The 115,343-nt window shown below is 49.0% G+C and carries 102 protein-coding genes, 1 other RNA gene and 1 pseudogene (2 of these 104 cut by a window edge); 39 read left to right on the plus strand and 65 right to left on the minus strand.

Annotated elements, in window-relative coordinates:
- Window positions 1-282, plus strand: the 3' end of a protein-coding gene (locus ACJJIW_RS07635; RefSeq protein WP_444892279.1) for a DUF2939 domain-containing protein. The gene continues 342 nt to the left of window position 1, outside the view; 282 of the gene's 624 nt are visible here — the last part of the coding sequence; its start codon lies off the left edge, out of view; its stop codon occupies window positions 280-282.
- Window positions 273-650, plus strand: coding sequence for a DUF2237 family protein (locus ACJJIW_RS07640; protein WP_444937036.1), 378 nt, complete (start codon window positions 273-275; stop codon window positions 648-650). Before ACJJIW_RS07635 ends, ACJJIW_RS07640 begins: the two co-directional genes overlap by 10 nt.
- Window positions 651-748: 98 nt before the next feature.
- Here the strand turns inward: ACJJIW_RS07640 and ACJJIW_RS07645 are convergent, their stop codons facing one another.
- From ACJJIW_RS07645 to ACJJIW_RS07705, 13 genes are all read right to left on the minus strand, one after another.
- Window positions 749-1,741, minus strand: coding sequence for an AgmX/PglI C-terminal domain-containing protein (locus ACJJIW_RS07645; RefSeq protein WP_444937037.1), 993 nt, complete (start codon window positions 1,739-1,741; stop codon window positions 749-751).
- Window position 1,742: 1 nt separating this feature from the next.
- Window positions 1,743-2,264 carry an ExbD/TolR family protein gene (locus tag ACJJIW_RS07650; RefSeq protein WP_444937038.1) on the minus strand — a complete coding sequence of 174 codons (522 nt, stop codon included), beginning with the start codon at window positions 2,262-2,264 and terminating at the stop codon, window positions 1,743-1,745.
- A gap of 12 nt (window positions 2,265-2,276) precedes the next feature.
- Window positions 2,277-2,789 carry an ExbD/TolR family protein gene (locus ACJJIW_RS07655; RefSeq protein WP_444937039.1) on the minus strand — a complete coding sequence of 171 codons (513 nt, stop codon included), beginning with the start codon at window positions 2,787-2,789 and terminating at the stop codon, window positions 2,277-2,279.
- An 11-nt stretch (window positions 2,790-2,800) separates the two neighbouring features.
- Window positions 2,801-3,466 carry a MotA/TolQ/ExbB proton channel family protein gene (locus ACJJIW_RS07660; protein WP_282930850.1) on the minus strand — a complete coding sequence of 222 codons (666 nt, stop codon included), beginning with the start codon at window positions 3,464-3,466 and terminating at the stop codon, window positions 2,801-2,803.
- Between the two features lie 210 nt (window positions 3,467-3,676).
- Window positions 3,677-3,946: a hypothetical protein gene (locus ACJJIW_RS07665; RefSeq protein WP_282930851.1), complete on the minus strand. Its 270-nt coding sequence runs from the start codon at window positions 3,944-3,946 to the stop codon at window positions 3,677-3,679.
- A gap of 2 nt (window positions 3,947-3,948) precedes the next feature.
- The gene (locus tag ACJJIW_RS07670; protein ID WP_444937040.1) at window positions 3,949-4,620 is read right to left on the minus strand and encodes a tetratricopeptide repeat protein; all 672 of its coding nucleotides are present in this window, start codon (window positions 4,618-4,620) and stop codon (window positions 3,949-3,951) included.
- Window positions 4,583-7,447, minus strand: coding sequence for a tetratricopeptide repeat protein (locus ACJJIW_RS07675; RefSeq protein WP_444937041.1), 2,865 nt, complete (start codon window positions 7,445-7,447; stop codon window positions 4,583-4,585). The genes ACJJIW_RS07670 and ACJJIW_RS07675 overlap by 38 nt, the downstream gene beginning before the upstream one ends.
- The gene (locus ACJJIW_RS07680; RefSeq protein ID WP_444937042.1) at window positions 7,440-9,410 is read right to left on the minus strand and encodes an ATP-binding protein; all 1,971 of its coding nucleotides are present in this window, start codon (window positions 9,408-9,410) and stop codon (window positions 7,440-7,442) included. The genes ACJJIW_RS07675 and ACJJIW_RS07680 overlap by 8 nt, the downstream gene beginning before the upstream one ends.
- 6 nt (window positions 9,411-9,416) lie before the next feature.
- On the minus strand, window positions 9,417-9,941 hold the full coding sequence (locus ACJJIW_RS07685; protein ID WP_444937043.1) for an AraC family transcriptional regulator: 525 nt from the start codon (window positions 9,939-9,941) through the stop codon (window positions 9,417-9,419).
- A gap of 116 nt (window positions 9,942-10,057) precedes the next feature.
- Complete coding sequence (locus tag ACJJIW_RS07690; RefSeq protein ID WP_444937044.1) at window positions 10,058-11,056, minus strand: FAD:protein FMN transferase; 999 nt, start codon at window positions 11,054-11,056, stop codon at window positions 10,058-10,060.
- A gap of 12 nt (window positions 11,057-11,068) precedes the next feature.
- Complete coding sequence (locus ACJJIW_RS07695) at window positions 11,069-12,640, minus strand: general secretion pathway protein GspF (protein WP_282930857.1); 1,572 nt, start codon at window positions 12,638-12,640, stop codon at window positions 11,069-11,071.
- 114 nt (window positions 12,641-12,754) lie between these two features.
- Window positions 12,755-15,274 (minus strand): LamG domain-containing protein, encoded by a 2,520-nt coding sequence (locus ACJJIW_RS07700; RefSeq protein WP_282930858.1) that lies wholly within the window; start codon window positions 15,272-15,274, stop codon window positions 12,755-12,757.
- 3 nt (window positions 15,275-15,277) lie between these two features.
- Entirely contained in the window at window positions 15,278-16,504 is a 1,227-nt protein-coding gene (locus tag ACJJIW_RS07705; RefSeq protein ID WP_282930859.1) for a hypothetical protein, read from the minus strand.
- Between the two features lie 221 nt (window positions 16,505-16,725).
- Here ACJJIW_RS07705 and ACJJIW_RS07710 point away from each other — a divergent pair, with 221 nt between their 5' ends.
- The 6 genes from ACJJIW_RS07710 to ACJJIW_RS07735 are packed head-to-tail and all read left to right on the plus strand — an operon-like array spanning window position 16,726 to window position 22,685.
- Window positions 16,726-19,341, plus strand: coding sequence for an HzsA-related protein (locus ACJJIW_RS07710; protein WP_444892273.1), 2,616 nt, complete (start codon window positions 16,726-16,728; stop codon window positions 19,339-19,341).
- A gap of 3 nt (window positions 19,342-19,344) precedes the next feature.
- Window positions 19,345-20,190 carry an outer membrane beta-barrel protein gene (locus ACJJIW_RS07715; RefSeq protein WP_282930861.1) on the plus strand — a complete coding sequence of 282 codons (846 nt, stop codon included), beginning with the start codon at window positions 19,345-19,347 and terminating at the stop codon, window positions 20,188-20,190.
- Entirely contained in the window at window positions 20,160-20,813 is a 654-nt protein-coding gene (locus ACJJIW_RS07720; protein WP_444892272.1) for an outer membrane beta-barrel domain-containing protein, read from the plus strand. The genes ACJJIW_RS07715 and ACJJIW_RS07720 overlap by 31 nt, the downstream gene beginning before the upstream one ends.
- Window positions 20,814-20,841: 28 nt before the next feature.
- Window positions 20,842-21,318 (plus strand): TlpA disulfide reductase family protein, encoded by a 477-nt coding sequence (locus tag ACJJIW_RS07725; protein ID WP_444937045.1) that lies wholly within the window; start codon window positions 20,842-20,844, stop codon window positions 21,316-21,318.
- 4 nt (window positions 21,319-21,322) lie between these two features.
- Window positions 21,323-21,538, plus strand: coding sequence for a DUF4266 domain-containing protein (locus tag ACJJIW_RS07730; RefSeq protein ID WP_282930863.1), 216 nt, complete (start codon window positions 21,323-21,325; stop codon window positions 21,536-21,538).
- Complete coding sequence (locus ACJJIW_RS07735) at window positions 21,525-22,685, plus strand: DUF3570 domain-containing protein (RefSeq protein ID WP_444892269.1); 1,161 nt, start codon at window positions 21,525-21,527, stop codon at window positions 22,683-22,685. Before ACJJIW_RS07730 ends, ACJJIW_RS07735 begins: the two co-directional genes overlap by 14 nt.
- Before the next feature lie 83 nt (window positions 22,686-22,768).
- Here the strand turns inward: ACJJIW_RS07735 and ACJJIW_RS07740 are convergent, their stop codons facing one another.
- A complete protein-coding gene (locus ACJJIW_RS07740; RefSeq protein WP_282930864.1) occupies window positions 22,769-23,071 on the minus strand; it encodes an antibiotic biosynthesis monooxygenase family protein in 303 nt (100 codons plus the stop codon).
- Window positions 23,071-23,409 (minus strand): NIPSNAP family protein, encoded by a 339-nt coding sequence (locus tag ACJJIW_RS07745; RefSeq protein ID WP_282930865.1) that lies wholly within the window; start codon window positions 23,407-23,409, stop codon window positions 23,071-23,073. Before ACJJIW_RS07745 ends, ACJJIW_RS07740 begins: the two co-directional genes overlap by 1 nt.
- Window positions 23,410-23,498: 89 nt before the next feature.
- On the opposite strand from ACJJIW_RS07745, the gene ACJJIW_RS07750 reads away from it, so the two are divergent.
- Entirely contained in the window at window positions 23,499-24,191 is a 693-nt protein-coding gene (locus ACJJIW_RS07750; protein ID WP_282930866.1) for an ArsR/SmtB family transcription factor, read from the plus strand.
- An 8-nt stretch (window positions 24,192-24,199) separates the two neighbouring features.
- On the opposite strand, the gene ACJJIW_RS07755 is transcribed toward ACJJIW_RS07750, so the two are convergent.
- The gene (locus tag ACJJIW_RS07755; RefSeq protein WP_444937355.1) at window positions 24,200-24,640 is read right to left on the minus strand and encodes a DUF998 domain-containing protein; all 441 of its coding nucleotides are present in this window, start codon (window positions 24,638-24,640) and stop codon (window positions 24,200-24,202) included.
- 75 nt (window positions 24,641-24,715) lie between these two features.
- Between ACJJIW_RS07755 and ACJJIW_RS07760 the strand changes: the two genes are divergently transcribed.
- The 3 genes from ACJJIW_RS07760 to ACJJIW_RS07770 all read left to right on the plus strand — a co-directional run bounded on the left by ACJJIW_RS07760 (window position 24,716) and on the right by ACJJIW_RS07770 (window position 29,181).
- A protein-coding gene (locus tag ACJJIW_RS07760) for an IS3 family transposase (protein ID WP_282932943.1) occupies window positions 24,716-25,878 on the plus strand; the annotation gives its coding sequence in 2 pieces (ribosomal slippage) (window positions 24,716-24,974 and window positions 24,974-25,878; 1,164 coding nt in all).
- A gap of 694 nt (window positions 25,879-26,572) precedes the next feature.
- Complete coding sequence (locus tag ACJJIW_RS07765; protein WP_282930867.1) at window positions 26,573-27,961, plus strand: pyridoxal phosphate-dependent decarboxylase family protein; 1,389 nt, start codon at window positions 26,573-26,575, stop codon at window positions 27,959-27,961.
- A 332-nt stretch (window positions 27,962-28,293) separates the two neighbouring features.
- Complete coding sequence (locus ACJJIW_RS07770) at window positions 28,294-29,181, plus strand: alpha/beta fold hydrolase (RefSeq protein ID WP_444937046.1); 888 nt, start codon at window positions 28,294-28,296, stop codon at window positions 29,179-29,181.
- 70 nt (window positions 29,182-29,251) lie between these two features.
- On the opposite strand, the gene ACJJIW_RS07775 is transcribed toward ACJJIW_RS07770, so the two are convergent.
- On the minus strand, window positions 29,252-30,037 hold the full coding sequence (locus tag ACJJIW_RS07775) for a DUF2884 family protein (RefSeq protein WP_413663664.1): 786 nt from the start codon (window positions 30,035-30,037) through the stop codon (window positions 29,252-29,254).
- Window positions 30,038-30,221: 184 nt separating this feature from the next.
- Between ACJJIW_RS07775 and ACJJIW_RS07780 the strand changes: the two genes are divergently transcribed.
- Complete coding sequence (locus ACJJIW_RS07780; RefSeq protein WP_444937047.1) at window positions 30,222-32,615, plus strand: zinc-dependent metalloprotease; 2,394 nt, start codon at window positions 30,222-30,224, stop codon at window positions 32,613-32,615.
- A gap of 50 nt (window positions 32,616-32,665) precedes the next feature.
- Here the strand turns inward: ACJJIW_RS07780 and ACJJIW_RS07785 are convergent, their stop codons facing one another.
- The 3 genes from ACJJIW_RS07785 to ACJJIW_RS07795 form a co-directional block, all read right to left on the minus strand.
- On the minus strand, window positions 32,666-33,502 hold the full coding sequence (locus ACJJIW_RS07785) for a transglutaminase domain-containing protein (RefSeq protein WP_282930871.1): 837 nt from the start codon (window positions 33,500-33,502) through the stop codon (window positions 32,666-32,668).
- Window positions 33,503-33,506: 4 nt separating this feature from the next.
- The gene (locus tag ACJJIW_RS07790; protein ID WP_108734840.1) at window positions 33,507-33,737 is read right to left on the minus strand and encodes a DUF350 domain-containing protein; all 231 of its coding nucleotides are present in this window, start codon (window positions 33,735-33,737) and stop codon (window positions 33,507-33,509) included.
- A gap of 317 nt (window positions 33,738-34,054) precedes the next feature.
- Window positions 34,055-34,348, minus strand: coding sequence for a putative quinol monooxygenase (locus ACJJIW_RS07795; RefSeq protein WP_282930872.1), 294 nt, complete (start codon window positions 34,346-34,348; stop codon window positions 34,055-34,057).
- A gap of 201 nt (window positions 34,349-34,549) precedes the next feature.
- On the opposite strand from ACJJIW_RS07795, the gene ACJJIW_RS07800 reads away from it, so the two are divergent.
- Window positions 34,550-35,512, plus strand: coding sequence for a LysR family transcriptional regulator (locus ACJJIW_RS07800; protein WP_282930873.1), 963 nt, complete (start codon window positions 34,550-34,552; stop codon window positions 35,510-35,512).
- A gap of 108 nt (window positions 35,513-35,620) precedes the next feature.
- Here ACJJIW_RS07800 and ACJJIW_RS07805 read toward each other — a convergent pair whose 3' ends face one another.
- The 3 genes from ACJJIW_RS07805 to ACJJIW_RS07815 form a co-directional block, all read right to left on the minus strand.
- A complete protein-coding gene (locus ACJJIW_RS07805) occupies window positions 35,621-37,129 on the minus strand; it encodes a S8 family serine peptidase (RefSeq protein ID WP_444937048.1) in 1,509 nt (502 codons plus the stop codon).
- Between the two features lie 499 nt (window positions 37,130-37,628).
- Complete coding sequence (locus tag ACJJIW_RS07810; protein WP_282930875.1) at window positions 37,629-40,448, minus strand: M16 family metallopeptidase; 2,820 nt, start codon at window positions 40,446-40,448, stop codon at window positions 37,629-37,631.
- Between the two features lie 239 nt (window positions 40,449-40,687).
- The gene (locus tag ACJJIW_RS07815; protein WP_282930876.1) at window positions 40,688-41,086 is read right to left on the minus strand and encodes a globin; all 399 of its coding nucleotides are present in this window, start codon (window positions 41,084-41,086) and stop codon (window positions 40,688-40,690) included.
- A gap of 584 nt (window positions 41,087-41,670) precedes the next feature.
- Here ACJJIW_RS07815 and ACJJIW_RS07820 point away from each other — a divergent pair.
- From ACJJIW_RS07820 to ACJJIW_RS07830, 3 genes are all read left to right on the plus strand, one after another.
- Complete coding sequence (locus ACJJIW_RS07820; protein ID WP_282930877.1) at window positions 41,671-42,834, plus strand: phosphoglycerate kinase; 1,164 nt, start codon at window positions 41,671-41,673, stop codon at window positions 42,832-42,834.
- 89 nt (window positions 42,835-42,923) lie between these two features.
- Complete coding sequence (fba, locus tag ACJJIW_RS07825; RefSeq protein WP_282930878.1) at window positions 42,924-43,988, plus strand: class II fructose-bisphosphate aldolase; 1,065 nt, start codon at window positions 42,924-42,926, stop codon at window positions 43,986-43,988.
- A gap of 114 nt (window positions 43,989-44,102) precedes the next feature.
- Window positions 44,103-45,086, plus strand: a complete 984-nt coding sequence (locus ACJJIW_RS07830; protein WP_282930879.1) for an alpha/beta hydrolase — start codon at window positions 44,103-44,105, stop codon at window positions 45,084-45,086.
- A gap of 202 nt (window positions 45,087-45,288) precedes the next feature.
- On the opposite strand, the gene ACJJIW_RS07835 is transcribed toward ACJJIW_RS07830, so the two are convergent.
- From ACJJIW_RS07835 to serA, 7 genes are all read right to left on the minus strand, one after another.
- On the minus strand, window positions 45,289-45,729 hold the full coding sequence (locus ACJJIW_RS07835; RefSeq protein ID WP_444937049.1) for a DUF6326 family protein: 441 nt from the start codon (window positions 45,727-45,729) through the stop codon (window positions 45,289-45,291).
- Entirely contained in the window at window positions 45,726-46,457 is a 732-nt protein-coding gene (locus ACJJIW_RS07840) for a DUF4386 domain-containing protein (RefSeq protein WP_444937050.1), read from the minus strand. The genes ACJJIW_RS07835 and ACJJIW_RS07840 overlap by 4 nt, the downstream gene beginning before the upstream one ends.
- Window positions 46,458-46,897: 440 nt before the next feature.
- A complete protein-coding gene (locus ACJJIW_RS07845) occupies window positions 46,898-48,070 on the minus strand; it encodes an MBL fold metallo-hydrolase (protein WP_444937051.1) in 1,173 nt (390 codons plus the stop codon).
- Window positions 48,071-48,288: 218 nt separating this feature from the next.
- Window positions 48,289-49,101 carry a LytR/AlgR family response regulator transcription factor gene (locus ACJJIW_RS07850; protein ID WP_444937052.1) on the minus strand — a complete coding sequence of 271 codons (813 nt, stop codon included), beginning with the start codon at window positions 49,099-49,101 and terminating at the stop codon, window positions 48,289-48,291.
- Window positions 49,098-50,174, minus strand: a complete 1,077-nt coding sequence (locus ACJJIW_RS07855; protein WP_282930884.1) for a sensor histidine kinase — start codon at window positions 50,172-50,174, stop codon at window positions 49,098-49,100. Before ACJJIW_RS07855 ends, ACJJIW_RS07850 begins: the two co-directional genes overlap by 4 nt.
- 51 nt (window positions 50,175-50,225) lie before the next feature.
- A complete protein-coding gene (gene rarD, locus ACJJIW_RS07860) occupies window positions 50,226-51,134 on the minus strand; it encodes an EamA family transporter RarD (protein ID WP_282930885.1) in 909 nt (302 codons plus the stop codon).
- Window positions 51,135-51,334: 200 nt separating this feature from the next.
- Window positions 51,335-52,582, minus strand: coding sequence for a phosphoglycerate dehydrogenase (gene serA, locus ACJJIW_RS07865; RefSeq protein WP_282930886.1), 1,248 nt, complete (start codon window positions 52,580-52,582; stop codon window positions 51,335-51,337).
- 150 nt (window positions 52,583-52,732) lie between these two features.
- On the opposite strand from serA, the gene ACJJIW_RS07870 reads away from it, so the two are divergent.
- The 7 genes from ACJJIW_RS07870 (at window position 52,733) to ACJJIW_RS07900 (ending at window position 57,873) form a co-directional block, all read left to right on the plus strand.
- Window positions 52,733-53,395: a fumarylacetoacetate hydrolase family protein gene (locus ACJJIW_RS07870; protein ID WP_282930887.1), complete on the plus strand. Its 663-nt coding sequence runs from the start codon at window positions 52,733-52,735 to the stop codon at window positions 53,393-53,395.
- 84 nt (window positions 53,396-53,479) lie between these two features.
- Complete coding sequence (locus tag ACJJIW_RS07875; RefSeq protein WP_282930888.1) at window positions 53,480-54,988, plus strand: aldehyde dehydrogenase; 1,509 nt, start codon at window positions 53,480-53,482, stop codon at window positions 54,986-54,988.
- A gap of 269 nt (window positions 54,989-55,257) precedes the next feature.
- Window positions 55,258-55,656, plus strand: coding sequence for a hypothetical protein (locus ACJJIW_RS07880; protein WP_413663646.1), 399 nt, complete (start codon window positions 55,258-55,260; stop codon window positions 55,654-55,656).
- Window positions 55,657-55,752: 96 nt separating this feature from the next.
- The gene (locus ACJJIW_RS07885) at window positions 55,753-56,064 is read left to right on the plus strand and encodes a putative signal transducing protein (RefSeq protein ID WP_282930890.1); all 312 of its coding nucleotides are present in this window, start codon (window positions 55,753-55,755) and stop codon (window positions 56,062-56,064) included.
- Entirely contained in the window at window positions 56,006-56,497 is a 492-nt protein-coding gene (locus ACJJIW_RS07890; protein WP_282930891.1) for a VOC family protein, read from the plus strand. The genes ACJJIW_RS07885 and ACJJIW_RS07890 overlap by 59 nt, the downstream gene beginning before the upstream one ends.
- Before the next feature lie 141 nt (window positions 56,498-56,638).
- The gene (locus ACJJIW_RS07895) at window positions 56,639-57,025 is read left to right on the plus strand and encodes a SpoIIAA family protein (protein ID WP_444937053.1); all 387 of its coding nucleotides are present in this window, start codon (window positions 56,639-56,641) and stop codon (window positions 57,023-57,025) included.
- 89 nt (window positions 57,026-57,114) lie between these two features.
- On the plus strand, window positions 57,115-57,873 hold the full coding sequence (locus ACJJIW_RS07900) for a TerC family protein (protein ID WP_282930893.1): 759 nt from the start codon (window positions 57,115-57,117) through the stop codon (window positions 57,871-57,873).
- 62 nt (window positions 57,874-57,935) lie between these two features.
- Here ACJJIW_RS07900 and ACJJIW_RS07905 read toward each other — a convergent pair whose 3' ends face one another.
- The 9 genes from ACJJIW_RS07905 to ACJJIW_RS07945 form a co-directional block, all read right to left on the minus strand.
- Entirely contained in the window at window positions 57,936-58,388 is a 453-nt protein-coding gene (locus ACJJIW_RS07905) for a phosphate-starvation-inducible PsiE family protein (protein WP_282930894.1), read from the minus strand.
- Window positions 58,389-58,443: 55 nt separating this feature from the next.
- Entirely contained in the window at window positions 58,444-59,040 is a 597-nt protein-coding gene (locus tag ACJJIW_RS07910; RefSeq protein ID WP_444911710.1) for a lipase family alpha/beta hydrolase, read from the minus strand.
- A 213-nt stretch (window positions 59,041-59,253) separates the two neighbouring features.
- Complete coding sequence (locus ACJJIW_RS07915; protein WP_282930896.1) at window positions 59,254-60,183, minus strand: alpha/beta hydrolase; 930 nt, start codon at window positions 60,181-60,183, stop codon at window positions 59,254-59,256.
- A 100-nt stretch (window positions 60,184-60,283) separates the two neighbouring features.
- Window positions 60,284-61,111, minus strand: coding sequence for a DUF5694 domain-containing protein (locus ACJJIW_RS07920; protein ID WP_282930897.1), 828 nt, complete (start codon window positions 61,109-61,111; stop codon window positions 60,284-60,286).
- A gap of 260 nt (window positions 61,112-61,371) precedes the next feature.
- Window positions 61,372-61,833: a YccF domain-containing protein gene (locus tag ACJJIW_RS07925; protein WP_282930898.1), complete on the minus strand. Its 462-nt coding sequence runs from the start codon at window positions 61,831-61,833 to the stop codon at window positions 61,372-61,374.
- A gap of 214 nt (window positions 61,834-62,047) precedes the next feature.
- Window positions 62,048-62,572 (minus strand): nuclear transport factor 2 family protein, encoded by a 525-nt coding sequence (locus ACJJIW_RS07930; RefSeq protein ID WP_444937054.1) that lies wholly within the window; start codon window positions 62,570-62,572, stop codon window positions 62,048-62,050.
- 559 nt (window positions 62,573-63,131) lie between these two features.
- On the minus strand, window positions 63,132-63,362 hold the full coding sequence (locus ACJJIW_RS07935; RefSeq protein WP_108734816.1) for a hexameric tyrosine-coordinated heme protein: 231 nt from the start codon (window positions 63,360-63,362) through the stop codon (window positions 63,132-63,134).
- An 88-nt stretch (window positions 63,363-63,450) separates the two neighbouring features.
- Window positions 63,451-63,828, minus strand: coding sequence for a PH domain-containing protein (locus ACJJIW_RS07940; RefSeq protein WP_444937055.1), 378 nt, complete (start codon window positions 63,826-63,828; stop codon window positions 63,451-63,453).
- Between the two features lie 231 nt (window positions 63,829-64,059).
- Complete coding sequence (locus ACJJIW_RS07945) at window positions 64,060-64,986, minus strand: LysR family transcriptional regulator (RefSeq protein WP_444937056.1); 927 nt, start codon at window positions 64,984-64,986, stop codon at window positions 64,060-64,062.
- A 160-nt stretch (window positions 64,987-65,146) separates the two neighbouring features.
- Here ACJJIW_RS07945 and ACJJIW_RS07950 point away from each other — a divergent pair, with 160 nt between their 5' ends.
- The 3 genes from ACJJIW_RS07950 to ACJJIW_RS07960 all read left to right on the plus strand — a co-directional run bounded on the left by ACJJIW_RS07950 (window position 65,147) and on the right by ACJJIW_RS07960 (window position 68,967).
- A complete protein-coding gene (locus ACJJIW_RS07950) occupies window positions 65,147-66,592 on the plus strand; it encodes an NAD-dependent succinate-semialdehyde dehydrogenase (protein WP_444937057.1) in 1,446 nt (481 codons plus the stop codon).
- Window positions 66,593-66,718: 126 nt separating this feature from the next.
- A complete protein-coding gene (aptA, locus tag ACJJIW_RS07955) occupies window positions 66,719-68,032 on the plus strand; it encodes an omega-aminotransferase AptA (RefSeq protein WP_444937058.1) in 1,314 nt (437 codons plus the stop codon).
- A gap of 350 nt (window positions 68,033-68,382) precedes the next feature.
- Window positions 68,383-68,967, plus strand: a complete 585-nt coding sequence (locus ACJJIW_RS07960; protein WP_444937059.1) for an HdeD family acid-resistance protein — start codon at window positions 68,383-68,385, stop codon at window positions 68,965-68,967.
- 96 nt (window positions 68,968-69,063) lie between these two features.
- Here the strand turns inward: ACJJIW_RS07960 and ACJJIW_RS07965 are convergent, their stop codons facing one another.
- Both ACJJIW_RS07965 and ACJJIW_RS07970 read right to left on the minus strand, forming a co-directional pair.
- Window positions 69,064-71,802, minus strand: coding sequence for a M1 family metallopeptidase (locus ACJJIW_RS07965; RefSeq protein WP_444937060.1), 2,739 nt, complete (start codon window positions 71,800-71,802; stop codon window positions 69,064-69,066).
- A gap of 129 nt (window positions 71,803-71,931) precedes the next feature.
- A complete protein-coding gene (locus tag ACJJIW_RS07970; RefSeq protein ID WP_282930907.1) occupies window positions 71,932-73,482 on the minus strand; it encodes a CocE/NonD family hydrolase in 1,551 nt (516 codons plus the stop codon).
- Between the two features lie 326 nt (window positions 73,483-73,808).
- On the opposite strand from ACJJIW_RS07970, the gene ACJJIW_RS07975 reads away from it, so the two are divergent.
- Entirely contained in the window at window positions 73,809-75,311 is a 1,503-nt protein-coding gene (locus ACJJIW_RS07975; protein ID WP_282930908.1) for a hypothetical protein, read from the plus strand.
- Between the two features lie 226 nt (window positions 75,312-75,537).
- Window positions 75,538-77,745, plus strand: coding sequence for a transporter substrate-binding domain-containing protein (locus ACJJIW_RS07980; RefSeq protein WP_444937061.1), 2,208 nt, complete (start codon window positions 75,538-75,540; stop codon window positions 77,743-77,745).
- Between the two features lie 76 nt (window positions 77,746-77,821).
- Here ACJJIW_RS07980 and ACJJIW_RS07985 read toward each other — a convergent pair whose 3' ends face one another.
- The 8 genes from ACJJIW_RS07985 to ACJJIW_RS08020 all read right to left on the minus strand — a co-directional run bounded on the left by ACJJIW_RS07985 (window position 77,822) and on the right by ACJJIW_RS08020 (window position 89,123).
- Entirely contained in the window at window positions 77,822-78,865 is a 1,044-nt protein-coding gene (locus ACJJIW_RS07985) for a Kelch repeat-containing protein (RefSeq protein WP_282930910.1), read from the minus strand.
- Window positions 78,866-78,909: 44 nt separating this feature from the next.
- Complete coding sequence (locus ACJJIW_RS07990) at window positions 78,910-79,371, minus strand: GNAT family N-acetyltransferase (protein WP_282930911.1); 462 nt, start codon at window positions 79,369-79,371, stop codon at window positions 78,910-78,912.
- 276 nt (window positions 79,372-79,647) lie between these two features.
- Window positions 79,648-82,269, minus strand: coding sequence for an aminopeptidase N (gene pepN, locus ACJJIW_RS07995; protein WP_444937062.1), 2,622 nt, complete (start codon window positions 82,267-82,269; stop codon window positions 79,648-79,650).
- Window positions 82,270-82,466: 197 nt separating this feature from the next.
- Window positions 82,467-83,807: an omega-aminotransferase AptA gene (gene aptA, locus ACJJIW_RS08000; RefSeq protein WP_444892245.1), complete on the minus strand. Its 1,341-nt coding sequence runs from the start codon at window positions 83,805-83,807 to the stop codon at window positions 82,467-82,469.
- Window positions 83,808-84,037: 230 nt separating this feature from the next.
- Entirely contained in the window at window positions 84,038-84,601 is a 564-nt protein-coding gene (locus tag ACJJIW_RS08005) for a phosphoribosyltransferase (RefSeq protein WP_282930914.1), read from the minus strand.
- A gap of 11 nt (window positions 84,602-84,612) precedes the next feature.
- On the minus strand, window positions 84,613-85,974 hold the full coding sequence (locus tag ACJJIW_RS08010; protein ID WP_444892244.1) for an NCS2 family permease: 1,362 nt from the start codon (window positions 85,972-85,974) through the stop codon (window positions 84,613-84,615).
- Window position 85,975: 1 nt separating this feature from the next.
- Window positions 85,976-86,761: an outer membrane protein OmpK gene (locus ACJJIW_RS08015; RefSeq protein ID WP_444892243.1), complete on the minus strand. Its 786-nt coding sequence runs from the start codon at window positions 86,759-86,761 to the stop codon at window positions 85,976-85,978.
- Window positions 86,762-87,515: 754 nt separating this feature from the next.
- Window positions 87,516-89,123: an ABC-F family ATPase gene (locus ACJJIW_RS08020; RefSeq protein ID WP_282930917.1), complete on the minus strand. Its 1,608-nt coding sequence runs from the start codon at window positions 89,121-89,123 to the stop codon at window positions 87,516-87,518.
- Window positions 89,124-89,626: 503 nt separating this feature from the next.
- Between ACJJIW_RS08020 and ACJJIW_RS08025 the strand changes: the two genes are divergently transcribed.
- A complete protein-coding gene (locus tag ACJJIW_RS08025; protein ID WP_282930918.1) occupies window positions 89,627-90,043 on the plus strand; it encodes a VOC family protein in 417 nt (138 codons plus the stop codon).
- 75 nt (window positions 90,044-90,118) lie between these two features.
- Here the strand turns inward: ACJJIW_RS08025 and ACJJIW_RS08030 are convergent, their stop codons facing one another.
- From ACJJIW_RS08030 to ACJJIW_RS08045, 4 genes are all read right to left on the minus strand, one after another.
- A complete protein-coding gene (locus tag ACJJIW_RS08030; RefSeq protein ID WP_282930919.1) occupies window positions 90,119-91,039 on the minus strand; it encodes a DMT family transporter in 921 nt (306 codons plus the stop codon).
- On the minus strand, window positions 91,036-91,626 hold the full coding sequence (locus ACJJIW_RS08035; RefSeq protein ID WP_444937063.1) for a cysteine hydrolase family protein: 591 nt from the start codon (window positions 91,624-91,626) through the stop codon (window positions 91,036-91,038). Before ACJJIW_RS08035 ends, ACJJIW_RS08030 begins: the two co-directional genes overlap by 4 nt.
- An 87-nt stretch (window positions 91,627-91,713) precedes the next feature.
- A complete protein-coding gene (locus tag ACJJIW_RS08040) occupies window positions 91,714-93,240 on the minus strand; it encodes a cryptochrome/photolyase family protein (protein WP_444937064.1) in 1,527 nt (508 codons plus the stop codon).
- Between the two features lie 32 nt (window positions 93,241-93,272).
- Complete coding sequence (locus tag ACJJIW_RS08045) at window positions 93,273-94,871, minus strand: ABC-F family ATP-binding cassette domain-containing protein (RefSeq protein WP_444937065.1); 1,599 nt, start codon at window positions 94,869-94,871, stop codon at window positions 93,273-93,275.
- A gap of 345 nt (window positions 94,872-95,216) precedes the next feature.
- On the opposite strand from ACJJIW_RS08045, the gene ACJJIW_RS08050 reads away from it, so the two are divergent.
- Window positions 95,217-95,867 (plus strand): glycine-rich domain-containing protein, encoded by a 651-nt coding sequence (locus ACJJIW_RS08050; protein WP_507021874.1) that lies wholly within the window; start codon window positions 95,217-95,219, stop codon window positions 95,865-95,867.
- A 40-nt stretch (window positions 95,868-95,907) separates the two neighbouring features.
- Here the strand turns inward: ACJJIW_RS08050 and ACJJIW_RS08055 are convergent, their stop codons facing one another.
- From ACJJIW_RS08055 to ACJJIW_RS08070, 4 genes are all read right to left on the minus strand, one after another.
- Window positions 95,908-97,104 carry a CaiB/BaiF CoA transferase family protein gene (locus tag ACJJIW_RS08055; RefSeq protein ID WP_282930924.1) on the minus strand — a complete coding sequence of 399 codons (1,197 nt, stop codon included), beginning with the start codon at window positions 97,102-97,104 and terminating at the stop codon, window positions 95,908-95,910.
- A gap of 53 nt (window positions 97,105-97,157) precedes the next feature.
- Window positions 97,158-98,306, minus strand: coding sequence for an acyl-CoA dehydrogenase family protein (locus tag ACJJIW_RS08060; protein WP_444892238.1), 1,149 nt, complete (start codon window positions 98,304-98,306; stop codon window positions 97,158-97,160).
- Between the two features lie 105 nt (window positions 98,307-98,411).
- Window positions 98,412-100,568, minus strand: coding sequence for a 3-hydroxyacyl-CoA dehydrogenase NAD-binding domain-containing protein (locus tag ACJJIW_RS08065; protein WP_444937066.1), 2,157 nt, complete (start codon window positions 100,566-100,568; stop codon window positions 98,412-98,414).
- A 10-nt stretch (window positions 100,569-100,578) separates the two neighbouring features.
- Complete coding sequence (locus ACJJIW_RS08070; RefSeq protein ID WP_282930927.1) at window positions 100,579-101,787, minus strand: acetyl-CoA C-acetyltransferase; 1,209 nt, start codon at window positions 101,785-101,787, stop codon at window positions 100,579-100,581.
- 385 nt (window positions 101,788-102,172) lie between these two features.
- On the opposite strand from ACJJIW_RS08070, the gene ACJJIW_RS08075 reads away from it, so the two are divergent.
- Complete coding sequence (locus tag ACJJIW_RS08075; protein WP_444892235.1) at window positions 102,173-103,417, plus strand: OmpA family protein; 1,245 nt, start codon at window positions 102,173-102,175, stop codon at window positions 103,415-103,417.
- A 93-nt stretch (window positions 103,418-103,510) separates the two neighbouring features.
- Here the strand turns inward: ACJJIW_RS08075 and ACJJIW_RS08080 are convergent, their stop codons facing one another.
- Window positions 103,511-104,545: an AraC family transcriptional regulator gene (locus tag ACJJIW_RS08080; protein ID WP_444892234.1), complete on the minus strand. Its 1,035-nt coding sequence runs from the start codon at window positions 104,543-104,545 to the stop codon at window positions 103,511-103,513.
- A 364-nt stretch (window positions 104,546-104,909) separates the two neighbouring features.
- Here ACJJIW_RS08080 and ACJJIW_RS08085 point away from each other — a divergent pair, with 364 nt between their 5' ends.
- Window positions 104,910-105,242 (plus strand): helix-turn-helix domain-containing protein, encoded by a 333-nt coding sequence (locus ACJJIW_RS08085; RefSeq protein WP_413663608.1) that lies wholly within the window; start codon window positions 104,910-104,912, stop codon window positions 105,240-105,242.
- A gap of 25 nt (window positions 105,243-105,267) precedes the next feature.
- On the opposite strand, the gene ACJJIW_RS08090 is transcribed toward ACJJIW_RS08085, so the two are convergent.
- The 3 genes from ACJJIW_RS08090 to rpiA all read right to left on the minus strand — a co-directional run bounded on the left by ACJJIW_RS08090 (window position 105,268) and on the right by rpiA (window position 107,274).
- Window positions 105,268-105,645 carry a DUF4168 domain-containing protein gene (locus ACJJIW_RS08090; RefSeq protein WP_282930932.1) on the minus strand — a complete coding sequence of 126 codons (378 nt, stop codon included), beginning with the start codon at window positions 105,643-105,645 and terminating at the stop codon, window positions 105,268-105,270.
- A 313-nt stretch (window positions 105,646-105,958) separates the two neighbouring features.
- Window positions 105,959-106,585 carry a transglycosylase SLT domain-containing protein gene (locus ACJJIW_RS08095; RefSeq protein ID WP_444937067.1) on the minus strand — a complete coding sequence of 209 codons (627 nt, stop codon included), beginning with the start codon at window positions 106,583-106,585 and terminating at the stop codon, window positions 105,959-105,961.
- A 17-nt stretch (window positions 106,586-106,602) separates the two neighbouring features.
- Window positions 106,603-107,274, minus strand: a complete 672-nt coding sequence (gene rpiA / locus ACJJIW_RS08100; protein WP_444892233.1) for a ribose-5-phosphate isomerase RpiA — start codon at window positions 107,272-107,274, stop codon at window positions 106,603-106,605.
- A gap of 207 nt (window positions 107,275-107,481) precedes the next feature.
- Here rpiA and ilvA point away from each other — a divergent pair.
- Window positions 107,482-108,999 (plus strand): annotated as a pseudogene (gene ilvA, locus ACJJIW_RS08105) (threonine ammonia-lyase, biosynthetic); the annotation flags it as partial.
- 244 nt (window positions 109,000-109,243) lie between these two features.
- Complete coding sequence (locus ACJJIW_RS08110) at window positions 109,244-109,381, plus strand: hypothetical protein (protein WP_192879435.1); 138 nt, start codon at window positions 109,244-109,246, stop codon at window positions 109,379-109,381.
- A gap of 93 nt (window positions 109,382-109,474) precedes the next feature.
- Here ACJJIW_RS08110 and ACJJIW_RS08115 read toward each other — a convergent pair whose 3' ends face one another.
- The 4 genes from ACJJIW_RS08115 to ACJJIW_RS08130 all read right to left on the minus strand — a co-directional run bounded on the left by ACJJIW_RS08115 (window position 109,475) and on the right by ACJJIW_RS08130 (window position 110,880).
- Window positions 109,475-110,053, minus strand: a complete 579-nt coding sequence (locus tag ACJJIW_RS08115; protein WP_282930936.1) for a 5-formyltetrahydrofolate cyclo-ligase — start codon at window positions 110,051-110,053, stop codon at window positions 109,475-109,477.
- 28 nt (window positions 110,054-110,081) lie between these two features.
- Window positions 110,082-110,262, minus strand: a non-coding RNA gene (gene ssrS, locus ACJJIW_RS08120) — 6S RNA.
- A gap of 85 nt (window positions 110,263-110,347) precedes the next feature.
- A complete protein-coding gene (locus ACJJIW_RS08125) occupies window positions 110,348-110,677 on the minus strand; it encodes a cell division protein ZapA (RefSeq protein ID WP_282930937.1) in 330 nt (109 codons plus the stop codon).
- Window positions 110,677-110,880 carry a TIGR02449 family protein gene (locus ACJJIW_RS08130; RefSeq protein WP_108734784.1) on the minus strand — a complete coding sequence of 68 codons (204 nt, stop codon included), beginning with the start codon at window positions 110,878-110,880 and terminating at the stop codon, window positions 110,677-110,679. Before ACJJIW_RS08130 ends, ACJJIW_RS08125 begins: the two co-directional genes overlap by 1 nt.
- A 208-nt stretch (window positions 110,881-111,088) precedes the next feature.
- On the opposite strand from ACJJIW_RS08130, the gene ACJJIW_RS08135 reads away from it, so the two are divergent.
- The 4 genes from ACJJIW_RS08135 to ACJJIW_RS08150 form a co-directional block, all read left to right on the plus strand.
- Window positions 111,089-111,643 carry a UPF0149 family protein gene (locus ACJJIW_RS08135; RefSeq protein WP_413663604.1) on the plus strand — a complete coding sequence of 185 codons (555 nt, stop codon included), beginning with the start codon at window positions 111,089-111,091 and terminating at the stop codon, window positions 111,641-111,643.
- Window positions 111,643-112,995 carry an aminopeptidase P N-terminal domain-containing protein gene (locus ACJJIW_RS08140; protein WP_444918430.1) on the plus strand — a complete coding sequence of 451 codons (1,353 nt, stop codon included), beginning with the start codon at window positions 111,643-111,645 and terminating at the stop codon, window positions 112,993-112,995. Before ACJJIW_RS08135 ends, ACJJIW_RS08140 begins: the two co-directional genes overlap by 1 nt.
- A gap of 64 nt (window positions 112,996-113,059) precedes the next feature.
- Window positions 113,060-114,298, plus strand: coding sequence for an FAD-dependent monooxygenase (locus ACJJIW_RS08145; protein ID WP_444937068.1), 1,239 nt, complete (start codon window positions 113,060-113,062; stop codon window positions 114,296-114,298).
- A 50-nt stretch (window positions 114,299-114,348) separates the two neighbouring features.
- A protein-coding gene (locus ACJJIW_RS08150; RefSeq protein WP_413663601.1) for a UbiH/UbiF/VisC/COQ6 family ubiquinone biosynthesis hydroxylase crosses the window boundary here: on the plus strand, window positions 114,349-115,343 show its 5' portion. It continues 244 nt past the right edge of the window; only the first 995 of its 1,239 coding nucleotides appear in the window; it begins with the start codon at window positions 114,349-114,351; the stop codon falls past the right edge of the window.

Below are 115,343 nucleotides of genomic sequence, written 5' to 3' on the forward strand. Positions count from 1 at the left end.
CGTGGAGGAGAGGATCTGGAGGTCTTTGAGCGGGAAATTTATCGGCAGGGTAGTGAAGCGGCAGATGGCTCCGAGAGTGGGCCATCTACGCGGGAAGAGAAAGAGGATTCCTGGCAGCGCATGGGGTGGCATTTTACCGACCTCAACCATTTAAGTGTTGATTACGGCGAGCATGGCCGACCTGAATTGCGTCTGCTGATGCAGCGTAATGGCCTGCGCTGGCAGTTAGTTGATATCCAGTTACTCAGTGTTAAGAATGGAGAGGGGCAGGGATGGAGATAGATAAATCGGTCAATGTATTTGGCGACCCATTGGTGCCCTGTAGCCTCGATCCCAAAACCGGTTTCTTTCGCGATGGCTGCTGTAATACCTGTAACGAGGATCTCGGTTCCCACACGGTCTGTGCCGCCGTCACCGATAAGTTCCTGGCGTTCTCGCGCAGTCGCGGCAATGATTTGAGCACTCCGATAGAGGAGTTTAACTTTCCCGGTTTAAAAGAAGGGGGCAGATGGTGTCTCTGTGCCGCGCGCTGGCTTGAAGCGGAGAAATTGGATATGGCTCCCCGGGTATTTTTACAGAGTACACATGTGAAGGCGCTGGAAATTATTCCTATGCAAATATTGCGTCGCTATGCGCTGGATTTGCTTTAGTTGATTGGGTGGATCAGCTTCCTGTCCACCTATTAACCCCCTCAAATGGCGGCACGTCCCTGTGTCGCCACGCTACAGACAAGGTAGCTACTCGGAACTTAAGAGGGCAGGAAGTCGATTGAGTAGTTTTTGGTAGTACTCTCAACGTTGGCAGAACCAAAATTGATCATGCGGATTCTCGCCAGCAACTTGCGTTCAAGTGCCGGGTTATTGAGCTCGCTCTCTACCAATTTGATCGACGCGATAGCACCATTCGGTGCGATCACCAACTGTACTGTAAGCCTTCCCTGTAGAGTTGGGTCCCTGCGCAGCGCACGATTATAGATTCCAATAATGGCCTCTTTATTGGCCTCCATAACACTGCGAATGGAATCGTCGGTACGTATGGATTTCTGTCCCCTGGCTTTGGCCACAGCTTCTTTGGCTGAACCTGCCGCCTGAGTACTCTGGACACGGGTATTTTCACGACCGGCTAGAGAAACACCACCGGTATCGCGGCTCACCTTGCCAGCGGCAACACCGCCACTGGAAGCTTTCGACTTGTCCGCGATCATGCTGCGTTCTATTTTAGTGGCTGTAGCATTACCCGAGCTGAGTTGGCCCCGGCTAATATCCGATGTATTAAAACTCTCGCGCATATCCAATAGGTCATCGGCGAGTGCATTCAGGCCGCTATTGGCCGCTTTCTCTCGGGCCTGCTGTACTTTGGCAACTGGGGGATTTTCAACCTTGCGCGGTTTCTCCACTGGTTTGGGCTTGTCGGGTGTTTCCGCTTTTTTCTCGGGCTTCTCCTCAGGCTTTTTCTTTTCCTCGGGTTTCTTTTGCTCCTTGGGTTTTGGCTTTGGTTTAGCTTTAGGTATTTCTTTCTTTTCCAGAATTACTTTGGCCAACTGTGGTGGTACCCTTTCGGCTTGTTCCCGGGTGAGTTCGGGAACTGGCGCAAGTGCGACAGCAATGCCGCTGATAGCCAGAGCGATCAGGCCTACACGCAACAACTTAATAAAGCGCTGATCCTCCTCTCGCGAGGCAGACCAGGGGAGTACTGTTTCTTGCAGTTGCCAGGGAGCATAACTAATCGTTGCTGTACTCATATCAAGACTCCACCCCAGAAGGATCTTCCGGTGCGGTTTGCTCTACAGCAAAAGACATATCGCGGAAGTCTGCTGTTGCACAGGTGTGCATAATTTGCTTAAGCAACTCATAAGGGACCTGCTCATCCCCCATAATAGTCACAGCGCGCCCCAAAGTTTTCTGGGTTTCGCTCAGTTCTCCCGCCCGCTCAGCGCGATATTTAAGCTCTGTTACCAGTGGTTCAATATTTTCCGCGCTGGGGTCGATATCATCGATATTGATGATAAAGCGATCCCCTACAAACAGCTGTTGATTATTGACCCGCACCACAGTAGTCACCTCGGGTTTTTGTTGAGAGGTGGACTTGGGTAGCTTTATGGTTTTATCAGTCTGCAGAACCTGTACATCACTGGTTGAATTTACCAGAAGGAAAAATACCAAGATGGTAAAGATATCCATCAGTGATACCAGGTTCAGTTTTGACTGCTGCCTTTTTTGCCTTTGTCTGCGTTCTTGCAGTTTCGCGGCTGCATTTATCTTCATAGTTTGGCCCCGCTATTTTGCCTGCTCCGGTGCATCGCCGAGAGATATCTGGGGGAACAGTTCTGCATCAACAACGGATGCAGCCACTACAGCCCGGTAGCTGCGGGCAGTATCCATGGCGGCAACCAATGTCTTGTAGGGCGTACCCTTTTCCGAAAGGATTACCAGATCATCTTTGTCGATAGATTTTTCCCGTAATTGCCGCTTTATTTGTTGTAAAACAACAGAAACCGTAGCGAAATCCGGCGAATTTTCTTCGTGTGGGATGCGTTTAACCCGCTGTCCTGCCGGGTAGTTGATATCGACATACTGCTTGCGTAAAACAAGTTCTAGCTGGCGGTTTTCCTCTACACTACTGGAACTGCCATCACTGATGCCTGGTAGGTTCAGTTTGAGCACAGAAATATGAGAAAACACCATGTTAAGCAGTAACACTGGAACCAAAATGGTCATCAAACTCATAAATGAGGTGATATCAAGCTCTGCTTCCTCGTGTCCACGCCGGCGAATGTTGATGTTCAGCATGGCGGTATCCCCTAGCTGTTAGCGGTGCGCTGTTCAGCTTTCTGTGGGCGTCCCATGGTCAGCAGGTTGAGAAATTTAACTCCAGCCATTTGCAAGCTATCGACAATTTCATTGGTTTTATTTTGCAGCATTGAGTTAAATAGAAGCAGCGGGATGGCGGAAATAAGGCCAAATGCAGTGGTATTCATCGCTACAGAAATACTGGTAGAAAGCATGGTAGCTTTCTCAGAGGGATCAGCGCTGGCTACTGCGGTAAATGCAGCAATCAGACCCATAATAGTGCCGAGAAGTCCCAGCAGGGTAGCGATATTAGCGAGGGTAGCCAGGTAGCTAGTGCGTTTCTCCAGGCGGGGAACTGCTTCAAGAATTCCCTCCTCAATTGCCAGGGCAATATTCTCCTCGCGTTTGGCAAATTGCAACGTATTGATACCTGCTGCGGCAATGCGCCCCATCGCTGCGTCGTTATCGCGGGCCAGCTGCAAGATACTTTGGTAGCTGCGTTTTTGCAGCATGGGTAATACTTGTTGATAAGCCTTCTTATTGGCATTTCTGGCACGGGTTAAGAATATCCAGCGCTCTACGACCATTGCCAGTCCGATTACCAGAACGACCGCAATCGGGTACATAAAAGGTCCGCCATTTTGGAAGAAGCGCAACATCGCTTGAGTGAATTCCATGATTTAATTCTCCACAGATAAAAGTATAAATTTGTAGTGCAAAGGGGAAGAAAATCCGCCCTTACCCTTGTTGTATTAAAAGGGTCGCCGGACACTGAAGCGCAGTGCAGCGTTTCCAATTATTCGCTGAATAAATTCAGTTGCGCCGCCTTCCTTGCACCGCAAAATACATTTTTTTAAGTATTATTTGTAACTTTTTGGGCGCGTCGGCTATTTGGTTTCTTCCTGTTCGGTTTGCAGCAATTTTATTTCGCGGCGAAATTCAGAGTATTCCTGATGCTCGAATACGGAAGAGAAAGTTTGTGGTAGGACGCTGTCGAGCCTTTGCAAACTATCGGCCTGCTTCCAGGGAATAATATATAAAACTTTAGGTTGCTCCTGGCTGCCGATTACGGTGGATTCCAGAGTGGTGATTTCCTCAGCCGCTGCGACTTGTACCCAAGTCAATATGGTCAAGATGAAGCTAATATATAATTTCATTATTAAAGTCTCCGCTCCAGCTCAAGTATCCATGCGTTGAGTAATTTATCCTGTTCAATACTGGCATCTTGTGCTGCAAGATAGTGCTGCAGAGCGCGTTCTGGTTTTTGTAGGTAGAGGTCGTAGAGGATTCCCAGATTACGGTGAGCGTCGACGTAGTGTGGCCAGCGCTCTATAGCGGCCTTGTAGCATTGCTCAGCATCTTCAAAGCGCCCCCGATCGCGCATTAGCGCAGCGAGGTGGTTCCAGGCAAATATATTGTTATCGTTTACGCTAATGGCCTGGCGAAAGCTTTGCTCAGCCTCCGCGTATTTATCAGCAGACTGTTGAACGATAGCAAGATTTAGCCAGGCTCCGGAAAGTACCGGCCATTTTTCAGTAATTTGTAATAATTTTGATTCGGCCGCTGTTAAGTCGTTTGCCTGGAAAGATTGATGAGCTAAATCCATCGCCGCTCGAGCCTGTTGCGGCACTCTTTGAGCATCTTGCAAATACGGGTTTTTCGTCCGTTGCTCCGCAGCCTCCCCATCGGTTGGCGATACGGTCTTTTGCAGGCCACTACATGCGCAGAGTGACAAAGCCAGCACAATGGTAGTTAGGAACCGTACTGCCGATATTTTTTTTACGGTACTCAATTCAGTGCAGTGCATCACTCCACCCCAAAGTTTTTTCATCTTTTTTATATCGCGCAGGTAACAGTTCCCCCAGTGAATGGAAGCTGCGTTTAACCCAGTCGTCGTATATACCCTCAATCGTGCGCTGGATATTGGCCTCATGAAGTTCTATGGACTTCTCCTCAAAAGGGTAGGCCTGTTCTTCCAGTAGAATTTCGTACTGTTCCAGTTCAAGGTCATTCAGGTTTTTAGGGCGCTGTGAGTCCATCAAGTCCCGGCTGAGCTGCCGGTAAACTTCTGCAAGGCGATAGTTGGCTTGAGGGGTGAATTCCGCAATACCAAACTCCAGGACTTTGCGGTAATCAGCTACTGTCGTTTGCATAGCCCGCTTTTTATTAGCGAGACTGGTTTTTAATGGTAGGCGCAGTGCCAGTTCAGCAAACTTTGCATAGCTCTGTTCTGCCAATTCACTTTGCGAATAAGCAGCCAGGTATCGACCGCGAGGCGATTGCAGTGAATTCTGTGCCAGTTGCTGTAGCCAGTAATTCCGTTTCGTGGTTTGTTTGGTCTGAGCATAGATTTCCACAAGTTGGAATTGTGCTTCCAGGCGTTGCTCAGCAGGCTCCGGCCACAATTTGCTGTAGTTGCGGTAGCTTTCAATAGCTTTGTCGTACTCACCAGCTTTTTGCAGGTTTTCTGCGGCCATATATAGGGATTGACGGCGAACTTCCCGATCTGGGTCTGTAGAGGCTAATTGCAGCAACTCTGTGGCTGCCGCTACTGGCATTTCCAGCGCGTCAAAGATAACAACGGCCTTGGCGGCCAGTGTTGGCGTCAAAGTATGCGCGGGATAGAATTGACGAAAATCTGCCAGTTCTGTGCTGGCTCGCTGCCATTGCCCCAGCTGGATAAGGAAATTAATCGCATCGTATTGAGCGGTAGCGGCGATTTCCGTGCGCCCGCTGTCCCGGATACGAAGTAGGTGACTGAGAGCCTCTTCACTGGGAGCGGCATCTTCACTTTCGCGCTGGGCCAGGATGATTTCTGCTTGCCGATAGATCGATAACTGCAATTGGCGCAAGGCATCTTTGCGCAGTGTTTCATTGGGCTGATATGCGAGTGCGCGTGTGTAGGCGGCCTCAGCCTGAGGGTATTGCTTCAGGGAAAAATGGCTGTGCGCCAGTATCATCGCAATACTTAATTGCTGCTGGCGATTTGCCGGGGGTTGCCATTGGTCGGCGAGCTCGGCGGCGGCGATGGCCTCGGCAAAGCGCGATTGTTGTAGCAACTTATCGGCAGCGGCCAGCTGTACAGGCAGTGCCCTTGGGTCTTGGGGCCAGCTCTGTGCGAATTTCAAGCTCGCTTCGATATTGCGATCGAGCCACAGGGTTTTCTGTTCCGACTCTTGATCCGGAGTTTGTTCATGTACTCTAGCTGCACTGAGAATGGCCCCATAGCCGGCTTCGGCGCCATACTTTGGATCTTGGTATTCCCAGGCGACCTGGCTGTAAGCGCGCCAAGCGGCGGGATGATCTGCAGCTTGCTCGAGACACTCCGCCATCAGGAAAACCATGGATGGCGTACGAGGGTCTTGTGGAAAAGTCTGTGCGTATTCCCGATATAAAGCGGCGGCACTGCGATAGGCTCCCAGTGATTGTGCGCTGACAAGGCGGCGTTCTTTCACTTTACTTGCGGGCAGCTTTGCCACCTGCTGAGCCAATTCCTGTGCGCGGGCGTGGTCAAATTGAGCCAATTCGTACAGCCATGGTTGCAGGGTTTTGGCTAACTCTTGTTGTTGAGTTTCACCTGCTGCTTGCCAGTAATCACTGTTCACACCATAGCGACGCACAAAGTCCCGCTTCGTAGGCAGAACTTCTTTATGTAGTCTCCCCGCTTGCAAGGTTTCAACGGCGAGAAGATGAAGCTGTGGGGCTTGCTCGGTTTGCGGGTAGTGATTGACGAATTGCAAAAAGGTATCGGCACTGTTGCGGAACAACTCTTTTTCCCGATACCAGGTACCGAGTGCGCTGTATAGTTGGTGCTGATAGGGACGCGGCTCTCCATCGAGGTTAAAAGACTCAATGGCTTCAGCGCCTCCCAGGTAGCTGAAGTTTAATGCAAGCCCGCGCAGGCTGTCTTCACGCAGGCGCTGCCGCCCAACAGGCAGTTCCTCCCCCTGTTCCTCACTGTGCAAAATATCCAGCGACTGGAGAAAAATTCCTGTTGATGCGCGGTAATTGCTCGATTTAAATTCTGACCAAGCCAGCATATAGCGAGCATTATCCGTAAATGGACTCGGCCCCTGCTTGAGCAATGCACGGAAATCTCGGGCGGCGCTGGGGTAGTCTTTGCGGTTGAATGCCGCCTCGCCACGGCGGAATAAGACTTCGCCGATAAATGGTGAGTCCGGTGCGCTACCGGCAATCTTTTCCAATGCCTGTAAGGCCGCAGGCATCTCCCCATCCAGTGCCCTGGCGCGGGCTAAGCGATAGAGAATGTAATCATCTTTCGGGCGCTGTGCAGAGAGACTTTGGTAATAATCGACCGCGCTGGAGTAGTCGACAATGGTATCCGGATTGTCGGACTGTTTTTGCTCCAGCCGCTCCATTTCCAAGTCAGCCAGGCGCAAATGGATTTGTTGCTGAACTTTGGGGTCGGTGTGGCTTTCCAGTGCAGTGCGGTAACTTTGCACCAGGTTTTCCAGCGCGATAGCCGGTTGCGGGGGTGGGTTTTGTGGTCCTTCACCCTGTGGATTGGGCACAGTGGCTGGGGGTAGGTCAGCCAGGGTTTGAACCGGTTGGTTGCCACAAGCCGTTAATGCACAGTAAATACCAATAGCCAAGGAGCGCAGGGCAAATATACCTGCCCGATGTGGGATGTTATTCATGCTCTTCGGCCCCGGTATTATCTGTGTCGCTGTCAGCACTGGGGCTTGTGGGGACCGCCTGCATTTGAGCATCCTGCAGGCGTGCGATAGCCAGGCGTGTATGAGCCATGTATTTACGAATTTGTTCCTGCTCCCTACCGAGCTGGGCGATGACTTCCCGGCGCAATTCGGCTTCAATCAATTCGCTGGCGCTGTCTATCGCTGCCTGCTGTGCGGGTATTCGGTCACTGGCAGTGACCACTCGATAGGCTAGCTGGCGCAATTGTGGGCCCCGCTGTGCCTCGGTATCTGTTTTCTTGCGTTGTTCCCGCCCACTGCGTAACTGATCTTTGAGCTGCTGTAGGGATTTCCGTTGTTGCCATAACTTGTCGTGATACTGTTCACTGGCTTGCCAGAGCAAAATCCCCCGGGCTTTCGCCAGGGTTTCCGCTTGTTGTTGGCTGGCTTTGCCGCTGTCCTGGATCTTTTTAAGACGCTCTTGTGCGCCGGTGAGAATTTCCAATAATTCCAGGGTTTCACTTTGATCATCTGGAGTGGCGGTGGTCGCCAATAAAGTGAGTGCGTCGCGCTCCCGCTCAATTTGCTCGAGTGCTGCTCTCAAATGATCATATTGCTGTGTTGCCATCTGCAACTGTTGGTCAAACTGAGCGCTATTGTAGTGATCGATAATAGTTGTGCGGCGCAGGTGGCGCTCTTCGATAAGATCGGTGAATTGGGGCAGCTTATTTTCCCAAGCTTGCAGCACCAGGCTCAATTGCTGCAGATCGCGCAACTCGGTAAGCCGCAGCTGGAAACGGTCGCTTTGTAAAATGGGGCGCAAAAAGTGCTGGTTATCACGCAGGAGGGGTGAAGCCTGGGCCAATTGCAACCAGCCATAACGCCATGCTTCCCGTTGAGCGGCATCATAGGCCAGGGGCTCCGATGCCAGGGCTTGCTGTAACTGCTGTAATTCTGTAAGCGTTTCTAGGTAATAAGCTTCAGCGCTTCGATATGTGTGCAGGGCAACAGGTCGATTTTCCAGTTTTTCGTAGCCATAAGGTAGCGCAACCATGGCTTCCCGTGCTGCGGGACTATAGCGGTGTTTATCTAATAAAAATTGCAGTGCATCTATGCCCGCCTGATAGTCTTCACCGTTGATCGAGGACCAGGCCATCCCCAGGAGTGCTCGAGTTGCCCAGGGTGTGTTAAGACGGACCTTGGAAAAAACTTCCTTGGCTGCGGTGTGTTGCTCCGCTAGGGCGAGGGCGTATCCCATCCCAATATGGGCTTTATCGACAAGTATAGGAATCTCTGTTGATGGAATATCGATCGTAGCTGAAAAATCGATGGCCGCTTGATATTCACGGATTGCCGCTGGTAACTCTCCGGACCTAGCGTAGGCTGCGGCCAGATTAATACGTCCAAGTAATCTTTCCGCAGGAAATAGATCACTGGTTTCCAGCAATTTTTTTGCTGCGGTAAGGTCACTGTTACGCAGGGCGAGGTTGAGAGGTAAGGATGATCCCTCGGCAACCCCGGATTTCTCCAGGTGTGTTATTGCTGTAGAAAAATCACCATTCAAGTAATTTAACTCAGCCAATTTTAACCATGCAGTGCGCCGGTATTTGGGCGCTGTACTGGTATTTCCCTGCTGCTCAAATAATTCAGCCGCACGTCTATGTAAGCCAAATCCAAGGCTAATACCGCCCTCAATCAAGGCGGCGTTATCTCGATGAATCTGAATTGAGTCTCTCCGTTGGGCAACTAACAGTGTACTCAGAGCATCAAAATAATTTCCCTGGAAATAATTGTAAAGAGTGGTGCCATAGGCTAGATCCTGAGCCCTTTGGTATTTTTGTTGGACCTGTTTTTCGTCGCCGGAATTTTCCTTATCGGCTATAGATTCAGCTTCTTGAGCGCAAATACTGCCCGTTACAAGGGTGAGTGCCAGGCATAGGGTACGGGTAAGAGATGGGTAGTACATGAGTGATTAGGGGGTCGGCCACTGCACTAACTCAAACTCCGGCTGCTGTTTGCCAGAACTGTCTGAGATTACCAGCTCAATGACGGCAGGCTCATCAGTTTTATTTAATTCCAGCTTGGCCGCTCGCTTGTACTCGCGTCCTTCGGGTCCCAAGCCCGTTACAAAAGCAGAAATAGTGTATTCACCGGATTTCAGGTTGCCTTTGTAGAGTGGTTGAATACCACCGCGAATGAGCGCTTCCCTTTGATGTTGCGTATAGAGATGACTAGCACTTAGTTTATTGTCAATGTGAAGCTTTACTGCATCCAGAGTGAAATAGTGGCCCACGTCCATAGATACATAAAAAGCGATCTGACTCTGTGCCGGATATAACAAATCTTCCTCAAGGATTAATAAATCCCTGTTGAGTTTGAGCACATCGCGCTTTAATTCCTCCAGCTTCTCTGCGGAGAAATCATTTTCTTGGGCCTGCAGGAATACTGAAGCAAAAAAGCTGATAAAGAAAATCAAGCACTGAAGAGGGCGTCTCATGGCAGACCTTTTGATGGGAATCGGCATTATTCTATGGTCGGCGCAAATTATGTCAGGGGATCAATGATCTGATGTGATCTTGTTGGCAAATTTTCTATGAAGATAAATTGGAATACTCAAAGATTCTCTAAACCGCGACTGAAAAACAGCTTCCGGTTACTATCGATAACCACTGCTTCAAATTGGGGCAAGCGATTGATTAGCGCCAAGCCCTTTTCTTTTCCGAGAACAAATACACTGGTAGAAAGTGGATCGGTATCAAATCCACGCGGGCCAATAATGCTGACACTGATCAATTTGTCGGTATCTTCTTCTGATGTTGTAGATGGCTTTCCAGTCGATGGATTAAATATGTGGTGGACTCTGTCCTGCTGTTCATCGATGAAATAGCGCTCATAGTCTCCAGATGTGGAGATAGCGATATCACGCAGGGGAATAACCGCAGCATTTTTACTTTTCTCTCGGGGATGGCGAATACCCACTAACCAGGGTTGCCCCTGTTTATCTCCGAGCATGCGTGCATCGCCGCCAGCACTGACACTGGCACAGCAAATTTCTGCTTGCTTAAGAATCTCAATCGCTCGATCAACAGCATATCCTTTGGCGATACCGCCCAAATCTATTTTTGTATCCTCGTGACCAAAACTCAGGGTGTTGGTCTTTTTATTCAGTTTTAAGTGACGGTAATTCAAAGCTTCTAAAAGGGAGTCTGTCAGCTGGGCACCGGCTTGTTTTTTCTGGCGAAAATCATAGTGCTTACCCAGGGTGGCATAGCTGATATCAAACGCTCCATTGGTAAGTTGGCTAAACCAGAGAGATTTATCAATCAGGCTGGTGAGCTCTTCCGAAATATTGACCTTGCCCAGGCCAGCCGTGCGGTTGACCAGTGATAATTCACTATCTTCCTTGTAAGGAGATAACTGATTGTCGAGGCGCTGGAATTCCGCCATAACCTCTTCAATAAGATGCTCGGCTTCATTACTGTCTTCATGCCAAAGTTGCATGCGCACCTGAGTGCCCATAATGGCACGTTCAGCGTAGTGCCATTCGGCTAAAGTGGAAGTAGCGCACAGGGTGGCACTACACTGTAAAATAACTTTAATAAAGCGGAGCATCACTATTCCAACTTAAACAATGGACTCAAAGGCGGTCATACTGTCTTGTAAAGTGCTATCGCCGAGCCCATGGTCTGGAAATAGCGTGGAGAAATTACCCTGCTCCCCATGCAGGGCCATATAATTGAGTATGACAGTCTCTACCAAAAGGTTGACGTTGTTAGCTGCTGGAGTGGAAGTGGTTTCTACATCACCGGAGCTGCGCATATAGCCGAGTTGTTGGTGGATTGCCTGCTCGTCTACCGTACTGCCAATTAGCTGTGGCCGTCCTGCTGGGTTGTATACCAGGAAAAATGAAGCGGCAGTTTGCTGGTCATCGCCGGTCCAGACTCCCTTGCCACGGCCCTCTACTGAGTCGTCCAGTGTTCCGTTGGAGAAAACAGAACCGTCACTAAAAACATAAATCATCAGCGGCTGGTTGCGGCGTGCGGCATACTCCAGGCAGGCGCCAATACAGCGTCCTGCGCGTAGATCTCGCAGTTCACCGGTAGCTCTATCACCTGTGTGATAATCGTAACCTCCCATACTGATCGTGCCGGCGCCGGCATACCCATTGATCACCAGTTTCATAACTGAAGCAGTTTTTTGGAACTCGCTGTCGCTACTCAGCTCTGAGCTGGTAAATATGCCGGAAGGGCCAACGATATCCGGATCGGATTCGGGGTTTAAGTCGGCGGGGTTGCCGAAGCGATCAGCCAGGTCAGCACTTTTCATATAACCGCAGCGCACCAGGTCTTTAATAACGGCATCGGTGCTCACTTGGGTGTCTACATTACTGAGCTTTGCTTCAGATATGCGGTACATCGACTCCATAACTGCAACGGTGTCTTCCTGGCTGAGTAAGCCCACCAGGTCTCCCACATCTACCAGGCCGGTTACATCGGAAGAGCGATCTACCTTGGTTGGGCGGACTTCGGGATTAATCATGGCGGAAGGAGCCATGGAATTGCCGCCGGAATCGCTGGAGCTGGAGCCAATCAGGGCGAGCAGTGAGCCATTGGCTCCGGCTTGGTTGATACCGTACATCGGATTGTGCGGATTGTTTCCGGTATCATTTTCGGAGCGTGCAGGAATAACCGCACCATTTGTCGCCGATGCCGTGCCGCTGCTGATTTTCTCCAAAATACCGCGCAACATGCCACTATCACTATGAAAGGCGAGGCCCAGGTCAGTGTTGATAAATTCATCACTGAGCGACGGAATCATATCTCCGGGGAGCCCTTGTTTGTTGTAGCCAGCGGTACTGAGGAAATCCATTTGTCCGCCCTCTTTACCTACCAGCACATTGGAGCCTGAGATATTGGCGCCGCCGGCGAGGTCGAAACAAATAAAAGGAATTTTGCCGGCGCCGAAAGAGCTGACATCACAGGGGCCACCATTGCTTTGCCGCAGCGCTTCCAGATCTGAAGACAGGGCTGCATGGGCACTGCGGGGGTCGGCAAACAAGCTAAATACGGAGCCTCCCAGCACGGTTGCCATACCTGCTCGAAAACCCTGGGCGAGAAAGTCGCGACGTGTTACCGGGCGGCGGTGGTCCGGGTGCCGCAGGGGCTGGTCCAGATCAAAATGTTTTTTCTTGCTCATAATATTCCCGGATATAGTTATCGGTATCGCGGCTATTTATTGTTAAGTGGTTTTGCAGGCAGGCGCCATTAGTTATTGCCTGCCTGCAAAGCTGCTGGTTCTTTTCTTGCGAGATTAGTGAATCAGGATCATCGCACTGCCCATTGCTGCAGCGCATACGGCTTTCACAGTGGTTTCTGTGCGGTCTGACTCGCAACTGCTGCCACAAGCAGTCATGGTATCGATTAGTGAGTCAAGTTCAGCCTCTACAGAAGCCAGGTCAGGAGCGCTGGCCAGCTGTGAGACACTGCCGTCGTGCCAGTTCATCTCGTGGCCAAGCAATCCTTCCATAAGTGGATCGATAATCAGCGCCCGCTTGCTGGCACTATCGAAGGCAGTGTCGGCGGAAGCACTGAAGTCAAATCCGCTGAAATAGCTGCTGCGGTCACTGGAGTCCACTAAAGTACTGCAGTATTTCACTGCCAGCTGGGTAATACCCATTTGCTGCGCTGCCAGGAATCCTTCGATATCACTATCTACCGGAAGCTGGCGCTTCACTGTTTCCCAAGTTTCGTAGATATCCGGGTCGGCCATGGAAACTCCGGTCGCCTGGGACAGGTTTGCATGAATTTGTTCAAACCGGCGCAATCCTATGCGGGATTGCGGGTCAAGATCAGCATCCTCGGCCGGTTCCGCTGAAGTGTCTGCTTCCCGGTTATAAGTTTCGCTGCCAATTTTTTCGAAGGTCAGGAAAAATTCATCGTCGAGGGCACCTTTATCCAAAGTGATAATGGTTCCGAGTCTGGATAACTGCTGACCTTCACCTGCCACGTAACTATCGTCGACAGAGGTAGCCAATTTGGCCCAGGCTTGGCCTACTTCTGCCTCGCGACCGTTAATACCGATCCGGATTCCCTCAATGGCGACCCCCGATGGATCGACAGTCTCGTCGAGGCTGACAAAGGTAGGTTCGCTAAAGAGGTAGGCGTAATTATCAAATTGCTGAACAGTAAACATGACATAGCTTTCGGCAATGCCAGTGTGCTCTTCAACCTTAAATAAAAGCAGATATTTTTCACCGACACCGACTTCGTAGTTGGTGGCAATATCCTCTTCAGACAGCGCTCGGGAGTGAATTGCCAAAAGGCGAATGGAGCCCTCCCAGCTATTTCCGTTACTGACTTCACTACCTACGGCGAGCGCGAAGGTATCGTCCCAGGTGGATAGCAAACCGGCTTCGCTGAGGTCAGGCTCCCCTGTGTTTGAGCCATTGACGTAAAGCTTGCGCCCATTAATTGGATCGTAAGTGGCCACCACGTGCTGCAGGCTGGCTTGTACAACCTGGTCAGCGTCATCGGTTTCCAGGGCAGGCATACCATCCGCATCTGTGTTGTCGTTGCGGTTTTGTACGGTGTAGCTGTATTGATCCTGACCGAGGGTAAAGTTGCGAATATCATCACCACCGGAGTAGGTGATGATTCGCGCGGGCCCATCTTGTGAGACATTGGCCGGGGCGGCCCAGATTTCGATAGAGTATTCACCGGTGGCAGTGAGGGTATCGTGAAGTTTGCTGCTGGTGGCTGTAGCCCCCTGTGCTTTTCCCCCTTTTAATTGCAGTCCCCAGGATTCGATCCATTCCACATCGCCGGAGAGGGCGAGATCAATTGCAGGATTTACCCCAGAGGTATCGTAGGCTGTAGTGCCGCTGCCGGTTTTAAATTCGTAAAGAGCAATTGCATTACTCTCGATTCGGCCACCACTACTTGCGACAATACCGTCTGTCAGGCGCAGTGCCTTACTGATAACCCAGTCGGGGTCCACCTCGGTGACACTGATGGTGTCGGCAAAGGCCTGAATTGCATCGGTCATTTCCGCTTCGTTATCTGAGCAGTCATCCCAACAGTTATGATATTCACTACCCAGTCGCACAGAGAATCGAGATTCGCTTGGAGAGTCCAGATTTATTTTACTAACTGCATATTCGTATGCCAGATCAACATCGGAACTGGCGAAATAAGGGGTTTGTGCGGTTGTTGCCTCTTCACTGTGACAGTTGGCGCAGTAGCTGCGTAGAAGTGGATAAACTGTGGAGCTAAATCCGCTGCTAGAGTCAGGAAAACTTTTGCTGGCACCTACTTCACGCTCGACAGGGGCGACAAGGGTTATCGTGTTGCTCAGACTACCGGTCGCTCTAGCCCATTCCTCAATATAGTTGGTAATAATTTCCGCACAGGCATCATCGCTTGATAGCCAGCAATTGTGCCCTCCGCCAACCTTGGTTACCAAGCGGGACTCTTCGGGTGATGATAAATTAATTAGCTCGCGCCCCGCATTGTAGGCAGCATTGATATCGTCACCACGAACAAAATGCGGACTCTGATTATTTTCAACGTGACAACTACCGCAGCGATTTGTTGCCGCCAGGTTATCCCAAATATAGAGTTTGTATTGGTTGACATCTTCGGTCTCTGGGGCTGGCCCGGCATAGGCTGCGGTACCATCACTATCAGTGGTGTCAGGCTGACTTTCCGTGCCCTCGCCACTGCCACCACTACAAGCACTGAGGGCTAAAGCGGCACAAAACAGAGAAGCAATACCCAGGGTGCGGGTGGTTAACGAATTTTCCACTGTTGGGAGACATTTATAGAATTTCATTTTTTAATCTCCCGCGCAGTAAACCGCAGTGTCTGCGTATACCTGCTTGAGTTTGTAGCCGGTATTGCTGAAGTCATCAGTAATCGTTTCTATTCGTGCGCGGTCGGTGGAATCTTCCGGCTCGCGCAGACAAACCTGACGAAAAACCTTTGTCACCTGGCATTCAGCAAAGGCACGGCTATTGGATAGTTCTTCTCCCAGGGATTTCATGCCGTTACCACTGCCGGACAAGCTGTCACTCCAGCCCAAATGCATATTTGTTCCCTCTCGCCAGTAGTTAACCCAGCTGTCGTCGGGAATGATAAATCCGTAGGGGAAATTACCGCTGTTGATCAGGTTTTTGGCCTTGACACGGCTACCTGTTTCGGGATCGACATCGCCGGCTGTGTTGTAGTCAAGGACTCCCTCTTCACCATCGGGATCACTGTCTGCATCGTACACGTAGTCGTAATAGGCAAATGCCTGGGCCATGGGGTCCATGCCGCTATGACAGCCGATACAGTTATTTTGAAATACGCGGCTATCGCCCCCAGGACTGCGACTCACATCCTGGCGGATGCGATCCGGTGAGCGGGAGGTATCCTGTACCTGCTCCATGTCGTTACACAGGTGATTGAGCATCGTGAAGCGAAACATGGCGCGATTGGTTCCGGCACTAAAAAACGCCTTGGCCGCAGCGCGGCTGGTAAGAATACCGGCGGTGGCATTTGCCGGGAGGCCGTTTAGGGAGGATTGAGTTTCCTGCACCAAATTATCCTGTAGGGAATAGCCACCAGCTTCCAGGGACTCATAGTGATCATTGTCGCCAGTGCTATAGGATGGCAAACCAGAAATATTACCGGTATAGAGAATATTGGCTGACAACAGCTGACGGAAGTCCATATCATCCCGAACCATACCGATCACAGTCGCGCTGTAATCATTCAATGGTTCAAACGCGTCCTGTTCCTCATTGGTCCAGGGCGTTGCCAGATTTTTTAACGTTACATTGTAGAAGGCATCACTTTCCATTGCGGTATAGGCCGCAGAGGTAGGATCGCCATTTTCAATATCCTCTGCCATATCCAGTAGTACGCTCTCACTGGGAATGGTTCCTGTGATACGGCTGTGAATTTGCAAGGCCTGGTCCTGCGATGCGGATAGGGCAGAATTACTCCACAGACCCACTCCGAGCAGTGCGGTTGCCGTGGTGAGCCGGAATACACGCGCTCGAGACGAATTATTTTTCATTGGACTATTTTTGTCGGTGAGATCACTGGGGTGTGGCAAAACAGTCTAAAACCAGATTTAAATAATGTCAGAGTGACTTTTAATATTTGCGTCCCAGTTGGCAAACTTTTTGTGCACAACTTGCGAGAATTACCCTTAACGGTCAAAGCCGTAAAAAAGTTCTCAGGCTATAGAGCACAAAAGGCGAGCCCTGCTCATGCCAACCCGGGTGGATAACAAAAATGAAATGTTTGCGTGCGGTGCCGCTTTTACTCCTGGTGGCGGCGTGTAGTGGTGGTGGCAGTTCCAGTAGCGACGAAGATCAAGCTGAAGATCCCGTAGTGGAGGATTATCCTGTTGCTTTTGTGCGTCGCCAGCTAAGTACTGACGATGACGGCGGCTTATTGGAAGACGATATCTATGAGCCCGAAGAATTCTTTGCCGGTGCCGAGCTGATATTAAAGGACCGTGCAACTGCCAGTGCCACAGAAACGGTAATTACTGCGGATATTTTTGACGGTGATTACGATGTTAAAGATCTGAACACTTCAGCGGATGGCAGTCAGCTTATCTTTGCCATGCGGGCACCGGAAATTGAAGACGCCGATGATGACGATCAGCCCACTTGGAATATCTGGATTTACAATAACGAAACAGAAGAACTAAACCGGGTAATTGAGTCAGATTTAACTGCAGAAGAAGGTCAGGATATCGCCCCGGCATTTTTACCCGATGGGCGTATTGTTTTTTCATCTACACGACAGCGTCGCTCCAGGGCTCTACTGCTGGATGATGACAAACCACAGTTTTCAGCTCTGACAGAAAACCGGGAAGACCCAGCGTTCGTACTTCATGTTATGGAGTCGGATGGTACTGATATGACCCAGATATCTTTTAATCAGAGTCATGATTTAAATCCAATTGTACTTAGTGATGGTCGTATTCTCTTTAATCGCTGGGATAATGCTGCGGGTATCGACAAATTAAGTCTTTACACGGTAAAGCCAGATGGTTCTGATCTGTCGGTCTATTACGGTTATCACAGTCAAGATACAGGAACCGAGGATACTGAGGCTGCTTTCAATCGCCCACATGAAATGCCCGATGGCCGCCTTTTGGCTACTCTGCGTGCTCCTTCCGGTCTCACCCTTGGTGGGGATCTAATTACGATTGACGGAATTGTCTATAGCGAAGCCTACAGTGAACCAGAGCAAAGTGGCGAAATGGTCGGACAGGCTTCTATCACTGTGGGAGAAGTTACTACCGACGATACCATTTCCCCTCACGGCACCTTTGCATTTGCGTGGCCGTTCTACGATGGCACCAGTCGATTGCTGGTAGGTTGGAGCGAATGCCGGGTTATCAATGCAGAAACCGAGCTACTGGAGACCTGTCCAGATAGCGTTGCCGAAGATGAAGAAATCCAATTGGCAGACCCATTATACGGTCTGTGGATTTACGACTATATTGCCGGTACCCAGCTTCCCATCGTCGTTGTGGATGAGGGTGAAATGATTTCTGAAGGGGTTATTCTGGAGCCCCGCACTGAGCCCACCTATATTCCGGACCCAGTTGCTGGAATTGATGTCGATGCAGACCTGGTGGAGGAATCTGTTGGCGTCCTGGATATTCGTAGTGTTTACGATTTTGACGGTGAGGATATTGTCGGTATCGCAACCCTGGCAGATCCTGCCCAGACCAGTGCTGATTTGCGTCCAGCTCGATTTCTGAAAGTTTCCAAAGCTGTGGGCATTCCCGATGATGATGTTCTCGACTTCGATGGAGCAGCATTTGGCCGCAATGGCAGTCAGGGGATGCGTGAAATATTAGGTTATACCCCTATACAACCCGATGGCTCCGTCAGGGTAAAAATTCCTGCAGATATGCCCCTGGCAATTTCAGTTGTTGATGCGGATGGTAAGCGTATTTTTGATCCTCATGACAACTGGTTACAGTTGCAGGCGGGAGAAGTGCGCAGCTGCAACGGTTGCCATACCAGCGATAGTGAAATTCCACACGGTCGTACGGACATGCAGTTGGAGTCGGCATGGGATGGAGCACCGACATCGTCTGCACCGTTTGACAATACCGAGCCTGCGTTATTGGCAGAAATGGGCGAGACCATGGCCCAACTGTTGGCCCGTTATGTCGGTGAGGCCGAGCTTGAAGGGGATCTACACTTTACTGATTTGTGGACTGATCCTGCGGTGCGCACAAAGGATGACGAACTATTACTCTCTTATGGCGACTTGAGCACGGATGCACCAGTGGATTCCACCTGTTTAACGGAGTGGGAGGGCAGCTGTCGAATCGTCATTCACTATGAACAGCATATTCAGCCTTTATGGGATTTGTCCCGCGAGGTACTGGATAGTACTGGTGCTGTAATAGATGACTATACCTGTACAGGTTGTCACTCCCCCGTCGATGCCGCTGGAGCAATACAGATCCCCGATGGACAATTAGATCTCACCACCTCAGCGTCTTCAGTTAACGATGCGTGGTTTATTTCTTATTCGGAGCTGGTGGTTGACCGTGCCGAGCTTGAATTGGTCAACGGGGTTTTAACCGCACGACTTGTACAAGAATATGACAATGATGGAAATCCGGTTTACGAAGTCGATGAAGATGGTGAGCTGGTGCTCGACAGTAATGGTGACCCGATCCCTGTAATGGTCACTGTCAATATTTCCTCTCCCTTAGCGAGCTCAGCACTTGAGAGCTCGTTTTTTTCTCTCTTTGAGGATGGTGGTGCACACCAGGGCTATTTAGAGGGTGCCGAGTTGCGCTTGATTGCCGAGTGGTTTGATATTGGCGCTCAGTACTATAACGATCCTTTTGCGGCACCGGCAGATTAAACCATGTTGAAATTACTTCGATATTTTACTGGTTGTTTCCCGGTACTTATATTTCTTCTCGTTTTTGCAGCGCGAGCTTCTTCTGAAGAAGCATCAGCGGATTCTGTTGTGTTAGATGAAACTCCGCCGGCAGAACTGGAAGTTACTGAGCTAATAGATGAGGATGAAAGCCCTAAGAATGCTGAATTGGTCACAGTGGGCAATGCATTTATCAATATTTATCGCGGCCCGGGTCGCGGTTATCCGATTTTCTATGTGGCGGAATATGGTGAAAAGATTTGGTTACTTAAGCGCCGCACCGACTGGGTAAAGGTGCTGACTTCGCGCAATAAAAGTGGCTGGGTAAAAGTAGACGATTTACGGGAAGTCTATGGAGAAAACGGGGAAGTTGTGCGTGTGTCACTACCAGACTTTTCTGATGTTGATGATGGCTACTTTTATCTGGGGTTGAGTTACGGAGATTTTGCTGGAGCAAATTCTCTGGGTGTTAGTCTAAGTTACCAATTTACCCCCAATTTATCTTCAGAATTACGTGCGACCCAAGCGGTAGGTTCCTATTCAGACAGCCAGGTATACCAGGTGGCGATGGTCCACCAGCCATTCCCCCACTGGAAAGTTTCCCCATATTTTGTTTTGGGTGCTGGGGTAAATATCACCTCTCCAAATGCCACGATTGTCGCCACCGAGGATCGACAGGATACAACTATGTTGGCCGGACTGGGGTTGCGCACTTATCTATCGCGCCGTTTTGCCATTAGGGCTGAATACACTAATCATTACTTGCTTACCACGCAGGAAAATAATCAGGAGATTGTCGAGTGGAAACTTGGTTTCGACGTATATCTGTAGGCTCTGCGGCGCTTTCAGCGTTGGTGGGGACTCAGGTATGTAGCGCCCAGCAGGATGATGATGTGCTCGCGGATATTGTCGCACCAGAACTGGAGCGCCGGGAGATACGTGATGCCCTGATAGATAGTGAAAATATAGAAATCGGTCTGTTTGCAGGTGTTATCAACGTCGAGGATTTCGGCTCAAACTCCCTGTACGGTACTTCAGCGGCCTACCACATCAGTGAAGATTTCTTTATTGAAGCCACCTATGCCCAGACCGAGTTAGGAGAATCCAGCTTTGAAAGGTTGAGCGGTGCTGCACCACTGTTGACTGATGAGCAGCGTGAACTCAGTTATTACAATACCTCTGTGGGCTGGAATATTTTCCAGGGTGAGTACTTTGTATTTGATGACTGGGCCTTCAATGCCAATTTTTATGTTGTTGGAGGTGTGGGAAATACCTCGTTTGCTGACGAAGAGCACTTCACTTACAACTTTGGTGCTGGCGTGAGGATGCTTGCCAACGATTGGCTCGCTGTTCGCATGGATGTTCGCGATCATGTTTTTGAGCATGAATTATTTGGCGAAGCACAAGTCACCAATAACCTTTCCGCCCAATTGGGGCTCACCATCTTTTTCTAGATAACCAATAAATAACAAGGACTCTTCCATGAAATACCTGGCTGCTTTCTTGACCCTGCTTTTATCAATATCGCAGACCTACGCCGCAGAGCCCTCTAAGGATTTTACCTTGAGTTCCAATCAGGGCGGAAACCTTAGGCTCGCAGAGCAGCGCGGTGATGTCATCATGCTTAATTTTTGGGCCTCGTGGTGTGGTCCCTGTCGTCAGGAAATGCCGCTGTTGGATCAGTTACACGCCCGCTATGAAGCTGCAGGCTTCCAGGTTTGGGGGGTTAATGTGGATGCTCAACGTAAAGATGCGGACTCTCTACTGGCAAAAATTCCGGTGGATTTTCCGATCCTTTTTGATAGCAAAGGGGAAGTGAGCAAAATGTATGGTGTTGCCGCTATGCCCAGCACCGTGTTTATCGATCGCGATGGAAATGTTCGCTATATCCACAAAGGCTATCGCGATGGAGATGAAGCCGCCTATAAGAAGATGATTAAGGAACTGATTCGGGAGTAGTGTCATGCGTGCATTGTTCCTAGTTTGCACTCTCTTGTTGAGCACAGGTTGTACTGTTAATCCTTGGGTTGCTCCTTATGAACGACAATTTATTGCCGATCCTATTATGGGGTTTGAACAGGACCCTGTAGCGGCTCGTTACATGAATCATGTGTACGAAGCCCGTGAAGCTGCGCGGGGTGCTGAAGGGGGAAGTGGAGGTGGATGTGGCTGTAACTAAGCTTCTATCTCGCTGGAGCGGACTATTATTTTTAGGACCGCTCATGGCCGTTGCCGCAGTTCTTCCCGAGGAGAGAGCGGACAATATGTATCATGCCTATAGCGGTGGTGGAGTGACTATTGATGGGCCCTCCCTATTGATTCGAAAGAATGTCGGCAACAATGTATCCCTGTCTGCAAATTACTATGTGGATATGATATCCGGGGCATCTATTGATGTGGAAGCCACCGCTAGTGAGTACACTGAGCAGCGAGATGAGTTCTCTTTGGGGGCTGACTACCTGGTGGATAAAACCACAATCAGTATGGGGTATACCAATAGTTCCGAGAATGACTATGAGGCGCAAACAGTTGCCTTCGGAATTAGTCAGGGGTTCTTTGGCGATTTGAGCACCCTTGGTTTGCGGGTGAGTTACGGAAGCGATGATGTATTTCGTAATGGCGATGACAATTTTGCTGAGGATGCACAGCATCGCCGCTATGCATTTAGTTGGAATCAGATCCTCACGCAGAAGCTAATTGCTGAATTAAGTGTGGAAACGGTGGCTGACGAAGGTTTTCTTAATAATCCGTATCGCAGTGTCAGATACCTTGACGAATCCTCTGGCAGCGGATTTAGTTATCAAGCTGAAGTTTATCCAACAACTCGCAACAGTGATGCCGTTGCTTTAAGGGCTAAATACCGGCTGCCTTACCGAGCAGCCGTCAAGGCCGAATACAGACACTATGCGGATAGTTGGGGTGTTGTTTCGGATAATGTTGAGTTTCGCTATATCCACCCCTGGAAGGAACGGGATGAATGGGTTTTAGAGGGAAAAATTCGTTATTATCAGCAAAGTAGTGCAGACTTTTACAGCGATCTTTTCCCCTATCTCAACGCTACTAATTTTCGTGCTAGGGATAAAGAGTTGAGTAATTACACAACTCTAGCCCTTGGGTTTGGTGTATCTTACGAGCTGCCAAAACGTTGGTCAGTACTGAAACGACGCAATACGATTAATCTCTATTGGGACCATATCCTATTTGACTATGAGGATTTCCTAGATGTCACCGTGCATGGTTCTGATACATCTATCAGTCCTGGCGAGGAACCGGCTTATAGTTTCTCTGCGAATGTAATTCGATTATTTTGGTCAGTCCGTTTTTAGGAATGGGAGCCTCTGCGTTCTGTTTTTCAACAAAAGAAAAAGATGCAGAGGCTTCATAGTCTGAGCCAAATTTGACTGTTGATTTATTGCATAGAGTAATCCCGAAGAATTTCTCCAATCCTTATACGGTAGTTATCAAATAGTTGTTTTTTGCCTAGGTGTTGTGCATCACAATGTGCCTTGTGATTTTTCCAGTTCACTACAGACTCTTCATCCCGCCAAATAGAGAGCGACAAAATTTTTCTTGGCTGATTGAGGCTTTGAAATCTCTCGACTGAGATAAATCCATCGAAGTTAGTTAGGTGTTCTTTTAGGTCCGCTGCAACGGCCAGATATTTGTCTTTTCCTGAAGGCTTTGGTGTAACTTCAAATATGACGGCGATCATCAGTGACTTTCCTGTGGGAACTTCAGGTAGGTTTCTGGCACAGCATTTAAAAAGCTTCGCTTCTCTTCAAGAATAAACTTCTCTCTCGTCGCAAACTGAAAATTTTCACTGCCCTGAGGAGACTGCTTAAGCAGTTTTCGATATTGTTCATAATGAGCCAAGCTATCGAAATTAATAATACCAAAGGCCTGAAAGTTGGTGCCCTCAGAAGGTAGATAATATCCTAATAGTCGTCCGCCACAATTGGGAATGATTTTGCCCCAGTTCTCAGCATACTGCCGGAAAGCATCAAGCTTAAACGGATCGATCTTGTATTCAATAAAACAGGTTACAGTCATCTAAGTTGCCTCTATTCATAATTTGCTGGCATTCTAGATGGTTTAATTTTCTATACTTCGGTGGTCAGCGAACTGTTGCGAGGGTAACCATGGAACCTGACATTTCGGTAATATCCAGTTTGATTGGGGATCGGGCGCGCTCAAAAATATTGATGGCGCTTATGAGTGGAAAAGCACTGACAGCAACAGAGTTAGCCTGTGAGGCCGATGTGACTGCACAGACTGCAAGCAACCATCTTTCCAAGCTGGTAGATAGCAAGCTGCTGATAGTTCGCAAGCAGGGTAGGCACAAGTACTTTCAGCTGGCGAGTCATCAAATTGCCGAAGCGCTAGAGGCGTTGCTCAATCTGAGTAGCACCCTGGTACCTCAAAAAGTTACCACTGGACCCGCAGATCCAGATTTAAGGAAGTCCCGTATCTGCTATGACCATTTAGCAGGAATGACTGGTGTTCTATTGTACGAGGCGCTATTGGCTAGTGAGTTACTCTCTGAGCAATCACAGCAAGTTTCCTTGACTGAAGAGGGCGAAATATTTTTCCAGGAACGAGGGGCAGCCGTAACGAGTTTTAAGCAACGTAAGCGCCCTGTTTGCAAGTCATGCCTAGACTGGAGCGAACGAAAAAGCCACCTTGCAGGCAGCTTGGGCCAATGGATACTCGAAGATGCCTTGGCAAAGCAGTGGGCGGTTAGAAGAGCGGACTCCAGGGCGATTACTTTCTCCCAGAAAGGGCTTTTACTGTTTTCGAAGCGTTATCAGATTGATTGCTCCAAGTTGCTATAAATTATTTGTCAGCTCGTTATCAGATTAAAGGAAAGCCCCGTTAACCATATCAACTGTGCTCCATAGCTGAGACGTTGGTGCAGGCCGGGGTTGATTTTTTCCTCGTAGGCTTTTTTTAAGGTAACAGTAAAATAGATAGAAGCGAGCAAGCAGGCTGTACTAAATAACCTGAATTCTATTGAGAAGTAACTACTGAAAGTACTTAGCAATGGCGCAATGAGTAAAGAAAACAACATAAACATCCCCGCCCAGGAGTGTATCTGGCATTCAAGACTAGGGGTTTTTGTATAGGGATCTGCATCCATAGGAAAATAACCCGCAACCCAGGTTCCAATACCGTGGATAATAATTAAAACTCCAATGATGGTAAGTACAACTGGGGCCTGTTCAATTTGAATTATATGCAGACCAAATAAGAAGAATAATATGCCAAGTGGGTAGTTGTTAATGAGGGGGGAGAGCTGATCCTACCCACCAACGACGGACACTCTCTTAAGCGATAAACTACGCAGCAGAGGTGCTCTATGACAAGATCAAATAAACCAACCAAAACCACTCGTAAACAGTACTCAGAGGAGTATAGAAAGGATGCCCTAGCACTTGCGCTCAAAGTTGGGGTAAGCGTTGCCGCTAAACAGCTTGGGTTACATCCTTCTCAGATTTACGGATGGCGAAGCAAGGCTAAGTTACATCAGAGCCGAGGGGATGCCGAGAGAGAGCTGGCCACAGAGAATGCTCGCCTTAAGCGGCAGCTGGCTGAGCAGGCAGAGGAGCTGGCGATCTTAAAAAAGGCCGCAGCGTACTTTGCAAAGAGCCTGAAATGAGGTACGCCTTCATGCAAATGCACAGGCATGAATTCAGCATCAAAGCGATGGCCAAGGTATTGAACGTATCTCGCAGTGGGTTTTACGACTGGGTGTCAAGATCGGCCGGCCAATCCAGGTACCAGCAGTACCGAATGCAGCTCGATAGCTTGGTACAGCAGCGCTTTATAGCCAGTAAAGAACGTAGTGGCTCTCCTCGCCTGACGAAGGAGTTGGCCAGTGAGGGGAGTAAATATAATCAAAAAACAATTGCTGCCAGCATGCGTCGACAGGGCCTACGGGCTAAAGCCGCCAAGAGATATAAAGCCACAACCTATTCAAAACATGGTCTGCCAGTAGCTCCAAATCTGCTCGAGCAGAACTTCAATGCTGAAGGGCCGAATCAGAAATGGGCTGGGGATATAACCTACCTGAGAACGGAAGAAGGTTGGTTATATCTGGCTGTAGTGATAGACCTATATAGTCGGCTAGTTATTGGTTGGGCGATGTCAGAAACGATGACAGCTACATTGGTCTGTGACGCTCTTCAAATGGCTTTATGGCGACGTAAGAAACCTACGAATGTTATCGTGCATACTGACAGGGGAAGCCAGTATTGCTCTAAAGATTATCAATCTTTGATTACAGCTTATGGTCTGCGGTGCAGCATGAGCGCCAAAGGTAATTGCTATGATAACGCTTGTGCAGAAACATTCTTTCACTCACTTAAGGTAGAAGCAATCCATGGTAACCGCTTTCCCACAAGGTGCCTCATGCGAGAGACCGTATTTGAGTATATAGAGATAGACTACAATCGAAATCGCTTACACAGCGCCAATGGCTATCTCAGCCCTGAGGCGTTTGAGGAACAACTAGTCGCTTAGTGGTGTGTCCGTTGTTGATGGGTAGGATCAAGCTTCTGGGTTGGGCTTCCAACGGCTCCTAGTTCGCTACAGAATTGTCTTGAATGGCTATAGCCAGAGTATTTTGCTCCTGCCAATGTAACACCTACAACCATCCATACCAGCGAGAGAAACCCCAAGTAAGCAAACACTGTATGAGCCCCGACTGGTTATGTTGGGGCATAAGATAGCACTAGGGAGCCTCTGAATAACTCCGTGATACCTCTGGCATACAGAGCGGTTCACAATCAAGGCGCGGCTTCGCAGGAATGTCTAGACCTTTCAAGAAGTCGCAACGCGGAGTGTGAATCGCTCTGTAAGCCCCGAAGGGCGGGCCTTGAAGGCCACAGCTGCTGCGTTGCAGCTCTTGCAAAGGACTAGGCCATTCGCGGCTAGCTGCGCCTAACATCTGCAGCCTTCAAGACCCGCAGAGGCATTACGGAGTTATTCAGAGGCTCCCTAGATAAAAAGTCCTTTCAAGTTAATCCTTGTCTTCAAACGTGCCAGGTTTATTGCTATTTCAACTTTATCTAAAAGCGATTATTGCCACAAAGATAAGTGTTTTTGTCCTTATTGTTCGTATCGTTTTAATTAATTTTTTATTAGTTTAAGTCTAATAGAGTAATTAATTTTTTATACTAGATCAGGTACTGGAAAAGGAGTCGAGGGTTCGAAAATGGATAATAATGACAGCAAAAATTTTTCTAATGCCATAGAAGTACTATCCCTGGCAGCGCGGTACGCTGAGGAATATGTTGCTGATATTCGCGATCGCCGCGTAAGTCCGTCCGCCTTTGATATTGATCAAATGCAATTTTTTAACAGTGACTTGGCCCGGGCTGGGGAACCGGCAGAGGCTGTTGTCGAGAGCCTGCATCGTTACGGTTCTCCGGCAACAGTTGCCAGTACCGGTGGGCGTTTTTTCGGGCTGGTGGTAGGTGGGGCTACGCCAGCTTCTATGGGCGCGGCGGTAATGAACGCCGTTTGGGACCAAGTGGCGGTTTTGGAGGCATCGGCGCCTTCTGCAATTTATCTGGAGCGTATTGCGGCAATCTGGATATTGGAATTGTTAACCTTGCCGATGGAAAGTAGTGTGGGTTTCACCACAGGGTCATCTATGGCCAATATGGTGTGCTTGGCTGCTGCGCGAAATACGCTTTATCAAAAATTAAATATCGACCTGGCAAAAAGCGGGCTAGCCGGTGCGCCGCCACTGCGTATTGTTGTTTCTGAACAGTCCCATGTCACAGTTCACAAGGCACTCTCTATTCTTGGATTTGGTATGGATCAGGTGATTAAAGCGCCCTGTGATGAACAGGGGAGGGTGCGAGCAGATACTTTTCCCGAGGTTGATGAAACCACCATTATTTGCCTTCAGGCGGGCAACGTAAACTCCGGCAGTTTTGATCCGTTTGCAGGCATAATTCCCGAAGCTAAATCCAAAGGTGCCTGGGTACATGTCGACGGTGCCTTTGGTTTGTGGGCAGCGGCATCTCCAGCGAAATCAGTGTTGACTACTGGAGTAGACCAAGCAGATTCCTGGGCTGTAGATGCTCATAAATGGCTAAATACGCCTTATGACTGCGGTTTGGCAATTTGTCGAAAGCCGGGGGCTGTACACAATGTGATGACAACCCAGGCGCCATACTTGCAAGTGGGATCGCTGGTGCCGCCCAAGGATATGGTGCCAGAATTCTCACGTCGGGCCAGAGGGGTGGAAGTGTGGGCGGCAATTCAGGAGATGGGCCCGAAAGGAGTTGCGGCGATGATTGATCGCTGCTGCATCCATGCCCAACATCTGTGCGAAGGCCTGGCAGAAATGGGCTATGAGATCCTTAACGATGTAGTGTTAAACCAGGTGGTGGCAACTATTGGCACTGCGGAAGATATCCAAGAGATAGTCAGAGCCATACAGGAGGAGGGAGTCTGCTGGTTTGGAGCGACTACCTGGAGAGGAAAAACGGCCCTGCGTATTAGCGTCTCTTCCTGGGCGACTACCGATAATGATATTGCCCTTACCCTGGATGCTATTTGCCGGGCGACGGAGGCTCAGATGTCCAGATAACCCTTTGAGTGACATGAAGTGCTAGGGGGCCTTCTAAAGTAAATAGCACTTAATGTTTACGTCTTTTAGATCAGGCTGAGGTAGTTGGTGAATTATTTGGAGGCCCTCTTGTTTCTACCTTTGGCCGTAGCAGCCAGTTTCAGTGGTGAGCGCCGTCTATCCTTGTTGAATGGGCGCGGATCTGGGCCATTATTTTCAAGCTTTTGCTTGCGGTATTACTATTTCCGCCAACTCAGCCACTTTTTCAGCGCATAAAGGTGAGGGGCTCGGGTAGAACGATGACTTTTTGGCTGGTTTTAATACTTTTTTTAATTCTACTCTGGCTTCTGTGGATGGCGTTTTTTAGTCCCAGTTTAAGTCGCAATGAGCTACTGAAATTCTCTTTTAATCAACTTACGCTGGCTGGTGGTTTATCCGTTAATTATCGCGAGATGGGGCCTGTTGATGGCGTTAATATACTTTGTCTTCACGGTGGTGGTGATTCACTGAGCGCCTGGAATGCCTGGGCGACAAAATTGGCAGAAAAATATCATGTTATTTTGGTGGACTTACCTGGGCATGGATTGACCGACCCGTTACCAGGAGGCACTTATACACCTAAGCATTTTGCCGATTTTATTGCAGAATTTGTCGCAACCCTGAAACTTAGGGACTATGTGATCGCTGGCCATTCATTTGGTGGAAATGGGGTTTTACGCTATTTAACAGGACATCCGAATATACCCAAGGCCGCTATTCTTGTCTCTCCCGGTGGTTATAAATGTGGCAAGGGACTGGAAATGCCTGCTGGTATTGCTCGATTTGCCACCAGCCATTGGGGGCGAAAAATGGTTGCGCACATTGGTAGTCGTGGATTATTGAGAAAAATGCTGGCTTCCAAATTTTTCTACAATCCGCAGGCTCTGCCGGGGGAAATGTTGGAACGAATCTATTTGCTTTCCCGCTATGAGAAGAATCGCGGTACAGCGATCAATTTGGTTGCTAATGCCACAATCAATTTCCAGCCGTTGCCGGACTTGGAGACTATAAAAATTCCAGTTTTATCTATCTGGGGGGCAGAAGATCAAATTATTCCCTTGTCCGTAGGAAAGTATTTCTCTGACAAGTTGCCTAATGGAGAGTTAATCGTGTATCAGAAGATGGGGCATATGTCCCATGTCGAAAATGCCGAACAAAGTGTCACCGACGCAATGGAGTTTTTGCAGCGTCAGGGGCTGTGACAATACTGTGGAAAATTTAAAAAAGAGGCCGCAGTGCGGCCGAGTTTGGGGGGATGAAAATCAAGAGCGCCTAATTGATGACAACCAGGCCGGCTTTCACTATGTCGTAGTGACTGAGTTCTGGTACCTGCTGGTGTAGGTCGCTTTCCAGTCGATCGATGGATTCCAATTGTGTACACAAGCGGTTTGCAGACTGCTCAATACTTTTACCGCGCTGTTCCAGTAACCGCTCCGCCTCTTCAGTGGCCTGTTCTTCAATGCTTTCTCCGCCGGTAAAGGCAGCTTTGAAGGCATGCCAGGCAATAGTTCCCGCGGACTCCATAGCGAGGCGTTCGATACGGGGTTCAAACTCTTCAGAGATGGTTTTCTCTATATAGTTACCCATTTCCTCGTTTCCCAGCTGGTAGATCTCGCCCTCTCGATTGAGGCGGTCCTCAGTGCGCTGGATCAGGTCGGCGGAAAACTGTTGGAGTTCGAGGATATCCGGGTGGTCCGGCCCGGCGAGGGTGCTGATGGCAATGGATAGGCCATCCATTGCAATATCGACCGCCTCAAGGGTGAGTACCAGTGTGTCGCGACCGGCGATGTGTAGCTGTTGGCGGTATTCCTGAAGTAGTTGCTCCTGCTGAGAATTGAGGGACAGCAACTCACCATCCACTGATAGCTGGTTGGGCAGCTGAAATGTCACCAGTTTTCCGTCTTCCCCATCGACGGTAAAGAAGTCCGGGCCTACTTCAATAGCGTAATTCGTAGACACTGTGCAGGTGCTGGTATCGACATGAAAAGAATCGTGGGCCATTGCCTGGGTACTGATACCGAGGCCTATCAGGGTTGAAAGTGCGATTGGCTTCCACATATGCCGGTTTCCTATTGTGTGTCTTTTCAATGTGACGCGCCTGGGTAGCCGAACAGATGCAGGCAGTTAGAAATATTTTTCATTTTTTCCTGACGCAGGCCCGGGGAGTGATGGCCAGGCGTGGATGTTCCAGCGGGTATTCTGTATTTTTAGCCCATAACACTTAATAAATTGAGGGTATTCAATGTTCATAAGCAGGCACATTGCCGCACTGTGCTTCTTGATAGTCAGCACAATGGCACAGGCCGGGAGCATCGCGGAGTACACCGCAGGCATGCATAGGCACAGCGGCTTCCACGACTTTTACTGGGACGAGGCTAACGGCCGGGTGCTACTTGAGATCGATGAGTTTGAGCGCGAGTTGCTCTTGCTCACCGGGCTGGCCCAGGGACTGGGTTCAAACCCGGTGGGCCTGGATCGCAACCAGGTGGGTGAGAGCCGCTTGGTGAAGTTCCAGCAGTCGGGTAACAAAGTATTACTGCATCAGGTGAACCTGAAATACCGTGCCCAATCAGCAAATGCGGCTGAGCGCCGCGCGGTTGAGGAAGCTTTCGCTTCGTCCGTACTCTGGGGCTTCAAGGTGCTTGCCCAGAGCGATAAGGCGGTACTGGTGGACCTTACGCCCTTCCTGTTGAGCGATCAGCACGGTATTGCTACACGTCTTAAGGGCGCAGAGCAGGGCAGTTACAGTGTGGATAAGAGCAAATCGGCAATTTATCTGCCCCGCACAAAAAACTTTCCCAAGAACAGTGAGTTTGAGGCCCAGTTAACTTTTGCTGGATCAGCTCCGGGAAACTATCTGCGCGAAGTGGTTCCGACCCCTACATTGGTGTCCCTGCGCCAGCATATCTCCCTGATTCAATTGCCAGATAACGACTATGAGCCGCGCCGTTTTCACAGCCGCAGTGGCTACTTCCCGTTCGCTTATCGGGATTACGCTACAGCGATTGAAGAGCCCTTGGACCAGCGTTATATCTACCGTCATCGACTGGAGAAGAAGGCGGGTAGCGATGAGGTTGTGGAGCCGATTGTTTACTACGTAGATTCTGGAGTGCCTGAGCCGGTGCGCAGTGCCCTGATAGAAGGGGCGAGCTGGTGGGACCAGGCATTCGCTGCAGCAGGATTTAAAAATGCGTTTCGCGTAGAGATTCTGCCGGAGGGCGTCGATCCTTTGGATGTTCGCTATAACGTGATCAATTGGGTACACCGCTCCACTCGCGGTTGGTCCTATGGTTATTCGGTTTACGATCCCCGTACTGGCGAAATTCTAAAAGGCAATGTTACCTTGGGGTCCCTGCGTGTTCGCCAGGACTTTCTGATTGCTCAAGGGCTTGTACAGCCCTATCGCGGCGATACCGTCAGTACTGAGCAGCTAAAGAATATGGCCCTGGCCCGTATCCGTCAGTTATCCGCTCACGAAGTAGGCCATACCCTGGGTCTGGCGCACAACTTTGCTGCCAGTAGCGAAGAGCGCGCTTCAGTAATGGATTACCCGGCTCCGCTGGTCTCTCTGCTGGGAGGTAAGTTGGACCTGACAGATGCCTACGCCACTGGCATCGGCAGTTGGGATAAGTTGGCGGTTCGCTACGGCTATGGCGAGAGCGATGATGAAAAAAGTTATCTCGACAGTGTTATCGCTGAGGCCGGGGAACAAGAGCTGCGCTTTATTTCAGACCCGGACTCCCGCACCATCAATAATGCTCACGCAGTCTCACACCTTTGGGACAACGGCACTGACCCATTGACGGAATTCCAGCGGATGGTCGACTTGAGGCGTCATGCCCTGGGTAACTTCTCTGCGGCGGCAGCGCCGTTATCCGCGCCCCGTTCTGACCTGGAAGAGACCCTGGTGCCTGTGTACTACGGTCATCGCTACCAGGCGGAGGCTGTGGGCAAATTGATTGGTGGCTTGGACTATGACTATGTCTACAACGGTACCGATCAAAATAGCTATACCCTGGTGCCCGCAGAGCGACAACAGCGGGCAATTGATGCACTGCTGGATACACTTTCGCCGCAGTTTCTCACCTTGCCGGAGCAGGTCTTGCAGCTGATTCCGCCCAAGTCCTATGGCTACGAACGTACTATCGAGAGCTTCCCCTCATATACAGGGGTAGCTTTTGATGGGGTCGCTCTGGCGGAAGCGGCTGCTGGGCATACGCTATCAATCCTGATGGACCCGCAGCGCGCGGCGCGAATGAATCAACAGAGTGCCCGCAGCAGTGAGGTACCGGGGTTTGCTAGCCTATTGCAGCGCTTGAGCGCGCTGGCTCTGCAGGGTGAGGGTTATACCGGTCTGCAGGCGAGTGTGCACCAGCGAGTTAATCACGCCTATATCGAGCAGTTGATGTTACTGGCCAGTAATGCAAAGGCAGACGAATCAGTGCGGGCCAAAGCGCATTTGGAGCTGGCAAAACTTCTTCAGGAAATTGGTTCTATGCGGCTGTTTGGCGATGATCCTGAGGGCTATAGTGCGCACTATTACTATGAGGCACAGCGCATCGATGCCTTTAAGCAGGGCAAGCTGGAAGTAAAACCTGGTGCGGTTAAAGCGTTGCCGCCAGGATCTCCGATCTGATCTGAAACGGATAAAAGGGGTGGGCTGTAAACACTCACCCCCTTTGGGCATTAACCGCGAATAAACTGGGACTTCTTTACCCAGTGATTTCCTCGGTATTGTCGAGTGGGGGTTGGGTTTTTCTTCGCCCAGAAAAAGTGGCGGTTAAACTGAAATTCCGCATCGTAACCCTCCGCCAGCGCTGCCAGGGGCATGGCTTGCCAGCTGGTCTGGCGGCGTTTGCTGGTTGCCTCCAGCAGGTACTCTTGATCGTTCAAGATGGCCACTACCCAGGCGTGACCCTGACCTTTATGGGTTCCGAGTGCCACCCGCGCATCAACTCCCAATTCGATCAGCCAATCTGCCAGTAAAATAGCGTGGTCTTCACAGTCACCCCGCTTTTGGTAATAGGCCTGCCGGGATGTTTGCCAAATGTCTGACAAACCGGCGTATTGCAGGTGATCGTATTGGTACTCTTTATTCATAGCCAGTGTATAAAGAGGCACCCAAAGCTGTTGAGTCTTAAAGGGCTTGAACCCCACCAGGTAGCTGTTGGCAAAGTGGTGTTGCTGGTCCAGTCCCCGGGCGGACGCTGTCGCCGCCTCAATTCCCTGCCAGTTCCACACTGAGACATGAGCGCTCTCTTCCAGTGAGCGTTTGTCGACTACTTTCTGGATGGTTTTTTCTTCCAGAGGGTAGCGGGTACCCACCACTCGCACTACACCTTGTTGTGAGTCCACAATACTGGCTAACTGACTGCCGCTGCTACCAAAGCTCCGTAAATTATCGGAAAGGGGGATTTCCGGTGTGCTTTTAGTTGGCGGCTCCTGTGTATTCGCTCGCCGTACAAGTTCAGGGGTGATCAGTGCGAGGGAAAGTATCAGTGTGATAGCCAGCCACTTGCGCATAGTGCTATCCCTTGAGGCCAAACGAAATAATGATGGCAACAAATATCAATATGGTTGATGCAAATATAGATACGGCGATATTGCCATTTTTTAGCTCGCCTTCGATATCTACAGAGCGAAGCAGTTTCTTATCAATGGTAATCAGTGCGGTGATACCAATAAATAACGCTAGCAGCGTATAAATCAGGTTAATGCCCAGGTTAAACAGGGTTGCCGTTAAAAATTCCAGTTCCATAAATCCTTCAGGCTAATTATGTTTATTAGTGACTGTTAATGGAATAATTTAAGCATAGGGTCTGATTGAGTGCAAAGGATGGCCGACCCAGATAAACCGACAGCTTAATTTACAGGTGATTGTCAACCTTAATTGGCAATCCGGACTTGTTGATTAGTATTTTATTTGGCTGGGTTGCTATTGGGGAATAGCTCTAGACGAAGAGTTGCTCCGTCGAAGGGATTTTACGCTTAATTTACCGGGAAAGCCTTTTGAAGAAGTGTATTTATTAGCTCGGTGTTATCCAGGCGGGAACCTGGATAACACACCGAGTTTGATTAGTTATCAATCTCGGTCATTTCATTCAATACAAACTCTTCAACGGCGCCCTCGGTTGCCTTCATATAGTCTTCCAGGTGCTTATTGTTCATGTGGGTTTGCCACAGATCGCGAGTTTCCCAATTTTCATAAAACAGGAAGTGTGCAGGATTGTCATTGTCTTGATGAAGGTTGTAATTAATGCAACCAGCTTCTGCTCGTGTTGTATTAATGAGTTTTAACAATTCAGATTTCACCAGGTCAATTTTGTCGGCCTTGGCTTTAATGTTGGCAACGATAGTGAGCCTGCTCATGTGAACACCTCTTTGTTTCAATATGTGTTGGATTAAGGTTTGTACTCTTTTCCTTGATCCTTTCAGAGGAGACCTAGTGAACAGCTTAGCTGCCTCCTGGGTAAGGACTGGGATGTCGAGCTGATGAAGTCATTCTAGATCTAGATTGCATTGCTAGAAACACTATAATCTTTGAATCTTTATCAAAAATATATTGAAAATATGCAGCTTGAAGACTTGAGGGTCATTCTTAAAGTGGCCGAGTTTCGTAGTATCACTGCGGCCGCCGCCAGTCTCGACTTACGCACTGCAACTGCCAGCGCAGCGATCAAGCGTGTGGAGAGCGCGCTAGGAGCGGACTTGTTTATTCGCACTACGCGGCAATTGCGGCTATCCAGTGCTGGGGAAAGGTTTATTCCCAAATGTGAGGAGGCCCTCCTGACTTTGGACCTCGCCCGGCAAAATCTCAAGGAAGACAGCGGTCAGATAGATGGCGAGCTTCGCATAGGTGCATCCTCGGACCTAGGAAGGAACCTCGTAACTCCTTGGTTAGATCAATTGTTGCAGGAACACCCGGGGCTGAGTCTAAGAGTGAATATCAGTGATAGCCAAGTGGACTTTTACCGGGATCCTGTGGATATCGCGTTGCGCTACGGCCCCCCAGCGGATGCCAACCTGTATGGTTTTAAGATTTGTGACGTGCCCCGTTTATTGTGTGCAACCCCGGCCTACTTACAGGAAAAGGGTTCCCCGAAAACACCGGAGGATCTCTCCGCACATAATGGCCTTTTTTATCAGCTTCACGAGATTGTGCACAATAATTGGGAATTTTTTCGGGGCGAAGAGATATACAAGATACGTATGTCTGGGAACAGGTCGTCAAATGACGGTGACCTGGTGCGACGTTGGTGTACCTCTGGCTATGGACTTGCCATTAAGTCATGTCTGGATATGTCTGCGGATTTACTTTCCGGTCAGGTAGTGGCCACTATGCGAGACTATAAACCCAAGGCAACGGAGCTATGGTTGGTATCTCCGGGAAGGCAGTCAATTACACCGACGGTAAGGTTGGTGCGGGATACTGTAAGAGATCGGTGCTTGGAGGTTTTAAAGCGGCTGCTGGCAAAGGACATACTTTCTGAGGCTGATTTCAGTAATGGAACGGACGCAATGTTGAGGTCTTAATTTTCTTTGTAGCCATATGGTTATCCTTGAAAACTATTTATTAGTTCCTGAAAAAAAGGGGAGCTTTGCTCCCCTTTTTTATTCAAGCTCTAGTTAATCCAATTGGGATTAGGAGCCTGAGCAGCCGTAGGTATCCAAGTAGTCATAGGCTGCTTTTGCCTGTACAAGGCCGTAGCCATAGGCATTGTCCCTTCCTGCGTCACCGAGATCTTCAGCGGTAGCCGTTAGTGCGTTGCGAATCTCTGTATTGCTGCAGTTGGGGAAGTGGCTCCATACCAACGCGGCAACACCGGCAACGTGTGGGGTAGCCATGGAAGTACCGTTGTAATATTCGTAGCTAGTAGCCTCATTTTCCAAATCCACACTTGCATTTAATTGCGTGAGTAGAGTTGCACCGTCAGTATCTGAAATGCCAACTGAGGGAATTGTGGTTACGGTGTCACTCAGGGTGGCACTGGAAAGTAATCCCTCTTCATTATTGTAAATAATGGCACCGATACCGCCGCCAGACTCACAATTCAAGACTTTCTCGGCGAAGCTGATATTGCCGCGAGCAATCAGGCAAATCTTACCTGCCGCACTGGTGCAAGCGGATTCTGCCGTACCACAATCTTCCATCGAGCCGGTGATTGCACCAGCTGGAGTGCCGGATATCGGGGCTGACTCGATATCAACACTGTCGACAGTCAAGTAGGAAATTCTGCCTGTATCAGTGGGAACAGAAGATAGAACCTGCACGCCGGGGGCGGAGAGTTCTACCTGGTTAGTTTGCTGGGATGAAGACCAGATGGCCTTATCGCTGTCGACAGCACCTACGGATACTACTGAGGAGTAGGAGGCTGGGTAGGAGTGGGCCGTATTCCCATCGTTTCCTGCTGCTGCGATGGACAGGATGCCTTCGCGATTCAGGCTATTAAAGGTGCGCCTCTCGAGGACGTTGGGGCTGTCACCTCCCAAACTCATGTTGATGACGTTGGCACCGTTGTCGGCGCAAACTTCTGCTGCTGCCATAAGGGAGGAGGAGTAGGCCCAGCCATCACCGTCGAAGACTTTTACAATATGCAGGTTGATGTTACTACTAGGCATCACACCTACGACACCAGCACCATTGTTCATTGCAGCAATAGTGCCGGCTACATGGGTGCCGTGACCGCTCTGGTCTTCATACCAATTGCCTGCACCACTGGGATCACTGGTTCCGGTAACGGCATTGCCAGACAAATCTTCATGGACGAGATCGTAGCCAGAATCAATAATACAAACGGTGCGGTTGCCGGCTTGAGAGTCACCCAGCTGGTCTGCTTGCACCATGGTAATTCCGTAGGGCGTTTCCTGAGACATTGGATAACGTTTTACGTCTTCTTCGATAAATGCAACGTTCGGATTGGAGCGCATTTCTTTGAGGGTTTCTGCAGACATATGAGCTGCCATCGCATTCTGACGACGTATTTCAACAGCTTGGCGTCCGCCTCTCTTTTTCATGAAAGACTTAACTGATTCACCTTTTCCTTGCTTGAAAGTCACGATGTAACGCTTGTCTTCTGCAGCTGCAGCGGCGTTTCCGGCTACAGCAAAGGCTAAGACGCCGGCGGCAAATACAGATAGTTTTTTCTTCATTGGATACTCCTGGCAATTTCTATATTTATTGTTGCTTTTGTCGCTGCTCTTATTTCAACATTTTTGATTATTGGTTTTTGTTCGAGATCGACCTGGGGGAATTTAACAGGATTTTAATGGCGTATGAATAATCAAATTGCAGGTATTTTTTTAAAATTTTATTGAGGGATTTTTATTTTGTTGATTTTTGCGATTGCATGATAATTTTTAACGACTTTTGTTGAAATTTCCACATTTTATTTTCTCTTTGCGGTATTTGTTAGGTTGAGTGTTTTTTTGTGGGTATTTTGTGTAAATCTTTTTATGAGTGGTATCTGCAATTGATTTATTTGGTAGTTAGTCTTGTGACTTGTATCAGTTTGTTTCGTAGTGTTGGATAGAAAAATATATCTGGTTGAAAAATCAGATTGAGAAATTTGTGGTGGGCCAGTTATTGGTTGGAAAGTTGGTAGTGGTCGACCAAATAGAGATTGTCTGGTCGACCAGAATTAGTTGTTATTTAGTTTTGTGGGATGCTTGTTAGATTATCTCCTGATTCAAGTTCAGAAATAGATCCTAAATTAAGACTAATCAGTTTTTCCTTAATTTTGCTTTTATCGCCTACAATAACCCAAGTAAATTGATTGGTTTTTAGAGTTTTCCTAGACAGAGTATGAATTAAAGCAAGATCAATATCGCGAATTTGCTGTGTATAAGTCTCCATATAGGTAAGTGGCCGGTCATAGGCTACTATATCTGCAATAGCACTTGAGACTGATCCAATAGTCTCGAAGCGGCCAGGCAGCTCATTAATTCGTTTATCTTTTATCTTTTGTAGTTCCTCTTCCTTTGCTGGGGAATTTCCTATATAGGCCTGTAGTTCATTATATAGCTCTTGTAAAGATTCACTGGTTTTGTCTGTTTGAACCGGTGCGTATACCAATAGAGGCTGCTGCCCTTTGGCTCCTGTTAGGAAAGAGTATGCTCCGTAGGCCCAATGCTTATCTTCTCTCAGGTTCATATTAATTCGTGCGGTGAAAGTGCCTCCAAAGATATCATTCATCATATGAAGGGCTTCACGCTGTGGAATCATTTCAGATGGTGCCAGTAGACCACCAATGATGATGCTTTGTTCGGCTCCTGGTTTATCAATTAAGTAAATATTAGTTTTTTCAGGATGTGAGACCTGTTCAAGTTGCTTGGAGGGCAAGGGCTTTTCAGGTGCTACCCAGTCTGCAAAGTGTTGCTCAAGTTTTTGTTTCAGCTCATCGAGACTAATGTCACCAACGGCAATTAGCGTGGCATTATCTGGACGCATCCAGGTCTGATGAAAACTAACAATATCTTCGCGAGTCAAAGATTGAATGGAATTTTCAGTTCCTGAGCCTGTTAGTGGTACGCCATACGCATGGTCTTTACCGTAAAGTAGCGGTGGTAATTTTCGTAGGGCTATTTGTGCTGGTTGAGTTTTTTCCTGTTGAATACCTGCAATCCATCGGCTCCGCTTACGTTCAATTTCCTCTGTGACGAAAGCTGGCTGCATCACGATATCGGCAAATAAAGATATGGAGTCATCAATATTGCCTTTCAGTGCATTGAGACTAACTGTTGAAGTATCAATAGTTGAATTTGCGCTGATGCGCGCACCTAGTAATTCTTCTTTGGCACTTATCTCAAGAGCACTTAAGCTTGAAGTACCTTCCTTGAGCATGGACATGGCGTAACTGGATGTACCCAGGATATTCCCCTGGTCAGCGGCATACCCGGCATCAAACTGCAATTGGACATCGACGACTGGTACAGCATGGCGTTGAGCCAGTATGACCTTTAAACCATTGGATAGCTCTGTAGTTTGTAATTCGGGGAATGGGACACTGGGAAACTCTCCTGTATCCGGCAATTTGGATCTATCTGCATCAGCTTTAGAAGTGGAGTATTTAGGGAAAGGGTGTACCTCCAGATTGTAATCGCCGCTGGAAAGCCACTTCTGAGCGGCAGCTTTAACATGCTCAGGGCTTATACCCTGCATTTCAGTAAGTGCATCCAGATAGGAGCTGGGGTTGCCCCTATAGAGTTCACCACGAGCAAGAATTACTCCTTTTCCACTCCATCCGCCCACCTGCTCTAAGTTACGGGCATGAGATGCATAGACTTTCATATTGACTCTTGCCAACTCCTCTCTTGTTGGCCCCTCCTCAAGAAAACGCTTTAACTCCTCATCGATAGCGTTTTCTACGGTAGTCAGCTCTATGCCTGGCTTTATATCGGCAACAATAGGAAATATAGAGGAGAGTTCAAATTCATGTAGTCCAATATCTACTTTAGTGGCAATTTGGTCTTGGTAAACTAGGCGCTGGTAGAGACGGGAATTTTTGCCCTCACCCAAAACAGCTGCCGCCAGAGCAATAGCTCCAGCATCCTCATGAGTTAGGTTTGGAGTATTCCAGACTTTATACAGGCGTGATTGTGCGACGCGGTCGAACATTTGCTCGCGGCTGGATTGTTCTCGTTTAGCTATCCATGCTTTCTTTTTAATTAAGGGTGGGCCAGGATGAATGTCCGCAAAATATTGAGTGGCCTTTGCCCTTGCTGTCTCTACATTTATATCTCCGGCAAGTACTAATACTGTGTTGGCGGCACCATAATATTGTTTAAACCACTCGTGGACATCCTCAAGTGAGGCTGCATTCAGATCTTCCATTGAGCCGATCGTAGTCCAGGAGTAGGGGTGGCCGGCCGGGTAAATGGCCTTTTGCATACGCTCCCATACTTTGCCATAGGGTTGGTTTTGACCCTGGCGTTTCTCATTTTGGACTACACCACGCTGTTCATCGAGTTTCTCTTGGGTAATGGCACCGAGTAGATGTCCCATGCGATCGGATTCCATCCATAGGGCCATATCCAATGCATTCGTGGGCACGGTTTCAAAATAGTTTGTTCTATCTAACCAAGTGGTGCCGTTCATACCGGTAGCACCAGCTAATTCAAATGGTTTGAAAAATTCGTCATTGTAGTTTTCTGAACCATTGAACATCAGATGTTCAAATAAGTGTGCAAATCCAGTCCTGCCGGGTTTTTCGTCTTTTGAACCGACGTGATACCAGACTCCGATAGAGACAATAGGCGCTTTGCGGTCTTCATGCACGATTACGCGCAACCCATTAGGTAGTGTGAATTTTTCGTATTTTATTTCCAGTGACGGAAGCTTGTTTTCCGAGGTTGAAACTGAAGTAGGATTTGTCGTTATTTCGGAGTTCTTATGACTCTTGGGGGCTTCGCTACATGCACTTATCGCAACAGCTAGCGCCAAAGGAAGGCTGTACTTTCGTACCGTTTTCATTATTATTTCCTTGTTATTGATTCCTATAAATTTAGTTTTACTTTTTATAGTTATTTTCGGATTTTTAGAATAGCTATAGGCATTTTTTATAGTGAATTGAATCTTGATAGGATAGAACCCCGTACCGGCACTAGTCACAAAGTATGCTTTTGTGCATTGAAACTATCGGAAATCCGATCGTGAAAGGCCGGTTTGGGGTTTAGAGATTAAAAGCTATCTTTTTCTTTGAATCGCAAGAGTCAGTAGGCTTTACGGATGATTTCAATACCTGGCAGGATTGCCCGATGCCAGGAGGCTTCAATTTCTGGTGAGTACTCCTCGTCGTGTTGTCTAATTGTGGCGAGCAGTGCGTCGAGCCAGAGGCGATACCATTCCGGGCGAATATTATAGCCATTACGATCGTGACTTTTCCCTAGGGCGCGCAGTTTGGTGTCCGGCATGCCGCGCGAATAAAGTACCAGTTGCATAATGCCATTACGTAAAAGGTGACGCTGGGCTTTCATATCTGTATTGGCAAAGAGCTGACGGATGTCTGTAGAACTTCCCATAAAGCGATCATAAAAATCTACAAAAAACTTTTCTTTATTGCAGCAGCGTCCATAGCTTTGAAAAACGATATCACTATCCGTTGGTTGCATCGTTTTGTTTACCTCTTAAGTTGGCCATCCCAAGTTCTACTTTTAAATGGCCTCTGTAATTAATGTGCGTTTTGGAAGGGGGCGGCGATTCTAGCGATCGAACTCGAAAGCGGGAAGTACAATTTGGCTATGCCTGCTAGGTATCTGGCGCAATTAAGCAGTAATTCTCAGAGCGGGAATGAAAAATTTACTGTGGAACCCTGATTTCCAGTGAGCTTTATTTCAATTACCTGGTATCAATTGAGACTTGTATTGCAATTACATGGCCTCTTATTTAGCTGCTTAAATGGCTTGGGTAGCCCTTTGGAAGTGGTGGGATTGATTTTGAAAGCATGATCATTAGTTGGCGTTAGGTGTCAGTCCTGCATGAAGTAACTACTTGCTAACCCTCTGAGCGAACAGTTATCAACTAAGGTCGCTTTTGGCTTGATGACCCCTAAGACAGTAACAACTGCGCTAATAATTCGCAGATTGACTGTTATAACAACGTATTCCCCTGTTTTTAATATCGGCATCAACAGGCTCCTGTTGATATAATCGCCGCCCACATTTTTCAGTTAATCGAAGTAGAAGAGGATTGGCGAATGGCGGTCAAACTGATGGCAGATCTCGATCTTGCTGGTAAGCGCTTACTTATCCGTGAGGACTTGAATGTACCGGTTAAGGACGGTTGTGTAACTTCCGATGCACGTATTCGTGCGGCACTACCGACGATAAAAGCCGCCATTGAAGCCGGGGCTAAAGTGCTGTTGATGTCTCATCTGGGGCGCCCCACAGAGGGTGAGTACGCAGAAGAATTCTCCCTGGCCCCAGTAGCTGCACACCTGGGTGAGCTGTTGGGCCGTGATGTGGCGCTGGTCAAAGAGTGGCGCGATGGCGTTGAGTTGGCCGATGGGGAAGTTGCCCTGCTGGAAAATGTACGGTTTAACAGCGGTGAAAAGAAGGACGATGAGTCCCTGGCAAAGGCCTATGCCCAGTTGTGCGATATCTTCGTGATGGATGCCTTTGGTACTGCCCACCGGGCCCAGGCTTCCACCCATGGTGTGGCTAAATTTGCACCGGTTGCTTGTGCCGGTCCTCTGTTGGCTGCTGAGCTGGACGCATTGGAGAAAGCCCTGGCTGAACCGGCGCGCCCGCTGGTTGCTATTGTTGGTGGTTCCAAGGTTTCTACAAAATTGACGGTACTCGAAAGCCTGGCTGACAAAGTCGATCAGCTGATTGTTGGTGGTGGTATTGCCAATACCTTCCTGGCAGCCAGCGGCAAGCCAGTGGGCAAGTCCCTTTGCGAGCACGATCTGGTAGATACCGCCAAGGCCCTGATGCAGAAGTGTGATATCCCTGTGCCTACCGATGTAGTCACAGGCAAAGAGTTCAGTGAATCCGCCGCAGCGGAAACCAAAAGTGCCGATGCTGTGGTTGAAGACGATATGATCTTTGATATCGGCCCGAAATCCTCCGAGCAACTGGAAGATATTCTCAGCAGTGCGAAAACCATTATCTGGAATGGTCCTGTAGGTGTGTTTGAATTTGACCAGTTTGGTGGCGGTACCGAGCACCTCTCTAAAGCCATTGCCGAGAGCGCAGCGTTTTCTATAGCTGGTGGCGGCGACACCCTGGCAGCTGTGGATAAGTATGGCATTGCCGACAAGGTTTCCTATATCTCCACGGGTGGCGGTGCCTTCCTTGAATATGTTGAAGGTAAGAAGCTCCCGGCGGTCGCTATACTGGAAAGCCGCGCACAAGACTAAATAACGAAAAATAAGGCCTGTCGCAATTTGCAGGCAGGTCATAAAAGCAAAAATACAAATACTACGAGTAGACGAGAAAGGAATTAATTATGGCTCTTATCAGCCTGCGCCAAATGTTGGACCATGCCGCAGAGCATGGCTACGGTGTACCCGCATTTAATGTAAACAATCTAGAGCAGATGCGTGCGATTATGGAAGCGGCCAAAGAGACCGATTCTCCAGTAATCGTTCAAGCTTCTGCGGGCGCCCGCAAGTACGCCGGTGCTCCCTTCCTGCGCCACCTTATCCTGGCCGCTATTGAGGAATTCCCTGAGATCCCAGTAGTTATGCACCAGGATCACGGCACCAGCCCTGCCGTTTGCCAGCGCTCTATCCAACTGGGCTTTAGCTCAGTGATGATGGACGGCTCCCTTGAGGAAGACGGCAAGACCCCGGCTTCTTACGAATACAACGTAGATGTCACCAAGCGCGCGGTGGATATGGCCCACGCCTGTGGTGTTTCTGTTGAAGGTGAGCTGGGCTGTCTAGGTTCCCTGGAAACCGGTATGGCGGGAGAGGAGGACGGTGTTGGCGCTGAGGGCAAGCTGTCCCACGACCAGCTGCTGACCGATCCGGAAGAGGCCGCTGACTTCGTACAGAAGACCAAGGTGGATGCCCTGGCAATTGCCTGTGGTACCAGTCACGGTGCTTACAAGTTTACTCGTCCGCCCACCGGGGACATCCTGGCCATCGACCGTATCAAAGAGATTCACGCTCGTATTCCAGGTACCCACCTGGTAATGCACGGTTCCTCTTCTGTACCCCAGGAGTGGCTGGCTGTAATCAATGAGTTTGGTGGTGAGATCCCGGAAACCTACGGCGTTCCTGTTGAGCAGATATGTGAAGGTATCAAGTACGGTGTGCGCAAGGTCAATATCGATACCGACCTGCGCTTGGCCTCGACTGGTGCCACACGTCGCTTCCTGGCTCAGAACCCATCTGAGTTTGACCCGCGTAAGTTCTACAAAGCCGCTATGCAAGCGATGAAGGAAATCTGTATCGCTCGTTATGAGGCATTTGGCACTGCTGGTAATGCCAGCAAGATTCGCCCTGTTAGCCTCGATGTTATGAGCGAACGCTACGCTGCCGGTGAGCTGGAGCCGCAAATCAAGTAACAGTCTTCCACTGTTGCGAAGAGGTGGGCTCTATGCCCACCTTTTTCTTTTCAGGTTGTCTTTCCCGCTACGATATCACTACCCCTATCGCCAAAATGCAGTACCATTGCACTAATGGATACTTTGCAAGACCTCAGCACCTACGATAATAGTCCGGTAATAAAGCGCCCGGACTACTCTGCATTGCGTCAGAAGTTGCCTGAACTGGATTTTGGCGCTGACGAAACCCCTCTGTGCAAAGAGCTGCGGGATTATCGTAATTTTTACGATTTGCATTTTCCACGAGCCCATAAGACCGGGGTAGGCACATTTAAAGTTGCCGGATTTGAATTGGTTTCACAGTATTGGATGGTCGAGAATCCCAAGGGCACTTTGTTTATTTGCCATGGCTATTTTGATCATACGGGTATTTATGGTCCGGCAATCCGCTTTGGCCTGGAGCGGGATCTCAATGTAGTGATTTTTGATTTCCCCGGACATGGTTTATCCAGTGGTGAGCGTGTAGCTATCCATACTTTCCTGCAATACCGCCAGGCGTTTGATGGACTGTTGGAAATTGCGCGAAATAAGTTGCCCGGGCCCTGGCATGCAATGGGCCAGAGCACCGGTGGCGCTGCACTACTGGCCCATCTGCAATACAGCCGCTGGCAGCCTCTGGATAAGGTCTTTTTGTTGGCTCCCTTGGTAAGGCCGTCAAACTGGGCCTGGCTAAATCGCTGGAAATATTATGTGGGCCGCCTGTTTATCCGCGAACCCGGCCGGGCCTTTACGATTAATACCCACGATGTGGAGTTTTCTCGACGTCAGGCACTCAGGGACCCCCTTCAATCTCAATCAATCTCTATGAGCTGGCTCAGGGCGATGGTGGATTGGTTGCAGACATTTCCCCGCACGGCACGCAACCCACGCCCGATCCTTTTGGTACAGGGAACGGATGATAAAACCGTTGATTGGCGTTATGGCCTTCATGCTGTTCGGAATCGTTTTCCCAATTGCCATCGGGTATTGATACGCGGCGCTCGGCACCAGATGATTAACGAAACCCAACCTTATCGCCATCAAATATTAGCGGCGATGGATGAGTGGTTAACCAAATAGGCTGTGAGCGATAACTTGTAGCACTCAACTCGCAGAGTTTTGACTTGCACTTTTCACTCGGAAAGCCTTAGGGAATCTACTTAGTGAGAAGAAATGAACACTCTGTAAATTTCCTCTTTAAGGTCGAAGACGCCATCCATGCCTTATACGGCGGTGCCCAAGCACAATATGTTCTTTCCTTCCTCTTTGGTCAAAAGCTCTATTAATGCTCTTCATGAGGCCAGCGCCAAGCCAACCAAATAATAGCTAATTTGAGCATAATTTCGATAAACCCTAGATAAAAGTAGAAATACCAGGAGGATATTAAAAATGTTGCAAATAAGAAAATAATGAAAGCTGAGGATGTGACAATATTGATCCAGCGAGAGATAGATGGTTTAAGTAATAAAGTTAGGGCAACCATAATACAGGGGAGTGACACAATGATTGATACAGCAAGTAGTGACTCTTGTGTGACCGCTCCAAATGGCCCGAATCCCTCAATTATTCTATCTATTTTCCCAGTCCTAAATAGCCCAAAGAAATCCCCATAGATGTAAAGTAGCACTACTGAAGCCCATAGCCCGGCTATTTTAATCCTAACATCTATATGGTTGTCCGTGAGCTTGGCTGATGTGCTCTTTAAATTGTTTTTATCGTTCATGACATTCCCTCGATCTTGATGGTAGATAACTTTTGATTTGATACAGTAATAGTTGGTGGAGTTCTAACGCCCATAATTAGCAACCATAGACAGGTTCCGATCTCCCCTAGAGAGGCGGGTACTCTAATAAAAGCCGGGATTTGATATTCAGGGAAAAGTAAATTTGCGCAGAACCTTACTAAATAGCTAAGGCCTCCTGCCATTAACATTATGCCCAGTATTTTGGGTAGTAAGTTTGATTTGTAGACCAGGTATCCGAAAGGAAATAGCCATAAACCCCAGAGAATATGGATGATTTGGATTCCGTTGCTATACGATTTTAATAACAATAATACCTGAGTAAAAATTTGTTCTTTTTCAAAAGTTAGGAGATATTCTGCTCCGCTAAGAAGTGTGAGAGCGTCAACTTTGTTAACTATATTGAGTAGAGTAAATGGAATACTGGTGAGGGCCAAAACAACCATTAATGACGCACATCCCCTATTTACAGGTGCAAATGTGCGATATAACGCTAGTGGCAGTATTGAAAATAGTATATAAAGAAGTATCCCGCCTAAAATTCCTAATCTATATAGAAATTCATATTTCAGGATGTTTTGTGCTGTTAATGGTGCGCTTTCCCATATTATGGGAATTTGCGAAGGCACGTATACTAAAGAAAATATTCCCAACAAGATGGTAAGTAAATAAATAAGCCCAGAAAGTCTGGCATATTCTTTTTGAGTCATTTTATATCCTTGTAAAATCAAATTGACAGATAGAGAGCCAAAAGTTGGTTAGGTCCTAGTCGCTGTAGCTATATAAAGGGTGCTACGGTGAACTTCCAACCACGGTAATCAGCTGGAATTTCATAAGAAGAATATGGTCAGCAAAGACGTACTTATGGTGTTGTTCTGTTGTGAATAGAGGTAAAGCTTCTGTATCTCTAGCGGTACTACGACTATTGGGTGTGGGGTACTAGCTATTGACGCCATGGTGGTCTCTTTAGAGTCACTGTATGCAAAGAAACCTATTGGAATATTGAGTTGTGCGCTACCCAGCTAGGCATGGGCTGCGGAAAGCGTGGTTTGAAGTGCGGAATAGTGAGATAAGTGATTTGGGATGGTATGGCCATCCAGAAGTTTTGTGAGCCGCCAACTGTATGCGGCTCACACTGTTTAGCCTGCTGTTAATCGAGTTGTTGACTGGCTTTCTTGGATTCGGAGGGACTCGGTGTGGAGGCTGGCTTCTTGCGGGGTTTATCACTTTTCTCCGAAGTCAGTTTTGCACTTGTGGGAACTCTGTTAGTAGGGTATTCAACCTTACAGGTACCCTGTCCATTGTCCGATAGCACAACTTCATCCAGGTCATCCATTACCCGGATTGGGCCCGAATAGAATTTACGCATTCCCTTTATAAAACCGACCTTGTCAGCTTCAGTAATGGGAGGTGGTATTAGGTGTGTTAAGGCCACCGATTTTACCCCCGCTTTGGTTGCCATCTTGGCAATGTCCAGAGTATTGGAATGGTAGTGGATAATTTGATTTGCCTTCTCATATCGCAAACGAGCGCGACGGTTATCCCCGGTTTGCTTCAGCTTGCTGATGTATTGGGCATAGCTGAGAGCCTCAGAAATCAGTAGATCGGCATCCCGTTCAATTGGCTCTAGCGCATCGAAAACATGGGTATCACCAGTAATGATGACTTTACAGGGGCCAAAACGTATCTCGTAACCAAATGCGGGAAAAACCGGTTCGTGATGTACGGCAAACACAGAGACATAGGTATCCCTGTGGTGCCACACATCTTGTACGACCTCGCTTTGATCCCCGGCAATATTCACTAGGTGGGGAGTGGCGACCGCTAGGACTGGATCGAGAATTCCCTGCCTATTTGCCGATCGAAAAAGGATGTCCGGCCCAAAACTCTTGTTAATTCCATCCAAAATGCGATGGATGCCGTAGGGTCCGTAGACATTAATAGGCGAGTCGGCACCAACAAACCAGGACTCGTTGATCACCATGGCCAAACCACCAAAGTGATCCGAGTGCCAGTGGGTAATAAAAATGGGGTCCAGCTGGGCGAGATTAAGGCCGAGCTGGCCAATTCTTGCTGTAGCTCCTTCGCCGGCATCGACGAGGAATAGTTTCCCACTGCTGCGAATAGCAACGCAGGCGGGATGGCGCAAGTATTGATAGGCCGGATCTGGCGTGCCAGTTCCACAAAAGTAGATGTGCATTTTGCCATCATCTTCCACATAAGGTGGGTAACGCTTCAGAGATTCAGGCTGCTCGGCCAGGCTTGAAATGGCAAAAAATATACCGAGGAAAAGAGAAGCAAAACTATTAACTACCAGTCGCATGATTTTATAGATTCCAGCCAATATGGAAAATATGTATCAAGGATATGCAGTGATCTTTTGGAGTGCCAAAAATAAGATAAAAATCTAGAGGCAAAGATTAGGGCACCTAGCTGCAGTGCTCTGATGTTGTTACTACTAAGTTTGATTAATAAGAATAACCGCCAGTAAGCATTGTTAATGCAAGTGATTAAGAGAAAATTACTTAGGTGGCGCTTAAGTTACATTTGGCGAAACAAGTGTAGATAGCGTCGACTGACAGGTAATACTTCCTCCCGGTTCAGCAGTGTGATTTGGGCAACATCTCCATCTCTCACCACATGGCGGACGGCCTTTAAATTGACGACAACAGAGCGATGAACCTGGGTAAAGAGTTCGGGGTCAAGTTGGTGGGTTAGATCCTTTAATGGTGTGCGAATACAGGCCTCCAGATTGTTATTGCCGGATTCGCTCCAGGCTACCAGGGTATACTTCTCATCTGAACGCAAATAGTGCACATCTTCTACCGGTATCATCCGCAATTGCTGGCCTATGGAAGCGCGAATCCAGCGCAGGTATGGTTTGTCTCCCTTGGATTGAAGCTGTCTCGCTAATTGCTCGAGTAACTCCTGTTGATGATTGACGGGTTTGCAACTGCTGAGCCGTTCCCTAAGCCGCTCGGCGGTATCGGCGAGCCGCTCAATCTCTACCGGTTTTACCAGGTAGTCCAGTGCACCCTGCCTAAAAGCTTCCACGGCATAGTTGTCGTATGCGGTAACGAAAACTAAATGGGCCCGACGCCCAATACTCTGGGCTGCCTCAATACCGGACTTACCCGGCATATGGATATCCAGAAAACAGATATCGGGCTGCTTTTCTTCAAATAGTTCTACGGCTTCACGACCATTACGGGCCTCCGCAACAACCTTCAGCTCCGGCCAGACACTTTTGAGTTTGCGGACCAAAGACTGGCGCAGCAGTGGTTCGTCGTCAGCTACTAGGGCGGTGGCGGTGGCGGTGGCGGTGGCGGTGGCGGTGGCGGGCGTGGCACTCATATTTGCTCCTCGGCGGGGAATAGCAATTCGGCACAAAGACCTGTGGGCTGTTGGTCGATCAAACGCAAGCCTGCACTATCGCCATAGGTGAGTTGTAGCCGCTCTCTCAAAGTTGCCAACCCTGTCCCGAGACTGTTGGAATTGTCCTGGATGCCGATACCGCTATCGGTGATGGTGGCAATACAGAGGCCCTGTTCCAGCTTTATTTCAATATCAATACGTCCCCCTTCCTCACTGGGGTCTATGCCATGGCGGACGGCATTTTCAACCAGTGACATCAGAGACATGGGCAGGCAAGACTGACTTCGCACCTCGTCACCAGCGTTGATAGAAAATTCCAGGCGATCCGGCATACGCATTTGCATCAGGCCCAGGTAAGCCTGCACCAGAGTTAGCTCTTGCTCGACGGTACTTTGCTCCGACTCAAGTTTCGGTACTGCGGCGCGCAGGTAGGCAATCAGGTTGTTCAGTAGTGCGGGTGCCTGAGGGGATGAAGACTCTACCAGCTCTTGTACATTGGCGAGTGTATTAAATAAGAAGTGTGGGGCCACCTGGGATTGTAATAAACGCAGCCGCGCATTGAGCGCCTGGTGCTCCAGGGCACCCCGCTGCCGTTCAAAAAATTGCGCCTGCTCTCGTACAGCAATATCCCGCTGGCGCAACAACGCAGACATAGCGAGCCAGGGCCCGAATAACATGCCGGTCACCGCTATCAGGAGAAAACTCCAGTGTCGGCTGTGGTCCTGCCAAAGTGGAAGTGCCCCCGGTTCTGTCAAGGCAGGAGACAGGATTAGCAATGTCAGTGGAATAGAGATTGCCACACCCACCACCTGTATTACCCAGCGGGGTAATCGTTGAGGCAAGTTGCGCGGCCACTGCTCGAACAGGCAAAAAGTAATCAGTGCTGATATGGCAGCTGTGCTGGTTTGCAGTAGGAGTTCTGTATAAGTACCTTTCCAGCCGAAGCTGAGTAGCAGGGTCCAAAGCAGAGTAGCCAGCAAAACAGTCAGCGACCGCTGCCTGCTGGGTAGCAGTCGCACTTGAGGTGGGTTGGCTGTCGGCGAGTAATTCATGATGGCCGCCTTCGGTAAATTTTAGCGGCCATTCTTACACAGGTTTTACCGTTAAAGCGCTGCTTTACCTTGTAGATGCAGCTTTCTCCGCTGTGCTAGTGCATCGACAGAATAGAGGGCTAGACCCAGCCAGACAAACATAAAGGTGGTGAGCTTTTCTTCGCTGAAAGACTCGCCCAATACCTGGGTGGCGACCACCAGCATCAGTGTGGGGCCGATGTATTGCAGGAAGCCCAGTGTGGATAAGTTGAGCCTGCGCGCGGCGATCGTAAACAGCAGCAGGGGAACCAGGGTAATGGGGCCGGCAAAGAGCAGTAAGCTGTTTAACTCCAGGCTGTTGTTCAGCAAGTTGCTGGTGGGGCTGTCGCTCCAAAACAGGTAGATCATTGCCACTGGCAATATAAAGAGAGTTTCCACCGCGAGGCCGGTAAGGCTTTCCACAGGGGCCTGCTTGCGGGCCAAACCGTATAGCGCAAAGGAGCAGGCCAGGAACAGGGCAATGATCGGTATGCGACCAAACTGCCAAAGCTCATAGGCAATGCCGGTAGCGGCCAGCGCTACAGCGATCCATTGCAGTCGCCGCAGTTTCTCACCCAGGAACAGGACCCCCAGCAAAATATTGATCAGTGGATTGATGTAGTAACCCAGGCTGCCCTCGAGCAAATGGCCATTATTGATCGCCCAGATAAACACCAGCCAATTACCGCCGATCAATACCGTGGTCAGGGCCAGCATCCGCATCTTCTTGCCGTCGCGTAAGGTTGCCAGAAAATCCGGCATCTTGCGTACAATCAGCAGAATACCAATAGCGAGTACCAGCGACCAGATACTGCGGTGGGCAAGGATTTCCGCAGCGGGAATATCCTGTAATTTATTGAAGTACAGTGGCGCCAGCCCCCAAATGAGGAAGGCGGAAATCCCGGCGAGAAGGCCGGTTGAGGCGGAATCATTACTACGCAAGGGAGCACCTGTTGTGGATAACTCTGGCTTTGGTTCAGGGGTGGCACGTGGATGTGGTCACCTGGGCCTGAAGCAAAAGAATAGGTCTGGCCATTGTAGAAGCGGTGGCCGGGGGGGATCAATCTTTTTTACCGCGAGGAAGGCTCCGATTGGCGTGTCATTGGCGGGTATTTGTGGGTACCCGCCAACGACCGAAAGGCTTAGAAAAGCACACGGCAGCGCAGGGTGCCGGGGATACTCTTCAATTTTTCCAGTGCCAGATCAGAATACTCTGCGTCCACATCGATCACTACATAGCCCACTGTCTCATTGGTTTGCAGGAACTGTGCGGAGATATTGATGGCATTTTCTGAGAACACTTGGTTGATGGCGCTCAGTACACCGGGCACATTCTTGTGAATATGCAGCAGGCGGTGGGTATCCAGGTGACCGGGCAGTGCAACTTCCGGGAAGTTCACAGAACTGGTGGTGGTGCCGTTGTCGGAGTAGTGAGCGAGTTTCTCCGATACTTCTGTACCGATATTCTCCTGGGCCTCCACAGTGGAGCCACCTACGTGAGGGGTCAGCAGCGCCTTATCGATTCCGCGTAGGGGAGAGACGAATTCGTCGCTGTTGCCACGGGGCTCAACCGGGAAGACATCGATCGCCGCACCGGCCAGGTGATTGCTCTTGAGTGCTTCTGCCAAGGCATCAATATCTACCACAGTGCCGCGAGAGGCGTTGAGGAGAATACTGCCGGGCTTCATCTGCGCTATCTGCTCGGCGCCCATCATCATTTTGGTGGAAGGCAACTCTGGTACATGCAGGGAGACCACATCGGATTCCGCCAACAATTCCGGAAGTGAGTTTACTTGGGTGGCATTGCCCAGCGGCAACTTGGTAATCACATCGTAGAATCTGACTCGCATCCCGATAGCTTCGGCCATAACAGAAACCTGGGAGCCGATAGCACCGTAGCCGATAATGCCCAGGGTTTTGCCACGGGCCTCGTATGAGCCCACCGCTGACTTCTGCCAGCCGCCGCGATGACACACTGCGTTTTTCTCTGGAATACCGCGCAGCATGAAAATAGTTTCGGCAATAATCAGCTCGGCAACGCTGCGAGTGTTGGAGTAGGGCGCATTAAATACCGCGATACCCAGTTCCGTCGCCGCCTGTAAATCCACCTGATTGGTGCCGATGCAAAAACAGCCTACGGCTACCAGTTTGGACGCATGTTCCAATACTTTGCGGGTTAACTGGGTACGCGAGCGAATACCGATAAAGTGCGCATCGGCAATTTTCTCGATCAATTGATCTTCAGGCAGGGAGGTCTTGAGGTACTCCACATTGGTGTAGCCTCGGGAGCTGAGTAAGTCGACGGCGGACTGGTGTACGCCTTCCAGCAACAGGATGCGGATTTTATCTTTTTGCAGGGACTTCTTTTGATCGGAACTGTGCGCAGCCATAAACTATCTCTTCACTGAGTGCGAATAACAGGTGCAAAGTGCTTAGATCACTTCTTCGGGGGTGCCGCAATTTTGGCGAAGGCGCGATCATAGCACATGCAGCCTCCAAGGCTTTATTCGAAATTTCTATCCTAACTATCTTGTTTATCTATGTACCAACATCAATTTACCTGTGGCAGTGAAGTACCGTTTGGTTTGGGGAAGGTTGTCTGTGTGGGGCGCAATTACGCAGACCACGCGGCGGAGTTAAATAATCCGGTGCCAGAAGAACCCCTGCTATTTATCAAGCCGGCAACAGCAGCGGTACCTATGGCAGACACCATCCATTTACCAGCGGGGCGCGGCAGTTGTCACTTTGAAGGTGAGCTTGCCCTGTTGATTGGCAAGCGCTTGAGTAATGCCAACGTGGCAGAAGTCCCTGGGGCCATTGCTGGCTTGGGCCTCTCCCTGGATTTAACTTTGCGCGACCTCCAAACGAAGCTGAAAAAAGCGGGACATCCTTGGGAAAAGGCCAAGGGGTTCGATAAGTCATGCCCTCTTTCTCCCTTTGTGAAACTCGATTGGTTGCCGGACTGGGACAAGCTCAGTTATTCCCTATGGCTGAACGGTGAACTGCGCCAGCAGGGTAAAACCGAAAATATGCTGACACCAATTCTTGATCTGGTGGCCTATGTCAGCAGTTACTTTACGCTCGAACCCGGTGATGTGGTTTTGACGGGCACACCGGCGGGAGTGGGCGAATTACACCACGGCGATAATCTGGCGATGCAGTTGGAAGATGATTGGCTGCGTGTGGAAACGCAGGTGGCCTAGTTTAGAATGACTTCAGCCCTTTGATTTGTGATCACATTTTCGATATAACCGGGAAAACTATCTCCAAATTAAATGAGGTGTGTCATGTCAGCGAAAAATAATGTCCCCCAAAACCTGCAGGAATGGCAGGCTCTGGCGGCCTCACTGAAAATCGAGGGCCGTGCCTTTATCAATGGCAGCTATGTCGATGCCCTCTCCGGTGAAACTCGCGCCACTTTTAATCCCGCAAATGGTGAAGAGCTGGCGCAAGTTGCCAGCTGCGGTCCAAGTGACGCGGATTTGGTGGTAAAGGTGGCTCGGGAAACCTTCGAGTCTGGTGTTTGGTCGAAAATGCCGCCAATGCAGCGCAAAAAAATTATGGTGCGCTTTGCAGAGCTGATTGAAGAGAGTCTGGTGGAAATTGCCCTGCTCGAGAGCCTCGATGCGGGTAAGCCGATTGGCGATACCATGGCCGTGGATGTCCCTGGAGCGGCCACTACGATTCGCTGGAGCGGTGAAGCAATCGACAAGATTTACGATGAAGTGGCCCCAACCGGCCCCGGTGAGTTGGGCTTGGTTACCCGTATGCCCCTGGGGGTGGTGGCCGCCATTGTGCCCTGGAACTTCCCTTTATCCACCACCGCCTGGAAACTGGGGCCGGCCCTGGCCACCGGCAACAGCGTTATCCTGAAGCCCGCTTCTAACACACCGCTGACAGCGATTAAGCTGGCGGGCCTGGCTAAGGACGCGGGCCTGCCGGATGGCGTGTTAAATGTGCTACCGGGACCGGGAAGTAGCTTGGGCAAGGCCTTGGGTCTGCATATGGATATCGATTGCCTGACATTTACAGGCTCCACCGAAGTAGGCAAAACCCTGACCGAGTACTCAGGTCAGTCCAACCTCAAGCGTACTTTCCTTGAGCTCGGCGGTAAAAGCCCGAATATTGTATTTGCCGATGCAGATCTGGATAAGGCGGCAGAAGCAGCGGCCCTGGCCATTTTCTACAACCAGGGGGAGACCTGCACCGCCGGATCACGTCTGCTGGTTGAAAAATCTATTGCCGATGAATTTATTCAAAAAGTGGCTAAAGCGGCAGAGTGCTTTAAGCCCGGGCATCCTCAAAACCCAAATACCCGTATGGGTGCCCTGATCGATCGCAGCCAGTTTGATACGGTTGAATTTTACGTGGCCAAGGGCCTGGAGCAGGGTGCGCAATTGGTTTGCGGCGGCAAACCGGTAGATGAAGTAGCAGGCGGTTACTACTATGAGCCAACGGTATTTCGCGGTGTTACCGGCGACATGACGATCGCCCGTGAAGAAATCTTTGGCCCGGTGCTGTCTGTTATCGAGTTCGAGACAGAGGAAGAAGCACTCGCCATAGCCAATGACTCAATCTACGGCCTGGCGGCGGGTATCTGGACCAATAACCTGGGTCGTGCCCACCGTATGGCCCGGGATATATACGCCGGCTCTGTTTGGGTAAATAACTATTTTGGCGGTGATATCACCGTACCGTTTGGTGGTTTTAAGCAGTCTGGAAATGGCCGCGATAAGTCGCTACATGCGCTGGATAAGTACTGTGAACTCAAGTCCACCTGGATTGATTTGAGTTAGCTTCTCAGATTTGAGGGCCGGACTCCCGGTCCTCATGCATTTTTCCCACTCACCCCGGAATTGCCACTAGATATACAGGGCTCCGGTGTAGTCAGTGTTTATCTCCCTCTACCTCCATACCAGCTGCTGGATCGACGCGCAGTGGATTTTCTGGCGTGAATTATCTAGTCAGCTATACCTAACTTATTGCCCTGAGAAAAGTTTGGGGCGACATTTTCAGGATATGAGTATTCCAGTTCACGAGTTTTATAGCGTGTAGGGGTGCTGATTTGAACAAAACTACCGTTCTATTTGTGGCTTTAAGTGCCATTGGTGCGACCTATGCCCATGCTGAAAAAGCGCCAATTTTTGGCGAAATAGCAGGGCTTGTTAGCGCAGAAAAAATTTATACGAGTATGTCTCACAATAACAATCTCAAGCAGAGGCAAAGAGAGTGGATCAGGCTATTTGTCAATCGTGGTGATCAAGTCAGAAAAGGGCAGAAAATTGCTGAGCATCGCAATAGAAAAGGAAAAGTTGTCCTTGAATATATTGCCAATCGCTCAGGCAGAATTCTATTGAACAGCCGTTCAGCAGTTGACTCCGTAGAGTCTATTCTGGAGATCATTACGGTTGGAGAAGAGAAATACTGTGAATATGAAAATTGTGGTTTGATCGGTGTGCGCTGAGAATTTTCAGGAATTGCCTGCTTGGCAGAAGCAGGGTTTGTTTGCAGATTAATAGCTGTGTAATCTGGGGATTCCTGATATTTGTGCGGCCCAATTATGAAACTTATTTATACCCATGAAAACCGTTTGTTGGTTGAGTTGGCAAAGAGTCGACTTGAAGTTGCGGGAATAAAAACACAATTAAAAAATGAATATGCCCAGGGGGCTACTGGTGAATTAGCCCCCAACCAGGTTTGGCCAGAATTATGGTTAGAGCGTGACCGCGATTTGGAGCGAGCCCGACAGGTCCTGGCTGAGGCTGAGGTGGATTCGAATAGCTGGTTCTGCCAGGCATGTGGGGAAGATAACGGTGCAGCTTTTGATTACTGCTGGCAATGTGGAGAACCCAAGCCAGCAGGAGCTGACTAAAGCGGAGTTTTGTGGGTCGCATATCACAATGCAAGTACTTCTCAACATTGATGTCGATGACTTAAACCGGGCGATCAATTTTTATCGAGATGCATTTGGCCTCTACGAAGGTCGCCGCCTGGGAACGGATATGATTGAGATGCTCGGTGGCACTGTGCCTATATTTCTACAGCAAAGGGATTCGGGGATCTGGCCGATAAACAGTAAAAAAAATATAGGTAGCTATGATCGGCACTGGACGCCGGTAAATATGGATATTGTTGTAGAGGATTTGCTTCTGGCAATAGAGCAGGTGGTCGATGCTGGTGGACAGATACAGGGTGAAATCCAGCAAAAAGAATGGGGAGTTAAGTCTTCATTAACTGACCCCTTTGGAAATGAGTTCTGTCTGGTACAGTTTGATGGCAGTGGTTCTGATACTATCAGCTTGTAAGAGAGTAGCTATTCAAATACTTAAACCTATCACCTTTCAATTAATATGATCTTTTTATCTTAACTCATGAATTCATGGCTTTTTCGATGATTTAAGTATGGATTATGTAGTGATAATTGGTAAAAGATTTACAGGTGTCTTATGACTGTTACGTCCCATGGTGTGTCTATCGGTTTGGAACAGAAATCCGATTATATTTTCCTTACTGTGAAGGCCCGTGGTAAGTTGACCCATGATGATTACGAAACCATGGTACCAATGTTGACCGCAGCAATAGAAAAAGTTGAGCACCCAAAGATAAACGTATTTATGGATGCTCGAGAATTGGAGGGGTGGGAGCCTCGGGCGGCTTGGGATGATTTTAAGTTGGGTATTGAATACGGCCGGGAGTTTAACCGGGTTGCCGTACTTTCAGATAAACGCTGGCTAAAAGTCGCCGGAAAAGTAGGTAGCTGGTTTATTGGTGGTGAATATCGAACATTTGAATCAGAAACTGAGGCGAAAGCTTGGCTGGAGGAAGCTACCTAGATTTTGAAGTGATAAAGCCAGAATAGGAAAATAAAGTATTTGTCCATTAAAGGCTTATTAAATAATAAATTATATAAGGATTAGACCGTATGTTTGAGTGGATAGCCAACCCTGAGGCCTGGATAGCATTGGCCACGTTGGCGGCGCTGGAGATAGTGCTGGGCATCGATAATATTATCTTTATCTCCATTTTGGTTGGACGGTTGCCTCCAAAACAGAGAGAGCCCGCGCGCTTTATTGGTCTTACCCTGGCAATGGTGACCCGGTTGGCTCTGCTTTTCTCTATTGTATGGATTATGGGCTTAGTCGAGCCACTATTTAGCATCTATGGCATGGAAATTTCAGGGCGCGATATTATTTTGGTTGGCGGAGGACTGTTCCTAATCGCTAAAGCTACCCATGAAATCCACAATAGTCTCGAGGGTGAAGAGGAGAGTGCATCCTCGCTCGGCAGTGCGGGATTTTGGATGGTGCTACTACAAATTGCACTATTGGATATTGTCTTTTCCTTGGATTCTGTAATTACCGCTGTCGGATTGGTCGACGAGATCTCAATCATGGCAATAGCGATTATTCTGGCGGTAATCGTCATGTTGGTAGCGGCTAAACCGATAGGGGATTTTGTTGATCGGCATCCTACCGTGAAAATGCTGGCACTATCCTTCTTAATTATGGTGGGCTTAACTCTGGTGGTTGAAGGGTTTGATGTCCATGTGCCTAAGGGATATATCTACTTTGCCATGGCGTTTTCAATGGCTGTGGAGTTCCTCAATTTGCGTATGCGCAGCAAGAAAGTCCGTAAGACCCCGCCGGTAAGGTTACATCACGCTCTACGTGAGGATAGTTAAAATAGTGAGAGGGTGAAGGTGTTCCTCCACCCTGGATTACTGTCTGGTTTGCAATAGTACCCTTAGTTACTATTTTTAAGCTTCAATATTAAGTAAGTAAGGCCCAGCGCGAGAGTGGCAGTAGATAATCCCAAAAGTTCGCCAGCATTGACCTTATCCAGATCTAAAATAATAAATTTTCTGGATAAAGCCAAAATAGCAATAAGTACGACAACTTTGGTTTGAATAATACTCTGTTGACGTGTAACTACATATTGAAGTGTATGGCTAAATTCCAGTGCAATCAGTAAAGTAATAATCTCGCCAAATATTGTTTGAAATACCTTGTGGTCCAGAGGGTCCTGCATGCCCACCAGTAACATATTGTATACAGAGTATCCCAATCGGCTGATCGCGACTATTACGATTACAACAATAATAAAAGTCAAAATTAAGGCAATCAGGCTTTCAAATTTTCGATAGTAGTTGTGAATTGCCTTATCTGTAATCGAAGTTTTTTCTTCTGGGCTGTCCATGCCTTACTTCTCGTTAAACTCATAAAATTAAAGCTAGTTTCTGTCAGTGAGCTTCTTAATCCAATCCTGATTTAATTTCCTGTTTTAGTAATGAAATTACCTTGCTACTTAGCGGCATCATTCGATGTAGTATCACTGGAACTTCGTAGGATGTTCCCAAGCCCAGGATAGCACTACTATGGGGCATAATGGTTATGTCATAGGGTGTCCAGATTGAAGCCGGTTCGGTAACCTCCAATTTTTGAATGCCTAAGTTCAACGCGCGTAAAAAATCACTGCCGATCCGCAATTGTTTCCCACCTTTGTAAGGAAGAAAGTTTGCCCAGTAACTACCATGGTGGGGAGAGGAAATTGATATAAATTTATGCACCCGCTCCAAACCATTAAGGGCTTGTAAATAATACCGAGCGATTATCCCTCCCATGCTGAATCCCACCAGGGTACAGGTAGTTTCTTTATCTACGATGTGCTCCAATTTTGCGAGAAGCTGGGACGAAAGGTGTTCCATACCATGCCAGCCGGAGTTATAGCGTAGGTGGATATAGTGTACGTCATAATTTTCGGCAGCTAATTCGTGCTGCATTCTAAGCAAGGAGGTTCCTCGATCAAAAATTCCAGGTATTAAAAGAACAGTTCGGCTTTTACGTTTCATTCTTGTCGCAGGAGAAGTAATGCGTTAGGAAAAGCTTCAATCGCAATAGTTATTTGTCTGCCAAAAACTATTGGGAGCTTGATAGAGAAGTGTAGTTGCAGAACTATTGTTGGATGCCACAAAGTAGCAAAGTAGTCTTAAGGGATAAGTTGGATTGCCGGCAACTATGTCTTTTATTTATATAGACGCCGGCATCTGAAATAAAAAAGTAATTCAAGCGTCTGTTTGAGGGTTTCCAAATAGGAATATTAATATTTCACCGAGTCTAGAATTCCATGATTTCTCATCATGGGCATGACCCTCAAATACTTGGGTTTGCCAATTTGAAGAGGAATACCCTTTCCGGCGCATGATTTTATCCACAGCCCGTTGCAGAGGCGGGTAATAAGCATCCAGGGTTTCTGTACCATGGTCAAAATAAAATCGGTGATTTCCAGGCTTAGGTAAATTTGCCTCTAGATAGTCGCGAATAGCCTCAGCTATTGGTAGTTTGTCGTTAGGGTTAATCCCTGGCCAATGGGTGGATATAGCTGCAGCCGTAGAGAACACTTCGGGGTACTCTGTGACCGCATAGAGTGATATCAATCCTCCCATACTCGCGCCGGCAATAAAGGTGTCGCTGGGATCACCACTCACAGCGTAATGACTATCAATATAGGGTTTAACTTTGGTCACCAAAAATTGTAAGTAAAGATCTCCACGCAATTCGGCTTGGCTAAATGGATGTTGGACCTGTGAAGCTTCTTTAGGCAAAAAACTCCGAGCTTTCTGGGGGAAGTAGTCACCGTGGCGAAGTGTCTCAATGTTATCGATAGCGACAACTATGAAGGGACGTACCTTTTTTTCTGCTATTAACCGAGAGGCGACTTCATCCATGCCCCACTCCTGGCCATTCCAGGTGGTTTTACTGTCGAACAGCATCTGTCCATCGTGCATGTAAAGGACTGCATAGGGTTTTTGTGTGGGATATTGATCAGGCAGCCATACACGAATAGGGCGTTCAGCAAGCCCTTCCAGTGTCAGGGAGGGCAGTGTTTCAAGCTTTCCTGCCGATACTTGTACTTCTTTAGGGGGTTCTTCAGCTGTACACGGTGGTATTAGACTGAAAAGAATACCGAATAATAAGGTCTTATAGATATCCATAGCGCCCTGCCTTTGGGGTGTAGATAAAGTTCTACTCTATCTATAAAACCAGTGGCAGGGCTCCTCCCCCTAAGGGGCTGACTTTGGTGTTGAGACTTCTTTAGAAATAACTGCGGACATCCCAAGTTTCACGTTTATCATCCAATTCGAGCATCGGTCTCATTATAGAGCTATGCCCCTGTCCACCAAGAACGAAAACTTTGGTACCCGGTTGGGCGACGGCCTGGATATTGGCATACATACGGAAGTTTCTGGACCACCATTTGGAGGATAGATCGGCCCCAATAAAGTTATCACCTTGGCCAACATCATTGAGCATTATATAGGAGCCTACGTTTATTTTATCTTCAGTGGGGTCATTGTGCTTATCCAGAATTTCCTCCAATGACAGTGAGGCATGCATCTCATTAAATCGAATGCCCCAAGCCTTCAAAAATTCATCAGTTATTTTTTTTCGCTCGGGCGAATTACTTTCTAGATAGGATAAAAGTTCGCCATAGGGGAGATCTTGGCTAGCATCATAGCAGATGACTTTAGGCAGGCCGGACTTCTTGGCTACTCTGAATCCCAGCTGTTCGCTTTCTCCTCTATTTAGCTTGTGCTCACCCTTGACATATTTGGCAAAGCGCTGATTAATTTTACTTTCGTCATTGGTGTGGCATTCCAGAAGAACATGTGTTGGCGAGTCGGCGGCAATCCGTGAGGATAGGTCCTCCAAATACCTTTGACTTTCTTCGGTATAAACATCAATAACTTGTGTTTTCACTACATCTTTACTGGGTTTGCTGAAGTGGCTAAAGTGAAAGCTACCAAAAAGCATAACTTGTGCGGGTTCTGTACTTTCTACTGGCTCTGCATAGGCACTTAGACCAACAAGTCCCAAAGAAAGCATAATTGAGCCAGTGATTTGTCTTGTTAGGTTTTTCATTTAATATCCTTATTTTATTATTTAGCTTCTATAGTTTGGCTAAGTACTACACGAAATGAATAAGTTTGAATTTGACAGCGATAAAACAGCTTAAAATTGAATGCTTTAAATTGGTAATGCCTGCTTATAACAAGATAGATAAAGTGATTTTTCTGATCTGAAAAATTTTTTATTAATTAATTGCGGTGGGACTTGAGAACTCAGGGCTATTTTAGTAATAGCCCCAAGTTGGTACGGTATCATTGTTAATGTATGTTTACTTAAGTACCACTTCTTAATCTGGTCACTTCAACATCTGCATTACGCATTTTAGCTGAATGGGCTACTTCCTTGCTGACAATAGTCTTTCCTATCGGAGAGAGTGAAATTGCCGCAAGCTTAAGGTGCTGCAAACCAAAAGGTATACCAATAATGGTAATAAAACAGGCAATAGCATGCAGAAGGTGGCCAATAGCAAGCCAGATACCAGCCAATAGGAACCAGATAATATTCCCGACTAGACCAAAGCCACTTGTCCCAATATCACCGCGCAGGGTGAGTTCTTCTCGGGAAATTGCCTCCTTACCGAAAGGGAAAAAGGAAAATTTGCCGATTACAAAGCAGGCTCTTCCCCAGGGAATACCAATAATACTGATAAAGGCAATCAGCGAGCAAAACCACCAGCAGAGTCCCATAATGACACCGCCAAGGATAAACCAGAGGAAATTTCCAAGTGTTCGCATAACTACCCCTACCAATTCGGTAAAATATATTAGTGAAAACGGTAATCTACTGATGTTACCGCAAATCCTAATGGCTATATCATTTATTTAAATTACAGTAGTTAGACGCAAATACCCACGCTTTGGATTCATTTATGGGTATTATTGTCGGCCCTTGCGTGACTAAGTAGTCAGATTGGTTGCCGGCTTGGATTTTGCCCTTTGGTTATAAAAGTTACGGTAGCAGCTCATTTGTCGGAGAATTACTATTTAGCAAGCGATGACATTGACTACTTCCTGTTACTGGTAGACCTGACTGCAATATACCCAATTGATCCAAGACAGTCGCTTGGTCCCAGTAAATATGCTCAGAGCTGATTTTTCTATTGGAGAAGCTAATAATTCCCACATGGGGGACTGATAGCTTCTTCCCTGTTGCTTCGATACCAGGTGCGAACCAATCCATACGAATAGAATGGGTAAAGTGAAGAATAAACTCATCCACTAAGCTGTCTTTGCCCACGGTGCGGGAAAGAAGCTGTAAATTTATATCCGCTGGCATTTGAGGAATAAATATATCCCTATAAAATTTTCGTAAGGGTTCTTTTCCCGTTGCGCCGGTATTAACCGGTACATGAATTAATACGGGATTTTCGGTCATGGTAGCAATTGCGGCGTCGGCATCTTTTAGATCGAATTCGGCCTCGGTATGGATTTCCCAAAGTTGAATTAAGTACTTTTCATCGTCATTGTATTCCATCTCTTTCACCTTCCCATTTGAGGCGCAATATTACTGATCGTTGAGTTAATCCATCTTGTGCCAAAGACAGTATTGCGATGTTTATAAATATCAACAAGGTCGAGAGCGTCAACAGTGAATATGACGATTTCGCAGCTACCTATAGTGATGGCTAATTTTTAGTACAGAATCAGAGTGTTTGTAGTACTAATAGACCATAAATTATTGAGGAGGAGATGAAGGGAAATTGTTTGAATGTTTGCAGATCTAGGGAGCCTCTGAATAACTCCGTGATACCTCTGGCTTGCAGAGCGGTTCACAATCAAGGCGCGGCTTCGCAGGAATGTCTAGACCTTTCAATAAGTCGCAACGCGGAGTGTGAATCGCTCTGCGAGCCCCGAAGGGCGGGCCTTGAAGGCTACAGCTGCTGCGTTGCAGCTCTTGCCAAGGGCTACGGCCATTCGCGGCGAGCTGCGCCTAACATCTGCAGCCTTCAAGGCCCGCAGAGGCATTACGGAGTTATTCAGAGGCTCCCTCGAATGCGTTACCCGTTCTACAAAGAGAACGCATTCTTAACCCTTTAGCCGCGCCAGTAATTATTGGCTGCTGCAACGGTTTGGAAGTTAATGGCAACAACCTGAGAGGAGGCGATCAGGCTGTCTGCATTTTCCTCATAGGCGGACCTCAGCTTACCCCGTACTTCATCTGAAGGCTGGGTGTATTTTACTCCCATCCTGGATAGTTTCATTGCAAGTTCAAAGCCTTGTTGTGCATTTTCAGTAATTAGGCTTTCTAACCAGATTTGCGACATGGACATCCCTCTCTACTATCGGGTTGATTGATAAAGTTGTGGGAGCTGCTGAGCCCCAGTTATTTTGTATATTTACTAAGGGTTGATATCAGTCCAATATGTATTGGCTGATATATTTGTTGAACTGAATAAGATCGAAAGAACCTCTTATTTCGAACCTTACCTTACCGATCTCGCTTAAATAAACTTCTATTTCACAATCCAGATCAAAAGTGCCAGCGGTCTCAACAGAAAATGCTTGTATCTTGCTGAAAGGCAAAGAGGTGTAGTCTACTTTTGAGCCGGTGATACCCTGAACATTGGCGGCAATAATGCGTTTGTTAGTGAAAACTACCTGATCGCGAATAGTTTTAAAACCAGCAAAAATAAACTCCCCCTCGATCAGGAACTTATTAAAGTCATCCCTGGCTTCAGAGATATCTATAGGCTTGAGTTTAAAGACCGGTGAGTTTTTAAAATCTATCACGGGTTATCCCTGTAATTCTATTGGAGGAGGAGATTACCACTGTGGCGCATTAAGTTACAGATGATTTACTTTTTGGTTGTGTTTTTATGTTTAAATTTATTTAATTATTATGACAATTTCCACAATAGAGGATCGATCATAAGTAATAGGTAATTTTTGAAATGCTTATCTCTCTATTTATTGGATTCTTGACTCGATTATTTCAGTATCACTAGGGATAAATAGCAGTGGCTATATCTGTCTATTGATTTGCAAGGCTCCCAAAAAAAGCTGCACAGCGGGATGAGTTGCTGCACTTTTCTTGAAGGTGACAGCATTTTGTATTTGGTAGTGAAACTTCTCCGGTAGCAGGGGGAGCAGGGTTCCTTCCCCGACATATCTGCGGGCCAGGTATTCCGGTAGGAAACCCACAAAGCACCCAGAAAGTATCATCGCCAACCTGGCCGCCATATGGTTGGCTGTGGATCGCTTGGGAAACAGTCGATACAGGTGCGCCGCACCAGAGAGAACAGTATGGCTGGGCGCAGCTAACTCCTGCTGGGTGAGTAGCTCCTCATCAATAGCTGACACCTGGGCACAGGGGTGGCTGTTACTGCAATAGAGAATCGATTGGTGATAAAACAGGGGTTGGTACTCCAGCCCCGGTCGACGTGAGTGCAGGGGGTTGATACCGATATCGGCGCGGCCTGCGAGGATTTCCAACTCGAGTTCCTGAGGGGCGGCCAGTTGTACTTCCAGGTGGAGTTGCGGGGCCTTCTCACGCAGTTGTGCAATAGTTCTGGGCAAGTTCAGTTGCGGTATTTCCAATACATCGTCGGGCATTACCAGGCGCAGGGTACCGGTGAGTTGGGATTGGATTGCATTGACCTGGCTTTTGAAGGTATCCAGGTGCCCATCGAGCTCCAAAATAGCCCGATACAAGGCCTCCCCCTCCGGGGTCAGTTTGAAGTCGGCCCTGCCTCGAGAGCGCAAGCACAACTGCATACCCAGCCGTGTCTCCAGGTCGGAGATATGCACACTGATCGTGGAGCGGCTGATATTCAGGGTGACTTCGGCAGGGGTGATGCCTCCGGCGTGCACAACCTCGCGGAAGACGCGCAGCAGGCGCAAATCCATATCGCTGAGGCGGCCTCCCAGGGCGTTTTTGGTTTTGCTCATGGCTGCACTTCCAGGTTGTTTTCGGCGCTGCGGGCTGCGGATTCGATTAAAGTTTGATAAATATAAACTTTAGTTGGAAAAATACTACTATTCTCCTCAGTCAGCTGCGGCCAGAATCGCCGCATACTACTAATAACATCTATTTACTAGGAATTTCCCTGTGAAACTTGCAAATTCGGACCTGTTGAAATTTCAGAACTATATAGCGGGCGAATGGCGTGACGCTGCCGCCACTGTAGATGTATGTGACCCGGCAAATGGCGAGTTGCTGGGCCGTGTGGCCGACGGTACCGCAGAGGATGCCGAGGCGGCGGTGGCGGCTGCCAGTGAAGCCTTCCCCGCTTGGAGCCGCCGTACAGCCGGTGAGAGAGCTGCGGTGCTCAAGCGCTGGTACCAGCTGATCGTGGATAACAGCAATGACCTGGCAATGATCCTTAGTCTGGAGCAGGGCAAGCCGGTTGCGGAAGCGAAAGGTGAGATTATCTACGGGGCTTCCTTTATTGAGTGGTTCGCGGAAGAGTGCCGCCGGGCCTACGGCCAGACGATCCCGACTCACAACCCGGCCATGCGCCTGAATACCATCCGCCAGCCGGTGGGTGTTGTGTCCTGTATTACCCCCTGGAACTTCCCCAATGCCATGATCACCCGCAAGGCGGGTCCGGCACTGGCGGCGGGCTGTACTGTGGTGATCAAACCGGCCCTGGAGACGCCACTATCTGCTCTGGCGCTGTGCCAATTGGCGGAAGAAGCGGGCCTGCCCAAGGGGACTATCAATGTAGTTACCGGCAGTGATTCTCCAGGAATTGGCAAGGTTCTGACCCAAGATCCCCGTGTGGCCAAATTCACCTTCACCGGCTCCACTGCTGTGGGCAAGCTGTTGATGTCCCAGTGCGCCAGCACCGTGAAAAAAATGTCCATGGAGCTTGGCGGCAACGCGCCGTTTATCGTATTTGACGATGCGGATATGGATACCGCAGTCAGCGCCTGTATGGCGACCAAATTCCGCAATGCGGGCCAGGTGTGCGTGGCCACCAACCGTATTTACGTGCACGAATCCGTGCACGATGAGTTTGTGGAAAAGCTGCGCGAGCAGGTTGCCGCCCTGAAGATCGGTCACGCTACCGATGAAGGGGTCAATATGGGCCCGATGATCTTCCGCAGGGCTGTGGACCGGGTTCAGGGGCTGGTACAGGACGCGGTTGAGGCCGGAGCAAAAGTTGAAATTGGCGGTGAGCAGCTGGCCAATGGCGATAACTTTTTTGCGCCAACCATCCTCACTGGAGTTACCGATACCATGCGTATCGCTCAGGAGGAAATTTTTGGCCCTCTGGCGGCGGTTCAGAAGTTTTCCGGTGAGGAAGATGTGGTTCGCCGTGCCAATGAAACGCCCTACGGCTTGGCGGCTTACGTGATGAGTGAAAACATTCGCCGAGCCAATCGTGTGGTAGAGGCGCTCGACTACGGCATGATTGCCTGTAACACCGGGGTTTTCTCCACCACTGTGGCACCCTTCGGTGGTGTTAAAGAGTCCGGTATTGGCCGCGAGGGCGGCGTCGAGGGTATGGCCGAATTTTACGAGACCAAATATTGCTGTTTCGGGGCCTGAGCCCCGGTCTGAACACAACTGGCCTGCGTTTGTCCTAGGTGACAAGCGCCCGAACAGATTTTCGGGAGCCTGTGGCTCCCCTACTTAAGAGTTTGAAACTTCAGGGAACTTGCGGAGATTAATACTATGTCTGAGATGCAAACCGATGCTTTCTGGATGCCGTTTACCCCCAACCGCACCTTTAAGTCTGCACCGAGAATTGTAGAGCACGCCGAGGGGATTTATCTCACGGAGAAAGGCGGTCGCCAGGTTATTGATGCGACTGCGGGTCTGTGGTGCAGCAATGCGGGCCACTGTCGTTCTGAAATTGCAGAGGCAATTTACCAGCAGGCAAAAACACTCGACTACAGCTCTATTTTTAATTTTGGTCACGAGTTGGGTTTTGAGTATTCCGAGCGTCTGGTAAAGCACACTCCCGATGGCCTGGACCATGTGTTCTTCGGTAATTCCGGCTCCGAGGCAGTTGAGAGCGCCCTGAAAATTGCCCTGCAATACCAGCGTGTACGCGGCAAGGGCACTCGCACTATGTTTATCGGCCGTGAGAAAGGTTATCACGGAGTAAACTTCGGCGGTATTTCTGTGGGCGGTATTCCTCCCAACTACCAGGGTTTTGGCCAGCCGGTGAAAGCCAACCATATGCGTCACACCCTGGACATTGAGCGCAATGCATTCAGTCGTGGCCTGCCGGAGCACGGTATTGAGTTGGCTGAAGACCTGGAGAGACTGGTAGCTTTCCACGGCGCCGACCAGATTGCCGCTGTGATTGTTGAGCCGTTTGCCGGTGCCGGCGGTGTGGTACTGCCTCCCAAAGGCTACCTGCAGCGCCTGCGGGAAATCTGCGATAAGCACGACCTGCTGCTGATTTTTGATGAAGTCATCTCCGGCTGGGGTCGTACCGGTTCTGCATTTGCCTCCACGGAGTTCGACGTAACCCCGGATATGATCACCTCCGCGAAGGGGATTACCAATGCCACAGTGCCCCTGAGTGCGGTATTTGTCAGCGACGAAATTTATAAAACCGTGATGAATGCGGCTCCCGATGGTGCGGTGGAATTCTTCCACGGTTATACCTACTCAGCACATCCGGTTGCCTGTGCGGCGGGTATGGCGACTCTGGATATTTACGAGCGCGAAGGCCTGTTGACCCGCGCTGCCGGTGAAATTGGCCAGCACTGGGAAAATGCCCTGCACAGCCTGGCTGACCTGGACAATGTGATCGATGTGCGCAATTACGGTTTGGTCGGCGCTATTGAGTTGCGCGCGCCGCAGGATCTGAAAGGGAAATACGGAGCCAAAGTCTCTGGTATGGCCTGGGAAGCTGGAGTGATGGCTCGTGGTATTGGCGATGCCCTGTGTATGTCCCCACCGCTGATTATCGAGAAGCATGAGATCGATGCCGTTGTGGATAAACTGCGTGGTGTGATCGGCGCTCTGGCCTGATTATGCTATTGCGGCAGCCCGTTCGGGCTGCCGTTCTCTCCAAATTACTTTTGTGCCAGAAGGAAAGAATACACTTCTCTCCAGACGCGCTGTGTATTCTCTCCTTCCTGCCTTATTAGTTTTTCTACCTTCCTCTCCTTTCATGACCCGCAGGGCAGTTTGCATAACTTCCCTATTGTCGTTTAGAGCTACACTGAAAATAGTGGCCTGCGGCGCGGTCACAGTCTTTGCAGAGTCGACTGCCTGGCCGCGCTCGTAGGCTGCCTTTAAAAGCCGCCGGGGAAAAATTCAATTCCCTGATGGTAAGGGACTCTTCAATATGGAAAGTTACTCAACCTGGGGACTTTTCTATGCCCGCTGACACTCCTCCCCTGGCGACCGGACCTATTTTGCAGGTGCTGTCTGCAAACTGGTGGCTACTCCTTCTGCGCGGTATTGTCGCGGTGATTTTTGGCGTGCTGACTTTTGTCTGGCCGGGATTGTCCCTGTTGACCCTGGTGCTGCTTTTTGGGGTTTACGCTTTCCTGGATGGTATTTTTTCCCTGGTTGCAGCGGTGATGGGGCGGCATAAGTCCACTCCACTGTGGTGGTTGATTGTCTCGGGGTTGATCAGTTTAGCTGCGGGAATTGTGACTTTTATTTTCCCGCAGGTTACTGCTTTAGTGTTGGTCGTTTTTATCGGTGCCTGGGCCCTGGTGCGGGGTATCTTTGAAATTGTCGGTGCTGTTCGCCTGCGCAAGGAAATTGATAACGAGTGGCTGCTGATCGCCATTGGTGTTCTCTCGGTGATTTTCGGAATTGCGATTTTAGTCAGCCCCGGGGCTGGGGCCCTGGCGTTGCTCTGGGTAATCGGTGCCTATGCGATTATTTTGGGGCTGCCATTGATCTGGTTATCTTTCCGACTGCGCAAGCACAATAAATCCGCTTCTTCATAACCGTTTAACTCAAATACGCTCAGTAATAAAAAAGGCCGGTATTGCTTAGTAATACCGGCCTTTTCGAATTGCTATTTAAATAACAACTTCTGTTTTTTATTGCTTAGCGGCGAGATTGACTGCCTTCGGCAATGCCCCCATTAACGCTTTGCCTTTTTTCTCCAGTGCCATACACAGCTGGATTCGCTCCTCGGCTTGGGCGAGGCTGCGCTGGTATCCGGGGGCTAAATCACCTTGCTGGGCAAAGAGTTGTTGCAGTTCGCCCAGGTGCTGTTTATCGCAGAAGGCAGCGGCAAGTGATGGGGTGCGGCGGCGGATCTGGGCCGGAATCTTATCTACTACCTTGTCAAAGTTCTGTTGCAGCCACTCCCAGTGCTGTTCCTGAACCCTGGGCTGGGCCAGGGCGTAATGGATCAGGCCAAATGATTCTCTCGGCCCCATTTCGTCGCTGAGCGCTAATGCTTGAATGGTTTCCACTTGCTTGGGATTGTTGCTGGTACCGATGGCATTGGCACTGGCATTTTCAAAGCGGGGATCATCCAGCTCGGCGCGGACTTTGATCAGGTGTGCGAGGAAATCCTCCCCCGCATCCTGTACTGCCACACTCAAGGCTGCCTGGTATAGGTCAGAGCTTAACGCCTTCGCATTCCGTTCCTGTTTAAAGCCGGTAAAGGCGGTTGCCATTTCCTGTAACTGCTTGCGTGAGTCAGGATCTTCTGCAACTTGCGCCATAAAGGTTAGCAGGTCGCTGTGCAGCATCTGCTGGTCGCTATCACTGATATTGGCGCTGCGATTTAGTATCGGCAGGTACAAGTTCTGGGCAAAATTCAGGAATGCAGAGCGCTGGGATTCACCCAGGTAGTTATCCCGGTACTTCTGCAGGTAGCGCAGTGGCATGGTGATCACCTGGCGCTTGTCCGCCACTGCGGATTTGCGCACCACTTCCAGGAGTGGTGCCGCGGTGAGATTGCCGGCCTCGAAAGCTGAGAAGGCGCTGTCGATAATGGACAGCTGCTCAGTGGCAGAGAACTGGGCAAATTGTTTAATCAGTGCCTGCCACTGCGTCTTGGGAAGGTTCCAGCGGTAGTAGCCGCTGCCCTGAGCATTGGGCATTACCCAATTTGGGCAGGCACCGCCGGTAATCTCCAGGGTTTCCCTTGGCTCAGTCAGGATCTGGCACTGCTGCACGCCGCTATCGGTACTGAAGCAGAAAGGGATGCTCCATTTATCGCTGGCGTCGGCGATAGGGGAGCCGAGTGGCTTGTAACGGCTCTGCTGAACCACTAGCGAGGCCTTGCCGTCGCTATTGCAGTCCATGGCGATATCCAGTTGTGGAACCCCTTTTTGCTCGACAAAGCTGCGGAAAGTCTCGGTCAGTTCCGGGGTGTTGGTTTCCTGGCCGATCACTTTGTAGAAGGGTGGTGAGTCGGCCACGCTGTCGGAGAAGGTTTCCAGGTAGCGCCCCAGTGCCGGGCGGAAGTTTTCCGCTCCGAAATAGGTGTCCACCATGTGGATAACGCCCAGGCTCTTCGAGTAAGTGATCGAATCGTAGGCGTTGCGAATATTGTTGTTGTCCGCGATGGGCTCACGAATGGCGCGGGTGCTGGCCAGGGAGTCCAGCTGCATGGCGCCGATCGCATAAGTTGCTGCGTTGAGGTCGTGCCCCTCTTCAGGTTCCATAATGGTGAGGGCCAGCGCCTCCCCCCAGGTAGCGAAACCTTCTTTCAGCCACAGGTCGTCCCACCAGGGAGGGGTGACCTGATTGCCAAACCACATATGGGCAATTTCGTGCGCATGAACTTCTACGAGAGCCAGGCGGGTGCCGGGAGCGGGGTTGTCGCCCACCAGGATACGCTGTTCGCGATAAGTAATTGCCGCAGACAACTCAGTAGCGCCACTGGGCCACTGGGGGGCGGCAATAATGTCCAGCTTCTTGAATGGGTAGGGGCGTTGCAGCTGGGTCTCGAAGGTCTCCACCATTTTGGGGGTGATATCGAGGATGTAGTTCATATCCTCACCGCGACCTTTACGGGCGAAGCCGCGCAGGGGTATGGGGTCTTTGCGGTACTTGCTCGGCGGTATGGCTGGGCGCTCAACTTGGTCAAATGGGCCAACTGATAGGGACAGTAAATAGGTGGACATCGGTGGTGTGGTGGCGAAAGTGACTTTCTCCATGCCGTCACCTGCCGCTTCGCGCTTCAGCTCGGGCCCATTGCTAATCGCTGCGTAGCCTTCGGGTATTGTCAGGCTGACAGTAAAGGGGGCCTTCAGGCCTGGCTCGTCGAAGCCGGGTAAATACTTGCGGGCCTGGATCGATTCAGATTTTGCCAGGGCATAGGCATCGCCCTGCTCCTCGACCTTAAAAAGCCCGGCCAGGTTGCGATCAAATGCAGCACTGTAGTCGATATGCAGTTTGAAACTGCCCGCATCGATCTTCTCCGCAAACTCTACTGCGGCAACACCACTGTCCAGTACTTCCCGGTATTCGGCCGGAATCTGGCGGCCGTCATCGAGCTGTGCGTAGACTTCGCGCACATCCAGGTTTTTGCCATGCAGCCAAATATGTCGGGCACCTTCCGCCAGCTGGATATCGATATCCACCTTGCCGGTGAAGGAGTCTTTGCGCGGGTCCAGCACCAGTTCCAGCTGGTAATCCAAGGGGGTAGTGCCCTCGGGCAGGCGCCCTTCGGGAGCCTTATCAAAATCGAGGCCTTTAGCCTCGACTTCCTGGGCAGTATTGGTTTTTGCTGGTTCCGATGCTTTTTCTGCGGGGTTACAACCTGCTACTGAGAGCAGGGCCGCAGTTAGCAGGGCGAGCGGGATGTTCTTTTTCATGGTAGGGGGAGCACTCAGCCAAAAGGCTGATTGTACCGCTTTGGAGAAAAATTACGCGATGCAAATAGTTGGGCTGAGGGGAAGGTGGGAGGAAACCCGGCAGTGGATGCCGGGTTTCTGTGGGGAGACCTACAGGTGCGGTACGGTCAGGCTAGAGACCTTGCTGCTGCTGTAGGGCACTGTGATGGTGTAATTGGTATTTTCCGGCTTCTGGTAGATATAACCCTGAGTATCGATGGCCAATACTACACGGTGGCCAACCGGGACATCGTAGCTGGTGGTGAAAAAGTCCACTTCGAACTTTTGTTTTTGCCCAGACTTGTCTGAATGCAGGGTAATGGGGGCGTGAGTTATCAGACGCCCCAATCCCAGCGGACCCACATCGTAGAGGTGCACGTTGAGTTGCACTTCTTTTTTGCTGGGTTCCACCCACATTTCGAGTTTGGGTTCGCCGCGAATCTTCAAGGTTTCCCACTGAATCGGTGATTTGTACTCGATGGCGTAGTAGCCGTTGATAGCGATCATGGGCGCGTAAACGGGGATACCGAAGCCTTCCAGTGCATCGGAAACCAGCGGGATACCGGTGCCTGCAAAGGTATCTGAGCCGCCGTGGAATTCGTTACTCCAGCTCCAACCGTCGTACTTGTCGCTCTCCATTTTTGCATTGTTAAACATGGTAAAGCGTGGCTGCAGGTACCAGGTGGTGCTTTCGTCCGTTACCGGGTAGTCCTCGAATTGCTCTAGCTCATTGCTGATACGCACAGTCATATCCACCTTGGGTTCGGTGTCAATCCCATTGTCCTCGCCTTTAAGGTGGTGGTCGAACCAGCGGAAACTGGTGGACCAGATATGGCCATTGTTACCGGTAAGAGTCTCGGTAATCGCGTGGGTGCCGGGGTTTAGCATGAGTTTCTTGGGCCCTTCGAGCAGGGAGTAGAAATCGGTCATGCTATTCGGCTTAAACAGGTAGTCGGCGAAATTGTTTGAGAGCAACACCGCTGTGCCGTTTTGATTGATTTCGTCCACGTAACTCATTGCGGAGCGCTCAGCACCGAAATTAATTACCTGTTCCATATTTTCGCCGTCGCGCAGGTTGCTCCATACCTGCTCGAGTTCGGCCTCTTTCTGGAAGGCCGTAGTAACAAGCAGCGTGCCCCATACCAGGTTGACGGTTTCATTGGGGTACAAAGCTTCTACTACATCTGCCCAACCGGATAGCGCAGCTACTGCATCGACGCGAGGGTGCTTAGCAGCACTCAGTAGTGAAATTCCACCGCCGTAGGAAATTCCGGCCATACCCAGCTTGCCCACCGGGTAATTGGTTTCCAGCCAGTCGATCAGGACTCCCACATCGTTAAGGCTGTTATCCCCTGCGACGTCAACAAGTCCTCCCGAGTGCCCAAATCCCCGGGTGGAGTAGCTGAGCACCAGGTAGCCGTTTTCTGCCAGCTCTTTGGCCTGGAAGTGGTACTGGTGCTTCTCCAGCCCCCAGCTGTTGGTAAAAATAACGGTGGGGTAACCGTCTGCTGGTGCGGGCGTTTCCGGGATAAATAAGTTCGCATCCAGGACCGTACCGTCAAAAGAAGTAATATCCACGTCGGCGATATATTCCGGTGCCGACCAGGCATGAGCAGACATTAGGGCGCCGCCAAGCAGCGCCAGTAGTGGCTTGGTATTCATTAGTTTTCTCTCATCTGATGAAATCATTATTATTTTTTTGACCAGGATTCCCTCCTTGGTCGACCCCGTACTATAGGAGTTCATCCTAGTTTTGTACGTAAATAGGGCTAAATTTGAGACGTTTGTCTCGCTTCATGTCGCAATCTGCTGCAGAAAACTGTTTGTGAACAGCTATCTATTTTGTGTCTTTCCGGTCACACAAAAACAGTCGAAAAGCTGTTTTGTGATCAAATTGATCTTTTTTTGATCAGTGAAAACCGGTACTGTGTCGTCTTCGCTAATCAGCTAGGGAGGGCTTCAGCAACAATGACTCGGTGGCCCGAACTATGGTTTCTCGTTCAGTTGTTCTATTAGTACTTTGTTTCGGATTTATCGCTTCAGCCTACGCCGCGCCGCGTGGTTTGGGGGAGGTGACCTGGTATGAAGTCGACAGTGATAATTTTCGCGTGATTACCGACGGTGATCCCAACGCAGTCAAAAGTCTGGTAGCAGACCTGGAGCGCTATCGAGCAGTGGCCTTGGAGTTACTCGATGCAGATCCAAAAAGTGAGCGATTAACTATTTATGCGGCCGCAGACCGGGACACCTATGCAAACCTGGTGGGTGTTGAGCTGGCGGATATGACCAACGGTTTGTTCGATACCTCTGCGGAGGGTAACTATGCCCTGGTAAACCTGGATGGTCGCAGCGTTGAGAGGCAGCTCAAAGCACGCGAATTCCTGTTCCACGAATACACCCATTTTCTGAGCTATAACGGCAACACTACCCACTACCCCTATTGGTATAGCGAGGGGTTTGCTGAATTTATGGCAACCATGTCATTCCCGGAAAAAGGTACCTACGAAATTGGCTCCATTCCCAGCGAGCGGGCTATGACCCTGATGTATACCGGGCTTATGCCGCTGGAAGACCTGTTGCGTGCGACAGTGTACAACACCGATGCGGACGAAAAGGCGGATGTCTATGCCGGAGGTTGGATTCTGTCTCACTGGTTGATGATGAAAAGCGGCAAGCAGGATAATTTCGATAATTTCGTCAAAGCCTATAACGATGGTGCCGACCCAGTACTCGCCCTGGAAGAAGCGCTGGGGATGTCGGTGAAAGACATTGAAAAGGCCTATGTCGCCACTTATAAGGCGGATAGCTTTGAACATTTTAGTGGCGCTATCCCCGCGGACTTTAAAGAGGCCAGCCCTAGGGTTAAACGCCTCAGCAAAAGAGAGTCGGTGAGCATCCTGGCTGGATTTATCGCCCAGTCCGGTTACAACCTGCTGGCTTTGGATGAGTTGATTGAGTATGCCTACAGCACGGGTATTTACAGTACTGAGCTGGCTGCGATTAAAGCGAGTGCCGATCTGCGATTGGGTAATTTCCCCCAGGCCAGCCACCTTTTGGCCAGTGTCCCCACTAAGGACCGAGGCCAGCTCTGGTACTTGAGTGCCCATGCCTGGTTAACGGTTAATCAGCAGGCGGTGGCGCCCGGTAGTAAGCGGGATCTTCGCAGCTTGAAAATGGCGCGGGAGGAGTTCGACTTCCTGGTGAAGGAAGAACCGAAAAATGCATCTCACTGGTTTGGCCTGGCGATGGCTATGGAGATGCTGGATTACCCCCGAGAGGAATATCTGGAAAAGCTGGAGCAGGCTTACAAGCGTGCCCCCCGTGAGCTGCATATTGCCCAGTGGCTGGCAGAAGAGCTCTACCAAAAGAAAGATGCGGAGTATTTTGCCCGAGTGGCGAAGCCGCTGATGTTCGAGCTTCCAGACGAGGAGCAGAACAAAGAAATAAAAATGAGGTTGGCAGAGCTGAAGGGCAAACCCAAGTCATCATAGCAACCATAAGAGCGCTCACTGAATAAAAAAGGCTTGTCACTCTGTGTAAGAGACATCCGACATTCGCCAACGTATATTTGCCCGGCAATTGATTTTGCCGGGCTTTTTTTAGGGGATAATCTCCCAGCAAACTGGTACGATTTCTGTAACAGCGGCAATTCCATATTGTGAAGCATAGCGTGCGCGTTAAGGGTAATGCTTCTCATAGAATAAGAAAGGGTGCACTGTGAGCAGAAAACAGTTTTTCGTTATATTTCCGCTATTTGTCTTAATATTGCTGCTTGCCGCATGCGAGAGTAATAGAGATCCTGTTGTAGAAAACTCACAGGTTTTAACGGAATCTCCCCAACAACCGATACCAACGCCGCAGAATAAACAGCCCGCAAAGCCGCAGTTTGAAAATTATGTAGAGCAAGGAGATTTGCCAGCCCTGTTAGAGCGAGGTGTATTGCGCCTGTTGGCCCCAAGGGGCCCCCAGGAGAGCGCCTTACCACGAGAAGGACTACCTGCAACAGAGTGGCGAAAACTTGCGGAAAATTTTGCTCGTAGCCGCGGATTAAAGCCTCAGTGGGTTTACGTAGATAACTTTTCCGATTTAATTCCAGCGGTTATTGATGGACGTGGGGATGTAATTGCCACCAATTTTTCTCGCACCGAAGAACGCAAGTTATCACTGGGTTTTACCCGCCCATTACAATATGTTGATGAGTTGCTAATTACTCATAAAGAGTTCGAGGTGGAAGAGGCTGTGCCCTTACAAGTCGTGCTGCGGCGGGGCAGTGCATTTGCTGAAACCCTGGAGCAGCGAGCCGATACGGAAAATTACAGGATCACCTACCTCGATAAGCCGGTTGCAACCAACGAGCTTATCGCGGCTGTAGCAGCGGGTGAATACCCCGCAACAATTATTGATAGTAATTTGGCCGATGTGCTTCTAACTGATTACCCGCAACTTACAGCCACCACAGAACTCGATTCCCGCAGGCTTATCGCCTGGGCTGTACGCAAAGATGCTATCGCTTTGAGGCGTGAGTTGAATGAGTTCTTTACCGCTGAATTGGTATTGGCCAGTCAGAACCGAGAGCAGCCACTGAGAGATTGGCAGGCAATAAAGGAGAGCGGAACTTTAAGGGTACTTACTCGCAATCACCCCGCCTCCTACTTTATCTGGCGCGGTGAGTTGATGGGGTTTGATTACGATCTGCTAAGGAAGTTTGCCCGTGACCATAAATTACGCCTGAGTATGGTTGTGCCCGATAAGGACCAGGATTTGGTCGAAGCATTGAATGATGGAATGGGGGACATGATTGCTGCATCCCTAACTGTTACCGAGGCTCGCCGCCAGCAGGGATTGGCATTTTCCAAGCCTTATATGACAGTTACGGAACAGGTAGTAGCCGCAAAATCAAAGGTGCCTGATAAAGAGCTACCCCTTCCCGAGATCCTGCTTTCAGGGCAAACAGTAGTGGTTAATCCCACCACGAGCTATCACGAGAGTCTGGTCAAAATAATGGAAAAGCAGCACGGGCAAGATATGGTGCCGCTACAGATCCACCGTCTAAAAGGCGCTACCAGTGAGTTTCTTATTGATGCAGTAGCCAGGGGTATTTTTCCCTATACCGTAGTTGACTCACACTTGGCCGCCATTGAAAGCACTTACCGGGATGACTTTACTGTAGTGGGGGAGTTGCCAGGGGAGCGAGATATCGCCTGGGCCGTTCGAACTGGCCAACCGGTATTATTGGAACAACTGAATAACTTTCTGAACAAGCACAATCGGGACCTGTTCTTTAACGTTACTTACAACAAATATTTCAAGGAGCAAAAGCGTATCCTCCGACATCAAGGGCAGCGCCTGCGCAGCACTGATGAGCTATCGCCCTTTGATCCCATAGTAAAGAAATATACTGAGGCTACCGATCGGGATTGGCGTATGGTGGTTGCGCAGATGTACCAGGAGAGTCAATTTAATCCCCAAGCGCGCTCCTTTGCCGGTGCTCAGGGCTTGATGCAGGTATTACCTCGGACTGCACGACAGATGGGAGTTAACAATTTGTATGATCCTGAAAACGGTATCCGCGCAGGTGTATCTTATCTGGGGTGGCTGGATAAACGTTTCCCTGAAAATATACCCCTAGAGCAGAAGATCTATTTTACCCTGGCTGCATATAATGCGGGTCACGGCCATGTCAGGGATGCGAGGGCGTTAGCCCGACGACTGGAGTGGGACCCTAACCAGTGGTTTGGCCATGTTGAAGAGGCCATGTTGCTGCTGTCCCAGCCTGAATACTATCGCAATAGTCGTTTTGGTTACGTGCGCGGCAGGGAGCCAGTTAACTATGTGCGTGAGATACGGGATAGGTATATTGGATATTTAGGAGTTGAGCGCCATCAGATTTATACAGATATTGATGGCAGCATTGCTCCCAATTAATTAATGTATCCCATCAATGGGCCTCTGCAAGCCAGAGGCATTGTGGGTTTGCTCAAGGGCACTTTATTATTGCCCCTTAGCTCCAGTGCAGCTGTATTGCGGAAGCGAGAGTTTCTTGCGGTCCAACTTTAGAGGCTCCACCAATCAAGTAGAGGTTTTCTCCTAGGGCTACTGCTCCGTGACCGTGTCGTGCCTGGGGCAAATGACCCTGATTGTTCCAATCATCTGTGACTGGATCGTAAATCCAAATATTGTTAAATGCTGTACCAGTCTTCCATTTGCCATTGGGGCCAAATGCCTCACCGCCGGTAACTATTAATTTATTATTTAATGGGGTTACTGTGAGTCCGGCAGCAGCCTGGGGTAGGGGGCGGATCTTTTCCCATTTATCCAGGCTGGGGTCATAAACTTCGGCATAAGTTAGATTCCTAGCCTTGCTACTATTGTCGCTAACCTGGCGGCCACCAACAACATAAATTCTGTTATTTAAGTTTGCCCCACCTGCGGAGGTTCGCTTGATACTGGCTGGCGCTGCTTGCTCCCAATGATCCCCTCTTGTAAGCACATAATGAGAATTGGTATCTCTATTTTTAGACTGTTCGTCGGGGGCCCTACCGCCAATGACATGGATGTTCTCCCCAATGTTGGTGTAAATAGATTCAGCCAGTGGCCGGGGGAGAGGGCTGGTTTCTATCCAATGCTTATATTCGCTGGAAAGTTTATAAACGGTATTTCGGGCTTGCCAAGCGCTATCAGAATCGCCAAAAAATCCACCGATGCCATATAGGCTGTTGGAATTACTGGCCATGCCAAGGTGATGTCTTGACTCAGGTAAATTGGGCCCTGGCCTCCAGTTTTGTTCCCGCGGAGAAAAGATATGTGTTTGTTTAGTTGGAGAGAGACCGAAGAAAACTGCTGTATCCGATGGGATAAATCCCCCTGCTACATAGATCTCGCCAGAAAAGACTGCGGGGTAAATCTCCTGTAAAGGCATTTCCAGGCTGGGAAGACTTGATATAGATAGACTGGTAATAGCCTCTTTAGCGGTTAGATTGACTCCACCAAAAGTAAGGGAAGCTAAGCTGGAATATTTAATAAAGGATCTTCTGGATAGCGTCATAGTAACAAACACTCTCACACTGACTGATAAAGAATACCTATTGGTTATAATTTTTTACCTAAAAATAGGCTAAAAGGGTCATTTTTATAGTGACTGAAAGGGTCGCAATCGTCAAATCCATAACGGCGATAGAGAGCGATTGCGGGAGCAAAAGCTTCAGTGCGGCCTGTCTCCAGCTTTATCTCTTTATATTTACGCTGCTTTGCCTCCTCCAATATTCTTTCTATCAAGGCGCGGGCAACGCCTTTGCGCAGAAACAGAGGATGAGTTTTCATGGATTTTATTTCACCCAAATTAGGGTCGATCTCTTTTAGAGCAGCACATCCGGCCAAAACTCCATCAATTCTTGCCCCCCAAAAGGTAATCATGGGGTCATTTAACTCATCAGGATTTAGTGCGTGAACGCTTCCAGGTGGGGAATGTCGGTACATTTCCCGTAGATGAGCTTCGAGAAGATTGTTAATGGAACCGTCGGACAGATCGTCTAATTGTACTGATATATACATCTTTATTTGATTGTCTTTCTTTTTAAAATAATGGCTTAAGCAGGAACGCCCGTTAATCTTTTGGGCTTTGAAATGTCACTTTAACAATATTTTCAGAGAAGGATAAGTATAAGTTGGCTGGTGCAATAGGTATGCTTTATTAGGGGGCATTGAGAAAAAATATATAACTTTTTGCACCGTTTTATTACGCATAATACCCGGCCAAAATCCTGGCAAGGGGAACTAAGGGCTGGATATTGCCCTTAGTTCAACATTAATAGCTAGTTTAAAGAAGATTTAGAGTAATCGCTTCCCGATATTGATACAGCGTTCACCGGAGTAGCGATGATTTTTTAATGCTTTTACCAATATGGGCTTAAGTTGTGGTTTTTCTTTTAGTGACTTAGTAATCTCATTTACATTTTCTCTAGAGCACATTAGCGGTAGGGCGTAAGCATAAGCAGTAAGCAATTCCTGAGATTCATCTTCATTGACCTGAGCCAGTGAATCAAAAATTGGTTGACCGTGGATGTTAAATAGCTCTATTTGCTCTGGTGCAAAAAGGGACTCTGTAATTTTTCGAATTTCGCTTAACTTAAATTTGTCTCGATTAGATATAAGGTTATCTACCCACTTTGATTTGTTTTCGGGTTGGGGGCGAATAACTTCAGCAGATAATGCGTTGAGTTTAGATCTGTCGGAGTTATCTTTTGCTAATTCTCTTGTGATTGCCTGCTCATAATCTGAGAACAGATAACGATTCTGTAACTTGATAAGTTTCCAGCGCATATCAGGATCGAGTTCCAATCCTTTAATGGCAAACTCTCCCTTTAATAGGTCTCTAGCATGACTTAATGCTGGAGTGGAGTGGGCGATATTGGTAAAAACACCAAACCAGACTTTTTGTTGATCACTACCTTCAGCCGCCTCTAGTAGTTGACCCCAGACAAAGCTCTCAACAGTCTGAGTAAGTTCGTTACGGCGCTTTGTGCTTAGGGGGATTTGAGTCAGGAAATCGTAAGTGAACTCAATATATCTGGCATTCAAACGAATAATGTTGATGTCCTTTTCGTCGGCGCCATTATTCACTATAAAACTAATATACTCATCCAGAGGGAGCTTTGCGTCATAGGTACTATCAAATAGGCTTTGCCAGAACATTAGTCGTGCAAACGGCTCTTCAATGTCATTGATATGCTGAGCCATGTTTTTGATGGTAACTTCATCCAGATTTACCTTCACATAGGCCCAATCTTCTTCATTGGGATATAGCCCCTCTGGACAGGGTAGCCCCACGGCTTCTTTTACTTCGGTTCTGGCGCCACTATAAAGCACTGGAAGGGTTGTAACCCGTTTCATACTTCCAGCTTTCATCTGGTAAAACCCCAGCTGTGTACGCTGTTCCCTTAATATTGGGTATTCCTCTGGTGCTGTTTGCTGAATTACCAGATGATTGATTTGGTCATCATCGCACTGGAAACTGGCTTCAATTGTGTTGAGGCCGGCCTGGTAAAGCCACTGTTGCTGCCAGGAATTAAGATCTTTATCCGCAGCTTTGCCCAGGTGGTTGATAAAGTCATTGAGGGTTGAATTGTCATAAGATAAGGCCTTTAAGTAATTACTGACGCCTTTGCGAAATTCTTCTTTGCCCAAATAGTAGGGCAATTGCTTGAGTACTGAGCCGCCTTTGCCATAAGTAATTCCATCAAAATTGGCAAAGGCTTCGTCAGTATTGTTGACTGGTAGTTGAATAGCGTGGGTAGTGGGGCGTTGATCAGTGTGGTAAGCCCATTGCTTGGCGCCTAAGTAATAGTTTTCCCAAGCGGTAGTGAATTCGCTATTTTCGGCTAGAGCCAGATTGGCCATGTAAGTGGCAAAACTCTCATTGAGCCAAAGGTCATCCCACCAATTCATGGTGACCAAATTACCAAACCATTGATGGGCCAGCTCATGGGCAATAACATTGGCGAGGCGCATCCGCTGGGCCTGGGTCTTTTTTCCTCGGGATATGTAAGAATCGTTAAATGTAACAGCCCCAACATTTTCCATAGCGCCCGCGTTAAAATCAGGTACTAGTATTTGATCATATTTTTTAAATGGATAATCAATTTCAAAGTAGGGCTGAAAGAATTCAAAGGATTGTTTGGTGAAGGTAAACCAGTCTTCCGTTTTTACGTAATTTGCCAGGCTCTGTCTAGCCATTAAGCGAAGGGGGATATCTCCTGCCTTGTCTTCCCAGATGTGGTAAGGACCTGCATGTAAAGAGAATATGTAAGATGAAAATTTCTTGGTTTGAGGGAAAAACCAGTGGTTTGATTTTCTTTTCTCTTCTACTCTCTCCTCTCTTTCCGCGCTAACTACTACCCAGTCTTTTGGAGCCTTTACATCCAGGGTGTAACGCGCTTTCAAATTGGGTTGGTCAAAATGTGGGAATAGGCGATTGGCATCATAAGGTTCAAAGTCCGTATATAAATAGACCTTTTCGTCTTTGGGGTCTTTAAAGCGATGTAATCCTGAGCCATTGTTAGAGTACGGGTGTTGATAATTCACCGTAATCGTGTGGGATTTTTCCGGTAGATTTTGATAATCAATAGAAATAAAGTAGTTGTTGTATTCAAATGGAACAGATCTTCCATCGACCTGAATTGAATCAACAGCACCACCGGAAAAGTCTAGAGTCAGTGGTTGTTCAAGTTTTTGATTAAACTTTATATCTGCATGAACGGTTCCGGAAAAATTCTTATCAGGATTTTCCAGGTTGATGCTTAAACGATAATCCACTTCAGAAATTTGTTGCCGTCGGAAGCGGGCATAAGGCTCAGAGAGCCCTGATTCTGTGGCTCGCGGGGAAAATAAGGTTGGCTGTTCTGATGAGGTTGTGTCTTGATCAGGAAGTTTTTGTCCACAGGAACTTATCAAAATACCACATAGAATTGATATAGCCACTTTGCACGTTAGTAATACCTTCGAAAGGTTAGTATATTTTTTCATGGCATTATTTTTAATATAGGGTGATTGAATTTCACTTTGTATCATTAATGACAGGTAGGCGGCGATATAAATTTCGTCTTATCGAAGATGAAGATTTTTGTGGGTAAATAAGGAATGAGTGCTGATTATTGGCCGTTTGCAGTTTCTAAAATTGATTCGGCTAATGCGTTGATAATACCGTCAATTTCCTCTACTTGAGCTATAAACGGTACGCCGAGTTGTAGTGTGTCGCCCCCGTAACGAATATAAAAGCCCTTTTCCCACATCTTCATAGCTATTAAGTAGGGTCTGAGTAGCGGCTCATCTTGAGCCGCTTCGATAGTCAGGCCAGCGGCGAGCCCGCAATTGCGAATATCTTCAACTAACGGCAACCCGTTTAGTTGGTGAATATGGTCTTCCAGGATATGGGCAAGCTCTGCAGATCGATCAAACAATTTTTCCTTCTGCAAAATATCCAGTGTCGCCAATGCTGCTGCGCAGGCCAGTGGGTGCCCAGAATAGGTATAGCCGTGGGGAAGTTCCAGCTGGTAGTCAGGTCCTCCGGTTTCCATGAAGGTATCGTAGATATCCTGGCGCACAGCCACAGCGCCCATGGGAACAGCGCCATTTGTAAGCTGTTTGGCTGTATTGAGCATATCCGGGGTCACTCCAAAAAACTCTGCTCCGGTGGCTTTCCCCATGCGTCCGAAAGCGGTAATGACTTCATCAAATATCAACAATATGTCGTATTGAGTACATATTTCCCTAAGGCGATGGAGATAGCCTTTTGGTGGAGGCAATACCCCCGCAGACCCCGCTACGGGCTCGACAATAACAGCGGCAATGTTTTCAGAACCGTGCAGTTTGATAAGTTCCAGCAACTCGTCTGCCAGGAAACTTCCCTGTTCAGGTTGTCCTTTAGCAAAACGGTTCTGGGGTAAAAGGGTATGGCGAAGGTGATCGGAATCTAAAGATGAACCAAAGATTGCTCGATTAGCACTAATGCCGCCCACACTGAGGCCGCCAAAATTAACTCCGTGATAGCCTTTCACACGTCCAATAAATTTTATCTTTCCCGGAGCGCCCATTTTCTGCCAGTAGGCTCGAGCTATTTTTAGAGAGGTCTCTGTGGATTCGGAGCCGGAATTTGTGAAGAAAATTCGATTGAGACGAGCGGGCATCAATTGGCTGATACGTTCAGCTAGTTGGAATGCTCCAGGATGGCCATATTGGAAAGCTGGGGCATAATCCAAAAGTTCAGCCTGCTGTGTAATGGAATCAATTATCTCCCGGCGGTTGTGTCCGGCACCACAGGTCCACAAGCCGGATAGACCATCGAATATGGGGCGGCCGTCAGCACTACGGTAATAGCAGCCGCTGGCTGAGGTAATAATACGGGGATCTCTTTTGAATTGGCGATTCCCGGTAAAAGGCATCCAGTAAGCATCTAACTGTGATTTACTAAGTCCCGCTGATTTGTCGTTCATTTTTATTTTCCGACATTTGGCCTTATCCCATTAATTTTGGACCAACTTTTCTACTTTATAAATTGATTCTCACTAACTTTAGTTTCATAAGCGGGATTTACTAATAGAGTATTGAAGTATTGCCTATGGCAGGAGTTGAGTGCTGGGGGAGGATTTGCCTGAATGGCCTTAGGGGGAGATGAGAGGAGAAAGAGAACCGGGGGTATTAGCCCCCCCGGTAATGTTGCTGATTAAACAGCAGTGGCGATTCTGTCCACGTAAGGGGCGAGTTCTGGTTTGTTCTCCAGAATCTCCTGCCGGGACAGACCGTCGATCTCGTGGGGGAATACCAACCACTCTTCGGTCTTGTGGATAAAGTAATCCGGCTCGCGCTTGGCCTTGTTGTTCTTCGGCTTGTAGTAAGGGGTCGCGATACGAATCTCCGGCGTGTTCTTCTTACAGGCAGCGCGCAGGTCTTCGATAGTTTGCTCAATGCTCAGGCCAGAGTCGTGCACATCGTCCACGATCAACAGGGAGTCGTGGGACTCCAGGCGTTTGATCAGGTAGTTCAGGCCATGCACGCGCACTTTCTTGTCTCGCTCACCGATACCGAGATAGGAGGAAGTGCGGATAGCAATATGGTCTGCATCCACTCCCATCACATGCAATAGTTCTTGTACGGCGATGCCCACAGGTGCGCCACCGCGCCAAACGCCGACAATATAATTGGGACGGAAGCCGTCCTTATAGATCTGATCAGCGAGAGCATAGGAGTCAATCAGGAGCTGCTGTGCGCTAATAAAGTGCTTTTTCATCAATGTACCCCTCAGAAAAAGGCAAACTTGGCAACAAAGAGTGCCGCTAACACGTACACACTGATACTGACGTCTTTACTGCGCCCGCTCAGCGTTTTAATAACCGCATAGGAAATAAAGCCCAAGGCAATTCCGTGCGCGATAGAGAATGACAGAGGCATCATCACTGCGGCGATAACTGCCGGTGCGGCCTCGGTAATATCATCCCAGTCGATAGATGACATGCCGGAAGTCATCAGGACGCCAACATACAGCAGAGCGCCCGCAGTTGCATAGGCTGGAATCATACCGATAAGGGGGGAGAAGAAGGTCGCCAACAGGAAGAGGCCGGCACAAACTACAGCGGTCAGACCGGTGCGACCACCTGCGGTAATTCCTGCAGTACTCTCTACATAACAGGTAGTAGTGGAGGAACCCAGCACAGAGCCGACGACAGATGCGGAGCTGTCGGCCATCAGGGCCTTGCCCATACCTGGCAACTTGCCATCTTTATCTAGTAGTTTGGCGCGATCAGAAACGCTCAACAGGGTACCTGCGGTATCGAAAAGGTCGACAAACAGGAAGGCAAAGATCACGCTGATCATGCCTACTTCGAAGGCGCCAGCGATATCTAGCTCTAAGTATGTGGGCGCTAGACTGGGAGGTGCGGAAACCAGACCTGTAAACTCTACTTTACCGATTGCCAGGGCGATGACGGTTACCGCAAGGATACCGATCATTACCGAACCCAGCATGCGGCGGTAGGACAGGGCCACAATAATAAAGAAGCCCAGTGCTGCAAGAATCGCCTCAACCGACTTGAGGTCGCCCAGGGTTACCAGAGTCGCAGGGCTGTCCACTACAATACCGGCACTCTTCAGAGCAATGATCGCCAGGAATAAGCCGATACCCGCTGCCAGGGATTGTCGCAGGGAGAGAGGAATACTATCGATTATCCATTCCCGTAGCTTGAAGATACTGAGCAGTAGGAAGATTATCCCCGATATAAACACCGCACCCAGGGCCACTTGCCAGCTGTAGCCCATCTCACCGACGACAACGTAGGCAAAGAAGGCATTGAGGCCCATGCCCGGCGCCAGTGCAATGGGATAATTGGCGTAGAGTCCCATAATCAGGCAGCCAATAGCGGCTGCAAGACAGGTCGCCATAAATACAGCGCCCTTATCCATACCCGCTGCAGCCAGGATATTGGGGTTCACAAAGATGATGTAGGCCATCGTCAGGAATGTGGTAACGCCGGCGATCACTTCGCGGCGTACATTCGTCTGGCGTTCTGAGAGCTTGAACAACTTCTCGAGGAAAGAGGCATTGCCTCCCACCTGGGGAATGTCGGACCCTGCGGTCGCCGATGTTTGGATATCAGTGGGTTTCATATCAGAAGTGGTACTTTACTAACAGGTTAACGTTGCGCTCGTTGGAATCCACACCATGGGTGCCATCTTTGATTCCGAACTTGTCGTTCCAGTGTACGTACTCAATACCCGCGTATAGGGACTTGGGCTCCCCCCAAGAGGCGCCGGCATCCCATTTCAGCTGGGAGGTAAAGTTGGTGCTCGGATGCGCGTCTTCAGAAGCGCTGGTCCAGTCGATAAAACCGTCGTAGACAAAACTGGCATCACCCAGGGTAAAGGGCATCGCCCAAACCAGGGTCAATTGCTCATTGCTGGCTTTGTCATCGTTATCGCGGCGGTAAACATTTGCTTGTACAAAAGAAAAACCGGGTACCGCGAGATCGAAGCCCACTCCCGCCAGATAATTGGTAAAGTGGGGGCCAGTTGTTGCCAAGTGGTCCGGGTCATCCATGTTGCCCAGCTCAACTGCTGTGGCAATCAGTACATCGGTAACCGGCCCGAAAGCCAGTTCACTTCCGCTGAGCTTACCCAAGCTCAGGCGGGGAGAAATCTCACTATACAGCTCATCGGAGCCATCTTCCGAGTCCAGGTAGTCGGCAAAAATAAAGAGGTCACCCCAGCTGTGGCCACTGGCGTGTTCAAAAGTTACTACGGATCTCTCAGAGTCATCCGTGGTCCTGCTGTAGTTGACTTTGTAATCACGGCCGTAAAGAAGGCTCAGGCTGTTGTCACTCCAGGTCATCTCAGCTTGGGCAGCTGCGGACAACAGGCTAGAGGCCAGCAGTAGCAGGGGCTTGGTTGGTTTCATTCTATTACCTCTGTTACAGCGACAGGCGAATTTCGCACTGGCGGCCGATGAGAAAATCGGCAGTTGGTTAAAAAATAGTCGCGGAATGTACCAGAACTTAACCCCTGTTTTCCAGTGTTTTTTCTCGGGATTTACGCTTTTTCCCGGGCTTTTCGAGTAACTCTGCACCAAAAAATCCCGCTTGGGAAAAATAAGATGCTCATTTTTTGGTTAGCGATAGATTGGTGTAGCAAAAAAGTATTGTTTGATTGGTTTGATAGTCGGGAATCCCTAAATTGCAGGGGCTAACTAGGTAAATAGTCCAGAAAGTCGGCATCTGCTCCCCAGTGGTGCTTGAACAGGCAACATGAATACTTTTGGTGCTTTTAGGGGTCGTGATAGCTGTTGTTTAATTTTGATGGTAATGGAAGTCATCCGCTTGGTAGCAGAGCAAGGGTGGTTGAAATGTATCTTCTGAGCGCCCTTCTTATATAGGCAGGCATCGGTCTGAGGTCGATGGTTGGGAAAAGTAAATCGACTTTTAACCAGTATAAAAATTATTTGGCTGTTTGGTTTTTTTGCTAGTTCGTATGAAATTGGCCCTGGAAGGAGTCTGGATGGGATTGCAGTAACGGGGGGCGACTTTAGGGGGGCTCAGGTGATGCCTACCGAGCCCCGTATTATCTGGTGGTGATTGGTTACACTTTCCAGCTTTTGAGACCTGGGGCGAGTATTGTTATCGCCCCAATATGCCTTTTCCGATTCGAGTTTGGAGTCAGGCTACCTGCTGTTCTGTACCTGACTGGTGCGCCAGGTATTCCTCGTAAGTGCCTTGAAAATCGATCAGTGCTTGATCTTTGATTTCAATAACTCGGGTTGCCAGGGATGAGACAAACTGACGATCGTGACTCACAAAAATAAGTGTGCCCTCATATTTCTCCAGTGCCTTGTTCAGGGCTTCGATGGCTTCCATGTCCAAGTGGTTGGTTGGCTCATCCATGATGAGCACATTGGTGTCCATCATCATTAGCTTGCCAAACAGCAGGCGATTTTTCTCGCCGCCAGAGCAGACCTTTGCCTTTTTATTGGCATCATCTGCGGTAAATAATAGTCGGCCCAGAATACCCCGCACGGCCAGATCATCGTGCTTGGGGGTGCGCCATTGGGACATCCACTCAAATATCGTCAGGTCACCATCAAAATCTGCACTGCTGTCTTGCGGACAGTAGCCGATAGCGGCATTTTCTGACCACTTGACGACTCCGCTGTTTGCTTGGATCTCATTGACAAGACAGCGCAGGAAGGTTGTTTTACCAACGCCGTTTTCACCGATAATTGCCAGGCGCGCACCGGCTTCCAGCAGCATTTCGCCACCTTGAAATAGCGTTTCACTGTCAAAACCATGGGTAAGCCCCTCAAGAGTCAGCGCCTGACGGTGCAATTTTTTACACTGGTTAAAGGTAATATAAGGGCTGACCCGACTGGAGGGTTTGATTTCGTCCAGCTTGATTTTTTCCATCTTCTTTGCGCGGGAGCTGGCCTGCTTGGCTTTGGATGCATTGGCAGAAAAGCGGTTCACAAAGCTCTGTAGCTCGTCCAGTTCGGCACTTTTCTTGGCATTCTCTGCGTGAAGTTGTTCTTGTATTAGCGTGGAGGCCGCAACAAAGTCCTCATAATTGCCGGGGAAAACCCGCAATTCACCATAATCTATGTCGGCCATATGGGTGCAGACAGAGTTCAGGAAGTGGCGATCGTGGGAAATGATGACCATGGTGCTTTTGCGTTGATTCAGTACATCTGCCAGCCACTTGATGGTGTGGATGTCCAGGTTATTGGTCGGCTCATCCAACAATAAAATATCTGGGTCGGCAAATAGCGCTTGGGCGAGTAATACACGCAATTTCCAGCCGGGAGCTACCTGTTTCATCAGGCCAAAATGCAGGGATTCGTCGATGCCAGCTTCAAGCAGGATTTCTCCCGCACGGCTCTCTGCACTATAGCCATCCAACTCAGCAAATTGGACTTCAAGCTCGGCTACGCGCATGCCGTCTTCTTCGCTCATTTCCGGTAGCGAGTATATGCGGTCACGTTCCTGTTTAATTTCCCACAGGCGGACATCTCCCATGATGACCGCATCGACGACGGTGTACTCTTCAAATGCAAACTGGTCTTGGCTCAAAGTACCCAAGGTGCATCCAGGCTCAATGGATACGTTGCCGGCCGAGGGCGCCAAGGCACCACTCAGGATCTTCATAAAGGTAGACTTTCCACATCCATTGGCCCCGATAAGGCCATATCGGTTGCCATTGCCGAACTTTACAGAAATGTTTTCAAACAGTGGTTGGGCACCAAACTGCATGGTGATATTCGCGGTGGAGATCAAGAGCGTATTCCTGAGGATTACAAATGGGCTTTGGTAAGCCGGTTTCGCCAAAATAGGAGGCGTGATGTGGGGGCCGCACTATAAGGATTTGGCGCTGAGGTGTCGAGGAGTACGTTCAATAACTAAGCAGTTTCTCTGCGGGTTCGATATTAGAGGTTGAAATATATATGTTAAAGTATGCTTCTAGGCTAGGAGGATATTCCATTTCGGGGTGGGGTGCGATGATATGCATCTGTATACTCCCCAAGTTCGGGTTCTTTAGCTAAAGCTATGGGCCCTAATATTAGGAATATTCCCGGTATAAGTTGCCGGCGCGTAAAGCGGCCACTTTTATTTAAATAATTAACGGGATCACTTGATCTTATTTGTATCCTTTGGGTGGCTCCGACGGCAAAGTAAATGTTAATGCTGTCAGGGGGGGAGGGTTGAAGGGCTAATGACGAGCAGATGTCAGTCAATCAATTTTTGATCTCTATAAGGAGCTAGCAAAGGCTGGAGGCTATATGAAATCGAATTGTTTGCACCTTGCGATTCCGGCAGGGGACCTGGAAACCGCCAAGAAATTCTATTGCGATGTCTTAGGCTGCAAGACCGGCAACAGTGAAGAAGGTCGCTGGGTAGATATCGACTTTTGGGGTAACGAACTCACCCTGCACCAGAGTGAGGAGAAGCTCCCCAATGTTCGCCACAAGGTGGATATGGGAGAAGTGGCTGTTCCTCATTTTGGCATTCACCTGCCGGAAGATGAGTTTCAGGCATTGAAAGGCCGTATCGAAGCTGCCGGGCTGGAATACCTGGACAAGCCCTACCGTCGCTTTGTCGGCAATGAATATGAACAGGAAACTTTCTTTATCGAAGATCCAAATGGCAATGTCCTGGAAATGAAAACGATGGTTAATCCTGAACTGATGTTCAAGTAATCGTCTGGGCCCTGCAGATAATTGAATCTGTGGGGCTGGGTTTCTCCCGCTATTCCCTGTCCTCGCTTATCCTTGTTAAGAATGAGATGCCTTAATCTGGGGTTGAGTTCTGATTGCCTGAATAATACCTCCGATAACTATCAGTAAGCTGCCGGCATAAGTATTCCAGGTTGGGAGTGTGCTATAAACAAACCAATCCAATATGCCGGAGAAAATCAGGCTTGTATATAAATAGGGAGATAGGCTGGCAGGTCTGTTTACCCGACGATAGGCTTTAGTGCGTAAGGATTGATTGCTGATTGTCGCCAGGCTAAAAGCAATAATCACAATCACAAAACTTACCGAGTCCGATAGAGATACAGCGACTTTCGTAAGCTCCCCAAGATTTCCTTCAATCAATAATATGGCAAGCATATAGAGGCTGGATAGGCCGAACATCTTGGTGGTTGAAGATATCGTATTTTGCTTCTTTGAAGAGTGGTGCATTACAAACTGTGAACAAGCTCCAAAGAAGCCCGATAGCAGGCCCACTATCATATAGCTATCAAAGCCAGTAGTTGGCTTCAATATAAAAGCAACGCCGATAAAGCTGATTATACAGGCTGCTAATGTCTTCTTTTTTATCGGATCCTTTTTGGCAAACCGGGTAATAAAAGGGAGAAATAAACCTGACGTTGAAAATAGAAGGGCGGCGACAAGTAGAGAGCCATTGGACAAATAATAAAACAGGCAATACTGAGCGAGACAAGTGAATAACGCCCTTGCACCATCAATCCTGTCTATTCGATGAGTCACAGGGTTTTCATCAAAAACAACGAGGCAAATCCAGGTTAGGAGTAAAAATGGGGCAAAGAAACGAATAAAGACCACCAGGGATAAGGAGCTAAAAGTAGTTAGTTCTTTACCAAATAGCCCGGTTAGCGACATACAGCTGGCCGCCAGAATTGCGGTAATGACACTGAGGGCAAATTCTCTATTGGAAATGCGGGTATTCATGGTTTACTAGCACCCTCACTAGCAATAATCTCATCGACAGTTTTTACACTGGCTATCTTCGTGAGGAAGTTCAGGCTATTCTGTTTATTGTTTTCTGTGTCAGACTCACAGGCATCTGAGGCAATGAATACTGAAAAGTCTCTATCGTGAGCTTCCCTGGCTGTCAGTTCGACTGTATTTTGTGTTGATACCCCACAGAGAATAATCCTTTCTATATTGTTGCTAGCAATAAGTACTGGGAGTTCGGTCCCATAGAAGCCACTGACACGCCTCTTATAAATAGATATATCGCTATCAGTGATATTGAGATCATCAACAAAAGCAGTGCCCCAGCTTTTCTGACGGAGGGCGCCTATATCTTTGATATAGCTGAAGAGGGGGGAGTTAGAGGAAGATTCCCTGTAGTCGGTGGAAAAAGCGACTCTGATATGGCAAATAAGATACTGTCTTGCTCTTCCCCACGTTAGGAGTTTATTAGTGTTCTCAACAACTCTATTCTTATGGACTCTTGGGGCCGCTGCTGATACTTGTCCCTTTGGATGACAAATATCGTTGATAAAATCGAGGGTAATGATTGCAGTCTTCATGACCAGAGCCTATTGAGGCGAGTATTGGCTTAGTTTAGTAATGATTAAGGAAACCTTCGATAACGGATTTTATGATTTATATAGAGCTTACGATTTCTTTTTCATAAATTGCTTTGCCCTTTTTTTTATTGCTGCCACTTCACTCTTCTCAAGCTTATCCAAAAGGCTGAACATCATTGTCATTCTATGATTGCCCTCTAGTATTTTTCTTTTTTCAATTAAGAAATTCCAGTAGAGGCTGTTAAATGGGCAGGCCTTCTCTCCAGTTCGTTGTTTGACGTCATAAATACAGTCGCTGCAATAGTTACTCATTTTGTTGATATAGGAGCCACTACTAATATAGGGCTTTGTTGCAACCAACCCACCATCGGCGAACTGGCTCATTCCCCGGGTGTTAGGCATTTCAACCCACTGAATAGCATCTATGTAAATACCGAGATACCAACTTTCCACCTGGTTAGGGTCAGTTTGTGTTAATAGCGCAAAATTACCGGTAATCATAAGCCTTTGGATATGGTGAGCATAGGCATTTTCCAAGCTATTCCTGATGGTGTTGTGAAGGCAGTTCATGGTCGTCTTTGCATCCCAGAAAAAATCTGGCAAATTATTTTTATTCTTCAACTTATTCTGATGCTCATAACTGGGCATAGACATCCAGTAGACACCGCGCATATATTCTCGCCAGCCCAATATTTGGCGTACAAAACCTTCAATCTGGTTAAGTCCTATTGAAATTTTTCCATCTTCCCAAGATTTTATCGCTGTATCGATAGCCTCTTTTGGAGATATGAGTTTACTATTTAGGGAGAAGCTAATTCGGCTGTGATAAAGAAAGGCTTCATCTGGATCCATTGCGTCCTGAAAATCGCCAAAATGAGCAAGTAGATGTTTACAAAAATGACGAAGTAGTTTTATAGATTCCTCCCTGCTGGTTGGCCATATAAAATTCTCTGGATCAATCTCTCCAATACTCTTAACTCCAGAATTTTTTATACGGGATAAAGTTGAAGTGACATTACTTGTTATTTTTCTCTGCTTGGGTTTGCCCAGCTTTCCATTCCATTTCTTTCTATTGCTTTGGTCGAAATTCCACTTTCCCCCTTCAGGTTTTCCATTGTTCATCAGAATGTCATACTTCTTCCGCATATAGTGGTAGAAGCTCTCCATAAGTAGCGATTTTTTCCCTTGGAAGAAATCTGCCAGCTCTTCTCGAGTGGTTAAAAAGTGCTCAGTGTCGTAGGCTTGAAATTCTATTGATAGCCTCTTTTCTAGTTGTAGCAGCTGCTGATCTAGTCGGTACTCATCGGGAAGTTGGTACTCAAATTTTTCAATTTTGTGTTTTCTAATAATATCTTCGAGATTTTTTGTGAGGTTTTGTTTGTTGTTTTTATCGTCTATTCGATAGTAGATGACATTGCAGCCTCTATTTTTAAGCCACTCTGAGAAAATCTGCATAGCTTCAAAAAAGGCAACGACTTTTTGGATGTGGTGAACAACGTAATCGGTCTCTTGGCGCATTTCAGCCATAAAGTAGATCTTATCCTTTTGGTTACCTCTAAACCAGGAGTGTTTTTGGTTCAATTGATCTCCTAATAGCAAGCGCAGCGTTTTCACATCTCACTTCCTTTATTTAGGTCTTAATATGCCTATAGATAGACCCTTCTATTCACTCCCACATTTTCTACAAAAGTAGAGTCATGGGAGATCAATAAAAATGTTCCGGGGTATTCTACCAGCGCAGTTTCCAGCGCTATACGCGACTCCAGATCCAAGTGATTGTCCGGTTCGTCCAGTAGTAGCAGGTCTGGTGCCTCAGTGCCACGAGTAGCGGCAAGTAAAGCAACCTTTAGTCGCTCCCCTCCACTTAAAGTATTGGTAGAGCGAAGTGCAGAATCACCTCGAATATTCATTGTGGCTAGGGCTGTGCGCCAGAAGTTGGTATCTTTATCAGGGTGCAGGCGGGATAAAGTTTCCAAGGCAGATAGATTTCCATTTAGTTGACTTAGGCTCTGATCCAGATAAAAACAGCTGCCAAAAGTTTTACACAAACCGCTGCGAGGTTTAACTCGACCAGCAATGATCTTTAGTAGCGTTGTCTTTCCGCTACCATTGGCGCCACAAATATGCCAGCGATCGCCACTGTGCATGGTGAGTGATATGGGATCACTCTGAATACCGTAGGGCAGTTTGAGATCCTCAACATACAGACGAATACCACCCGTTAGCCCTGTTTTGCTAAGTTGCATATTGGGGAGCTTATGACTCTTATAGTCCTTTTGGCAACTTTCTAAATCTAGCTTTAACTTATGGTACTGACGATCCAGGTTTCTAGTCAGCTTGCCTAAACTTTGCCCTGCACGATCTTTTTTCGCATCTAGTAGCGATTTACATTGGGAACCTTTTAATTTCTTACCCTGGTTTTTTCTGGTTGTAGTTTTTTCAGCAGAACTTTGCTTAAGTTTGTTTAGGCTTTTTATATTCTTTTTGGTACTTTCAATTTTCTTTTCTACAGACTGTCTCTGTATCTCTTTTTCTTTCTTGTAGTGTGAATAGTTACCACCATATGTGCGTAGTTTTCCTGAAACTAGTTCCACTATCGTGTCAGCTTGTTGGAGTAAGCTTCGATCATGACTGACCATTAGAATTCCGGCAGAATGGTTTCTAATTTTCTGCTGTAACCATTTTCTACCGTCTGAATCTAGGTGATTACTAGGCTCATCCAGTAGCAGGTAGTGTTTTTTATGAGAGAAGGCATTGATTAAAGCCAGTCGGACTCTTTCACCGCCGCTAAGATTGCCGATAGGAGTGTCTAACGTGAGATTTATTCCGGCGCTGTATAAATGCTGTTGCCAAATTGTAGGTAGCTCCCATGAATCTGAGACACGTATCAGATCTTCCTCACTCTGATTGCCAGACTCAATACGTGAAAAACAGTCATAGAGGCCTGTAGGGTCGAATAAATCTACAATTCGCTTGTTGGAATTGCTACTCACTTGATCCACTTTAAGGTAGTCCGTATACCAAGTAATACTTCCCTGTTCAGGCTTTAGTTTCCCAATCAAAGTCTCTAAAAAAGTCGATTTTCCACTGCCATTATTTCCCACTAAGCTAGTAAATCCCGGAGGGAGGTCAAGATGGATCCCCTTAAATAGAGATTTCTCAGGGAAGTTTAAGGAAAGATTTTTTATAGAACAAATGCTCTGCATGTCACCCTCCGGTAGTCGGAATGGGTGGCGCAATACCATGATCTTGAGAGAAAGTTGTAGAGAATGGAGTACGCCACTTGCACGGGAATTGATGGCCTCTTGAGAAGCCGGGTTATCTCCAGTGTGTGCAAGGCTTAATTCATTGGCGTAAATGACTCCAAATAGAAAAGTTGATATGCCGTATCTTAGTAAATGTGGAAAAATACTTCAAGGCCGGTCGGTAAACTTCTACTTGGTACTCTAATCCGTTAAAAGAAGGTGGCATAAAGATCTTTTTGAGATTACATTGCGGTATTTTATTTTTAATGACTTACTTTCGAATGATAAGTATTTAATAACAATGGGAGTTGCTATGGTATTTGAAGGCTTTATGGTGGTTGGTCTATTGATCGTAAGCGCTATGGTTTTTTATTTTATCGAAAAACAGAAAGGCAGCGATTTTTGAGAGAATATCAATTTCATCCTTCGCTTAAACAAAAGGTAAAGAAAACATATCCTCACCTCAGCAACAAACAGCTGGGCATAGTGCTTGATGCTTTAAGAGATTATTTTATTATCTGTCAAACTGCTGGCAGAAAAATGGTTGCTATGCCATCTCAAGTTGTCGATATTGCTTGGCATGAATTTATATTAAGTACACAGTTATATAAGAGTTTCTGTAATAAATCTTTTGGTTATTTTCTACATCATACGCCCAATGAAGTTATGCCAAGTAAGAATACTACTGGTGAGGGGATTAAGAGAGCATGGCGAATAGCTTGTGCTCATGGTGGAATTAACCCATCCAAGCCTAAGTCGCTGCCTCTGATTTTTTCAATTGATAAACAGCTGGAAATTAAAGACGGCTTTCATTATTCACTAAATTGCTGTTCTAGAACTAACCTCTCATCAGATTATTGTGCCAGTCATATTGGTTGTGCCGCGAGTTGTGAGGGCGGTTCATCCGATAGTAGTAACGGTGGATTTTGGAGTAATGACTCTACTTCAGACTCTGGAAGCAGTTGCGGTGGTGGCTGCGGCGGGGGCGGGGATTAGAGGCAGCTATTCGCCGCCTTATCGATCGTATTCAATGTGACTAGTGGGGAACAACTTGAGTTTCACATATTTCCTCGATTTCTTCTGCACTAAAACCGAGCTCACTCAATACGGTATGGTTATGTTCTCCCAGAGATGCTCCCCGGCTGAAAGAAAGTGGCTTCTTGCGATTAAATCTAAAGGGGGTGTTGATCTGTTTGATTCCTCCATCTATTGAGGTGATCATCTCCCTGGATTGGATAAGTTCGCTATCGGCGGCTTCTGTAAAATTGAGTACAGGTTCAATACATGCATCGACGCTCTGAAATACGGCTAACCATTCCTTCTGGGTCTTGCTGGCGATAATCTTGGCGATATCCTCTTTGAGTTTTTCTTGTTGGTCGTCTTGAAGGATTCGATCCATCCACTCTTTATGCCCAATTTTTATGAAAAACTGTTCCGCAAATTGTGGTTCTAAACTGCCTACTGACAAAAAGCGATTGTCCGCCGTTCGGTAGTAATCGTAATAGCTGCCACCATTCAATAGCTCAGACTCAATTTCTGGAGAGCTATTTAAAGCAAGGGCATTAGCTCCACTGATTGCGTTTAAAGCAAAGCTACAGTCTGTCATGCTGATATCGATGTAACTTCCCTCACCAGTTCTCTGGCGATGATATACTGCTGCCAGTATTGACATGACCGCATGATGAGAACCGCCGGCGATATCTGCTATCTGGGTGCCACTCAGGCAAGGGCCATGGCTGCGATTGCCGGAATAACTGGCTAGGCCAGATAGTGCAAGGTAATTGATATCGTGTCCAGCACGCTGTTTTAATGGCCCTGTCTGGCCATATCCAGTGATCGAACAATAGATAATGTCTTCACACTGTTGGCTTAAGTTTTGGTAACCAAGGCCCAGGCGATCCATTACACCTGGGCGAAATTGCTCAATAACGATATCGTATTGCTGAAGTAACCGATGAATTACCTCTTTTGCTTTGGGGCTTTTTAAGTCTATCGCCAATGAGCGCTTGTTGCGGTTAATGGTTGCATGTGCGGCAGATAAGGAAGCAGAGTCATCGACTAGTGGTGGAAATCCCCTCAACAAATCAGGCCGAGAGGGCGACTCAATTCTTAGTACTTCCGCGCCCAGGTCCGCCAATAACATAGTGGCATAGGGACCGGGGAGGAGCGTGGAAAAATCGAGTACCTTAAGCCCTTCCAATGGGGCACAGTGCTTATTCTTTTGCTGTTTCACTTTTTATTTCATTATTTTAATTGAGAACAGAAATTTAAAGCCAGGGCTTTAACTTAGTCGTCGCGTAGAAGTTCACGGGAGATAATCAATTTCATGATTTCATTGGTCCCAGCATAGATTCTTCCTACACGGGCGTCGGCCCAGGATCGGGCGATGGGATATTCCCACATATAACCGTAGCCTCCGTGTAACTGGACACATTCATCCAGAAGTTTGCACTGGAAATCCGTACTCAGTAATTTTGCCTTTGCCGCCGTTGCAACATCGAGCTCCTTTTTATAGTGAAGCTCCAGGCAACGATCGATAAATACTCGAAGGGCAGTTAACTCACTGTCCAACTCTGCCAGCTTGAATTGTGTGTTTTGGAAGGCAGAAATAGGTTTACCAAAAGCCTTGCGATCCCGTACGTAATCAATAGTCCATTGTAGGGCAGCTTCAGCATTGGATATAGCATAAATTGCCACGCTTAAACGCTCTTGAGGCAACTCCTGCATTAAATAAATAAACCCTTGTCCCTCGCCACCGAGAAGGTTTTCCGCAGGAACCCTGACATCATCAAAAAAGAGTTCTGAAGTATCCTGGGCCTTCATTCCTATTTTTTCCAGGTTACTACCTTTCTTGAATCCGGGGCTGTCTGCTTCGACGAGTAACAAGCTGACTCCAGATGCCCCCTCGTGAGGGTCGGTTTTGGCCACGACAATAACCAGATCTGCTTGCTGTCCATTGGTAATAAAAATCTTGGAGCCATTTAGCAGATAGTGATCCCCTTTGCGCACAGCTGTAGTTCTCACGCCTTGTAGATCTGATCCGGCACCAGGTTCGGACATGGCGATAGCGGTAATCATCTCACCACTAATGCATTTGGGAAGGTACTTTTTCTTCTGTTCTTCCGTGCCGTAATTAATAATGTAGGGCACTGCAATATTAGAGTGCAGGCCCCAGCCAATACCGGAAAGTCCCGCCCGGGCTACCTCCTCATCAATAATGGAGTTGTAGCCATAGTCCAACCCCAAGCCACCATACATTTCGTCAACTTGCGGACACAGAAAGCCCATTTCTCCAGCTTTATTCCACAGTTTACGATCTACCTGACCATCTTTTTCCCACTGATGGTGGTAGGGTACAGCTTCATTTTCTAAAAATTTACGTAAAGTTTCTCGAAACTGTTCGTGATCTTCGTTGTAAACAGTTCTTGGTACCATCCTTACACCACCGCATTTTATTGCTGAAAAATTGAACCAGTGTTTTGATAGGCGATGTAAACAGCGAGATTTTAAAAGCCTGTTTACATCGCTCAAACCCCTGGGTTAAGGGTTGTCCGCCAGAGCTTTTCCTGACTCTGCCAGATCCAGCAAAATTGCTGGTGGGGCAAATCGATCTCCATATGCATCAGCCAGTTGCTGGGCGCGTTGGGTAAACGCTTTCAGGCCAAACTGGCTGATGTATTGCAATGCACCACCGGTCCAGGGTGGGAAGCCGATACCGAAGATAGAGCCAATATTGGCATCGCGTACGCTGCGTAGCACATCCTCTTGATAACAGCGAAGTGTCTCCAGAGCCATAATAAACAGCAGCCGTTCCTTCACATCTTCTATCGGCAGTGCCTCTTTGGCGGGAAACTCCTTCTCAAGGCCACTCCATAAGTGCTTTTTCCCGCCCTCAGGGTAAGTATAGAAGCCGCCACCTGCGGCCTTACCAGCGCGACCCACTTCAAGCATTCGGTCGATCACTCCGTCGGCGGGATGCGTGGGGGCGGGTTTACCTTCTTTTTGCAGGTCGTTGATGGTCTGCTGGCGTATCCGGCTCATCAGCGTTAGGGAGACCTCGTCACTAACAGCTAGAGGGCCGACTGGGAAGCCAGCTAAAGCCGCGGCATTTTCAATGGTGGCGGGATTAACCCCTTCGCTGAGCATGCCGATACCTTCATTGGTAAAGCAGCCGAATACCCTTGAGGTGAAGAAGCCACGGCTGTCGTTGACAACGATAGGAGTCTTGCCAATCTGCAATACAAAGGCGAAGGCTTGGGCGAGAGTCTCATCACTGGTTTGCTCTCCACAGATAATTTCCACCAGTGGCATCTTGTCGGCAGGGGAGAAGAAATGTAGGCCGATAAATTGCTGGGGACGGTCGGAAGCTTGAGCGAGCCCAGTGATCGGCAGTGTCGAAGTATTGGAAGCAAATACTGCATTTTTCGGCAGCTGTGCCTCGGCTTCCTGGGTAACTTTACGCTTGAGTTCCCGGTCTTCGAAAACTGCTTCTATCACCAACTCACAATCAGCCAGGTCGGTATTGCTGTCTGTGGGCGTGATACGGGAGAGGATCTGATTGACCTTGTCCTCGGTAATGCGACCCCGCTGTAAGCGTTTTTGCAGGGATTTCTCTGCATATTGTTTGCCGGCTAAGGCACCTTCCATGGATACATCTTTTAATACGACATCAACACCTTTACTGGCACAGGCGTAGGCAATGGCTGAGCCCATCATGCCGGCGCCGAGTATGCCAATTTTTTGCATGGGCGACGTTTTATGATCGCGGGCGGCGGCGGGCAGTGATGCTCCGGCTTTGACCTCATTGAGTGCAAACCAGAAAGTACCAATCATGTTTTTGGCAACCTGCCCGCAAGCGAGGCCTACAAAATGTCGGGATTCAATTCGCGTAGCAGTTTCGAAGTCGACCCGGGACCCTTCGACGACGGTTGCCATTATCGACTCTGGCGCCGGTAGACATCCCTTGGTTTTTTTCTCCAGTATTGCTGGGGCGATCATCAGTAACTGCGCATTTTTAGGGTTCTTTGCGTCCCCTCCCGGCATCCGGTAATCCGGTTGATCCCAGGGTTGAGCAACAGGTTGCTCACTATTCTCTCGAATATAAGAGACAGCCTTCTCTAGTAATTCACTTTCACTGGTAACGAGCTGATGTACCAGACCGGCTTTGAGAGCCTGTTGCGGCCTCACCTGTTTTCCTTCCAGTAAGTAGGGTAGAGACTCCTGGATGCCTAAAAGGCGGGGCATACGTACACAGCCGCCACCACCAGGTAGTAAGCCTAATGTGACTTCAGGCAATCCCAGTTTTATTGCGGTGCTATCGATAACAATGCGCTGATGGCAGCTGAGGGCAATTTCCCAGCCACCGCCCAAAGCTGTGCCATTAATCGCAGCAACGACGGGTTTACCCTGGGTTTCCAGCCAGCGCAGGTTGGCTTTCATTGATTCGCAAGATTCGAAGAAAGGTTTAGCTTCTTCAATTTTTGCCGCATATAAAGACTTAAGGTCGCCTCCGGCAAAAAAGGTATTTTTTGTGGAGCGAACAATAATTCCAGAAAATTCTTGCTGCTTGAGTTGTTGAACCGCTGCGCTCAGCGACTCGGTAAAATCCCGATCCATCACATTGGCTGAGGCATTGGGGTTGTCCATGATCAGGTGGACAATATTGTGATCGTCTTTTTCCAGGCGAATGGATTTCATAGTCTGCCCCCTAAACTCTTTCGATAATGGTTGCTACACCCATACCGCCGCCCACACATAGTGTGACCAGGCCGTAGCGAAGTTGCCGTTGTTCCAGCTCATCCAGTACTGTGCCGATCAGCATTGCACCAGTCGCGCCGAGGGGGTGGCCCATAGCGATTGAGCCGCCGTTAACGTTGAGTTTTTGTGAGTCCACGTCCAACTCGTGTTGGAAACGCATCACCACTGCCGCGAAGGCTTCATTCACCTCAAAGAGGTCAATATCCTGCACCGTCAGGCCTGCGGCCTTCAGGGCTTTGCGAGTGGCGGGCGCGGGGCCTGTGAGCATGATAGTAGGCTCAGTGCCCACTACCGCAGCGGAGACAATACGGGCGCGGGGGCTGAGCCCCAGATCCCGCCCGGCCTGTTCACTGCCGATCAGCAGGGCGGCTGCGCCATCGACGATGCCTGAGGAATTTCCCGCAGTGTGAACATGGTTGATTGATTCGACCTGTGGGTAACGGGATATGGCAATGCTGTCGAAGCACAGGTCACCCATCCCGGCAAAGGACGGCTTGAGTTGTGCCAGGGCCTCTATGGACGCATCTGGGCGCACCAGCTGGTCGTGATCGAGAATGGTCAGGCCATTTTGGTCGCGTACGGGAATCACAGATTTTTCGAAAGCACCGCGCTTCCAGGCGGCTGCCGCCTTGTGCTGAGAGTCCAGCGCAAAGTTATCCACATCCTCGCGGGAAAATCCGCCGAGTGTAGCGATCAAGTCCGCGCCAATGCCTTGGGGTGCAAATCCAGTATCTATTGCTGTGCGTGGGTCCATCGCCCAGGCGCCGCCGTCGCTGCCCATGGGCACCCGCGACATGGACTCTACACCTCCGGCCACTACCAGATGCTCCCACCCGGAGCGAACTTTGGTAGCGGCGAGATTGACCGCTTCGGCACCGGAGGCACAGAAGCGATTCAGGGTTACGCCACCGATATCCCAGTCCCAATTGGCAGCTAAAGCTGCAACTTTTGCGATATCGGCACCCTGATCTCCGATCGGTGTAACACAGCCCATAACGATATCGTCCACTTTGGCAGTGTCGAATCTATTGCGGGTCTGTAATTCTTTCAGGAGATCTGAAAGCAGGGTGATAGGTTTGACTTCGTGAAGGGCACCGCTGGATTTGCCTCTGCCCCGCGGGGTGCGGATAGCATCGTAGATGTAGGCTTCGGTTGGCACGGTTTTAGCCTCTTTTTATTTTATGGTTTCGCTTATTACCATAGTGCGGTGCAGCTTGGGTTCAATGATAAAAATTGCCACGGAAGATGACTCAGCTTCCAGGTACTACCGAAAAATTCCTAGTCAAATATCTTTTTATTTATTCCAAATTAACCTAACCATGTGGAGGTACTGCCGTACACTCAAGTAAGGCGCCTAAATCTATTGAAATTTTGGCACGGTAAATTGGCACTTAAATTATCTTTGCGGCTGGAGGAATTCCATGTCAGGCAGGGTAATGGGTGATTCAGGGCAGCTGAGAAAAATTTGAATGGGTAACACACGGGTGACCCCGGACAAATAAATGTACTTTGATGGTCCCTGAGGTGGTGAGCGAGGTTTGGCTATGGCGGATAATGTTTTGGATATGGCTACCGGCCAATTGGGATCCGGGGGTATTGATGCGCTGACAAAGGCTTTGAATTTGCCAGCAGGGCAAGGTGAAGCTGCACTCTGTTCAGGCGTTGCTTACATACTGGCTGGTATGTTGAACAGGGCCAGTAGTAAAACAGGAATGGGTTATTTATTTAATTTAATTTCTGAAAGTGAAGCGCTGGATTTGTCTAAATTCGCCACCGCTATTTCCTCACCAGAAAAGTTGAAGTCAATTACAGACATCGGTGAGAAAATGCTGGAAAAAATTTTCAGCAGCCGTAAAAAAGAGGTCCTGGAAGTTGCAGCGAATAATTTGGGGAAAGAGGGCGGAGATCTATTGAGTGTATCCGCACCGATAGTTACTTCGTTGATGCAAAGCCAGGCCAAAGCTCAAAAAATGGATGTTTCTGACTTGGCTTCATTCCTGATTGGCCAGCGGGAGCATTTACAGGGGTATATACCGGATAACCTTCTTCAAGCAATCGACGTTCCAGATTTTGGGAAGTTGGGAGACGCTCTGGTTACCCATGGCCACGCCAAACCCCAGGAACCTCGGGCTACAGCAATTCAGGGGCCCGAAGAAAAACGTAAACCGGTTAGTTTCAGTAGCTGGTTTTTTCCTTTGCTGTTGGTACTTGTGGTTCTCTACGCATTGAATATGTGTATGTTGAAAGGGAAAAAGGAAAATTCAGAAAGTAATCCTTCCATGACCTCCCAGGAAGCGAGCTTTATGGAGTCCGCTTCACAGCCGGTAGGGGATTCCCCCCTTGAGAAAGCGGAAGAGGAAGCGCAACTGGGCCCCGATAACTTTTCCAGTAATTTGCGTGATTATCTCAAGAGTTTTTCAGACAATCCCGACCGGGAATTCCCCATGCGGGTGAACTTTGAAAAGGGAACCGCAAAAATCACCAACCCTGCAGCTGAGGATATCGATGCTCTGGCAAAAATCATGCAGGACAACCCCAACTTAACCATTGCTATTGAAGGGCATGTAAAAGGTGAGGGTAATGAAATTGCAGAGCAGGAAATTTCCCAAGAACGTGCGGATGTTGTGAAAGAACTTCTACTGAAGAAGGGGATAGCGGCAAACCGTATCACTGCAACAGGAATGGGCTCAGCTAAGCCTGTTGCGGAAGATATGTCAGAGAAGAGGGACCAAAAAGCCCTCAATGTTGAGCGAGTTAGTATCCGGGTAGTGACAAACTCTCAGGAGTAGCCGGGATACGGGAATCCCTTTAAAGGATATTTTCCAAGGTGGATTTCATTTATAAAAAATCCCGGTCTTTTGACCGGGATTTTTAGTGCCGCCTTAACTACGGAATTTATCCCTGTAAGCTCCGGGAGCTAGCCCTGTCCACTTTTTAAATGCGCGATTAAAAGCGCTGGGCTCGGAAAAGCCCAGGCGCTCGGCAATTTCAGCTACAGCGGTTTCCTGCTGCTTCAACTGGTAAACCGCCATATCCCGTCGAACAGAGTCTTTAATATCCTGCCAGCTGTTGCCCTCCTCTTTGAGGCGGCGGCGCAGCGTCTGTGGAGATGTGTATAAACGTGCGGCGACATCATCCAGTGACAGATTTTCGATACTGTTTTGCTGTTGCAGCATACGGCGAATACGACCGGTGAAACTGTGGTCGGATTTGTATTGGGTCAACAGGCACTCGGGGGCGCGGGACAGGAAGTCTGCCAGCTGTTGCTCATCGCGTACCAGGGGCATTTGCAAATAGCGAGTGTTAAATACCAGGCAGGTTTCACCTTGGTTAAAGTAGTGCCTGCAAGGGAACATATCGCTGTAGTCTTCGTTGTAGTCGGGCGGGGGAAACGCCAGAAGAACGCGCTCTAATAAAATGGTACGGTCGATCAGCCAGCTAAAAAAGCGCAACCAGATTACCGCGATAGATTCGACGAAAATTTGGTTGGGCAATTTTTTTTCATTGGTGTGGTGAATGATCAGTCGAGCTTCTTCACCATCCTCGACCAGCTTGATGTGCAAGTCGTCACTCACCATGCTGATAAAGCGGCTAGAGCGAAGCAGAGCTCGGCGCAGGTTGGGACAGGTGATACAAGCGTGCCCCATCATGGCAAAAGTGCCCGGCAGCCAAGGGCGCGCCAGGAATCCTCCTGACTCATCGTTCAGAAAATCCCACTCAAGGCGTAACAAGTTGGCCATCTGCTCCCGGCCAACGCGGCTATCGGGCTCATCTAGCTGGGCGGGGGCGATTCCGCTATCAATGAGTAGTTGTTGGCAGTCCAGTCCGGTCGCTTGTGCGCCAACCAGATGGGCCTTTACCGCAGCGGCGGGAATACCTAGCCCCGCTTCGCGGAGTTTGGGGTTTTCATTGTCCACTCTTTCAGCCTCACAATTATTTTCTGTCTGCTGCTGTATTACGGTATGGATTATGCGCAAACAGAGAGAGAAAGTCAGGCTTCTGCTTAATTTATATGCAACTGCCTATGCTTTTATTAGTGGTGACAGTTTCGAACTTGATGGGCTTATGGAATAAAAGTTGTCTATTTCTGTCTTTTAATGTGTATTTTTTGCGTTAACGACTGAAAATCCCAGTTTTGCTCTCAACAATTTTCTATGCTTGATCCTCTGTGGACTGACAGTTCTTTTAAAGTTTGATAGCGATAGTGAATCACTATTTCCTCGACCTGTAAGTCATATTCGTCAACAATAGGAAAAATTCCGTTAGTGAAGGACTGGTCAAATGTCACCGACGTCTGTTGCAAGTCTGTTAAACCCGACCATCTGCCGGCGAATGTTGATTGCTTACCTGATTGAGCATATTCCGCGTCCCAATAATCCTACTTTGGAGGAGGCAACTGGATGGCCTCGCCGTACGGTGCAGGACATCATTGCGAAAGGATTGCCGGGGCATGGCACAGTTGTAGAGTTCATTCAGGAAGGCGTGCGCCACAATGACGGCTACTACCTGCTGCGTGATTGGGGGTCTTTTGACAAGAATTGGGTGAAAACCAATTTGCCGATTATTTGCCAGGTGTTAGATGTAAAGCTGGATTTGAGTGACGCAATGAGCTGATCAGAGCGCCACTCACAAAGTTGGATTACTGCTGTGGCGCGTGGCTTTGCTGAAGAATTTTATTCACTTTCTCCAGTAGGGCGGGATTCGATTTAATGCTGTTGGCAATTTCCTGGTATTTGGTTTTGGAAAGGCCGGCTTTTTCAATTGCGGCGATCATTTTTCCCTGTGCTTCTTTGTTGATCGCTTCCGCTTCCTTGATATCGGCAGCCGCTTTCAGTTTGGGAGCGTATTCTCGACTCAGCATCACGATAGAGCGATAGGCGTTGGCAAATTGCTTGAGCTGCGGTTCGCTAAACGAAGCTTTGGGGGCGGTTGTTTGGCTGGTAGCAGGTTGTGCGAAGGTCATCGGCACGCTGAGTGATATTGCCAATACAGCCAGGTATTTCAAAAAGAGCTTCATCGGGCACTCCAAAAAGTATAAGGACGCTTTTGCTTCTCAGAGGGAGCACCCAGCGTCACGTTGGGGCTGTAAATTTATGCTTGTGGCGGAGCTTTAGTGACCTGTACCAAGTCTAAAGCGGGTAGCTATTAGTCTTCAGCGTAGTCAGTTTCTGGCGCCTTGTAGCGCCTTTTTCCGCCAGCAAGGAGAATTTTTCCTGGAGTGGTTGTGAGGTCATAAAATTTAGTGAGCGACTGCCGCCGCTCATAATGCAGGAAAACTGCACCGGATTTAAACCGAGGTGGGCCTTGCGACTAACGGTCGCTGTGATCAGCTAGAAAATCCAGAGAAATTTCTTGCGTTTTTTCAGCGACTGTTCGCAGCTATTGAGTTGTTGCTGATATTTTTGCGCCCTGGCAGATACCTTGTGGGATACATTCTTTAGCCAGGCTTTATTGTGGAAAGTGCGCCGATTAAAACCACCGTGCCCCTCGTGGTAGGCGAGGTAAAGGCTGTAGGTGTCATTGGCGCGTATCTGGCACTGGCGTGCACTGGTGTTGTTATACCAGCCGATAAAATCGATGGCGTCGCCAAAATCATCCCGGTCGGCACCGTAGTTAAAGGAAGACCTTTGGTAGTGGCGCCAAGTGGTCCCCAGAGCCTGAGGATAACCGTAGGCATCGGACGGCCTCGGGCCGGGGATAAAGCCCAGGATCTTGGTGCGCGGGGGCTTGGCATCATGCACAAAACGGGATTCCTGGTGCATGATTGCCATCATCACTGCAATTGGAGAGCCCCATTTTTCCTCCGCGTCTTTTGCCTCGCCGTACCACTTCTTTTTTTCCTGGAAAATAGAGCAGACGTTGTCGAGATTACTTGGAGGCGCGGTTGCACAGCCGCTGCTCAGTGCAACAGCACTGAGCAAAACCAGCAGTCCGCATTTTTTATTTTTTTTGTGCATAACTATTTACGACATGTTTAAACGGTAATGGTCTTCACTCCGGCACTGGTGCCAAGCAGTAAAATATCGGCGGAGCGCTTGGCAAAGATACCGTTGGTCACCACACCAGTAATGTTATTGATGGTTTCTTCAAGGACAGTGGGGTGTTCGATACGCAGATTGTATACATCGAGAATGGCATTGCCATTATCTGTGATCACACCTTGACGATAAACCGGATCACCGCCGAGTTTAACCAGTTCTCGGGCAACCAGCGAGCGCGCCATGGGGATAACTTCAACCGGTAGGGGAAATTCTCCCAGGACTTTTACCCACTTGCTCTCATCGGCAATGCAGATAAATTCTTCAGAGCAGGCCGCTACGATTTTCTCTCTAGTCAATGCAGCACCACCACCTTTGATCATTTCAAGGGCGGGGTTTACTTCATCGGCACCATCCACATAGAACTGGATGCCGTCGACGGCATTAAGTTCATAAACGGGAATGCCGTGGGATTTGAGTCGCTGTGCGGAGGCTTCAGAACTGGCCACAGTACCGTCAAAGGTACCTTTGATCTCCGCCAGGTAATCGATAAAGAAGTTAGCGGTGGAACCGGTACCTACGCCGACAATGGAATTGTCCTCCAGGCGCGGGGCGATATAGTCGATAGCGGCGCGAGCTGTCGCCTGTTTCAATTCATCCTGGGTCATACTCTGGATAGTTTCCTTTGCAATTATTTCGCCTTAATTTGTATCTGACGATAAAAAAAAGCGCGTCTGGTTGTTTTTTGTGGCAAATATGCTTCTCAAGGCTTAGACTGTCATGCCGGTGCTGCGCTGCACACAGGGCCTATGTAACCCTGCTATTAGTCTACGCTGAGTCGCGCACAGTAATTAACCGCTACGGCCGTCAAACACGTCATGCCCAAGTCCTATATCAAGCGCATTTTAGACGCACGTATTTACGATGTCGCTACCGAGACGCCATTGGAGCAAATGCGCCAACTCTCCCATCGCTTTAACAACCGGATTCTGTTGAAGCGCGAAGATCTGCAGCCGGTGTTTTCCTTCAAGATTCGAGGGGCATACAACAAGCTCCTGCAGTTGCCCGCCGAGGAGCGGGCCCGGGGAGTGATCGCTGCATCGGCGGGCAACCATGCCCAGGGGCTTGCCCTGAGCGCAGCTCAAATGGGAGTACGCGCGACTATAGTGATGCCCAAAACCACCCCGCAAATTAAGGTGAGTGCTGTGCGCATGCGCGGTGCCGAAGTCGTGCTACATGGGGATACCTTTGATGAAGCAGCGGCGAGGGCTCGGGAGCTGGTTGAAGAGCGGGGGCTGGTATTTATCCACCCCTACGATGACCCCGATGTGATCGCCGGCCAGGGCACCGTGGCTATGGAGATGTTACGCCAGCACTCGGGCAATCTGGACGCGGTGTTTATTCCGGTCGGAGGGGGTGGTTTAGCCGCAGGCATGGCCGCCTATATCAAATATGTACGTCCGGAAACCAAAGTGTACGGTGTAGAGCCACAGGATGCTGCCTGTCTGGAGGCCGCGCTGAAAGCCGGCGAGCGCGCTCGGCTAGCGGAGGTGGGCTTGTTTGCCGATGGTGTTGCCGTTGCACAAATCGGTGAGGAGACCTTCCGGGTTCTGCGCGAAACCGTGGATGGGGTTATCACTGTAAGTACCGATGAAATCTGTGCGGCCATTAAGGATATATTCGAGGATACACGCTCTATCGCTGAGCCGGCTGGAGCCGTTGGCTTGGCGGGGTTGAAGAAATATTTGGAACAACACGACAATCGCAACGGCACCTTCGCCACAGTGTGTAGTGGAGCCAATATTAATTTTGATCGCCTGCGCTACATTAGCGAGCGCACTGAGATCGGTGAAAAGCGCGAGGCGGTTCTCGCGGTAAAAATTGCTGAGCAACCGGGAAGTTATCTGCAGTTCTGTCGGGATTTAGGGGACCGTTCAATCACTGAGTTTAACTATCGTTTTGCCAGTGATAACGAAGCGCATATCTTTGTGGGTCTGCAGGTGGTATCTGAGGAAGACCGCAGCCAATTGGTTAGTCAGCTTGAGTCCAAAGATTATCAGGTTACCGATCTCACCGATAACGAAATGGCGAAACTGCATATTCGCCATTTAGTGGGAGGTAGAGTACCGGGCTTGCCCGATGAGGTCATTTATCGCTTTGAATTTCCCGAGCGTCCGGGGGCCTTGCGCAAGTTCCTCGAGCATCTTGCCGGGCGCTGGAATATAACCCTGTTTCACTATCGCAACCACGGGGCAGCTTATGGGCGGGTTTTGGTTGGGTTACAGGTAGAGCCGGCTGCGCGGGGCGAGTTGCAGGCACTGCTACATCAGCTTCACTTTCGTTTTTGGGACGAAACGGAGAACCCGGCTTATCGCTTATTTTTGGGCGCTTAAACCATCTCTTTCGGTTACCTGAGAAAGGCGTCTCATTTATTGAAAGGTGTATAGACTGCAAATCCTGTTTTGTCGAACTTGCTTGTCTAATTTTGAGACAAAAAACTCATAAAATATCCAATAAACGGTTACTATTACGCCGCTTCTTGAGTATTGTCTATTCGCGTGGAACTTTTGCTGTGGCTTTGGTCATAAGCGGGGCGAAACGCATATAAAAACAAAATTATCGTACAGGATGGTCCCAATGAAAGCCGATGCGCTGACAATCGCTGTGGTTGTCTTTGTCGCGGGCGTTCTGTTGAGTACCAGTGGTTTATCTGAGGTATTTTCTTCCGAAGCTGAACCGCCGGCTGCTCTGCAACAGGGAGTGGTTACCCGTTAGGCTGATGCCGGGGGGGCGCTCTGCCCACGAGCAAACACAAAAAAAGCCGGACACCCAGGTGTCCGGCTTTTTTTGTGCTCCGCCAATCACTTTTTAGCGGCAGCGATAAATCCTTTGTTCAGTCACCACCATATCCAGTGGAATATCCCAATTGTCCGTGGGTAAGTTATCCACACACTGTAGATGGTGCGCTGCGCCAATAAGTTGTGGCCCCGTGCCTGGAAATAACTGTTTGCGCTCAAAAGTACGGTCGTAGAAACCGGCCCCCATTCCCAGGCGTGCTCCACCGGGATCGAAGGCGACGAGGGGAACTAAAACCAGATCCAGGAGCTTGGGAGCGCGGTAAGTCGTGCGCACTGGCTCCGGAATGCGATAGCGATTGCGAAAAGCCAGGGGTTCGCCTTGCCAACGCCTGAACCGGAGGTGGGGGTGTGGTTCTGCCGGCAGCTGTGGCAAATAAAAATGTTTTTGTGGAAAACGTTGCAGCAGGTAGCGGACATCCAGCTCGCCATCAGTCGGCCAATAGATACCGACATGCGCTGCTCGATTCATTTGTGGGATACGGCTCAGGAGAGTGATGGCTGCACGGCCATGCAAACGCTGTTGATAGGCGCTGAGTTCCCGTCGCCCCGCGCGCATACGGCGGCGCAGTTGCGTTTTGGTTTCAGTCATTGTGGGAAGAGAAGAGCGTGAAGAAATAGGGTACCCCGAGTGTGCGGCTGTAGACGGAGCCTTGAACCGTAAGGTTCAAGGTGGTGGGATCCGGAGTACATAAGGCTTTCCGCTACAAGGCGGACTTGCACACCAGCACTCGCTGGAAACCACCGGGGTAAGATTATCGGCTCAAGGACATAGTCTGCTGGCCAACACCCCAGGGTATGAACCAATTATAACTTGTAGAGCGGGGGGCTGTTAACCAGAAATTTAGATGAAATGACCAGTAGCAGAAAGTGGCTTCTTGTCACCTTACTCCTGAAGTTTTTCTTCCGAGTCTATTTCGCCCAGTGCGTTTTGCACCTTATCAGTAAGTCGCTCCAACATTTCCTCTTGCAGGGGAATGGAGCTGAGCTCAGCTTTCGCCTGGATAAGCTCGTGAGCAATATTAAGCGCTGCCATTACGGCGATACGCTCTAAGCCGATGACAGTACCCGTTGCGCGGATGCGGGACATGCGTTCGTGTAGCAGGTGTGCCGAAGCCTGTAGTCCGGCGCGCTCGCTTTCCGCGCAGGCGACACGGTACTCTTTATCGAGAATAGAAACAGTTACAGTTTCGGAGGGTGATGCGGTTTCAGACATCAGGTATCTTGCGTTAGCCCCTTAAGACGGTTAATCATAGCTTCTACCCGCGAGCGGGCGGCCTCGTTATTTTTTATCAGGCGCTGGCGTTCACGCAGCCAGTCGGCTTCCTGCCGGCGTAATTCACGATTGTCATCCGCCAATTGTTGACAGCGGGCAATGAGTGAATCCACGGTGCTTTCTAGCGCTTGCAGCTTATCCATATTTCCTGCATTTGAGGTCGACGTCTGAGTTCGCAACACGACAGACTGCGAGGGATTCCGCTACTATATTGCCGGCGTATTGGTGGGTCAATCGCTGCACCTGCGCGGACAATCACAAAATTGTCTCTTAATGCCTCAAATTCCCGGTTTGGCACCAGTGTGACGGCCGGATTGAAAAGCCTAATTTACAAAAAGCTGTACGGTAACCATGACTTCTGAAGCTAGCCGATTTGAACTCCTCGCCAACGCCATTCTCTCAGCTGGGGGGCAGGCTGACCCCAGTGAATTGCACGGTTTTATCTGTGGCATTTTGGCGGCGGGCGAGCGACCGGACAAACAGCGTTGGCAGAATGAGCTGGCCGGATTGCTCGATGTGGAAGCGGTGCCGGCAGATCTCAATCGGGATTTTTTCCAGCTGACTGAGGAAAGCCACAAGCAGCTCGACGGCTCTAACTTCGATTTTCAGTTAGTGCTGTGCGATGACGAAGATGTCGTCTCCCGCGCTCTGGCGCTGGGTCATTGGTGCGATGGATTCCTGCACGGCTTTGGTGTCGGCGGGGCCCGGGAAAAATTGATGCCCACCAGTGACGAAGCTTTAAAAGATATTAGCGCCATCGCCCAATTGGATGCCGAGCATGTTGAAGAGGGTGAGGAGACTGAGCTGCAACTGGTGGAACTGCAGGAATACGTGCGCGTAGCCGTACTCAATATATTTACTGAGGTAAAGGGTAAGGACTCCAATAGCGAGCCCACCATTCACTGATGTCTAAGACCCCGAAAACCACAGCGGGAATCAGTCGATCTGAGTACGCCCGCCGACGCAACCGCCTGATGGCAGAATTGCCCGCAGGTAGTTTGGCAATCGTGTCATCTGCTGGGGAGCAACTGCGCTCCCGGGATACTTTTTTTCCGTTTCGCCAGGACAGTGATTTTTTGTATCTCACTGGATTTGATGAACCGGAAGCGCTGCTGGTTTTGGTACCGGGACGAACACAGGGAGAAACCCTGCTGTTCTGTCGCGAGCGCGATGCGGAAAAAGAAAAGTGGGATGGCCCGCGCCTGGGGCCGGAGCGCGCGATGCAGCAGTGCGGCTTGAACGATGCATTTCCCATCGGTGATCTCGATGATATTTTGCCGGGGCTGCTAGAAGGGCGCGAGCTGCTCTATTTCCCCATGGGCCGCTACGCCCATTTGGATAAGCGAATCCGCAATTACCTGGAGCGGATTACTGCAGCGCCGGATACCGGGGGTGCACCGGAAATGGTCGACCTCGATTACCAGTTGCGGGAAATGCGACTGATTAAGTCGGCCCAGGAAATTCGCTTAATGGAGCAGGCGGCCAAAATCAGTGCCGAGGCACACAGCCGGGCTATGACCCGATGCCAGCCGGGCCTTTACGAATACCAGCTGGAGGCTGCCCTCCTGCATACCTTTGTCGACTCTGGAGCCCGGGAAACAGCCTATCCCACTATCGTTGGGGGTGGTGGCAATGCGTTGGTGATGCACTATTGCAGTAATAATGCCCAGTTGCGCGATGGGGACTTGGTGCTGGTGGATGCGGGGTGTGAGTACCGTGGTTATGTGGCCGATATTACTCGCACCTATCCGGTTAATGGTTCATTTAGCGGACCGCAGCGCGCACTTTATGAGATCGTTTTGGCGGCACAGCAAGCGGCGATTGAACAGGTTTCAGTGGGCAATCACTGGGATCATCCCCACGCTGCCAGTGTTGAGATAATCACTCAGGGGTTGGTCGATTTAGGACTGTTGCGAGGCGACACCCAGGGGTTGATAGAGTCTGGCGCTTATCGGCAGTTTTATATGCACCGGGTTGGCCATTGGCTGGGCATGGATGTGCACGATGTGGGTGATTATCGCATTCATGGAGCTTGGCGCCAGCTGGAAGCCGGAATGGTAATGACGGTCGAACCCGGAATTTATGTCCCGGAGGACGATGAGAGTATTCCCGCAGAATTTCGCGGGATCGGGATTCGAATTGAAGATGATGTCGCACTTACCAATAGAGGGCCTCAGATCCTCTCAGCAGCGGCTCCAAAAGCGATTGAAGATATTGAATACACCATGCTTCACGGACGGGACTTACTGACCCGTTAGAAGTGATTGTTGGATTGTTCGGCCAATAATATTTCAATGCCGAATAATCAAAGGGGGAATTGGGATGGGTGAGTCGGCGCGTAAAGTAGATGTGGCCATTGTCGGTGGCGGTATGGCGGGAGCCAGCCTGGCATTAATGTTGTCACATTTTTGTCCTCAACTCAGTGTGGCGCTCCTGGAGCAGAGAGCACTGCCGGATGCCGCTGCCAGTATTCAGTTGCCGAGTTTCGACACGCGAGCCACGGCCATTGCCGCAGGCAGCTTGCAGTTATTTGCGGAGCTTGGGCTCTGGCCTGCTCTGCAAGCCTATAGCGCCCCGATTGATCGTATTCATGTGAGTGATCGGGGGCATGCATTTGGCGCCGCCCTCTCGACCCGTGAGGGACAGGGAGTCAACTTTGAGGGCATTCTGGGCGCAGTGATAGAAAATGCAGCGCTGGGCCCGATTCTCCACAGCGCACTGACTAGCACTTCCACCCAATTATTAGCGCCGGCGCAGGTTACTGACATTACCATGACCTCTGCGGGCGCAAACCTGTTGTGGCGATCCGAGGATAATTCCCCCGATCAGGCACTGTCCTGCGGATTGGTAGTCGTTGCCGATGGGGTGAACTCCCCCCTTTGCCGCCAGCTGGGAATAGAGATCAGCTCGGTTAAGTACCCTCAGAGAGCACTAGTCGCTACGGTCGCTCTGCAACAGCCTCACCAAGGTGTGGCTTACGAGCGCTTCACCCGAATGGGCCCCATGGCACTTTTACCGCTGCCAGATAGAGAAGGGCAGCACCGCGCGGCACTAGTGTGGGCTTGCGAGGAAGCAGAAGCTGAGCGTGTCGGTGTAATGCCTGAGGCTGAACGCCTGAAAAAACTGCAGCAGGTATTTGGCTGGCGTGCCGGACGTTTTATTAAGGTTGGAGCCGTTCAGGGGTATCCATTGAGTTTATCGATCGCCCAGGAACAGTGGCGCCGGAATGTGGTGTTGATGGGCAATTGCGCCCACTTTCTGCACCCAGTAGCAGGGCAGGGTTTTAACCTGACTCTGCGGGACTGTTATGGATTGGCACAAGCCCTGTCGACAGTGACGTCGGATACATTGCCAGGGCGGCTCGATTTCCTGCAGAAATACGGAGAAATGCGCCAGCTGGACCAGCAATTGACGATTGGATTCAGTGACCGTATTCCCACACTGTTTTCCTCTTCCGGTTGGCTGCAACAGGGAATTCGTCAGTTGGGAATGCTCGGCCTTACAATGGTCCCGCCGCTGCGCCGGGAATTTGTCAGTCAAGCGGCGGGATTTGGGCTTTAAAAGGTGCAGGGTCGGGGACGGCTACTGCCACTTCAGCGGAATTGGCTTCTATGAACAGACATCGTTTGGATTTTGCCATTGTGGGTGCGGGCATGGTGGGCATGGCCCAGGCAGCGCTGCTGGCAGTTCGGCACCCGGGCATGCGTCTGGCCTTGCTGGAGGCGTCCCCGGAAACAACGCCGCAATTGTCACCGCAGTATGAACCCCGCGTGGTGGCCCTGACACAGGCCTCCCGCGAGCTGCTCGAAGAGGTGGGAGCCTGGGATGATATTGCCAGCCGCCGCGCCTGCCCCTATGTGGAAATGCGGGTTTGGGATGCAGATGGAACCGGCTCAGTAAGCTTTAACAGCCGCGATGTGCAGCTGCCGAATCTCGGTCATATCGTCGAGAATAATGTCATTGTCGCCGCGTTAAGAGCACGGCTGGAAACCCTACCCAACGTGGAGTTAGTCAATGGTTTTCGCCTGGAGAGCTGGTGGCGCGACTGCGGACTCTGGCATTTACAGCCTCGCGGTGAAGATCGATTAAATGAAGAGGATGGCCTCCGTGAGCAACCAGAGATAGTACGCACCCGCCTGTTAATCGGTGCCGATGGCGCCCGCTCTAAAGTGCGGGACTTACTGCATATCCGCTCCCAGGATACCGATTACCATCAAACTGCGTTGGTGTGTGTCGCGCGCAGTGAGAAATCTCACCGTCACACCGCTTGGCAGCGTTTTTTACAAACGGGTCCACTGGCATTTTTACCTCTCGCGGGGTTGGGGGATGACAATCACTGCGCCGTGGTTTGGTCTGCGGATGAAGCGTTGGCGCAGGAGCTATTGATGCTGGATGACCAGGCCTTTGCCCTGAACCTGGAAAAAGCCTTTGAGAGCCGCTTGGGCAAAGTGGAATCCGTCAGTGAGCGCTTTTCCTTCCCCTTGCGCGCGCGCCATGCGGAACGTTATCGCGGCCCTGGTGCTGTATTGGTGGGAGACGCCGCCCACAGTATCCACCCCCTCGCGGGCCAGGGTGTAAATCTTGGGCTGCAGGATGTACGGGTGCT

The sequence above is a fragment of the Microbulbifer maximicatervae (SeqCode) genome (genome assembly GCF_052467815.1).

Coding starts and splice junctions, on each gene's coding strand:
- ACJJIW_RS08085 (WP_413663608.1), top strand. CDS start 104,910: ATGTCACCGACGTCTGTTGCAAGTCTGTTAAACCCGACCATCTGCCGG.
- ACJJIW_RS07780 (WP_444937047.1), top strand. CDS start 30,222: ATGTTCATAAGCAGGCACATTGCCGCACTGTGCTTCTTGATAGTCAGC.
- ACJJIW_RS07850 (WP_444937052.1), bottom strand. CDS start 49,101: ATGAGTGCCACGCCCGCCACCGCCACCGCCACCGCCACCGCCACCGCC.
- ACJJIW_RS07775 (WP_413663664.1), bottom strand. CDS start 30,037: ATGTGGAAGCCAATCGCACTTTCAACCCTGATAGGCCTCGGTATCAGT.
- ACJJIW_RS07910 (WP_444911710.1), bottom strand. CDS start 59,040: ATGAAACGTAAAAGCCGAACTGTTCTTTTAATACCTGGAATTTTTGAT.
- ACJJIW_RS07935 (WP_108734816.1), bottom strand. CDS start 63,362: ATGTCGCAAATCTGGTTAGAAAGCCTAATTACTGAAAATGCACAACAA.
- ACJJIW_RS07665 (WP_282930851.1), bottom strand. CDS start 3,946: ATGAAATTATATATTAGCTTCATCTTGACCATATTGACTTGGGTACAA.
- fba (WP_282930878.1), top strand. CDS start 42,924: ATGGCTCTTATCAGCCTGCGCCAAATGTTGGACCATGCCGCAGAGCAT.
- ACJJIW_RS07765 (WP_282930867.1), top strand. CDS start 26,573: ATGGATAATAATGACAGCAAAAATTTTTCTAATGCCATAGAAGTACTA.
- aptA (WP_444937058.1), top strand. CDS start 66,719: ATGTCTGAGATGCAAACCGATGCTTTCTGGATGCCGTTTACCCCCAAC.
- ACJJIW_RS07770 (WP_444937046.1), top strand. CDS start 28,294: ATGGCGTTTTTTAGTCCCAGTTTAAGTCGCAATGAGCTACTGAAATTC.
- ACJJIW_RS07725 (WP_444937045.1), top strand. CDS start 20,842: ATGAAATACCTGGCTGCTTTCTTGACCCTGCTTTTATCAATATCGCAG.
- ACJJIW_RS07840 (WP_444937050.1), bottom strand. CDS start 46,457: ATGACTCAAAAAGAATATGCCAGACTTTCTGGGCTTATTTATTTACTT.
- ACJJIW_RS08075 (WP_444892235.1), top strand. CDS start 102,173: ATGGCGGATAATGTTTTGGATATGGCTACCGGCCAATTGGGATCCGGG.
- ACJJIW_RS07685 (WP_444937043.1), bottom strand. CDS start 9,941: ATGAGACGCCCTCTTCAGTGCTTGATTTTCTTTATCAGCTTTTTTGCT.
- ACJJIW_RS07670 (WP_444937040.1), bottom strand. CDS start 4,620: ATGAAAAAACTTTGGGGTGGAGTGATGCACTGCACTGAATTGAGTACC.
- ACJJIW_RS08025 (WP_282930918.1), top strand. CDS start 89,627: ATGAAATCGAATTGTTTGCACCTTGCGATTCCGGCAGGGGACCTGGAA.
- ACJJIW_RS08145 (WP_444937068.1), top strand. CDS start 113,060: ATGGGTGAGTCGGCGCGTAAAGTAGATGTGGCCATTGTCGGTGGCGGT.
- ACJJIW_RS07835 (WP_444937049.1), bottom strand. CDS start 45,729: ATGAACGATAAAAACAATTTAAAGAGCACATCAGCCAAGCTCACGGAC.
- ACJJIW_RS08095 (WP_444937067.1), bottom strand. CDS start 106,585: ATGCACAAAAAAAATAAAAAATGCGGACTGCTGGTTTTGCTCAGTGCT.
- ACJJIW_RS07960 (WP_444937059.1), top strand. CDS start 68,383: ATGCCCGCTGACACTCCTCCCCTGGCGACCGGACCTATTTTGCAGGTG.
- ACJJIW_RS07855 (WP_282930884.1), bottom strand. CDS start 50,174: ATGAATTACTCGCCGACAGCCAACCCACCTCAAGTGCGACTGCTACCC.
- ACJJIW_RS07905 (WP_282930894.1), bottom strand. CDS start 58,388: ATGGACAGCCCAGAAGAAAAAACTTCGATTACAGATAAGGCAATTCAC.
- ACJJIW_RS07900 (WP_282930893.1), top strand. CDS start 57,115: ATGTTTGAGTGGATAGCCAACCCTGAGGCCTGGATAGCATTGGCCACG.
- ACJJIW_RS07965 (WP_444937060.1), bottom strand. CDS start 71,802: ATGAAAAAGAACATCCCGCTCGCCCTGCTAACTGCGGCCCTGCTCTCA.
- ACJJIW_RS07885 (WP_282930890.1), top strand. CDS start 55,753: ATGAAACTTATTTATACCCATGAAAACCGTTTGTTGGTTGAGTTGGCA.
- ACJJIW_RS08135 (WP_413663604.1), top strand. CDS start 111,089: ATGACTTCTGAAGCTAGCCGATTTGAACTCCTCGCCAACGCCATTCTC.
- ACJJIW_RS08110 (WP_192879435.1), top strand. CDS start 109,244: ATGAAAGCCGATGCGCTGACAATCGCTGTGGTTGTCTTTGTCGCGGGC.
- ACJJIW_RS07745 (WP_282930865.1), bottom strand. CDS start 23,409: ATGACTGTAACCTGTTTTATTGAATACAAGATCGATCCGTTTAAGCTT.
- ACJJIW_RS07945 (WP_444937056.1), bottom strand. CDS start 64,986: ATGAGCAAAACCAAAAACGCCCTGGGAGGCCGCCTCAGCGATATGGAT.
- ACJJIW_RS08130 (WP_108734784.1), bottom strand. CDS start 110,880: ATGGATAAGCTGCAAGCGCTAGAAAGCACCGTGGATTCACTCATTGCC.
- serA (WP_282930886.1), bottom strand. CDS start 52,582: ATGGCTGCGCACAGTTCCGATCAAAAGAAGTCCCTGCAAAAAGATAAA.
- ACJJIW_RS07805 (WP_444937048.1), bottom strand. CDS start 37,129: ATGAAGAAAAAACTATCTGTATTTGCCGCCGGCGTCTTAGCCTTTGCT.
- ACJJIW_RS07715 (WP_282930861.1), top strand. CDS start 19,345: ATGTTGAAATTACTTCGATATTTTACTGGTTGTTTCCCGGTACTTATA.
- ACJJIW_RS07740 (WP_282930864.1), bottom strand. CDS start 23,071: ATGATCGCCGTCATATTTGAAGTTACACCAAAGCCTTCAGGAAAAGAC.
- ACJJIW_RS07785 (WP_282930871.1), bottom strand. CDS start 33,502: ATGCGCAAGTGGCTGGCTATCACACTGATACTTTCCCTCGCACTGATC.
- ACJJIW_RS07705 (WP_282930859.1), bottom strand. CDS start 16,504: ATGAAAAATAATTCGTCTCGAGCGCGTGTATTCCGGCTCACCACGGCA.
- aptA (WP_444892245.1), bottom strand. CDS start 83,807: ATGAACGACAAATCAGCGGGACTTAGTAAATCACAGTTAGATGCTTAC.
- ACJJIW_RS07915 (WP_282930896.1), bottom strand. CDS start 60,183: ATGGATATCTATAAGACCTTATTATTCGGTATTCTTTTCAGTCTAATA.
- ACJJIW_RS07695 (WP_282930857.1), bottom strand. CDS start 12,640: ATGAGCAAGAAAAAACATTTTGATCTGGACCAGCCCCTGCGGCACCCG.
- ACJJIW_RS08005 (WP_282930914.1), bottom strand. CDS start 84,601: ATGAAAAAGCACTTTATTAGCGCACAGCAGCTCCTGATTGACTCCTAT.
- ACJJIW_RS08140 (WP_444918430.1), top strand. CDS start 111,643: ATGTCTAAGACCCCGAAAACCACAGCGGGAATCAGTCGATCTGAGTAC.
- ACJJIW_RS07815 (WP_282930876.1), bottom strand. CDS start 41,086: ATGCAACCAACGGATAGTGATATCGTTTTTCAAAGCTATGGACGCTGC.
- ACJJIW_RS08090 (WP_282930932.1), bottom strand. CDS start 105,645: ATGAAGCTCTTTTTGAAATACCTGGCTGTATTGGCAATATCACTCAGC.
- ACJJIW_RS07920 (WP_282930897.1), bottom strand. CDS start 61,111: ATGAAAAACCTAACAAGACAAATCACTGGCTCAATTATGCTTTCTTTG.
- ACJJIW_RS08045 (WP_444937065.1), bottom strand. CDS start 94,871: ATGGTATTGCGCCACCCATTCCGACTACCGGAGGGTGACATGCAGAGC.
- ACJJIW_RS07990 (WP_282930911.1), bottom strand. CDS start 79,371: ATGTATATATCAGTACAATTAGACGATCTGTCCGACGGTTCCATTAAC.
- ACJJIW_RS07970 (WP_282930907.1), bottom strand. CDS start 73,482: ATGAATACCAAGCCACTACTGGCGCTGCTTGGCGGCGCCCTAATGTCT.
- ACJJIW_RS07845 (WP_444937051.1), bottom strand. CDS start 48,070: ATGCGACTGGTAGTTAATAGTTTTGCTTCTCTTTTCCTCGGTATATTT.
- ACJJIW_RS07790 (WP_108734840.1), bottom strand. CDS start 33,737: ATGGAACTGGAATTTTTAACGGCAACCCTGTTTAACCTGGGCATTAAC.
- ACJJIW_RS07650 (WP_444937038.1), bottom strand. CDS start 2,264: ATGAAGATAAATGCAGCCGCGAAACTGCAAGAACGCAGACAAAGGCAA.
- ACJJIW_RS07675 (WP_444937041.1), bottom strand. CDS start 7,447: ATGAATAACATCCCACATCGGGCAGGTATATTTGCCCTGCGCTCCTTG.
- ACJJIW_RS07820 (WP_282930877.1), top strand. CDS start 41,671: ATGGCGGTCAAACTGATGGCAGATCTCGATCTTGCTGGTAAGCGCTTA.
- ACJJIW_RS08030 (WP_282930919.1), bottom strand. CDS start 91,039: ATGAATACCCGCATTTCCAATAGAGAATTTGCCCTCAGTGTCATTACC.
- ACJJIW_RS07680 (WP_444937042.1), bottom strand. CDS start 9,410: ATGTACTACCCATCTCTTACCCGTACCCTATGCCTGGCACTCACCCTT.
- ACJJIW_RS07925 (WP_282930898.1), bottom strand. CDS start 61,833: ATGCGAACACTTGGAAATTTCCTCTGGTTTATCCTTGGCGGTGTCATT.
- ACJJIW_RS08015 (WP_444892243.1), bottom strand. CDS start 86,761: ATGAAACCAACCAAGCCCCTGCTACTGCTGGCCTCTAGCCTGTTGTCC.
- ACJJIW_RS07690 (WP_444937044.1), bottom strand. CDS start 11,056: ATGCTCCGCTTTATTAAAGTTATTTTACAGTGTAGTGCCACCCTGTGC.
- ACJJIW_RS08115 (WP_282930936.1), bottom strand. CDS start 110,053: ATGACTGAAACCAAAACGCAACTGCGCCGCCGTATGCGCGCGGGGCGA.
- ACJJIW_RS07975 (WP_282930908.1), top strand. CDS start 73,809: ATGGTTTCTCGTTCAGTTGTTCTATTAGTACTTTGTTTCGGATTTATC.
- ACJJIW_RS07640 (WP_444937036.1), top strand. CDS start 273: ATGGAGATAGATAAATCGGTCAATGTATTTGGCGACCCATTGGTGCCC.
- ACJJIW_RS07895 (WP_444937053.1), top strand. CDS start 56,639: ATGACTGTTACGTCCCATGGTGTGTCTATCGGTTTGGAACAGAAATCC.
- ACJJIW_RS07800 (WP_282930873.1), top strand. CDS start 34,550: ATGCAGCTTGAAGACTTGAGGGTCATTCTTAAAGTGGCCGAGTTTCGT.
- ACJJIW_RS08060 (WP_444892238.1), bottom strand. CDS start 98,306: ATGGTACCAAGAACTGTTTACAACGAAGATCACGAACAGTTTCGAGAA.
- ACJJIW_RS07660 (WP_282930850.1), bottom strand. CDS start 3,466: ATGGAATTCACTCAAGCGATGTTGCGCTTCTTCCAAAATGGCGGACCT.
- ACJJIW_RS07985 (WP_282930910.1), bottom strand. CDS start 78,865: ATGACGCTATCCAGAAGATCCTTTATTAAATATTCCAGCTTAGCTTCC.
- ACJJIW_RS07795 (WP_282930872.1), bottom strand. CDS start 34,348: ATGAGCAGGCTCACTATCGTTGCCAACATTAAAGCCAAGGCCGACAAA.
- rpiA (WP_444892233.1), bottom strand. CDS start 107,274: ATGACCCAGGATGAATTGAAACAGGCGACAGCTCGCGCCGCTATCGAC.
- ACJJIW_RS07810 (WP_282930875.1), bottom strand. CDS start 40,448: ATGAAAACGGTACGAAAGTACAGCCTTCCTTTGGCGCTAGCTGTTGCG.
- ACJJIW_RS07750 (WP_282930866.1), top strand. CDS start 23,499: ATGGAACCTGACATTTCGGTAATATCCAGTTTGATTGGGGATCGGGCG.
- ACJJIW_RS07645 (WP_444937037.1), bottom strand. CDS start 1,741: ATGAGTACAGCAACGATTAGTTATGCTCCCTGGCAACTGCAAGAAACA.
- ACJJIW_RS07875 (WP_282930888.1), top strand. CDS start 53,480: ATGTCAGCGAAAAATAATGTCCCCCAAAACCTGCAGGAATGGCAGGCT.
- ACJJIW_RS07655 (WP_444937039.1), bottom strand. CDS start 2,789: ATGCTGAACATCAACATTCGCCGGCGTGGACACGAGGAAGCAGAGCTT.
- ACJJIW_RS08065 (WP_444937066.1), bottom strand. CDS start 100,568: ATGAAATCCATTCGCCTGGAAAAAGACGATCACAATATTGTCCACCTG.
- ACJJIW_RS07930 (WP_444937054.1), bottom strand. CDS start 62,572: ATGGAATACAATGACGATGAAAAGTACTTAATTCAACTTTGGGAAATC.
- ACJJIW_RS07700 (WP_282930858.1), bottom strand. CDS start 15,274: ATGAAATTCTATAAATGTCTCCCAACAGTGGAAAATTCGTTAACCACC.
- ACJJIW_RS08010 (WP_444892244.1), bottom strand. CDS start 85,974: ATGAAACCCACTGATATCCAAACATCGGCGACCGCAGGGTCCGACATT.
- ACJJIW_RS07870 (WP_282930887.1), top strand. CDS start 52,733: ATGTACCAACATCAATTTACCTGTGGCAGTGAAGTACCGTTTGGTTTG.
- ACJJIW_RS08035 (WP_444937063.1), bottom strand. CDS start 91,626: ATGAAGACTGCAATCATTACCCTCGATTTTATCAACGATATTTGTCAT.
- ACJJIW_RS07830 (WP_282930879.1), top strand. CDS start 44,103: ATGGATACTTTGCAAGACCTCAGCACCTACGATAATAGTCCGGTAATA.
- ACJJIW_RS07730 (WP_282930863.1), top strand. CDS start 21,323: ATGCGTGCATTGTTCCTAGTTTGCACTCTCTTGTTGAGCACAGGTTGT.
- ACJJIW_RS08125 (WP_282930937.1), bottom strand. CDS start 110,677: ATGTCTGAAACCGCATCACCCTCCGAAACTGTAACTGTTTCTATTCTC.
- ACJJIW_RS07710 (WP_444892273.1), top strand. CDS start 16,726: ATGAAATGTTTGCGTGCGGTGCCGCTTTTACTCCTGGTGGCGGCGTGT.